The organism is Sporosarcina sp. SG10008, from assembly GCF_044569405.1.
Classification (GTDB): Bacteria; Bacillota; Bacilli; order Bacillales_A; family Planococcaceae; genus Sporosarcina; species Sporosarcina psychrophila.
In genome coordinates this window covers 2,291,766-2,407,108 of the sequence record NZ_CP172607.1, presented here as the reverse complement: position 1 = coordinate 2,407,108, position 115,343 = coordinate 2,291,766, and the positions used below count along the sequence as shown (strand labels likewise).

Sequence of the window (115,343 nt, the reverse complement as noted above, 5' to 3'; positions counted from 1 at the left end):
GCCCCAATGCACCGATTTCAAGAGCACAGGCTGCAGTACTCATTACAAAAGCGGAGAAAGTGAAAGCGTCAATCGTTACGCTTAAAGCAGCTGACTATGGCTGGAATTCCATCTATTCATACTCGAGCTACCATGACCAAGACAACATCATTCATACGGTTGCAAGTGATAAGTTCAACTGGGAAGAAATTCAACTTGTTCCTATGCGTGAAGGTACTACCACGCTTTCTATGACGGGAAGTACAAGGGATCCTATAACAGGTGTGGATTCGCATGACGACTATAGGAAGTATTATGTACATGTGACGAAAGAAGACGAACAATTAAAAATTACATTGGAAGAGTCAGAAGACATCCTTACGACTGAAGTTCTCTTAAGCTCATCGGGAGAACAGGTGAAAAATATTTCACTTGCCACGATGGAAGGTGAAACAATCCAACAGGAAGTTAAGTTAAAATCTTGTGATTACCATCCTCTCCACGCCGCTCCCGAGTGTTTTTCAATAGATGATCCGGGAGAATATATCGCGACAGTCCAATACGCTAGTGGAAAGAAAGCTCGCCATGCGGTTGCTGCATCCGTCTATAAGCCATCCTTTTATTTATCTGTCCATAAGCTTGAAGAAAAACCAACTTTCACAATCGATCTTGGTGGTACGGCCGATCAATTTGGGGAATATGTTATGCCAAAAGGTGGCGAAAAGATTGCCATCATTTCGAGGGATAAAAACTCCAACAGATTCCACATCACCGGTGTATCGGAAGGCAAACTGCAAATCGTTTTCCCTAACAGCAAAGCCGCTGTTGATCGATTTGACATACAAGTCCGCAAACTGGGGTCTATTATAAATGTAAATGCTTCCAAACAAAATGAAGATTACTAATATTGAACCACTGAAACCCCTTAGCCTATGTAAATTGGTTAAGGGGTTTTAGATTTTAGGTACCTAATAAGTAAAAAAATACAAGCATTTCTAAATAATGCAAAATAAATCAACATCCATGGAGTTTTTCTTTACTTTGTGCATAATTACTTGAAAATGTGAAGTGTTCGTCATTGTGTCTGACACGGAGCTACCTCTTTAAAGCCAGTTGGTGTTAAAGTTGATTCAGGAAGTGATTCCAGCGATTAAGATGTATAATGCTAGAGCTGCATGGGTGGTTGCTAACAGAATATATACGAAACAGTCTTTGATGTTAGCGAAATGAAATGATGTCCGAATGATTGACCGGGATGAATTGATTCAGATGAGTATTATAATGTGGGAGAATGGTTCAATAATTTAACGAATCTGGTCCCGAGGCAATTATATAATGTATTAGTACTGGGTACCTTTTAATAGAGGCTTAGAAAACACTATGAATTGGAGGAATAATAATGAGTATTTTTGACGGCATAATGGGGAATGTATCTGAAATTGAAGTGAGCAAAGTAGAGAAGGAAATGAAGGATTTACTAGCACTTACTGAAAAGGTAGAGCATGCATATAAACTGATTAGAGATCTGTTGATATTTACGGATAAACGTCTAATTCTTGTAGATAAACAGGGCGTCACAGGAAAGAAAGTTGAGTATCATTCCATTCCGTACAAAAGTATTGTACATTTCTCGATAGAAACTGCAGGAACGTTTGATCTGGAGGCTGAACTGAAAATCTGGCTATCGGGGAGTTCTGTACCAATTCAAAAGAAATTCAATAAATCGTTGAATGTTTATAAAGTACAAAGTGTGCTAGCAGAATATGTTTTGAAATGAACTTGATAATGTGGACCTATCCAATGTATACAATTAAGCGTTTAGTATCATTCCTTAACTACCATCTGTCTGGCTTATTGCGGGAGGCATCCCAAAGCGCCGAGCATTGTTGAGTGGATTCTTAATGTCAACATATAACTGTACAAATTTGTTGCAAAGGTCTGTACTTCTACATTGCATTACACAACTGGCAAATACATTTGGCGTGGCGTGGTAAATCCCTTGGAGTGGACTGGTAAATAAGATGTCACAAGTGGCCGTAATCAACGGTTGCCTTTAATATTGGACTTCTATTCCAGACGGTAGATCAACACTAGGATGAATATAAAATTAAAGCATTGTTTTCGAGGAAGGGTGAGCTTATTGAACAGGGGGAAAAAAGCGACAATTATTTTTCTCGTAATTATGATCTTGTTCTTCGTTAATTTAAATACCGATTTATTTCGCAGTATTATCTCCGGAAATATAGAGTCTATCACTTCTATATTAGGAGATAATAAAGCTTTCACTTTGTTCATTACCTTCATGATTATGTTGGTTCATAATACATTTCCTGTAATACCACTTTTCCTTGTCATTTTGATAAATAATACTCTTTTTGGTTTTCAATTAGGTATCGTGTGGAGCATATTAACGAGCATTCTCTGTGCGATAATTGTATTTCTAAGTATTCGATATGTCCTTCAAGATTTTGTACTGAAAAAAGTTAATTTGTCCAATATTAGTAAAGTAGAACAGAGTGGACTATGGTATGTATTTGGGGCAAGAATATTTCCTTTTGCTCCTACAAGTATCATTAACGGTGTTTCAGGTGTTAGTACCATTCGACTTTCATATTTTATTATCGCAACAGCATTAGGAAATATTACTATATTCTTTGTTTATACTCTTATTCAGGCAGGATTGCTTTCACAAGGTTTCAATGAATATGTGACTGGAATCATTATTCTTTCAGGATTCATTGTATATTACTATTTTAAAAAAGTTACTTTGCGAAAAAAGAACTAAAAAACAATTTAATTAAACCATAAAATAGGGATTCATAGTTCAAATTTAAAATGTTAAGTCAGTAGCGAGAAATCAGACAGTGATATGTTGTCTGATTTTTTTAATCTTGTTATTTAACGATTAGATCATGTAACTAGTTAATCAGTTTGTTTCGTTGATTGACAACGAATTATCATCAATTTTGTATAAAACTACCAATCAGAGATGAAGCATCGCTATTAAGCAAACGGGCGCGTTACTCCAACAAGGAGAATAGTAGATAAAGGAATTGGCGAATTTAGTGATTCGGAAGCGTTTCGTGCGATGTTAACAGTTGCGCTTATGTTACCATTGTAGGGAACAATCCGAAATATGGTTTGGATAGACAGCTTCGGGTTCAAGTTCAACTTTTGTCCTAGGACTAGCTGCTAGTACTGAGCTGCATAATAGACAGCTTTGAAGTGAAATCCAATTTTAAGTAGAGAAAATGTCAGACTTACTAGGGTATTTGAATTCAAATGAGTAGAAAAAGGGGCGGTTTTTATGAAATACGACTTTGACAAAGTAGTTGAGCGTTCGAACACTGCATCTGTGAAATGGGATGCAACAGAGGAATTGTTCGGTGAAAAAGAGTTGCTTCCGCTTTGGGTTGCGGATATGGATTTTAAAGTTCCAGATGAAGTAGTCAAAGCAATCCAGTCCCAAGCAGAACACGGTATTTTTGGATATACGACGAGGAAGCCAAGCTACTATGAAGCTATAATCGATTGGATGAAAGACCACCATAATTGGGTAATAGAAAAAGAGTGGATTTGTCATAGTCCAGGGGTCGTTACCGCTTTAAATTTAATTGTCCAAGCTTTTAGTAAGCCAGGTGACAAAATCATTGTTCAACCGCCCGTATATTATCCATTCATGAAAGCGATTCAAAATCATGATCGGCAGGTCGTATATAATCCACTTCTGTTCAATGAAGGTAGATTTGAGATGGACTTTGAAGATCTGATTTCAAAAATAGATTCTTCGGTTAAAATAATTCTCCTTTGTAATCCACAAAATCCTGGTGGCCGTGTTTGGACGGAATCAGAACTTAAACGGCTCGGTGACATCTGTCTGGAACGTGGAGTCCTTGTTGTATCCGATGAAATTCATCAGGATCTTGTATTCAAGCCTGGAAAACACATTCCATTTTCGGCTATTTCAGAACAGTTTGCTGACAATAGCATCATTTGTACGGCACCAAGTAAAACATTCAATCTTGCTGGTTTACAAACATCGAATATCATAATTTCCAATAAAGCGCTACGAGAGAAGTTTGTAATGGAAGGCGATAAATACGCTGTTACAATGTCGAACTCATTTGGTGCACTTGCCACAGAGGCCGCGTATAATTACGGTGGACAATGGCTGGAGGAAGTTCTTGACTATGTTGAAGGAAATTTGCACTTCATTACGAAGTATTTCAAATCCAATTTACCCGTATTAAAAGTATTACCATTAGAAGCGACTTATCTGGCTTGGATTGATTGTCGGGAATTGGGACTCACGCCCGAAGAGTTGGAAAAACTGTTCCTCTCTAAAGCAAAAGTCGCTTTAAATCAAGGGTATGTCTTTGGCCCTGGAGGCGAAGGATTTGTCCGTATGAACCTTGCTTGCTCTCGCTCAACAGTAGAGAAAGCAGCTCAACAAATGAAAGAAGCGATCATTCAATTGCGGTTATAAATCCTGACTAAAATAAATATCAGGTACCTATGCATGGAACAATTCTGGTAATCCACTATAATTACATGTTTATTAGGCATGGGCTAGGTATTTTTTTCAATATCTAGTGTCATTTAAATTCTTATGTAATTGTATGAATTGTTCGTTGTTATTTGTTGCATAGGTACCGATTTTTATTTAAAGAGAACGGGAACTGATCAAATATGCTTAATCTCGTTAAACTCCATTCTACTCCTCTTCTTTATGACTCACTTCTAACAAAGTCAATTTAAACTTTCCGATTTGATCTTTTACGTACAAATTAGTAATGGAAGTAGAATAATTATGAATCGTTCCTCTAAAAAGTAAGTCTTGCTCAGGAATATTCACGTCAAAAGTTCCATTGTAAAGTAAAGTTGTAATGTCATGGTAATCATCACTTGTTACGTTAAATTCAACTGAAACTTTATATAATCCATTTACTTTTTCGTCTTCATAACTACATAAATCAATTACTTTGTCATTTAAAATAATTGTACTGGTCAAGAGGATCACTCCTATTTCAAATTCTAGGTATTGACTTGAAATGTCAATGATACACTAGACATTATTGTTTTGTAAGCACGCATACTTTCGGTATACACAATTTAGACTTGTTGCGGTTGCCCAGCTTCAGACGATACTAATCCCAAATGTTGATACTCTGTTTGGGCATGAGGATTCATTGGGGAAATCAAAGACATTCAAGCAAGTTTCTTGAAAGTCAAAAAAGGTCAGTGTACAATAAATTCATAGATCAAATATAGTCAAAGCCAAGCGGGATAGATAAATGAAGATAAAGGGAGGAAACGAATATGCAGTGTCAACATTGTGGTAAAAACGAAGCGACGATGAGTTTAAGATTTCAAGTGAATCAGCAAGGTATGCACATCAATATGTGTCTTACGTGCTTTCAAGAAATCCAAGGTCAATTACAGGCAGGCAAGATGCCGTCATTTAGTGACAATGCGAATCACTTTTTCAAAGCAAACGGTGGCCAACAGGCAAAAACTCAAACAAAGCAAACAGAAGAAGGTCACGGCAACGGTTTGTTAGACCAACTTGGTAAAAATATATCAGACGAAGCAAGAAAAGGACTGATTGACCCGGTCATCGGACGTGATCAAGAAGTGAGACGTGTCATCGAAACGCTAAATAGAAGAAATAAAAACAACCCAGTGCTAATAGGTGAGCCTGGAGTTGGTAAAACAGCAATCGCCGAGGGGCTCGCAGTAAAAATCCTCGAAGGCGATGTACCGATGAAACTACTGAATAAAGAAGTGTACTTATTAGACGTTGCTTCACTTGTTACCAATACGGGCATTCGTGGTCAGTTTGAAGAGCGGATGAAACAACTAATTGAAGAACTTCAAGCCCGAACAGATGTAATTTTATTCATTGATGAAATTCACTTGCTCGTTGGTGCAGGTTCAACAGAAGGATCGCAAATGGATGCCGGCAATATTTTGAAGCCAGCCTTAGCACGGGGGGGCTTGCAACTCATTGGGGCAACGACATTGAAAGAATATCGTCAAATCGAAAAAGATGCTGCACTTGAACGTCGGTTCCAACCGATTATCGTCAAGGAACCATCTGCAGAAGATACGATTAAAATCTTAAACGGGTTAAAAGGACGTTACGAAAATTTCCATGAAGTACGCTATACAGATGAAGCGGTGCAAGCTTTTGTTACCTTATCACAACGCTATATTCAAGATCGTTTTTTACCGGACAAAGCGATTGACTTGATGGATGAAGTCGGGTCACGTTTAAACCTTACACATGTCACCACTAATTCAGATTTAGATTCAATTGGTATGCGTCTCGGCGAAATCATTCAAGAAAAAGAACAAGCAGCAGAAGTGGAAGACTATGAAAAAGCGGCAAATTTACGTTTTGAGGAAATTCAATTACGTAAACAATTGGAAGAAGCGAAACAGAGTGGGGAAGCGGAAAAAATAGAAGTTTCTGTTGCAGATATTGAGTTAATTGTCGAAGAGAAAACAGGAATTCCTGTGACAAAACTACAAGCAGCAGAACAAGTGAAAATGAAAGGTCTTCAGGAAAATCTCAGCAAAAAAGTCATCGGTCAAGAAGAGGCGGTCGATAAAGTCGCAAAAGCAATTCGTCGTAGCCGTGCGGGACTTAAAGCCAAAAATCGTCCCATTGGCTCTTTCTTATTTGTTGGCCCAACGGGTGTTGGTAAAACAGAAATCACAAAAGTCCTGGCAGAAGAATTATTTGGTTCACGTGACACGTTAATACGCCTCGACATGAGTGAATATATGGAGAAACATGCTGTGTCTAAAATTATTGGCTCCCCTCCAGGTTATATAGGGCATGAAGAAGCTGGTCAATTAACAGAACAAGTACGCCGGAATCCGTATTCAATTTTACTCCTTGACGAAATTGAAAAAGCGCATCCAGACGTTCAAAATATGTTCCTTCAGATTATGGAGGATGGCCGCTTAACAGATTCACATGGTCGGACAGTCAGTTTCAAAGATACGGTCATTGTTATGACAAGTAATGCTGGAACAGGTGACAAAAAAGTGAGTGTCGGTTTCAATCAAACAGTACATGAGTCCGTTACAAAACTCGAAATGCTGGGCGATTATTTCAAACCTGAATTTCTCAATCGTTTCGATGCAATTGTTTCATTTAACGAATTAACAGAGGAACATCTACTGGAAATCGTGGACTTAATGCTTGTTGATTTACAAGTAACAATCGAAGAGAATAATATTGCCATCACGATTTCCCAAGAAGCAAAACAAGCATTGGTCAAATTAGGCTATGATAAACGTTTCGGAGCCCGACCACTTCGCAGAGTCATTCAAGATAAAATCGAAGATCCATTAACAGATCTTATTTTAGAAGATCATGTTGAAAAAGTCCGTGTAGATCTCGTGGAGGAAGAAATTGTCGTCAACAAAGTGTAACTTCATTCCTGACATAGGACCCCTTTGATATGAATAAACTGTCAACCAAACGGATTTGGTTGACAGTTTTTTTATTTTCATAAAACACTGGCGAGTTGGGCTTGAAGACCTTCATTTTCACAGCTCTCTTATCGGTGATACTGTTGCAAATAGGTGTCTGTCGCGATTCTACATTGTTCAAGTGAAGCAACTGTATGGTTGCCTGTTAAACGAACCGTATGCATGCACGCTTTGTCTCAAACAACTAAATTTCACTTCATTAGCTTAAGAAGTGACCTTAACTCGAACCCGTTACGGGAATTCGAATAGAAGCACCAATATCTGTGCCTAGCGTAGCACTCGCCATATCCGACACCATCTCAAATCTTGTCCGTACCCAATGGACTTTTTAATGCTTCAAGTTCCTCTTTTGAAGTACTGATATTCTATGGATATACAATAGTTCCAATTGCTTTTAATATTCCAGTTCCCTTCTTTTTATGACAATTAAATCAATGAGGTGAATAGTGTCACGCGATTGCTACCTCCTGCACGCAATTCTCTAACTGCATCGGTATTGACTTGCGTTCAAATCCTGACAAAAAGGTCATCGCGGGAGATACTGGTAGTCCTATTAAGGGTGAGAGAATTGATGTCTTCATGGAAAATGAACAAGACGCACTAAATTGGGGACGTAAAACGGTTACAATTAAAATTCTGGATTGATAAACTTGGAATAACTAGTAGTTAGAAGTTTGACTGAAATAGTAAAAAAAAGAATGCAACTCAGCTTGTGCGTAACAAGGCTGTGTTTTTTTTGCGTAGAGTTATTCTAGCAAGTGATTTAAATCTGTAAAATAGTAGTATCTTTAGTAAATGACTACAAATTTCAGAGTATTTGATTTATTTTGAGTGTGCGGTTATAGTGGTGTTAGTGTTCTGAATTTTTAAATATATATAGACAAACAATTTAAAGGGGGAGGAAATGAGATGGTAAATGTTGTAGCGGAAAATAAGTATTTGAACTATCCACAACAGCCTCATGGTGGCAAATTAGTGGATAAGGTTGTGACGGGAACAGAGCGGGAAGAGGAGCTGGTCAGGGCCAAGCAGTTACCAACGATTATGGTAGACATGGAGGCTTCCATAACGCTTGAAATGATTGCCACAGGAGTGTTATCTCCCAACGAAGGCTTTATGAACGAAGCTGATTATAATTCTGTTCTTTCGAAAGGGCGATTAACAAGTGGCGTAATATGGCCGGCGCCGCTAAGCTTTGCTCCAATAGGTAATAGGAACAAGGAAATCGTCAAGTCCTTAAAAGTTGGAGATGAGATCACACTTGCCGATGAAAACAATGAACCTGTCGCTATTATGAAAATAGAAGATGTTTTTCAGTATGATAAGGAACGACGTGCATCTGCCCTTTTTGGTACAACCGATCGTAATCATCCAGGGGTAGATGCAATTTATAGAAGAATGGGGGATGTCTCTTTAGGTGGACCTATTCGGTTATTACGGCGAATGGATTGGGGACCATTTGAGAAACTTCGACTGGAACCAAAAGATACGTGGCGTATATTTTATGAGGAGAAGAAGTTTCGTACTGCGGCAGGTTTTATAACAGGGGCCAATCCCTTGCATAGAGGTCATGAGTATATTCATAAGAACGCTTTAGAAGAATTGGATGGCTTACTTCTTCAACCTTTAGTTGAGATGGCCAAACGTGAGTATACACGTCATGAATACCGTATGTTGTCTTATCGAAGCGTTTTAGATACGTATTATCCAAAAGGTCGCTCCATTCTTGCACCTTTGCGAGTGACGTATATTTTTGCAGGGCCGCGTGAGACTGTTTTACATGCCTTAATTATGAAGAATTATGGATGTACGCATGCGCTCATCGGGCGAGATCACGCGGGAATTGGTGATTATTATGATAAGTACGCGAGTCATAGTATATTTGACGAGTTTAAACCGGAAGAGTTAGGGATCGAGGTTCGGCTGTATCATGAAGTCTTTTACTGCACACGTTGTGATAGTCCTGCTACAGGGCAGTCCTGTCCACATGATGAACAGTATCGGATCAATATTTCTGGTACGGGTATACGAGAAATGCTTCGTCATGGGATTATGCCACCGAAGGAAATTGTACGTCCTGAATCAGCTCGTATTGCGATGCAGGGGGTTCAGCCAAAAGGGCTTGATGAGTTTGAAAGATCCATTTCACCGGTTGGCAAAACACTTAATAGCATATTCCCTTTCTATTTAACAAGAACAAGGCTCGGTGGACGAAAACGCAATACACCTTTGACAGTGGAGCAACTCACTAACCTTGATTTGGAAGCGGCGAACTTGGATGTCCGCACCAATGCAGACCAAATTTATCGGGACATTTTTGATGAGTTTAGTTGCGTCGGTGATGTCAATCGCGGTTTGCAACCGGAGTGGATTGCAGATGCCCGGGAGTCAATGCGCGTTCAACAAGAAATGGTCATTCAGGACTTGGAGGAGAAAGTGTCGCTAGCTCCAACTACCGCTTCCGATGAATTCTTGTATCAGGATAAGGAAGAATCCCAACGTGAACTTGATGTCGCTAAAAAGATTCTTGCGGACATTCCGAGAGTGCTGAGTGAAGATTATTTACAAGAAAGAACTTGGAATGTTCTACCTTATAATCGCTATCGTGGCAGCGATGAACCAAAAGAAGAGGATATGGAAAAGTAAATTGTACTTCTATAAAATATGAAAATATGAAATTATAAAGCGTATCAAAACATATAGTGCGGTTTTCTTAGTTTTTCCGTATAATTAATCGAATATGTGGATTATTCGTCTTTGTGTCTGAGACCACTCGTGTTGTGCATCATCTTGCTAATGTACAACACGTTTGGTCTGACACAAGTACCTCTTTTTAAAGGAATGAAAGTCTGTCAGTCTTGTTAAATCTATAGTCAACCGTATTAATTATTTTCAATTCGCAGGGGCACTTAACGGAAGAGTGATTTCTACAGTCGTCCCATAACCCTCTATACTCTTGAATTGAATAGATCCATGATGGTTTTCAATAATTTTATAACTAACCATAAGGCCAAGACCCGTTCCTTTTTCCTTAAGTGAATAGAATGGTTCTCCAAGCTTATTGAGACGTTCTGTTGGTATTCCGATACCAGTATCAGTAAGTGTAATTTTGACGACTTGTCCTTCTTCGACCACTGTCCCTATTGTTATTTCTCCGCCGTTTGGCATTGCATCTATCGAATTTCTTATTAAATTAATGAGCACTTGTTGAATTTGCTTCGGTTCACAATGAATGAATTGATCTTTATCATTAAGATTCATATTGAATGAAATATTATGAAGTATTGCCTCTTTTTCCATCAATGAAATGGTTCGGTTTATTTCATTATAAATGGAGGTAGTTGTAAAACCTGTTCCGTTACTCGGTTTTGCAAGTTGAAGAAATTCTTCTATAATCATTTCAATTTTAATAAGCTCTTCTGTCATAATCGGACCAAACGTATCTTCCGGCCCCATTGGAAATAATTGAATGAATCCTTTTATAGTTGTTAATGGATTTCTAACTTGATGAGCAAAGCTGGCAGATAATTGTCCAACTATGTTAAGCATGTCCCACTTTCTAAGAAGCTCCTCTTGCATTTTTAGTTTAGAAATATCCTGAGTAATTGAAACATATCTTACAACTTCTCCCGCCCCATCAATAACAGGGGTAATCTTTGTTCGAATCCAGCAAACTTTTTCATCCTTATTTAGCACGCGATACTCAATTTCGGTCCTTTCTTTAGATAACTCCTCAAAAAAACGAAACAATTCAATTTTATCATCTGGATGACATGTTGAAACAAACAATGTAGGATCTTTCATTAAGTCTAAAACGGAGATACCGACAAGTTGTTCTATTCCAGGGCTTACGTAAAGGTACATCCCCTTTTTAACATCATACTGGCAAACTCCGAATTCCAAATTTCTCGTAATATCTTTAATTAATACTTCCTGTTGCAAAATATTTGCCAACTGCTTTTCAACAAACGATTTCATTTCTAGCGTTTCCTCAAGCTTTCTCGAAAGCGCAAAAACGCCTTGAACCATTCCAGCGCTGTCATAATACGGCAATAAAACGATGTTAACAGGAAGCATTAGTCCATTTTTCGTTATTCGTACTGTGTTCAAACGAACAACTTTTTCGCCCTTAATGAGTCGTTCCTTAATTTCTATAAGTTCGTACATAAGAAAATCAGGAACCATTGAGGCTTTCTTCTCTTCTAGCTCTTCACGTGTCCATCCAAAGAGTTCAATATAAGCGTCATTAACACCAATAACAGTCCCGTCAAAACCAGTATTGATGGCAGCTTTATCTGTAATGTCAAATACCGTGAGTTCTTTATCAATTAACGAGCGTTCAACAGATGTATAGGCGAACGTATCTACAATCGGTATGGCATGTATAAGCACTTCATTCTGATTAATCCACCTGCATACATTTACATAAAACGGCATGCCATCCCTTTTACTAGTAGTGAACCTGAAAGTAAACGGAATCAAATTTCCATCACAGCATTCAAGAATTCGCTCAATGAATAACAACCGATCATCCTCATGAACAAATTCATACATAGATGTACCAATTATAGAAGGGATTTTTTCCACCGAAAGAGTACAGAAATCTTTATTCGCATTTAGAATTGCTCCACTTTTAGTCAAACTGAAAATAATTTTTTCAACATATGCATTTCCGGTATTCAGCCCCATATTTTCATGCGATACATAAGAATTCGGCATCTATATCCCTCCCTTTTCGTAGTGAATTATATTCTAACTGTTATTTTAACATTTTTTTCTGTAGGTGTCATAATTATCAGAGAATAGTAGCTGGATTTTAAGTGTTTTTTTTTACAACTAAAGAATGCCCAATCGCGGTCACATGATCGTCGTTTCTGTCACAAGATATCCACCTACTAACAGTCAATTACAGTTAAAATGGGTCTACGACTTGAAAATAGTATTAATGTACCTTGGTTGTATAATTTACTCAAAGCGGAGCTTGGGAAAAGATGTTGTATAGAAGGTGGAAATTAATATTTCTTACCTATTCATTTTATATTATTTACGCAACGATATGGGTTGGTGTTCCACTCATGATAGCCCATTGAGTGGTAATTAAGAAAAATAACGAACATTATATTCTAATAGCCGAACGTTGGGCGCCTGGGTTTCGGTCGGTGTTGTAACTGGAACCATGAATGGACTGCGGCTTTCATTACTTTGGTCAAATTTTATGAAACTGGCAGGGAGGACTGGAGCACTACCCCTGTTTTTGGAAGTATTTTCTTTCTTCTTTGATAAAGAGTATGTAATAGAAAACAGGGAAAAGGAGTAAGATGAATGCTACATGACATCCTAATCTTTGTAGCTCCATGTACCATAATCTTCACAGCAATAGTATGTGCATTCTGGACTTCACCAAAAGATGGATTTGTTTCAAAAGAAAAATAAATTGAAACTTTTAGTAGTGGAGGATTCTTGCGTCTTCCACTGATATAAGTAGCTTTCTGGCGGTAATTCCAAACAAATATCCTTAAGTTATATAACGAGGAGGTAGCGGTCTTACTGCCAGTGTATAAACTTTGGATACTTCGCTAAATTAGCTTGTTTTTCGGGAGGTGTAGAGAGATGGTAGGACTTAAGGAATTAGCATTAGAACAGAAAAGAAAGCTGGTTCTCTTGGTCATTTTTGCTGTCACAACAGGTGTAGCAATTATTGGACAGGGTTATTTATTAGTCGCAATTGTGGATCGTATCTTTATAAAAGATGCATCATTCTCTGATGTTGTACCGCTGTTGATAGGATTGTTCTTCGCGTTTTCCGCAAGAACAATCCTTCAGTATCTTAGTGGGAGAACTGGAGTGAAAATGGCTTCACAGGTTAAAGGGAATCTTCGGAAAAACCTTTTGAATAAGTTTTCTGGAAATACGATTCAATCATCACTTCAAGGACAGTCTGGTAAAAAAGTAAGTGTAATGATGGATACTGTGGATGAAGTTGACAATTATTTTAGCGGTTATATCCCACAAGTAATTCAAGCTACTATCATTCCACTCATCATTCTAGTGGTTATCTTGACACAACATATATCCACAGGAGTGATTATTATAATCACTGCACCCTTTATTCCGGTTTTCATGATAATTATTGGTATCAAAACAAAAGACAAAACCGAAGACCAATTGGATAAAATGGCTGCTTTTTCAGGAGGGTTCCTCGATACGTTACAGGGATTGACAACTCTTAAATTGCTTGGTCGTTCCAAAGAACAAAAAGAAACGATACGAAAAAGCAGTCTTGATTTTCGTGATGCGACGATGGAAGTACTTAAAATTGCTTTCCAAAATTCCTTAGTATTAGAATTCATATCGATGCTAAGTATGGGGATAATAGCCCTAGAACTTGCACTTAGTTTAATTGTGTTTCAGAATATCACGTTTTTTACCGCGTTTTTCATGTTGGTATTGGCTCCAGAGTTTTTCATGAAATTAAAAGACTTAGGTAGTGCTTTTCATACGGGTAGGGGAAGTATGGGGGCGGCTAAAAAGCTAGCAGATGAACTAAGTGACACAGAGAAACCTGTTTTATGGGGAGTAGAAAGCTTGGAAAGAGAAGTACCACTAGCAATTGAACTGCGTGGTGTGGGATTTACTTATGGAGAAGATGCATTTACATTAAAAAACATTCAACTAGAAATTGTTCCAAATGAACAAGTAGCGATTGTCGGTAAAACTGGCGCGGGGAAATCAACCCTATTAAATGTAATTGCCGGACTTGTTTCGGTCTCAGAGGGAGAAATGCTTATCAATGGGAAACCAAGGTCAAACTTTCAAGAGAAACATTGGTTTGATCGATTAAGTTATATTTCACAAAACCCTTATTTATTTTCAGGAACAATTGCGGAAAATATTGCGATTGGCGGACGTATGGATGCTACTCGAGGGGAGATCGTACAAGCTGCTGAAAAGGCTGGAATTTCCGAGTTGGTCGATTCACTTAAACATGGCTATGATACAGCTATTGGTGAAGGAGGAAGAGACCTTTCAGGTGGAGAAAAACAACGAATAGCTATTGCGAGAGCATTCTTAAAAAGTCCATCTGTTATTCTGTTTGATGAGCCGACAACTGGACTCGATCTTCGGACGGAGAAAATCTTGCAAGCATCTATTAAGGAACTGTCTAAAGCTTCAGCGGTCATTACAGTTGCTCATAGGCTTCATACGATTAAAAATGCCGACAAGATTATTTTCTTGGACAACGGAGAACTCTTAGCAACTGGCACACATGAGGAACTGCTGGAATCGGTGGAAGTGTATCGTGAGATGGTGTCTGTTCAACAAGGAGGGATTGCAAAATGAAGGACTTAGGATTTGTTACCAAGATATTATTCGTAGAAAAAAAGGATATTTTCTATTCTATTATCTGCGGATTTATATCTGGGATAACAGCTGTTAGTTTATTTGCATCCAGTGGGTATTTGATCTCCAAGGCGGCTTTAACACCTTCAATTTATACCTTAATGATTATCGTTGCATCGGTTAAAATTTTAGGAATTATATCAGCATTAAGTCGTTACGGAGAACGTTATTTTTCTCACCGAGGGACATTTACGATGTTAAGTAATATGCGTGTTTCCTTTTACGAGCAGTTAGAACCATTAGCACCAACGATATTCCGGAAATATCGAAGCGGAGATCTTCTTGCTAGAGTAGTGGGTGATGTAGAGGCATTACAAAATTTCTTTTTGCGCGTTTTTTACCCACCGGTTGTTTTACTATTAGTATTTTTATGTACAATCTTTTTTACAGCATTGTTTTCAATAGAAGTAGCATTGGTCGTATTCGTCGGTCTGATAGTAACTACCTTTGTTGTTCCATCAATCTTTGCTTTAACGCAGCGAAAAGTGGATCGACTGGTGAGACAGAGACGCGGAGAATTGTCTACCAAAGTGACAGAATTTATTTATGGCTTTCGTGATTTAAAAATACACCAACAACTAGAAGAAAAAGAAGGCGAACTGCATCAATCTGTACATGCCTACTTAGATGAACAAGAACGTGAAAGTATTCATAATTTGTTCAGCCAGGCTGCTAACAAGTTTCTATCGCTTCTCATATCATTGCTTGTTCTAGGTGTTGGCGCTTATTTAGTGGCAGATGGTCAACTGGATGGGATTTACCTTGCGATGTTTGTCATGGTTTCATTGACAGTTTTTGAAAATACAACTTCTATGGCAGCTTTCCCAAGCTATTTAGAAGAGAGTCGGCAAGCTGCGTCAAGGCTTACCGCAGTCGTTGGTAAAGATTTTGTACAAGAGAAACCACAAGAAAGTTTTGAAAAACGTACTATACAGGGCGTTCCTTCAATTGAAATGAAGGATGTAACTTTTGCTTTTCCAGATGAAACACATAATACGTTAACAAATGTAACGACAGCGTTTCCAACGGGTTCAAAAACAGCTATAGTCGGTCCGAGTGGTTCTGGGAAATCGACGTTGTTGCAGTTGCTATTAAAGTTCTACAGTGTAAACCAAGGTCAGATTCGTTTTAACAATGATTCGATTGATCAGATAACACAGGAGTGTATTTGGGAGAATACAAATGTGGTATTACAAGAAAATCATTTTTTCTATGGCACCATTCGAGATAACTTACTGCTTGCTAATGATGAATTAAGTGAAACAGAAATGGAAGACATGTTGGGAATGGTGAAGCTTGGGCACTTTTCCTTAGATGATAAAGTATTAGAAAAAGGGGAGAATCTTTCAGGCGGAGAAAAACAGCGTCTCGCTATTTCCCGAGCTCTGCTCAGAAATTCGCCTCTATGGCTATTAGATGAGCCAACGTCATCCATTGATGCATTGACCGAGGCACATATTATGGGCTATTTATTTGAAAAAGCAAAAGTGGATACTGTTATTGTCGTTAGCCATCGCTTAACAGGATTAGAAGAGATGGATCAAATCATTGTGATGGACAATGGAACCATTGTTGAATCTGGAACATTGGAAGAATTGATGGATAAAAAAGGGTACTTCTATGAAATGAAACAAATTGAACAGAGCGTGTTTCTTATAAACTAAAACTTGGCGTAATGGAATCTCCATAGTGTTTGGTACCAGTGTGCGGAACTACTCTTATACAATGCAATTGTATAAGAGTACAAAACTGATCAATATCTATGTGGTTTTTTATTCTTTTTTTATTACTACTCGACTATGTGAATTTTTCGTCCTTGTGTCTGGCGCAGGCAGTTCTTTTTAGGAAACAAGTAGGGCAGTTAAAAAAATATCCCAAGTAAAAGAACTTGGGATATCATCCAATTTATACAATTCATTTGTTTGACGACCATGGTGTTCCTAAGCGAGGCAACACCCAACGATCTAGCCCATACCAACCAGCAACTTTCCAGGCCAAAATTAAGAATACTGCAATTATAAACATAACGGGATTTGTACTCACAGTACCTGCCAATAAGAAAGACATATTCATAAGTGCACCAAAGAAAGCCGCAATTCCTGTTAAGAGTCCAACGATTAAGCCAAGTCCAATTAACACTTCACCCCAAGCGACCATATAAGAAAATGGTGTTGCGTTTGGAATCACGATGCTCTCTAGGAACCAAGCATACCACCCTGCGACGTCCCCCGATTCAGATTTGGCAAGGGCACCACCCATAAATCCTTCAATTGCAACACCAGCATTAGCACCTGTCCATACGTCAGAAGTAACTTTTCCAATGCCGGCCATCAGCCAAGAGTAACCAAGGTATAATCTTAAAACTAACCATATCCATGCAGATATCGTGTTAGAAAATAACCATCTTGAAAGCGGATTTTCTTCGATAATAACATTCTTTCCAAACTGAGAATTCTGCAATTTAACCATGTCATCACCTCATAATTTTATGTCGTTATTCATTGTTACTATGCATAAATGATAGGATAAAAGTATTAAGTACTATTTTTAGTATAGCACGTGTGACAAGTTTATCCAGTTTAGTTGTCAGATACGCTATTATGTTAAATAGATAGTTGGCAAATAAAAAATAGATTGTTCGAACTTTCATATTTAATTGACACACAACATTATAGGTGTTTTGAATCAAATGACCCAAAAATATCCTGACTGTCTATATTAAAATTGAATGCAACTAAACAATTTTCGCCAAAGGATCTCTTAATCTGGAGATCCTTTGGCTTTTCTTATTTTAGAAATGTTCGCCCAGAATAGTAGTTTCGCCTTTTTTTTCGATCCACGTTTGGATTTGGTCTGTCAACCAGTCGTTTTTACTCTTGTGCAAAGCAGTAACGTACTCAGTTACTCATTCTGAAGTTACCAGTGCTTCCACAGGCGTCCCTGAGATTTCCTTTTCTTTTCGCTTTAGAGATTTCTGCATATTGACACTGGTTTCTTTTTAACGTTTTTGCTTGGGCATGATACAACGTCCAATCCCTATTAATTACCACATGTAGCTAGCATTTTTTTGAATACGCATGAAAACGGATCTTAAGTCACGGAATTAGAATAGATACCTCGAAGTACATACTATATAAGTCATGATTTCATAGACTTAGACGGTATAAGTAGGTGTGATTAAGAACCAAATAATCTGGAGGGACAATATATAGAGGGATAATAGTCTTATGGAAACTTTATGTCATATTAGATGTCTTTGACAAAGGGGAGATTAGAATGCTATTTATAGTATCAATGGATAAATACCATATCATTCTTTATTAACAATATAATGGAGAATTGACATGAGTTAATTATGGATAGTTATTACTAGATTGATAATAGATTTAATGATGTTCCATAATGCGCTACAAGGCAAGATTAGTAGAAAAATTTTTACAACCTTATATTAGAATTAATCAGTGTCTTTGATGCGAGTAACCGATAAGTCATTGGGGGGTAAATGTGAGGTGAATAAAAAAGGTAGGGGGAATGAGGATTGCTTGGCTATTACTATGCATTATTGAGTAAGAAGGAAGGGGAGGTTGCACGTCTGAATGCGTGTCAATCCTCACTAAGCGAAAAACAGCAGCAATTCACTATGAATGAACATAAATGTTTGGAACCAGAACTTTCGCCCACGACTTGGCATGGTAGACATGCTACTGATTTTCAAGCTATTCGTGAAGGGGGAATTCACACAGCTTTTTTGGAGATTGCAGGTGCCCAGTTCGCAAACGTATATAGTGCAATTGCAGCAAAAATTGCTTCACTTCAAGCAGAAATTGCCTCCATTCAACAGACTATCGAGCGTCTATTGGCCGAGGAAGCGGCAAGGGAAAAAGAAGAAGTGAAAACTTCCAACTAACAACGGGGGAGATAACTATCATGTCGACCGAAGTGAAGATAGACTATGGAGAAGTTGAAAACCAATTAAGGGAAATGAATAGCAAAACGGAGTCACTCATTCCAAGAGCTGAACCACCGATTACGGGAAATACGATGGATGTCGTGACTAAACAGACGAAGTTGTCGATTCAACTGGAACAGCTTTTGATGAGCTATCAAACTGTATTAATGGAGAATAGTAAAACAACGACTAGCTCCGTTGAATTCATGCGTGAATCAGACGAAAAAATAGCGACTGTCGTGCATAGTACATTATCGGGACCGAAGCAGGCGATGTTATAATGAAAGTAGTAGATGTCAGCCCTTTCCACGATGGCTTGCGGCGGAATCATACCATGCTGAATCGTTTGGAAAATGAAATGAAAGCAATCGAGACCGCAGTCGAAGGACTTGTTGCATTGGAAGACTCATTGAAAGGACAAGGAGGAGATGCAATCCGTGCATTTTATGCGGAGTGCCACCTGCCGTTCTTACAGTTTTTTATGACATTCAAAAGCAATTACGTAAATGTCCTGACCCAAATGGATTCCGCACTTGATTCATTGGAGCCGGATATGAACGGGTTCATCCGTCAAACGTTTCTTGAAGGAGAAGTTGAAGAAGGACTTACGGTAATTTCGAGACTGACAAGCAGTCTCACCGACGAAGCGAACGACATTATGAATCAGGTCGCCGATATCGTTGCCCTTCCACATCTGAATGATAGTGATGTGCAGGAGGGGGTTCGGGATGCGCGGAGAAAACGGGATCAAACGATTGCCGATTTGTATGAATTTGATGCGAACCAGACGAGGGCTTTAATAGCGATAGAGAATGACCTTTCCATCATGGAGACATGGCTTGCAGATATCGAAAGTCTCTTCAGAGAAGGACTCACCGGCGTCCATTTTGAGTCTAAACAGTGGGCGGCAATTACACTGAACAGCGAATTGCAAACAGCCATCGTTCAACAGACCTCTGCGGTTGCGGGGGGCCTAGGGAATAGTGATCAGGATAATCTGATCGGCACGGAATTCAATGCAGGAACCTTCCAGTCACTTGAAAGTAAAAGAACCGAGACAATCGAGCGTGGAGCTTATGGAAGCTACAACCTGTTAAAATTCCACATCTATGAAAATGGTCTGATTGTAAAAGAATACCAACTCGGGACGAGAAAGCCGATTCAATACGAAGTGGTTAAAGAAGTGGAAGAAGAATTCGATGACGGTGGTTTTCGTGAGCTCGACAACTATTTTGAAGGTACGAAGCTAGCATTTGTGGATTATATCCATCCGAGGGCAATCATCCAAAAAGGCTTCAAAAAAATGGCGCTGGCTATCATCCCTGGAGTTAAGCCATCCAAATATAAAGGAAATCTTTCTGTGAAGAAGACTCCCGCAGTTGAAAATAAGTCTAAGGGTACGGGTAAGATTGAGAAGACATATAGCCGTCCGTCTGGTTATAGAAAAGGGGTTAGGGATGAAGCTTGGGACAAAGCTAAAGGTGCTAAAGGTAAAGTAATAGACCCAGGTACTGGAAAAGTAATGAATAAAGAAGTACCATGGGATATGGGACATAAACCAGGATACGAATTTAGAAAGCATCAACAAAGTGCGCAAGAAAGAGGAATTTCAAGAAAAGAGTTTCTAGATGAACACAATAATCCAGACCACTATCGGCCTGAGCTACCTTCTTCTAATAGAAGCCATAAAGGTGAAGATTTAACGGGCAATTATTTCGGAGATTAAGATTAAATAGTTTTTTAAGGAGGTTTACTATGAGTATTTCTAATGAAAATAAAATAATTGCAAAGTCAGCCTTACAAGCCTTAGGTGGCAAACCCAGTGTCTCGAAGTTCTGGGACGATAGTAATGTCAGTAACATTGATTTGCTATCAACGATAAACAGACCCTTTGATGGTGTAACATCATACTCGACTATTGGACTATCCAACCATTCAATTGGATTTACTGTTGATGAAACACCTTTACGAATAGAAATTGTGGGAGCAAGTGCAACAGAGTATGGACAATTTTCTAATGTATTGGCTACCTGTGCTTTTTGTATTATAAATTCAAAATTTTCGGTTTTCCACGGTGAAGTATTTCGAGATATAATAAAGATGTATTATCCCAATAGTGAGATGAAACATATGCTATTTGTTTCACCTTTCTTGTGGGAAGAATTAAAGACGATTGATTTTCCAAACAAAAAAGTTGCATGGTTGCTCGCAGTTCCAATATCTGAAAATGAGTATTTATTTGCTCAAGAAAAAGGAACAGATTCATTAGAAGAATTATTTGGAAAGGGAAAAATAGATATTTTTGATCTAGAACGAGAATCAATATTGTGATTTTCTAGTTTGTTGACCTTGATTGGCTTTTGCCTTTTAAGGTTTGTTTGATTTAACAGTTTCGGGATTGAACAAATTGATTTTTGAATCAAAAGCTTATGACGTTGGGCAGACGTATGTCATTGTATAAAGTGACAATTTAATCAAAATAATTTAAATGCTGGTACTGATACAATTCCGAATTGTGTTAGTACTAGGTGCCTTGTTAGCGGATAAATAAAATCAAGCCGCACACAGAATTTCGATTCCGTGTGCGGCTTTTTGTGAAATGCATTTTTAGAAAAGCAAAGGTTCATCACCGGATTCTTGTCCGGCATTTACGCCGTCCACCCCAGCCGTCCGTTGTGCTAAATCAGTCTGAAGAGTATTTTGCGCCGATATTGCTGCCCATTTATCCATTGGGAAGTCTATGGCCGTCACATCGTCCGTGAACAATCCTTCGATATCAGAAATCCATGTTTCAACGGCAAGACGTCTTAATTTCACTCAAGCTGATGAGAAATTGGCCGGACAACTTAATAATTCCCCAAATGATGTGGTTTTTGGTGCACTTGAGTTTAATAATTATGATTGGATTGGATATAGAAACATTGATTTTTTGGGGAAAGAAGTTAAGATAGCGTAAATAGTAAGTGGTGAAGTCGATGGTGAGTTTGATGAGGAACAATATACGGCATATAAGTCATTGGCAGAGAAATGGAGTCAACTACAACAAAGCATTATGGAACCTATATTGGATTATTATAAACAAAAAAGACATGAGCTTGGTTACGATGTCGAACCGAATGTAAGTTATCCTTTAATTGAAACGACTGATCAACTCCTTGGGAAAATAACGTTAGTCGGAATTTTCGTTCCGGATAATGAGCTTATTGAATATCTTGATATGGGACTTACATTTGATTGTACATGGGATATAGAGAATGGGTTAGGTCTTTGACTTATAAAAGGCGAGGTAACTGAGATAGGCTACCAGGATGTTGTAATTTGAATAAGAGGTTTGTTGACACAGAAAGATTAATGAATTATTAAATTCAAATAGCAATTTTAAAATAACTTTCTTTAAAATGTGGATTTGAAGAAAGAATGGTACTCTATATAAATTGAGCAAGAATAGTACTGACCTAACAATATTATATAAATGAAATATAAAAAGAATAGTAGTGTTGCTTGACAATAAAATTAAATTGTCAAGCAGAATAGCATCTCCATTCTATGGTTTCAATGGGGTACTTTTCTAAGGATACCGGTGTTTGTCAAGATAGTTGTCGCATATCGCTCTTTTTCTAAACTAGTTATTTAATCGAATCGGTCCGCAACTTTTCTTTCATCGGATTCAAGGCTACTGATTCATGTGGACTCCAGTTTCTAGTTGATTTTGACCAGCGTTCTGGATGTTTTTGTTTTGCCAGTTGATAGACTTCATGTCTTTTTTTAAGTATCTCAATATGCGCACCTGTGTGCCGTTGATCTGGAGTAACGAAATTTATTGCGCTATGTTGATGTTCATACGTGTGCCAATGAACGAACCTTTCGGTCCATGACCGCGCATCCTCAATTGATTCGAATCCATCATACGGGAACTCTGGTCGATATTTAAGTGTCCGAAAGACAGCCTCTGAATATGGATTATCGTTACTCACCCGTGGTCTTGAATAAGAGCTTTGGATACCTAGTTTTTCAAGTAACACTTGAAATGTTGCTGCTTTCATTGGGCTTCCGTTATCGGAGTGTAAGACAAGGGGAGCCCCGTATATTTTTTCACTTATAATGGTTTTTTTAATTAATACTTCAGCGTGAGCGGCGTCTTCTATTTCCCAAACTTCCCAACCAACAATCTTTCGGCTAAACAAATCAATGATCAAGTAAAGTTTGAAATATAGACCTCTAACAGGTCCTTTCAACCAAGTAATATCCCAAGTCCATACCTGATTAGGGGCCGTTGCTAAATAACTTTCGGGTAATTTCATCTCTGGTCTTTTACTTCGTCCGCGGTGCTGTTGCATTTTCTCTTCCCGTAATATCCGATAAAACGTTGATTCTGAGGCGATATAAATCGAATCATCTGCTAGTTTTGGCACAATCTGTGAAGGTGGTAAATCGACAAACTCTTCTTTTTTGACAGTCTTGATGACATCTTGTCTTTCCTCTTCTGTTAGCTTATTTTTGGGTTCAGGACGTCGCACATGGGGACGTTGATCTTCCTTTATTCCACCGTTCGAAACCCAGCGTTCATACGTGCGCACACTAATATTTAGTTCTGCACATGCCACAGTCATTCGTGCACCGTTTAGATTCGCTTCTTGGATAAGTTCTACCGCAAGTACGCGATCTGACGGGTTAATCATTCGTCCTCGTGGTCCCCCCAGATCGCTCGGGCCTTTTTTCTTAATAATAATAAGGCTGCAGCTTCTGCCAACGCTTTTTCCTTTATACGTAAATCCTTCTCAATCTCAGTTGTATGTCTTTTTTCATCCTTCAGCTCCTGGGAAAGCCGTTTAGTTTGATTCAGTTCACAAGTGTTGGCGTTTAGACAAACAGAACGCCATGCGTCAATCTGTTCCTTGTATAAACCTTTTTTACGGCAGTATTCTGCAAGATTTATTTCATTCATTGCGTAGGTTTCCAGTACTACCAAAAACTTATCTTCACTACTCCAGCGTTCTGAAGTCTGTCCATTTCCAGGCGTTGGGTTTCCATCAATACGCGCTTTTTTTCTCCATTTATAAAGGGATTGTTCTGAAATACCGGTATCCATACTAAAACTCTTAACAGATTCGTTATTAGGTGGCATCATTCTTACAAGGATAGCGTCCTTCAGTTCTTTGGTATATCTATTCCTTTTCTCACTACTCATGTCGCACGGCCTCCATCTATTAATTAAAGTATAACAGGTGAGTTCTATACGACACCTAGCCTAACAGAGGGGGAAGATAATCAAAGACTCTTGAAAAATAGAGCTGGAGACATATTCATTTTACCGCCAAAAAAGTAAAAAGAGATGAGGTTTAGTGATGGAAGAGAGATTAACAACATCAATTGTATTATATGGTGAGATTGATTCCTTTGATTCTGAAAAGTGGTTAGATTTTTTTAAATATGTTATAAATTTTATTAATTCACTTAATTTAGAACCGAATTATATGGCCGTTTCTGGGGTGTCAATTAAAAGTAGCAAGATTACTTCACTAAAAAGAATTGAAAGGAAATTTTGTGAATCGGTGGAAAAAGGTGAAGAAATTTCATCTGTGTCTATATATAGTCTTCCAGAAGATTATGAAATAGCTGCTTTTGATTATAACGTATATATATGTAGGACTAATAGGTTGAAATATTCACATATAATAATTACGTTACCCAATGAAATATTTGACAAAGTTGATTTTAAGGGGGTAATCGAAGAATTGAAAAAAAATATAGAATTCGAAAATGGTGAAGTGTTTAAGTTGTTAAATTTGGAGAGTCCCCACCTATATGCCTCCAAAGCAAACGATCCATCTTCATTTAAGACCTTAGATGTCATTTTAAAATTCTAAACATAATTTTACCTTGATTGGCTTATTACCTTTCAAGATTTTTTTCTTGATCCCGCGATTTATGGTTGTAATATATTGATTTTGAAGTAACTGCTCATGATGTTAAACTGACAAACCTTCTTTATCTTGGATTGTCGGTAAACAACAAGAATAGGGTGTATGTAAATATAGCTAATAGGGGTCATAAATATGAATAGCAGGAAAGGATGAGAATTACTAGTATGTTTGATGCGGTTTGAGCGCACTAATCCACGGACGTGAATATCGTCGATTTTGAATCCCCTCTTGAGCGTCGAAACAATTCGATTTAAATTATTTACTGCCTGTATCATTTGCTGTACGAATCGGAAGTCAGGTTCTAAACGAGATAACTTCTGATAGTGTAATTATGAAAAAATGAACTGGAAGTACTTACAAAGCTTTTCATAGAAAATGATGTAGACTTTACTGATCTTCATAAGAAATTCAACAATATAAAATGCCTTGGAACCTATCAAAGACAAGATACAGATTTATGTATTTGATAGGTTCCTTTTTAATATATACTAATGGCGCTATGAAAGTAGTGAATATCAGTCCTTTCCACGATGGCTCGCGGCGGAATCATACCATGCTGAATCGTTTGGAAAATGAAATGAAAGCAATCGAGACCGCAGTCGAAGGACTTGTTGCATTGGAAGACTCATTGAAAGGACAAGGAGGAGATGCAATCCGTGCATTTTATGCGGAGTGCCACCTGCCGTTCTTACAGTTTTTCATGACATTCAAAAGCAATTACGTAAATGTCCTCACCCAAATGGATTCCGCACTCGATGCATTGGAGCCAGATATGAACGGGTTCATCCGTCAAACGTTTCTTGAAGGAGAAGTTGAAGAAGGACTTACGGGAATTTCACAACTGACAAGCAGTCTCACCGACGAAGCCAACGCCATTATGAATCAAGTCGCCGATATCGTTGCTCTTCCACATCTGAATGATAGTGATGTGCAGGAGGGGGTTCGGGATGCGCGGAGAAAACGGGATAAAACGATTGCCGATTTGTATGAATTTGATGCGAACCAGACGAGGGCTTTAATAGCGATAGAGAATGACCTGAAGACGATGGAAACATGGATTTCTGATATCGAAGGATTGTTCACTGACGGTGTGACGGCCATAGACTTCCCAATGGATAAATGGGCAGCATTATCGGCGAAAAATACACTTCAGACAGATTTAGCGAAACGGACTGCACCGATGGCTAACATAGCCGGGGTGATGGTGGACAGCCCGCCTGTAACTTTATTTGGGGCTAGCAATTACACATATCCAGGCATGGCAACTTGGGCAAGTCCGATTAATGGATTTAACAAAGAGTTTGAGAAATATAGCCAAAAAGATTTTCCTAATTCTACACCTAATCCTGTAATGAAATCTTTGTATAGCTTTAAGGAAATCGGGACTGGCTTTGTAGATGAAGTAAATACAAGAACGGATAAAGCATTGGATTCCCCTAATGACTTTGCGAACTATGCAACACTTGGTATTTCAGGTGGAATTATCTCGGGGGCAAAAAACAGAACGGATAAGATGTGGAATTCAGCTTTTGACTTTACGAATTACTGGACTATCGGTTTAGCTGGAACGGTTAAAGGGGCAATCGCACCGGAAGAACCCTTTTCCAAGGAACATTGATTGGACAGCTTAGGGCTCGCAACAACTTTTGTGGGTGGCGCGAAGGCAATAGCTCCAAAAGAATCTTTGGGTGCAGTTAGTGTTAAGGAAACGAGTAATTCGCTGAATACGAGTAAACCTCCTAAGGGAGTCAACAGAGTAGATGGACTATCAAGAATTGATTTTCTACAAAATAAGTATGGTAAACTCACAACAGAGCAATTACATCAAAGAATTAATTTGCGTGGTGAAACAGCGAAGGAACTTAGTAAATTATCAGGTCTAAGTAAGAATGATGCGGGTCCTGCACTTGCGGGTGTGTATGATAAAACAAATGGGAAATATTATTTTGCTATTAATGAAATAGATGGTAATATCTCTAGCAAACTACCCTTTTTGATTGAAGATCGAATAAAAAATATGCCAGATAATATAGCTAATTCTTATATAAGAACAAAAGGAGTTGGCTCACATGCAGAGGTTAATGCTATAAATGAAGCTTTATTAGCAAACCCCAATGCTAAAATTGAAAATTTAACAGTACATGTTGTAAGAAGCGGGAAAAAATTAAAGCCGGCCGGCCAAATGATGAAACGATGTCTGCATTGTGAGTATATTACTGAAGGTATTGAATTTATTTCGGAGGTGCCTAAAAATGTTAAGTAATGTTTTAAAAAAGGAATATGTAATGGAAAATGGAGTTGATTTTGATGAAGAATTATGGTTTGCGCCACCCTATGGGGATTATGTCATAGATGCAGAGGATAGTGGGAAACCATTTACTGGTCTAGCTTATGAATTATATGATAATGATAATTTAGCATATTATTCTTATTATCAAGATGGGGTTAAAGAAGGACAGTCTGTTCGGTTTTATAAAAATGCTAGGATTAAATCCATATCAAATATGAATAAGGGTACTTCACATGGAAATCAATTAAGTTATTATGAAAATGGACAAATTGAGTTTAAAGGGGAAAGATTTGCGGGGTTAGCAATTCAATATAAAAAATGGGATGAAGACGGAAATCTTATTGAAGAGAAAACAGGTCCAGACGAAGGTGATCTGAAATATATGGACAACTTTCGATGATTAACAGATGGATTAGAGATTTTATTGAAATGCAAAACAAATTGCAACCTAAAATTTTACTTGAAAATAGCTTTGTCATAAGTGAAATAAATCTTGTAGCTGGTGTAGATATCGCTTACTGGTCTGAAAAGGGGATAGACTATGGAATTTGTTGTATAGTCGTGATTGATCATGAAACCAAAAAGGTAGTAGAGCAGATTGAGTACTTTGATAAAATAGAGATTCCGTATATGTCAGGTTTTTTAGCTTTTCGTGAATTGCCTTTGGTGCTTAAAACAGTAGAAAGATTAACAATAAATCCAGATTTATATATGTTTGATGGCAACGGTTATTTGCACTATAGACATATGGGGATTGCTACACATGCTTCCTTTTATCTAAACAAACCAACGATTGGTATAGCGAAAAGTTATTTAAAAATAGAGTATGTCGATTTCATCATGCCTGAAAATTTAAAAGGTGCATACACAGATATAGTAATTAATAATGATGTATATGGAAGATCCTTACGAACGAGAGAAAACGTAAAACCTATTTTTGTTTCCTGTGGTAACTGGATTGATTTAGATACGGCTACAGAATTAACGTTACACTTTATAGAAAAAGATAGTCGTTTACCGATTACAACGAGATATGCGGATTTAGCAACACATCAGAGTAGAAAGAGAATAGTGGGAGAGAAGTAGAAAACGAATTTTTTCCATAAAAAGAGAGAAACTGCGTTTTCTATATATATAATAGACACTAGCTAAAGGGAGCTATTGTGTTCCAGTAATAGTAGTCCGTGCAGTCACAAGGATTGTGTAATCATGAAAAAGAGGATCTAGATGAACAAACAAAGTTTTGCGTAGAAAATGAAGTAGACTTTACGGATTTCTACAAGAATTCTAACAATATAAAATGCCATGGTGCCCATCAAAGACAATATACAGAGTCATGTCTATGATAGGCACCTTTTTCAAATATATGAAAGTAGTAGATGTCAGTCCTTTCCACGATGGCTTGCGGCGGAATAATACCATGCTGAATCGTTTGGAAAATGAAATGAAAGCAATCGAGACCGCAGTCGAAGGACTCGTTGCGATGGAAGACTCATTGAAAGGGCAAGGTGGTGACGCAATCCGTGCATTTTATGCGGAGTGCCACCTGCCGTTCTTACAGTTTTTCATGACATTCAAAAGCATTTACGTAAATGTCCTCACCCAAATGGATTCTGCACTTGATGCATTGGAGCCGGATGCGAACGGGTTCATCCGTGAAACATTCCTTGAAGGAGAAGTTGAAGCCGGACTTACAGAAATTTCACAACTGACAAGCAGTCTCACCGACGAAGCGAACGACATTATGAATCAGGTCGCCGATATCGTTGCCCTTCCACATCTGAATGATAGTGATGTCCAGGAGGGGGTTCGGGATGCGCGGAGGAAACGGGATCGAACGATTGCCGATTTGTATGAATTTGATGCGAACCAGACGAGGGCTTTAATAGCGATAGAGAATGATCTGAAGACGATGGAGACATGGATTTCTGATATCGAAGGATTGTTCACTGACGGTGTGACGGCCATCGACTTTCCGATGGATAAATGGGCAGCATTATCATCGAAAAATACTCTTCAGACAGATTTAGCACAACGGACTGCCGGGATGGACGGCGTAAATGGGGGACAAGTATCCGGTGATGAACCTGGCAATCTAGTAGGGGCGAATACTTCTGAAGATGAGCAGATGAAAGCACTCTATGCCGCAATGGAAAAAGAACAACATGTGGCTAATCCTGTGAATGACTACGCAATCGATCCGAATACGGGTGAATATTTGATGACATTTGAGGGGAAGCGTAAGGTTTTAGGCGGAAATGGTACTGGGACTATAGATGGATTCGCTCCTTATGGCATGGCAACATATGACTTTTACTTAGGAGATATTGGTACCATGCTAAGTCCCGATGCAAGTGCAAAAGAGAGGTTTGAAGCAGCATTATTCACGTTTGTTAAGCCTCTGAAATTGGCGGATACTGGGCATGATATTTTAAAAGTCGGGGAAAGTGGTAAACTCCCAGTGGAAACTGGGGGAAAAATACAGATCGTTGATGGCAAAAAACAGTATAATGTGAATGGGACATGGTTAATTGATAAACAATTTTCAGCTCTAAGACAAAAGGCTGTCCGTCAGGCATGGAAACATGAGAAAGAGTATGTTCGGAAAAATGGGAAAGGAACTAGGGATTGGACACCTGAAGAAATACAAGAGTTACTTCAGAATGGTAAAGTGAAAGGATACGAAGGACAGCATATGAAGTCTGCTAATGACAATCCTGACTTTGCTGGCGATCCTGACAATATCCAGTTCTTAAAAGGAAGAAATATGGATGTTGATGAACATCTTGATGCACACGGGGGAAGCTATCATAACCCAACAAATGGCTACTACGATCCAAAGACTGGTGTTATGGTGGAATTTGGAGATGAAATCCCTTGGAATCCCAATTGAATAGGAGGTAATAAATAAATGACGGGAAAATTCTATTCTGAAAATGATGATTTACAACCGTTCTTGGAGGAAATAAATAAATATGCAGATGGTGTTCATAGTCTAAATATAGGAGTTGATTTAGATACTATAGAAAAACTTGAAATTGAACTTAATATTCAAATTCCTGAAATATACAAAGACTTTCTTCTGGCGTGTAATGGTGGTGAACTGTTTATACCTGGAACGATTTTATCAGAGATTTACATCCCTTCTTTTGGTCCGAAACAAATAGGTAATTCATATTTAAATGATTCTTTTAAAAAAGAACGAAGACGACCGGGGATGCCAGACAAATATTTAATTATTGCAGATTTGAATTATGGTGACACTATTTGTATGGAGATTGAAAAAAACGGTGAATATGATGCAAAGATAATACAATGGGATCGAGAGAGTCAGACCGTTTCTAGAAATTGGGATGGATTTGTAGAATGGATAATGGATGTCTTAGATGAAGGGGAAATGTTAGTGGATTATAATGGTAACGAAAAAGATTTAGAGTTTTGAACTTATTTAGCGCTAGGGGTCTATCACTTATTCAATCGTGAAGTTAAAAAATTGTGTTTATTTTGATTAACATGATTGCCCCAGTGACAGTGGTCGACCCCTATATAACGGACATGCGTTATTACAAGAAGATTAAACTTGATGTGCTTACACAGATTTTCATAGAAAATGATTTAGACTTTACGGATTTCTACAAGAGTTCCAACAATATAAAATCCTGTGGTGCCTATCAAAGACAAGATAAAGAGTCATGTCTTTGATAGGCACCTTTTTCAAATATATGAAATATATACTGGAACGACCAAGGTTAATGGAGAAGTAAGAGATATTAGCAGAAGGGTTTTTCAAAGGCTAGACATTGATTATAAAAGGATTGACCCTGATAGTGGTATGACAAATTTTCAATTAATGAAAAAAGGAAGAGCACCAATTTGGAAAGATGGAACAGTTATAGAGCTACATCATTTAATCCAAAGAGAGCCAGGGGCAATGGTGGAAATTCCTGCGAGTATGCATGATGAATATCATAAAATTTTGCATGGTTTGGTGAAGAATGGTGGGAGCTTTAGATATGATCCTGTATTAAAAAAGCAATACGATAACTTTAGGGGTAAATATTGGAGATGGAGAGCTAAGCAAATCGAAAAAAGCGACTTGTAAAAGGAGGAACCATATATGGATAAAGAGGAATTAACCAATTTTATAAATGAACATAAGGAATTAGATGACTTTACTGGTGGAGTAGATGAAAGTCAAATCAATCTTGTCCAAAATGAGCTAGGGGTCGAATTACCAGAAAGTTTTAAGTGGTTTTTAACTACCTATGGTTCTGGTGGGTTATTTGGAGTTGATATTTCAGGAGTGGCTAAGTCAAATAGAGCCCCTGTTGTTGTTAACACAAAGAGATATAGAGATTTAGGATTGGAAAAGGATTTAGTAGTTATCGAAAATGCTGGAGAATATGTTTATTGCCTATGTACGAGCAAAATGGAGAATAATGAGTGCCCAGTAATAGGTTGGAATAGATCTGGTGGACTTGATGACTACAACACAGCAAAGAACTTTTATGAGTTTTTATCCCAAAGGTTGTTGGATGCACAAGAAGCATGGGAAGAAGATTTTTAAGATAGATAAATATTGATACAAAGAAACTCGAAAACTTTTGATGGTTTTACTACAAGGATTTGTATAAAGATATTTTGTTTATGAAAAATGTACGATAATTAGTCGAGATGACATTTTAAACATACGAAGTATTATTACTGGTAACAAGACCAAAAATTACGAATTTAATTAGGCTAGCTGGCTTAAAAATAGAATTAGTAATGAATTACTTTATATAGCTAACTACAAAGGACTTGATTGTTTTGGCACTGCCTATCGTTTTGAGTCAGTAAGAAAATACCTTATAGTGCAGCCAGTTGATGGTATTTTACCGGCGACTGGCTGTTTATTTCGTTTGAATACTGATATTGTTATAATAAACAATTTAGTCTTCGACGATTTGGATGACATGTGCATGTGTTGTCCGGTGGATTCCGTCGAGATAGAACGTTTCAGACTTTAGTGAGGAGTGAAACGTCTCAATTCGGGACTTATCAGCGGGCGTAGCTTTGCGGGACATGCTCATGGTGATTCCTTTTTCTTTACCGGCGTGTTGATACGCATACGACGTATAGACCGTACCTTGATCACTATGCAATCGATCTTCATACAGGCAAATACATCATGATGAACCAAGGATTCGTTCGTGTTTCAAAGGATTACGGACCCAAAGAACTGAGCCTCATTGATAAAGCCGGGTTGGGAGTAGCTAACTTCTTAATCCTGGATGACTTAAAAACAATCACGGATCCCGATAGTTCCTTCATGGCTAAGGGACTGTCCATGGCCTCGATTACTCCTTTTGGGCCAGCGATAAAAGCGGGTAACGCGGGTATTAGACTTGTTAGGAAGTCTTCAATAGTGAAGTGGATAAGTCCTAAGAAAGTTGAAAAGGTTAGTGGTACGGCTACAGGTAATACCGTAAGTGATTATCTTGATGATATAATTGTGAAAGGGAATGCTGATGCTGCTAAGTTGACTAAGCTAAAAAATGCTATTCAGAATAATACTTTTAGTGTAGATGAGCTGTCTGAGATTAGAAAAAAGATGTCTGATTTAGGCATCACTAAAGAATATGATGAAGCATTAATTAAAATTGATTTTGGTAAGTATCTACGAGGATTAATAGGTGACCCGCCTGTTGATATGGTAGATTCACATGCTCATCATATTTTATTCAAAAAAGGTCTAGGTGAGGCTCAACAAAAACTTGTTCAAGAAGGTCAAGAAATATTAAGGAAATATGGTATTGAACCTATAATTGGTAAAGAAAATTTAGTTTGGGCACCAAATAGAATTGCTGGGCAACATAATATATCAGCTTTAGAAAATGTTGTTAACCAATTGAAAGCAGTTGATGCTGCAGGTGCGGACTTAGATGATATTATTGAAATACTAGAAGACCTGGGAAAACAAGCTGCTTCTAGATGATAAGAATTAAAGGAGAAACTAAAATGGATAAGACTAAAATTGCAAAAGACATTAGAGGTGCCATCAAAAATGGCCAATTGGATATATTAAGAGACTTACTTGAGAAAGAACCAGAAATGTTAAAATGGATGACACCTTTTGGTACATGGTTACATGTAGCAGCAGCTCATGGGCATTTAGAAATAATAGAATTTCTTATTAATGCCGGGATAGATATTAATGCACAGGGTGGAACTTTTTCTACAAATGCTCTGGAAAGAGCGGCTACAAAAGGTTATTTAGATATTGTTGAATATCTCATTAACCATAATGTTGAGATTGATACTAGTGAACCAGATAGAAATCCCCTGTTTGCTGCAATATATGGTGCTAATTTTGAGATTGTTGAATTGTTAGTTGAGAATAATATAGATATCACTATAAAATACTCTGGTGAAAGTATGAAAGATATGAATGCTCATGCCTTTGCCATTGAAAGAGGACAAATAAAAATCGCGAAATATTTAAAGCAAAAGATGGATGAAAAAGAATGAAAAAGTGTTACAGAGAATAAGCCGATAAATCACGAAATTTAACAGACTCATTGGTTTAAAGATAGAATATTAATGATTTATTTTATATAGCTAATTATTAAGCATTTGATTGCAATTAGGCAAAAAATGCTTTTTTTTGTGCAAGAATTTTGGGACGAGAAAGCCGATTCAATACGAAGTGGTTAAAGAAGCGGAAGAAGAATTCGATGACGGTGGTGTACGTGAGCTCAACAACTATTTTGAAGGTACGAAGCTAGCATTTGTGGATTATATCCATCCGAGGGCAATCGTCCAAAAAGGCTTCAAAAAAATGGCGCTCCCCCTTATCACGGGAAATAAATCTGTCAAATATAAAGAAGATATTTCTGGTAAGAAGACATCAACAGTAGAGGAGAAGCCTAAGGATACCGGGAAAGTGGTTGAGAATGGTAATAAGGCTGAAATATTAGCTCAGAATTGATCGAAAGGAAGAGCTTTTGAACAGGCAGAATTACCAAAGTTTGAGAAAATTGCAGATAATGTAGTAGAACAAGTAACTAAAAAACAAATCAAGGCACAAAAATTAGAGTTGATGCAATTGGAACGAATAAATTTACCGGTGATATAGTGATTCAAGAGTATAAATCATCAGTAACTGCACCATTAACAAAAAATCAAACAAAAGGATTTCCAGAATTACAAAGTGGTGGGGGAAGTGTAGTAGGAAAAGGAATATTTAAAGGAGGTACTCCTATGCCGCCTACTAAAGTTGAGATTATTAGACCGGATTAGAGAGGAGAATAATATGTCTATAATAGAAACTGATAAAATAGATGCTACGGGTATAAGCAAGGACGGGAATGGCTTGATGTTGATGCTTGCAGACCATTTGGATTGGGATGATGAATTAGGGCATTTAGCACTTTTACAAGATAAAATTAATGCGTATTTAGGATTTATTGAATCAAATCAGTATTCAGATATCTATCCAAATATAGCATTTGAATATTACGTTATTAATGTAAGATTTAAATATGAAGCCACTGAGAATTGTTTAAAATTTATCGAAGGGATTAATACACAATTAAGAGAATATAATATCCATGTAGTAGAAAGTGGAGATTAAAATGGGAGGAGACCAAGGGACGGCATGGGTAAAAATCAGAAGAACCAAGAATTGATGAGTAAAGTATTTGAAGACTATTTTAGTGAGATACAAACAGATATGGTATCAATTTGTTTAGAGTATGTAGAAGATAGGGCTGAAAAAATATATATTTATTGTTCTTTTGAAGAAGGAATTGTATCAAGTGATTATTTTTATAATATTAATGGTAAGGTAGTAGAACGTCACAAATTAAATGATATGTTATCTAGTGGAGAAAATAACTATGATGTATCTGTTCAAAGGCAGAGTGGTGTTGTTAAAATTTTGAATATGGATATTAAAAGTGTAATAAATTTATGCAAGGAATATAATAGGGAAATACCAACAGAAATGAAATTAATATATAATATAGAAGAAAATAGCCTGAAAGCAGAATATAAATACGAACTAGTTTATTCTGATGACCCTGTTAAGACAGCGGATGATGTTGCAATGGAATGGTTCGAGGAAATAAGTAAAGATAATAGTTGGAGTCAATAACTAGCATTACAGGGAATTGGTAGTTTGAAAACTTTATTCTCCTACACTGAATCTTAGATCTTCGAATAACTTGAATTAAAGATGTATATGAGTCTCTGGTATTAGTATGAATGCTTTTTATATACAGATTGCCGACAATTAATTATATATAAAACGCCACAGTGAAAATAATTTGCTGTGGCGTTTTTCCTTTGTCTTAAATCATTCGTATTATGAGATTAGTAGCTGATTTATTGTCTAAAGGGCACGAATGAACACAAATGTTTAGAACCATAACTTTCGGCCCCGACTTGGCAGGGTAGACATGCCGCGCATTTTATGCGGAGTGTCACCTGCCGTTGATTGCCCCGTTTTAGAAAAACTTTGGTGTGAATTTAAAAATAATGTCCAAGAACCTTGGACAATCTCACATTTACTTTTAGTGAAGGTAAATTATAGATTGAATATGACTACGAGGATTTATAGGAAGCAGATGATTATGAAAGGCGAATTTTTTGGAAGTATAAGTACCTAGGGCGTTTACCTGAGGATGAAGATGACCAAGAATTCTTAAGGTAGTATTTACAATCAATTGAAGAAAAAGAGAATGAAAACGATAACGAACAATAATTAATAAATCTTGATAGAACGAATATTAACCACTCAGTCAAGATATTTTTATATTGAACTCACATTTCGCGGCCCTACCCAACCCTAAAAGGTATTTTCCTCCCCCGTATCGAAAAGTATATTTACCTCTTTATTCGAACGTCTAAGAAGGTATATAACGGACACGTGTAATTATAAAAAGATTAAACTGGATGTACTTACAAAGATTTTCATAGAAAATGATGTAGGCTTATTCTTGCTGGTAAACCAACTGCAGGGCATCATAGTTATAGTGCTTCGAAATATCCACATCTTGCTGATAAAGGAGAAATAATCTATCCAGCAACTTTTAATGAACATTTAAAGGGATGGCATGGTGGGAATTGGTGGAATAGTAACCCGGGTGAGCCTATAATACCAATTAAAGGCTTTTAGGGAGGTAAAATTTATGGTAAAAATGAAATTGAAAATTGATAATGATTCCAATAAATTAAAGTATGTACCTATTATCAGACAGAATAATAGGGCGAGTATTCAAGATATTAAAGAAAATATAGAAGATAGTAAAGTAGTACTAGAATGTGATTATTTTGATACGGATGAATTAAAAGATTTTAAGAAAACAATGGAAGCTGTAATAAGTAAGGGGGCTACAATACATTTGTTTCAAGATGATAGAGAGGTTCAAATTGATTATATTAGTAACCTTATTAGTTCATATGAACAAATTGCTGAAGACAGAGAAAAGCTAGATGATAGGATTTTAGGTGATGATTAAAAAAGAGTAGAGTATTAAAACGTTCAGTTTCAACTTTATATATTGAATTGTAAACAAAATAATAAAAGTTATGGTGTTGAAAATAAACATATATAAGCATATATGTAGATGAATAAAGATAAAGTATATTTGCAGTGGAAAGAAAAGAACCGTTTATTTAAAAATAAAGGCTGATGGTTGTACTTTCAGGGTATTATATTTTAATACTCGGTTTGTTAGAACAGTACGATAAATAGGTGAGATTACATTTTATATGGGAGAGGGAATTATGACAGGGCATTGACACTATTGACGGTGTATATGATGCTATTACAATAAAAAACTAGAGATAGAGGTGTTTTTATAAAATGAAAGTATTTGAAGATTATTTTTCAGAACTACAAGGTGATATGGTTTCTATTTGCTTGGAATATGTAAATGGAAAGGCAGAGGAGATATATATTTACTGCTCCTACGAACCAGAAACATATTATTTTAATGTATTTTATAAAGTTAATGGAAGTATTGTTCATAAGCATATGTTAAATGAATTTTCCGCCGGATATGTTTATGATACTTCTATTGAACGACAAAAGACCCTCATGAAGATTGGTATGTCAACACTAAATCAAACGATATTATTAAAGGCTATTTTTTTATAAGCAACCGGACTTAGGTAGCCTAATGTACTGTGCGAACGGATATTATTATACCAATTGACATAATCGAAAAGCTCAAGGGACAGCTGGTTAGGGTTTGATAGTGTGCTCCGTTGATCAATTCTGTTTTTAAAATCTTAAATGTTGCCTCTGCCACCGCATTATCATAAGGATTCCCTTTATGGCTAAGTGATCTTTTAATTTTGTATCCACTTAATAATTCATCGATACCAACGTTTTTAAATTCAGAACCGCGATCTGTATGAAATAAGTTCACGTTTCCCAATGGGTATTTTACAGAATCGAAGGCACGCTGAACTAGAGTAGCGTCTTTTTGTGCTCCGACGCTCCATCCGACAATTTCACGATTGTATAGATCGATTAAGAAACAAACGTAACTCCAGCGATATCCTACTTTTACGTATGTTAAGTCGCTTACTAACACGGACATCTCTTTGTCCACTTCAAATTCTCGATTTAATACGTTTCGAACGGATTCTTCATTTGGTCTTGTTGCCATTGGTTTATAGGAAGGTTTGGCGTATTTTGATTGAAGTCCAAGTTCGCTCATCAATCTTCCAATTCGGCGTCTCGAGATCGTATGGCCTTCTGTCTCTTTATCTAGTTCTAATTTTAGTTTCCGAGTACCATAAACGTGTCGGTTTTCATTGAAAACCTTAGCGATCTTTTCTTTTAATACGCGTTCTTCTTCCTGCTTTACTTGTTCTTTTTGAGCGGATACTTCAGTGTCATAATAGAAGGTGCTACGCGCAATTTTCAGGACTTTACACATTGCTGATACCGAATAGTTGTGACGGTTTTGTTGAATCACATCTATTTTCGTCCCATGATCAGCGCTGCTTGCTTTAAAATATCTACTTCCATTTCTAGTTGCTTATTTCTCTTCCGTAAGGCAATCAATTCCTGTTCCTCTGGAGATTGATTATCTTTCTCTAAGAAAGAACCTGACTGCCTGAATTGTGTAATCCACCTATCAAGAGCAGATGCGGTTAATTCATATTCTTTGACAATATCTTGTCGGCTTTTCCCATTTTCATATAGGGCAACCACTTGTTTTTTGAAATCTGTAGAAAATGATCTTCTTTTTACGGACATAGTAGATCTCCTCACTTCTTGTGTATTATTCTACTAGCCCTTAATTTGATTGTCCAACTAAGTGTAACCTATCCAGTAAGCCTAGATACTTCTAGCGACTATAATACATTTGTAAGACGACTTAATAATTGGGCTAATTATAGACTAGAGGGTGGGGTTTCATCTTTACCGGAAGGTCTTAAATTAAAGTAGGAGGATCCTATAATGAAAAAACAAGGATGGGTTTCTTTTTGGTTAGGTAATATTAAAGTAGAGGACTCTATAGGAGAGTATGTAGATTTAACGTATGATGAGGATGGCGAGTCTGTACCTTCCAAATTTTTTATGGATTTTAATATTGATATGGATGAAACAGATGAGGATACTATAGAAAAAGCGGTCTATAAGAATAGTAGTAGCGATATTTACACATTATTAGCTGGGTGTTCGTATGAAGAAATTATCATCCCACAATTTAAGGAAAGTATAGACTTGAAAAAATCATATAATGCAGTAATTCTGATATATAACTTTGAGTATAACAATGAAATTACTTCAACTAATGATTTTGACTTTATTACTACTACAAATTATGAAAAGAAAACACTTATAAGTATGGAGAATAGACTCAATTGAAGGGCAACACAGAAATTACTTTTCGGGAAGAACTGCTTTATAATAAGGAAAAAAATAATTTAATCAGTCAATTAGGCAATGTAGACAATCCACTAATACTCCATTTTTTTGCAGCAAATTATAACTGGAATAGGGGGTTTGATGTTCCAAAAGCACTCATTGAAAACGAGTATTGTGATTTAGGAACAGGATTACTAATATTTCATTACGCAGATGGTTTTCGAATGTTAGAAAATCCAGAGGAAGTTTCAGATTCAGCATTAGAAGAGTGGAAAGATTTTTTATTAAATGTTTACAATAAACTAATAAACATGAATTTTAAGACAAAAGATATATCATTTGAACCTGAATTAACAAAAATTCAGATATATAGGATTAGAAAAAGTAACCCGAATATACCAGATTTGCTTATTAGTAAATCACCAGGTGAATTAGTTGATATTCCTAATATATAATGTGATTTTAAAACCTTGATAGCCAAGTCCCTTTCAAGGTTTTTTGTTGAGGGGATACCTAGTGTCGAATGCACCACTATAAAGAACTGGGTGTACTTACAAAGCTTTTCATAGAAAATAATGTAGACTTTACTGATTTTTATCAGAAATTTAACGATAACTGACAAACCTTCTTTATCTTGGATTGTCGGTAAACAACAAGAATAGGGTGTATGGATAGGGTACACTAAGTTGGATAGAAAAATAAGAGTTGAATCTAATTGAAGAGCGCTAGAAACACCCTTTGGAGAAATCGTGGACACTGAAAAAGTCCGCTAATTAAATTGTAACTGAAACTATCCATTGAAAATGCTTAGGCGCTTAAATGATGTTGTAGAAATTATAAAGGAGTTTAAAAATGGAAATTAAAAATAGTGATTACGGTGGATTTATAGTTTCTAAAAACATTATTTCAGGTTTACCAATTAGATACTCTTTTCGAGAAAAAAGCCCTATCCCGCAATTAAATGGATGGAATCTATATTCTACGATCGATGATGATAATTATATTAGTAATGCAGATAATTTTATAGTATTAAATGCTGAATCTATTTATAGAATCTCTCCCGTAATCTTAGAGGTTTTTGATGCTCATTATGGAACTGATTTGTGTTGGTTATACGAAGAGGGGATTCATCTAGGCTTTTATGATTTAAAAGGAGATAGGGAAACCTCTATAAGTGATATATTAAAAAATAATTAAAATGTGATTACTTTTCATTTACTATTTTGCTAGTTTCTTAAGGACGATGAAGAAATAGTTTGGAAGAGTAAGATGATTCAATCCCAAAAAGGCGGAGTTTAAAAACTTAATATTTAATGGAAACTGCGAGAGGAGCAGCCTTTAACATGCCTGTTAGGCTGTCTTGTCCTCATATTTTGTGACTGCTTGAAGTTGTAGGCTAGTATTTATGAGTGAATCCAGATTTTTAAGCGCACTAATACGGACGGGAATATTGTCGATTTTTGAATCCCCTCTTGAGCGCCGAAACAATTCGATTTACTTTATTTACTGCCTGCATCATTTGTTTAACGAATCGGTAGACAAGTTCTAAACGAGATAACTTCTGATAGTGTAATTATGAAAAAAATGAACTGGATGTACTTACAAAGCTTTTCATAGAAAATGATGTAGACTTTACTGATCTTCATCAGAAATTCAACAATATAAAATGCCTTGGAACCTATCAAAGAGAAGATACAGATTTATGTATTTGATAGGTTCATTTTCATATATACCGATGGAGCTATGAAAGTAGTAAATATTAGCCCATTCCACGATGGCTTGCGGCGGAATAATACCATGCTGAATCGTTTGGAAAATGAAATGAATGCAATCGAGACCGCAGTCGAAGGACTCGTTGCGATGGAAGACTCATTGAAAGGGCAAGGTGGTGACGCAATCCGTGCATTTTATGCGGAGTGCCACCTGCCGTTCTTACAGTTTTTCATGACATTCAAAAGCATTTACGTAAATGTCCTCACCCAAATGGATTCTGCACTTGATGCATTGGAGCCGGATGCGAACGGGTTCATCCGTGAAACATTCCTTGAAGGAGAAGTTGAAGCCGGACTTACAGAAATTTCACAACTGACAAGCAGTCTCACCGACGAAGCGAACGACATTATGAATCAGGTCGCCGATATCGTTGCCCTTCCACATTTGAATGATAGTGATGTCCAGGAGGGGGTTCGGGATGCTCGGAGGAAACGGGATCGAACGATTGCCGATTTGTATGAATTTGATGCGAACCAGACGAGGGCTTTAATAGGGATTGAGAATGACCTGAAGACGATGGAGACATGGATTTCTGATATCGAAGGATTGTTCACTGACGGTGTGACGGCCATCGACTTTCCGATGGATAAATGGGCAGCATTATCATCGAAAAATACTCTTCAGACAGATTTAGCACAACGGACTGCCGGGATGGACGGCGTAAATGGGGGACAAGTATCCGGTGATGAACTTGGCAATCTAGTAGGGGCGAATACTTCTGAAGATGAGCAATTGAAGGCACTCTATGCCGCAATGGAAAAAGAACAACATGTGGCTAATCCTGTGAATGACTACGCAATCGATCCGAATACGGGTGAATATTTGATGACATTTGAGGGGAAGCGTAAGGTTTTAGGCGGAAATGGTACTGGGACTATAGATGGATTCGCTCCTTATGGCATGGCAACATATGACTTTTACTTAGGAGATATTGGTACCATGCTAAGTCCCGATGCAAGTGCAAAAGAGAGGTTTGAAGCAGCATTATTCACGTTTGTTAAGCCTCTGAAATTGGCGGATACTGGGCATGATATTTTAAAAGTCGGGGAAAGTGGTAAACTCCCAGTGGAAACTGGGGGAAAAATACAGATCGTTGATGGCGAAAAACAGTATAATGTGAATGGGATAAGTCCAAAGAAAGTTGAAAATGTTAGTGGTAAGGGTACGGGGAAAGATACAGGGCAGGGAACTAGAACAGACATTACGTATTATCGTGTGCAAGGAGGAACACCTCCTAAGGCCAGTATGAAGAGAATTAGCAAAAAAGACGATGGAAGTATCAGCATTCAGAAAGACGTTAATGTTAATATAAGTACTGGAGATATTGAACACGCTAAATATTTCCTTAATGAAAAGCGCCCTGGTGGAGAAATAGTTGCTTTTGATATTCCTGATTGGCTTGATGAGTTTGTTAAAGAAACTGCAATTCCACAGAGAGGTTATAAGAAAAACCCATTAAATCAAGGTGGTAATGCACCTAAAACTGTTGATCCGTCTACTCCAGGTGACTCATATGAATTTCTACCTATATGGTCTGAATGGATTGAGGAATATGGGGAGAATGGTAGAATAATAAAAGATATTGATGATTAGGATAATTCAATTGTGGAAGGTGATTTTTTGAAAGTACAAATAGAGTACGGTGAAAATATTATTGTGGCCGTCTTATTTAAAAGTTGTTGGAAATGGTATGTTACTGAGAAAGATTACTGGTTTTTAGACCTAACTAAATTAGATAATGCATTTTTAAATAAGGGATATAAATCTACCAATCAGATTGATTATTCAGATCGTTTTAATATAGCTGTGTTAGATGAAAACTCAGCTGAGGATTTTTTTAATGAGATAAGCGAATTTGAAGTAAGTAAAAGTGAATTAAGAAATATAATACTAATTTCGGAAGAGACTATTACAGGAGTTAATAATAATTACCTTGAGTTTATGCCAGCCTTATTAGTTGATTTTGATAATAAAATATTACTCTCTTGTTTTCCTGAACCAGCTTCTTTTGAAAGCTATGTTCCTGAAGGATGGTCAGGAATGTATAAAGAATTCTTAGACAAGGTTCCAGATGAAGAAACGTACTGGATGATAAATAACAAAAACTATTTTCTGAAAGAGGAAAGTAATGATAATTAGGAAAGGGGGTAAATACCTTTGGAACAAGACAATAAACTAAATTTGTTAAATGAGAAATTTATTAATGGTGAAACAGATCAAGAGGTTGAGGGTATTACAATAATGATTGATGGTAAATTCAAACAAACTCTAGATATAATTATGACTAATATTACTGAGTACTCTAATTATAGCGAGGTTATGCGTGATATCATATTCAGTGGTACCTCACAAATTATCGAATCAATGAAAAAGTGAATTTTTAATCCTATTGAACAACTTATGAAAAAATAAACGAATTACTACTTTTAAGAAAAAAGCTTGATAAATTAAGGCGCCTAGTTCTGATACAATTCCGAATTGTGTTAATACCAGGTATTTTTTTAACACAGGTATCCTTTATTCAGAACAGAATGGTAAATACGAATAAGTTGATAGTAAATGGGAGTCATTCTACGCCATTTTAGGGCCATATATTGAAATGATAAACATAAATATCCCATTCCGTGCCTCGCAAATTGTAATAAATGGTGTGACTTTTCAGGGATAAAACTATTGGTTAAAAACTGGGTTGTCGTACCAGGATTAATTCAAAGCATAGATTGCACTTTCCTACAGTTAGAACGATAATCAGCCATATGTTCAAATGGCTGATTTTTTGTGTGTATCCTTATAGTGTTTCTGGTGAATACGGATGTGCCATTGAAACCGAAAATGATATCATAAACGCAATAACCTAAAATGTCGTTGATTTTAAACGGTTAGCATGGCATGAAGGCAGTAGCTCCAAAAAAAATCTTTGGGGACCGTTGGTGGTAAGGGGACGGGTAATCCACCGATTACGAGTAAACCCAACTTCAAATGATTTCATTGTAAATGTAATTAGAACCGGCCCTTTCCACGATGGCTTGCGGCGGAATAATACCATGCTAAATCGTTTGGAAAATGAAATGAAAGCAATCGAGACCGCAGTCGAAGGACTCGTTGAAAGGACAAGGAGGAGATGCAATTTTTCCATGACCTTTTTACATAACTCACAATTCTGTTTGAACAACTAGCCAATGTAGATACAGAAGATATTAATGTTTTGATCAGCTACTTCCAAATAGGTGTGGATTATATTTTACGCTTACGTTATATACACAGTAGACATATGAGGGATTGCTACACATGCTTCATGTTATCTAAACAAACCAATGATTGGTATCGAGAAAAGTTAGTTGAAACTACAGGATATCGATTTTGTAATGGTTGAAAATTAGAAAGGCGCATATACAGATATAGTAATTAATAATGATCTATATGGAAGATACTTATGAGCGAGAGAAAATGTAAAATCCATTTTTGTTTCCAACGGCAACTGGATGGAACAAGTTATAAATTGAATACATTAAGTTATAAAGCATTTCTTTGTAATGAAAAATGCTTTTTATCTATGTCTAAAATTAAAAGGAAATTCATACAACGATAAAAATGTGGTAATAAATGATAATATTTTATTGTTAAACGATAAAAAGTGTGCTAAAATAAAATTAACAATAAATAAGTGAGGTGTTTTTTTATGAAACAAGGTTCAACACTTTTTTTAAAGATAGCTGTATTTCTTATTGGAATCCCAGTTCTTGCTTTGTGCATATTCGGGTTACCTTGGTTAACTAATAATCCAGTAGATCAAGACTATGCCCACATACTATATCCCATTTTAATAGGCATGTATGTATCAGTTATCCCGTTTTTCTTTGCATTGTATCAGGCTTTTAAACTTTTAAGCTATATTGACAAGAACCAATCTTTCTCTGAACTATCTGTCAAATCTCTGAAGAAAATTAAGTTTTGTGCAATGTCAATCAGTGGTTTGTATGTTGTAATTATCCCATTTGTTTATCTTATAGCGGATCTAGACGATGCTCCAGGTCTCATAATAATAGGAATGGTTCCTATCTTTGCTTCAATGGTAATCGCAGTATTCGCTGCTGTTCTTCAAAGACTTTTACAAGAAGCGATTGATATAAAATCGGAAAATGACTTAATAGTCTGAGGTGATAACAATGGCAATTATAATTAATATTGATGTGATGCTGGCTAAAAGGAAAATGAGCGTTACGGAACTTTCGGAGAGGGTTGGAATTACGATGGCTAATCTTTCTATATTGAAAAATGGAAAGGCAAAGGCGGTTCGACTATCGACTTTAGAGGCGATTTGTAAGGCTTTAGACTGTCAGCCTGGAGATGTTTTAGAATACAAAAGTGATGAAGACACGATGCTTAATTGATAGAGCCTCTGGACGCTGGAGGACTCCCGCAGTCACCTCCATATAAACGAATTGATGGTAATTGCATATATTTTAAATAAGGATAACCTTGCTATATCGGCAAGGTTATCCTTATTTATATTAAAGAAAATATACTATATATGTTGAATTAAAGAATCCCATTGAAGCTGTGGCGCTCAATAAGGGGAGAGTTGTAATTCGGGGTGTGGATTGTAGAACAGTTGGCACTTTGGAGATGTCTTTACCGCGCCTTCGCTAGGGTGTTCATTATCGAGAGAAATGTGATTTTGAGATGTACATGCTGAGATTATAAGGTGATTACTAGTTGTTATTAATTATATTCAATAAAGACGCACTCCAGGTTGCAGATCTTATCACAAATTATGAAATGCACTTTCTCACATAGACCATCCAGCAAAGCGCGTCTTCGTGGTAGCCGGAGCGATAAGACTGAAAGCGGTCTTCTTTCTGGCTTATCGCGGGAGGCATCCACAAAGCGTCCAAGCGGTATTGGCGGGAATTCTAATTAGTTCTAAGTATTGGGACTTTTTCAGTGATCTCCCAAAAGTCCTTGTAAAGCGCATACGCCGTATTCATTTATAAAAAGAAATCCAAATTTAAGACAATCAACGTTGCCCTCCACCTCCCGTAACGATGCGATTATTGAAGGTCCACTACAATCAAATACTGCACCAAAAAACTAATCTCACTTTAACTTCTGTAAGCTGTTGACAATCTTCTAAAAAGTATCTAGTATATAAATGAGAGTGATAATCGTTATCAATTAAATTTAACGTATAACTAATCCTTAGAAAAGTAAAAGAAGGAAAGAAACCTTAATCAATCGATACGATTACATATAGAAAGGAAGTACTGAAAATGTCAGCTATTACAGTAGATCAAGTTGCGATTGGTTATTCAAGCACACTAATAATTGATGAATTAAGTGTGTCTATTCCTGAAAAAAAGATAACTACGATCATTGGTCCGAATGGCTGTGGGAAATCTACTTTATTGAAAGCGATTTCGCGCGTATTGAAAACGAAAAGCGGTGCGGTCTATCTTGATGGACGTGCAATCCATCAGTTAGAAACGAAAGAAGTAGCCAAGAAGATGGCGATTTTGCCACAGTCAGCTAACGCTCCAGGGGGACTTACTGTATTTGAATTGGTTTCCTATGGCCGTTTCCCGCACCAAAGTGGCTTTGGTTCATTAAAGAAGGAAGATTATGAGTATATTTACTGGGCAATTGAAGTAACCGGATTAAATGAGTTTAAGGATCGCCCTGTTGAAGCATTATCAGGTGGACAAAGGCAACGCGTGTGGATTGCGATGGCGCTTGCGCAGGACACTGAAATTCTAATTCTCGACGAACCGACTACATATTTAGATTTAGCGCATCAACTCGATATCTTACTTCTCCTACAGCGACTTAATGAGGAGGAAGGCCGGACAATTGTCATGGTTCTTCACGATTTGAATCATGCATCCCGTTTTTCTGATTATTTGATTGCCATGAAAGATGGCACATTAGTAAAAGAGGGGACACCAGAAGAAGTGATGACTTGTGCTAATTTACAGCTTGTATTTAACATAGACGCCAGGATTACAACTTGTCCATTTAGTGAAAATCCAATTTGTCTATCGTATCAATTGTGTCAGAAGGAACGGTAAACCTTTTTCTCAATGAGGTATGCCGTTTGTAAGTTCGTTTTGGGGAGGAAAATGTATGTCTGCTTCAGCAGAGGTTTCTGCCGAGATAGAAAAGCTAACAGAAATTAAGAAACACTCACATCCAATTGTGGCTGTTGTTGTTTTATTCGGAGGCATGTTTGCATTACTTGTTGCAATTGGTCTATCCATTTCATTTGGAGCTGCAGACATTAAGTTAGCAACTGTTTGGACGGCTGTGTTTCATTTTGATCCTGATCTAACACAGCATCAAATTATTCGAGAAATACGCATGCCGCGCGTTCTTGGTGCTGCAATGGTTGGATCATGTTTTGCTGTAGCTGGTGCACTTATGCAGGGGATGACTCGGAATCCACTAGCGGATTCCGGTCTTTTGGGCTTAAATGCAGGTGCTGCATTTATGCTGGCACTCTGTTTTGCTTTTTTGCCCGGCCTACCATATATGTACTTAATCATGTATTCCTTTTTAGGTGCTGGTTTAGGTGTTGGAATCGTGTATGGAGTCGGCTCGATGTCACGAGGCGGTTTGACTCCAATGCGACTTGTCCTTGCTGGGGCTGCAGTAAGCGCATTGTTAGGAGCACTTAGCGAAGGAGTTGCCCTTTATTTCCGTATTGGGCAAGATTTAGCCTTTTGGTATGCTGGCGGTGTATCGGGAACGAAATGGGTTCATCTCCAAATCATGACCCCATGGATTATCGTTGCAATGATTGGTGCACTGATTCTTTCACGTTCAATCACACTCTTAAGCCTTGGAGAAGAAGTAGCAATTGGACTAGGACAACGAACAAAGACGATTAAACTAGTTGGGATGATTATTGTGCTAATCCTAGCTGGAGCTGCTGTTTCTGTAGTAGGGGCAGTTGGTTTTGTTGGATTAATCGTTCCTCATCTTACTCGTTTTCTAGTTGGTCATGATTATCGTTGGATTATTCCTTGTTCAATTGTGCTGGGTGGTCTTTTAGTAGTTTTGGCTGATCTCGGAGCACGAATGATTAATCCTCCATATGAAACACCAATTGGCGCATTGATTGCGTTAATCGGGGTTCCGTTCTTCCTGTATCTTGCACGAAAAGGAGGAAAAGAACTATGAAAGAAAAGATTAATATGACAAAGAACCAACATCGGGCAAAGACTAAAAATCTGATGATTATCGGTGTTCTTGGATTGCTCATTGTCGTTGCTTTCATGATTAGCATGAATACCGGTTTTATTAAATTGACACCGCTTGAAGTGATCCGAACGTTGTTTGGGTTTGGAACGGAGAAGCAACACCTCATTCTATTTGAATTTCGATTACCTCGTATAGTTATTGCAGTATTGGTAGGGATGGGACTAGCAGTTTCGGGCTGTGTGCTACAAGGGATATCCCGTAATGCTTTGGCGGATCCGGGCATATTGGGGATTAACGCAGGTGCTGGGCTAGCTGTCATGCTATTTATATCATTTTTCCCATCAACTACAGCTACACCTGTCTTTTTACTTCCTGTTTTAGCGTTTTTAGGAGCAGGAATAACAGCGGTGATCATTTATTCGTTAGCTTATAAACGACATGAGGGAATTTCACCTATGCGGCTACTGCTCACGGGTGTGGCAGTAGCGGCCGGTATTAGTTCGGTCATGATTGTTTTAACACTGCGCTTAAGTCCAGAGAATTATCAATTTGTTGCTACTTGGTTAGCGGGCAGTATTTGGGGGTCAAATTGGAAATTTGTGCTGTCCTTGTTGCCCTGGATCCTCGTTTTAATACCATTTGTATTTTCGAAAGCACGTGTATTAAACGTACTAAATTTAGGAGATTTAACAGCAGCTGGCTTAGGTGCCTCGATTGAAAAAGAGCGGCGTATATTACTTGCTGCAGCTGTTGGATTAGCGGGAGCTAGCGTGTCAGTTAGTGGTGGTATCGGATTTGTAGGGCTGATTGGTCCTCATTTGGCACGTCAATTAGTCGGATCTAGACATCAATTTTTAATACCAGCTGCAGCTTTGACCGGGGGGTTGTTAGTCCTTGTTGCGGATACACTTGGTCGTTGGATACTACAGCCATCAGAGATACCAGCAGGAATTGTCGTCGCTGTTATTGGGGCACCGTACTTCCTTTACCTATTGTCACGCTTGAAAGATTGATGTATCTGAGCCATCGTCTGTGTAAAAATCCTTATGAAGTTATTGTACTCTATAGAATTGTTATTTCTTTGATAAAAAACGAATAGTAGGAGAATGAATCGATGTTAACTAATAAAAAAAGAACTGTAATCATGTCTAGTTTTCTAGCACTATCACTAACTTTAGTTGGGTGTGGCGACACTAGTGAAAATGGTGCCAAAACCAAAGATACCAAAACAGAACAGGCAGCTGAAGAGCTTTCAACGGAACGAATACTAACAGATGCAATGGGGCATGAAGTGACAATACCTGCAAAACCTGAGCGTATTATTGCTTCTTATTTAGAAGATAATTTAGTAGCACTCGATATTACGCCTCTTGCACAGTGGACAGTAAATGACGGCGCATCGATTCAAAATTATTTACAAGACTATTTAAAAGACGTACCGACAATTCCATATGACCTTCCATTTGAAGTCGTGACAAGCTTTTCTCCGGATTTACTCGTTATGAGCTCTGCGGAAGCAGTGGAGGGGGGGAAATACGAGCAGTATTCAAAAATTGCGCCTACATATGTGCTTGAAGTAGAGAATAACAGTGATTGGCGCGAAAAATTATTAAAAGTAGGTGAGATTTTCGAGAAAACGGATGAAGCAAAACAGGTATTAGAAGAATATGAGAAAAAAGCAACGGACTCAAAGAAGATTATACAGGATTCGATTGGCTCTGAATCAGCTGCAGCTGTTTGGCTCGTTAATAATACATTCTTTATAGTTAGCGAAAATGTATCCAGTGGAGCTGTCTTATACGGTGATCTTGGTCTTTCAACTCCAAATGTAGTCAAAGAAATTTCAAGCACCGCTACAGGAAATTGGTCGGAGATTTCCTTAGAACGATTAGCTGAACTAGATGCAGATCATATCTTCTTGATTAATAGTGATAAAGGAAATGGCGCAGAAATGTTACTGGATCCAGTATGGAAAAATATACCGGCCGTGAAAAATGGACATATTTATGAATATGCCGCTGAGACTAGCTGGTTATATTCAGGACCGATTGCTAATACTCAAATTATTGATGGTGTTGTAGAATCACTTACCAAGTAAAACTCGTATAGAAGAGAATATAATCAACTCCAATTTTAAACAATAACACGTTAAAATTGACGTAGTTGGCTATATTTTTTTATATGCCATTGAGAATGAAAATCGTTATCAATAAGGAGGATATCAATGTTTAAGAATAAATCTCAACTTATCTTTAGTCTATTACTCGTTATACTTACTATAATGATTGCTGCTTGTGGAAGTTCGAGCAGTCAAACATCAGATACTAAGAAAGGTACGGAAGAAGCAAAGAATGATAAGGCTGAAAGTGAACAACCAGAAACAAGAATTGTTAAAACAATTCACGGCGATATTGAAATACCGGCAAACGCAAAAAGGATTGTTGTAGATAGCTATTTACCTACACTACTTATCCTTGGAGAAAAACCTGTTGGTGCAACAAAAACAGATCTTGAGAACGTACATATACAGGATTTGATAACTGGTATTGAGAGTACCGGCGAGAGTGCTGTGGAAACAATATTGGGTTTAAATCCAGATTTGATTATTAGTGCGGATTCTGAAAAAAGCACATTTGAGAAGTTTTCCAAAATGGCACCTACTGTGATTATTCCCTACGAAACATATAGCGATGCTTACGAGGAAGTAAGAGCAATTGGGGAGATGCTAGGCAAAAGCAAAGAAGCAGAAGAATGGCTGACTTCTTTTGATGAGAAAATTCAACAACAAAGAGATAAAGTCAAGGCGGTAATGGGAGAGGGAGAAACAGTTTCTATCTTCGGCGCATTCGGTAAAGACTCGTACATCTATGGTGATGGCATTTATCGAGGCGGACAAGCAATCTACAAGCATCTTCAGTTAACTCCGCAGGAGCGTATTAAAACAGAGTTAATAGATGCTGGGGAGACATTCAAACAAGTTTCCTTTGAAGTACTGACTGATTATGCTGGTGATTATATCTTTTTCGATCAATCACATGGTGGTACGTTAGATAAAGAGGATCCTGTTTGGGAATCTGTAGATGCAGTCAAAAAGAATAATGTTTTCTATCTTGATGGAAAACGGTTTTGGCCATATGATCCGATTGCTGTGTTAGCACAAGCGGAAGAAGTAGCGGATATGCTTGTCGCTAAGAAACAGAACGAAAAATAATTCATAAAGGGTAGGCTAGTTCTGTATGGGGCTTGATGTCAGACCTAGCCTCTTAACATTTTCACCAAGTGAATAGTTGATGAAGGCCCCACACAAAAACAATAATGTAAGGAACGTGATACCTATTGCTAAAACGTTTTTTCTCTTATTATAAACCATATAAAAAACTTTTCATTTTGGACTTTTCCTGTGCAGTCATTGCCGCATTACTAGAGTTAGCTTTTCCACTAGCGGTCCATCGTGTAGTGGATGATTTATTACCAAGCTCAAACTGGACCTGGATTCTATGGGGGTGTGTCTCGTTACTTGGAATTTATATTATCAGTGCAGCTCTCCATTATGTTGTCACTTACTGGGGTCATAAGCTGGGCATTAATATAGAATCGGATATGCGAAAAGATCTCTTTACGCATGTACAGAAGTTATCGTTCCGATTTTTTGATAATAATAAAACAGGTCATTTAGTTTCTAGAATGACAAACGATTTAATGGATATTGGTGAAATCGCGCATCATGGACCGGAGGATTTCTTCATAGCACTTATGACACTCACTGGTGCATTTGCAATTATGTTCACGATAAACCCAGAATTAGCTGTACTCACTTTTATTATTGTTCCACTTATTATTAGTCTTTCTTTGTACTTCAGTAAGAAAATGTCTGTAGCATTTAGCCGCTTCTTTACGGATATTGCAGATTTTAATGCACGTGTAGAAAATAATGTGAGTGGAATGCGCGTTGTTCAAGCATTTTCCAATGAAGATCATGAAATTGCTCAATTCAATAAAAACAACGTTCGTTTTCGTGATTCAAAGTTAATCGCTTATCGTGTTATGGCTTGGAATTCATCGATTAGCTATATTCTCATGAAAATTGTCACATTGTTTGTTCTACTATGCGGAACATGGTTTGTTATCAATAAAAACATGACGTACGGAGAGTTCCTTGCCTTTATCCTACTGTCGAATGTGTTTTTAGGACCGATTCAGCAAATCAATGGTGTTATTGAAATGTATCCCAAAGGAATTGCTGGATTCAAGCGATTTACTGAAATGCTAGATACAGAGCCAGATGTAGCAGATGCTCCGGATGCAATGGATGTCGGACATTTGGAAGGAAATATAAAGTTCCAGGACGTATCGTTTGGGTATGAAGGTAAAGATAATGTGTTGGAGCATATTAATTTAACGATTCGTGCTGGAGAAACAGTAGCCCTTGTTGGACCATCAGGTGCTGGAAAAACGACGATTTGTAGTCTATTACCTCGTTTTTACGATATAAAGGAAGGTTCTTTACTGATTGATGGAATTGAAACTAGAAAAATGACCCTTGCCTCTCTCCGTGCCCAAATTGGAATTGTTCAACAAGATGTATTTCTATTTGACGGATCGATTCGAGAGAATATCGCATATGGCGATCTAGATGCTTCAGAAGAAGAGATATGGGAAGCGGCGAAAAGAGCTCAGTTGGAAGATATTATTCTTTCTCAATCAGAAGGAATGGATACGATGATAGGGGAGCGTGGTGTTAAACTTTCAGGTGGACAAAAACAGCGTCTATCTATAGCTCGAATGTTCCTGAAAAATCCATCTATCCTCATTTTGGATGAAGCTACATCAGCACTTGATACTGAAACTGAGGTCGCAATTCAACAGGCCTTAACTGAGTTATCTATTGGGCGTACAACACTTGTGATTGCACATCGATTAGCAACGATTAAAAATGCAGATCGGATAATTGTTGTGACAGAGGAAGGTATTACAGAACAAGGCAGTCATCAAGAGTTACTCGATCTAAAAGGGGCTTATAATAGACTACACGAAGCACAATTTGGTGTGTAAAAGAGAACCCAAGCTATGGAAAGAAAATGACACTCTAGCACTTTCTACAGTGTGTACCTTACTTACTTTTAAAAAAGAGTATGCATCTTATCATGCAATGGACTATAAGAAAGAGACTCTTTCTTAAATAAAAAAGACAAGACTCTGGAGAAGACATCAGCCGCCAAAATTGTATCTTTGGCGGCTTTTACACAGATTAGAAGCCCAGCTATTCTCTCGTCCGGAAAAACGTTAGCACTTTGTGTACGTATGCATTTGGAGCGCGAAGGATGAATAAATACCATACGATTATCAAAAAAATGTGTAGGGATGTGATGAACTCGCATTCCTACACATCAAGACATCTTGGTAATCGTATAGAGGTCGTTTAATCCAAAAGCGATCCAATTATACTGTACACGAAGCACCTAGTGTTGGTTCAGTTATTTACTGTTTTTGTTGGTTAATCAGCACATGTGTGATTTTATGTGAGGAAATGATTTCTATATAATTGAGATACTTAGGTATAGTCAATTGTACTGTTACTAGTTGGAAATTAAGTGATTAAGAGGGGATGTAGTGATGGCTAATCATTTATCTAAGCATAATATCTCATTATCTCATACATATTATTACCCTGTAAGCATAGCTAACTGGGAAGGTTCTTTACCTTGTATTGATGAAGAAATGACACGATTCCCTTGTATTCTCGTTATTATAAATGGAAGCGGTTTACTAGATCTTCAAGAACAGCAATACGAATTGTCACGTGGTTGTGTAATGCTATGGCATAATTCCCATGAATTGAAGGTGTCTACACAATTGTATACAAGTTTTAAGGGGACATTGATTAGCTACCGTTGCTTAACGTCTGATGGTATTCAACCGAATGTATTAAAGCATCCTGAACCTCTTCGGAACTGTTCTTTGAACATATTAAGTCTGACGGCCGAGCTAGAAAGGGCTTCGAAACAACTAAGTGAACGTAAACCGTTTCAATTTCAACAATTATTCGTTGAGCTATTAGCGGTGCTATATGATGAACTAGAGGGACAACAACAGAAAAATAACGCGTGGATGGAACAAGTTCTTCATTATGTAGACACACATTTTCATGAGGATGTGACGCGTGAGCAAATGGCAACAATCGCACAAGTAAGCCCTGAACATTTCTCGCGTGCATTTCGCAGACATACTTCTCAAACCTTCAGTGATTACCTTGCCTTGCTACGGATTCGTGCATCTCAGAATAGGCTGCTATACGATATGCCAAAACTAGAGAAATTGGCACAGGAAGTGGGCTATAAAGAAGGTGCTTATTTAAGTCGGAAATTTAAGCAATTGGTCGGTTTATCACCTACCGCCTATCATCAAAAGAAAAAACGTGTAGTTGCTCTTAATAGTAACCATACTGCATGCTTACTGGCATTAGGTATCACGCCAGAGCTAGGCGTATATTCCTCCTGGATGGAAAGTGTAAATCCAGTGAATCCCTTGCAAAAACTCTATGAATTTGGAATAAGTACATCCTCTTTTTATAACACCATTGCTTCCACTCGGCCTGATTTAATCATTGATTATTATACTGTGAAGGGGAGCAAAGAACTTCTACCGCTGGCTCCCGTGCTTGGCCTTCCTTTTATGGACATGAGCTGGAGAGAGCAATTTCGCCACATTGCTGACGTTGTAGAAAGACAACAGCAGGTAGAGGAATGGCTCGCCCATTACGATGAACAAATATGGGCCTTTAATCAGAAACTGGACCAGCAGCTTGGAAAACGGGGAACGGCAGTATTGTGGGAGATCGGTACAAGTTCTGCTTACAGCATTCATAGTAGCCATGGAAGAGGAAGCCAAATCTTGTATGAAGATATCGGCTTTCGTCCTCCAGGCTCTTTGCTTAAGCATGGTATTGAACAACGGGGGTTTGTAGAGGAAGAGATTGAAGCTATTGCAGACCACCCAGCTGACCATATCTTTATTACTGGGATACCTTCAAATCCAGGGACAAAGAAACGAATGAAGCGCTTATTTCAGTCAGAGTCTTGGCTGAAGATGGAGGCAATCAAACAAAATCGGATGTACTTAATTGAACAGCCAGATTTGTTTTATGGCTATGACCCGCTGTCCTCCCAAGCTCAGTTGCATGAGCTTATGAGGGTGCTAATATCACAATAATGAAGGGGATTAGATCATTTTAGTGCATAGACAATTCTGTCCAGACCCCTTAATATTATAAGTGATAATGATTATCATTATTAATTAAGGGGGATTTAAAGTTGTATACACAAGAAAACCATCATTGGGGGCAGAGGCTGAGGCTAATTGTTCCGTTAGTATTATTTCTAATCTTGATAGTCCTTTCCGCTTGCGGAGCGACAGAGAAAGCTTCAAATAGCGGAGCGGCCGATAAAGTGGAATCGGACCAAAATTCAGGAGCTAACACGAACAGCACTACGAAAACCATTGCTACAGTAAATGGAGAGATTGAAATTCCTGTCAAACCGCAACGTATTGTAGCAGAGGAATACCTTGGCAGTCTGATTGCCTTAGATGTTATACCAGTGGGAGCACCGGAACTGACAATTAATAACTATTATTTTGAAAATGAACTTTTGGGTGTTTCTGATACTGGAGTTTACGGAAGTCCGTCTGCTGAAAGTATTCTCGCCCTTAACCCGGATCTTATCATTACTGGAAATGGAGAGAGCTATGAGATTTTAAGCAAAATCGCTCCAACAATCGTTATTCCATATGGTGATTTGAAAAATGCTCACGAGGAACTGACCTTTTTCGGTCAACTACTTGGTAAAGAAAAGGAAGCAGAAGTTTGGCTAAATAATTATGACCAGCAAATTGCAGACGCTAAAGCTAAGGTTGATGCAGCTATCGGCAAAGATGCAAGTTTCTCGATTATGGAGGACATTGACAAATCAACATATGTATACGGTGATAATTTCGGCCGTGGCGGACAGCCAGTCTACCAAGTACTAGGACGCAAACCACCTAGCGTTATTGCCGATGAAATTATGGAGAAGCAATGGGCCGAACTCTCGGCGGAAATGTTAGAAAGTTACGCAGGTGATTATATCATTTTGACTTCCAACAGTCGAACAGTTGCCGATTTTGAAGCAGATCCTGTTTGGGGCAGCCTGCCAGCGGTCAAGAATGGTCAGCTCTATGTATGGCCAGAGGAACGTTCATGGTATTATGATCCGATTGCTGTCCTTGCTCAGACAGAAGAGCTTGTAACTTGGCTCACTAGTTTAGAAAAATAGAAAAAGGTGCTCCACAGCCTGTTGTATGGCTTAAGGAGCATCTTTTCTTTGCGATATTATTTGATTACTCAAAGTAGGTTGGCTTTATAAGGGCTTCTTTATTTTTTAACATCGAATTTGATGGATGTCTATTTAGGATTAATAAAATAAGTCACATCTGTTTATTAACTAAAAGTAACCAGTGAATAACATAATCTCCTACTAGGCGCTACTTGTATAGTTGCATTTTTCGATTGCTTCGGATTGAATGACTTCTAGCCATAGTAGGACCCCTCAGTAAATCTGTCACGAATAGTTAGTCGAAAGCGGGCCGAAAATAGTGCAGTGAAAATGAAGGTCATCAAGCCCTACTTCCTAGTATTTTATGCGAATAAATGGTTAATCATTAGACGTGAAAATAAGTTATTGTATTTTTCGATTTTGTCGTATACACTTAGTTAGTGAAAATGATTCTCATTCTCACTTGTATTGATTAACTTGAGTAAAAAAGTTATTTAGAAAAGGGGATAACCGATTGTGAAGAAAAACAAATTAATGATCATGACTGCAATGCTATTCTTGCTGGCTTCAATACTAATTGCGTGTAATAAATCAACGACAAAACCTTCAGAAACAGAGAATGAGACAGAAAAAGCAGAAGTAGAGCAACAAACCGATGAAACTCGGTCGTTCGAGACCGAAAGAGGTACCGTTGAAATCCCAACAAAGCCATTGCGAATTGTTACAGATTATTACGGAGGAGAGTTGCTTTCTGTTGACGCAAATGTCGTAGGTGTTGAGCCAACAGCTTTTGACAATCCATTTATTAAGGATTTATTAAAAGATGCCGTCGAGATTGGAACGCCAGTGAATATTGAAAAGGTATTAGAACTAAAACCTGATTTAATTGTTGTTATGTATGATGAAAATTACGAGCAACTTTCGAAAATTGCACCAACAATTCATATTCCATATGGAACGGCAACAAATATTCAAGAAACGATCAAATTGTTTGCAGATATTACCGGAAATCATGAGGAAGCGGATAAATTCATAAGCAAATTTGACCAGAAAGCAAAAGAAGGAAGGGAAAAGCTATCAGCCGTTATTGATGCAGATGCAACATTCGGTATTTATGAATTAACGGACAAAGGTGATCTTTGGATCTTTGGAGACAATGCAGGACGCGGGGGGCAAGCACTGTATAATGCGTTGGAACTTAACATGCCACATGAAAACAACAATGAAGAACAAACACTCCAGCTATCAATGGAAGTATTACCAGAGTACGCCGCAGACTATATGTTTTTGACAACCTACGATCCTGAGAAAAAAGGAGAGGCTTTAAAGAACTTGAAGGATTCGTCTGTTTGGCAAGGATTGGATGCGATGAAGAATAATCGAGTGTTTTACAACGACTTTGATACATATTACCGATACGATCCGATTGCGATTTATGAGCAAATAGACTTGTTTGTAGACATGCTGATTGAAAATCCAACGAAGTAATTTTTTTATGGTAGTGCTGCGTGAGCGTATTTTAACAATATCGTTGTGATTGTTAGTTAAGTATTGAAAACGATTCCACATTGATTTATACTGTTAAATAGTGAGAATGATTATCATTATCAAAAAGATGAGGAAAGATCATTTCAGGTAAATTTTTACGTTTAGCTAGGCGTAGAGAAGGTATTTCGCCTATAAAGAAAATTGATAATAGATATCGTGGCGACAGATTGTATTTTGGGTACTAGTTTGGCTTTCTCGCGCTGCATAATGACTAAATGAAAAAGGAGCATGGATGATGAATTCAGAACAGTTATATGATGTAACAATTATTGGTGGTGGCCCAGCGGGACTTTTTTCCGCTTTTTATAGTGGTTTAAGGGAAATGAAAACTAAGATCATCGAGTTCCAACCTTATTTGGGCGGAAAAGTGCATGTCTATCCGGAGAAAATGATTTGGGATATTGGCGGGCTCACACCGGTTACAGGAGAACGACTGATTGAACAAGTAATTCAGCAAGGATTAACTTTTGAGCCCGAGCTTGTATTAGGGGAAAAAGTAACTTCGATTAACAAAAATGAGGATGGAAATTTTGTTATTCAGACATCTACAAACCAAAAGCATTTGTCCAAAACAGTCATTTTAGCTGTTGGTGGGGGAATCTTGAAACCAACAAAATTAGAAATTGAAGGCGCAGAACGTTTTGAAGTTGCAAATTTGCATTATACAGTGAAATCTCTTGCACGTTTTAAAGGGAAAACTGTATTGATTTCCGGAGGCGGTAATGCCGCTGTTGACTGGGCGAATGAGTTGGAACCGATTGCGGAAAAAGTCTATTTAACTTACCGGAAAGATATGTTGAAAGGGCATGAGGCAGAAGTATCGAAGCTATTCAATAGTTCTGTCGAGTGCTTATTGAATACATCAATCCAAAAACTCATTGCAGCAAGTGACCACGAAACGATTGAGAAGGTGGAGTTAGTTAACGGAGAAGATGGAAATCTGATTCAGCTGTCTGTTGATGAAGTGATTATTAATCATGGCTATGATCGTGATAAAGAATTGACTTCGAATAGTGGGTTAGATATAGAAATGGCGAATGAATACAGTGTTGCAGGCAGTCCCATGAGTGAAACATCTGTACCAGGGCTCTTTGCAGCAGGAGATATTTTGAATCACGAAGGGAAGCTTCATTTAATAGCAGGGGCGTTTCAGGACGCGGCTAATGCTGTGAATAAAGCGAAACAATATATCGCGCCAGATGCTTATGGGCACGGAATGGTCTCTTCACATAATGACATCTTTAAAGAGAAAAATCGTGAATTGGTCAAACATTTGTATGCAGTGAAAAACTAACTTATTTTAATAGTGGCATACCAGCGTGTCTTTCTAACTTAGTATCGAGAAGCGTTGAATTGCAGAGGAAAAAGGAGTAACAAAAGATGAAACCAAAACTATTATTTCACACATTATTTATAATAACGCTTCTATCCTTAGCGCTGGTGGGATGTAGCGAACAAGAAACTAATAAAACAGATTCTGAAACAAAACAATCTGAAAAAGAAGCAAAATCAAGTGAAAGCAAAGAAATGAATACATCTACAAGAATCTATAAGGATGTAACCGGAAGAGAAGTAGAGATCCCCGTCAATCCACAGCGTGTTGTGACGACTCAATATTTAGATGCGATGCTTGCGCTTGGTGTGAAGCCGATTGGCGCACCAACACATGTATTGGACAATAACTATTTAGGCGAATTACAAGCTGGGGTAGAAGACCTTGGAAGTCCATTCAGCATCGAGAAAGTGCTGGAACTGGCACCGGACTTAATTATTTCAGCAGATCCTGAAGAAGTGGAGCAACTAAGTAAAATTGCGCCTACGATTGTCATTCCATGGATGTATGGAGATGTTTTCACTCAATTTAAAGAGGTAGCTAATGTCTTGGGTAAAGAGAAAGAAGCCGATGAGTGGATTGCCAGATTAGATGATAAAGCTGCTGAAGGAAGAGAAAAAATTGCTGGTAAAATAGGTAAAGATCAAGTCGTATCGATTTTTATGACATATGAGAAAGATACACTTAGACTTTATGGCGCACGAAACATTGGTCATGTCCTTTATCGATCATTACAATTAACTCCGCCTTCGTTCATTCAAGAAAAGCTGGCAAAAGACCCTGATTTTGAAGAGTTTGTTTACGAAGATATATCAATGGAGAAGTTGCCGGATTATGCAGGGGACAAAATTATCATGTTAACGTATGGGGAAGAAACACAGCAGAAGGATAGTATGCTTTCTCAAATCGAAGAAAGTTCTTTGTGGAAAAGTATTGACGCTGTAAAAAATAATGATGTCTATTATATTGGTGATGATCCGTGGTTTACATATGCTCCGATTGCAATCGAGAAATCATTAGACGAAGCAATTAAACTCTTGTCTGAGTAACGGAGATAAGAGAAGCAGGAGAGGCCAACCACTAAACTAGATGTGATATAAAAAATCTTCTGAATGCCATTTTAATTCGTAAGAAGAAAGGGAACTGTCTTTACGGTCTTTTTACAGACTTAGGAAGACAGTTCTTTTAATTAATTATAAGTAAAATGGGGAATATATATCGATGAATTGGTATTACTATACTGTATAAATTTATTCATGCGACTATTCTACATAAATTGAACTACTAATTCTATATAATGTCCAGCGAAGACGTCTACTGGGGCCAAGCTTTGTTGGGAGGATTCTTTATTACAACATCACGTCTGTTGGTTAACCATTTATTCGCATAAAAAACTGGTGAGTGGGGCTTGATGACCTTCATTTTCACTGCATTATTTTCGCCCCGCTTTCGACTATCTATTCATGACATATTTACTAAGGAGTCTTATTGTGGCTAGTAGAATGTCGCGTTCCTACACTATTCAAGTGAAAAATGCAGTTGTCGTGGCAAAACTTTCCGGAGATGATGCAGAATTACTGAAGTTGCGATCAAAATTCGAACTATTGTAGGTACCTACAGTAATAAATCATGAAAGTTTAGATAGTTACGATAGTTTCTTGCAAAGGCAACTGACACTATGGAATTTCACGTGCCGAAGATTGTAAACTATGGCACAATGGAGTTAGAAGCTAGTGAATAGTAGGGGGAATGAAAAGTGAAACCAAAAATTTATTCAACATATTCTATACCTGAACAAGTGAAAGACTATATGGCTCAGTATTGTGATATTCGTGAATGGCATGGCGATGGGCGAACTCCGAGGGATATTCTGTTAGAGGAAATTGCTGATGTTGAAGGGTTATATACTGGGGGTAGCAGTATGGTTGGAAGAATTGATGAGGAGTTACTGAATTACGCCCCTCACCTAAAAGTCATTAGTAACGTATCTGTTGGTTACAATAATTTTGATGTAGACGCTATGACTAAACGAAATGTAATTGGAACCAATACGCCATATGTATTGGATGAAACAGTTGCAGATTTAGCATTTGCCCTCATTTTATCCACAGCTAGACGTATCACTGAGTTGGATCGATTCGTCAAAGAGGGAAGCTGGAAACCGACGACAAATTATCGCGAAATCTATGGGAAAGATGTACATAGTACCACGTTAGGCATCATTGGGATGGGGCGAATTGGAGAAGCGATTGCGAGAAGAGCAAAATTCGGATTTAATATGGATGTTCTTTATTTTAATCGGAATAGAAAACCGGAAGCTGAAGTGAAGTATGGTGCGGAGTATTGCGATTTGACGTCACTGTTAACACGTGCCGACTATATTGTGTTGATGACACCTCTTACGTCTGAAACGTTCCAAATCATTGGTAAAGAGGAATTCAAATTGATGAAGAAATCTGCTGTTTTCATAAATATATCTCGCGGTCAGACTGTCGATGAACAAGCGCTTATTCATGCTTTGCAAAACGGAGAAATTCATGGAGCAGGTCTGGATGTATTCGAAAAAGAGCCTGTGGATCCAACTAATCCATTACTTCAAATGTCGAATGTCGTGACAGTCCCTCACATCGGATCTGCTACAGCGAGAACGGAAGCGGCAATGGCGATGCGAGCGGCAGAGAATTTAGTAGCTGTTTTAACGGGGAAAGAACCAATAGATCCCGTCGGAAAATAAATTTTGGGTATGTTGTGTGCAAGAGGAGCATCCTGAAAGTTCAACCCATAATGAATTTACTTTACAGAGGAACACATCATCATTTCACTTTACTGATGTTCCGAAAAAAACACTGGAAATCCATCGGCAGAACATAGATGGGTTTCCAGTGTTTTTTTAACTTAAGAAATAATCACTCGATGTATCCCTTTTCGTTTTAAGTGTCTATATAAGAAGTGAAATGGGTGGTCATAAAATCAGTATAAAGTTCCTTGAAACGTTATTAGCTCTTCACTAAACGTGTTGATCTACAAGAATGGAATTCCCATCGGGATCTTCAATTGTAAAACTCGCAGGACCTACGCTTGACTCATCTGCTTCAGTCAACATTTTAATTCCTTTTGCTTTAAGATGTTTTTGAAGGTCTCGTATATCCGTAAACGAATCGAGATTTTCGGCATTTTCATTCCAGCCTGGATTAAAAGTCAGAATGTTTTTTTCAAACATTCCTTGGAATAGTCCTATTATGCAACTTTCATTCTTCATAATAAGCCAGTTGTGGGTTATATCCCCTCCAAACACTTGAAATCCCAGGTTTTCGTAAAATGCTTTTGATTTATGAATGTCTTTTACACTTAGACTTGAAGAGAATGCTCCTAGTTTCATATTTCCTCCTCTTAACAATTTGAAAAAATTCAGATTGTAGTTTTTATGGGTAAGTAAAAATTTGCATAAGTTAATTATAAATGAGTACTTTGAAATACACAATATTCACCATATGAAGTATGGGGGCAGCTTCAACCATAACCCGGAGAGGATGAATGGTGTCAGTAACTGTTAGTGTGTATTTTTCTTCATGTTCATGGTTTTTATTTTGTGCTATATATGTTGAACAAATGAATACGGCGTATGCGCTTTATAAGGGCTTTTGGGAGGCCACTGAAAAAGCCTTAGTATTTGGAATGAATTAGGATTACCACTAATACCGCTTCGACGCTTTGTGGATGCCTCCCGCGATAAGCCAGAAAGAAGAACGCTTTCAGTCTTATCGCTCCGGCTACCACGAAGACGCGCCTTCGCTGGATGGTCTATGTGAGAAAGCGCATTTCATTAGCTGTGATGAAGTCTGCAACCCAGATTGCGGATTTCTTGACTATAATTAGTATGAAATAGTAATCACATTAAAGTCTCTCCATATACATCTCAAAATCACATTTCTCTCGATAATGAACACCCTAGCGCAGGCGCGGCAAAGGGGTTGCCGAAGCCGTAAGACATCCCCAAAGCGCCAAGCGTTCTACAATCCACACCCCGAATTACAACTCTCTTATTATTGAGCGCCACAGCAGATTCAATGGGACTCTTTAATTCAACATATATAGTTAAATTCCCGATTTCTAGAGTAGATGTACTATACCTCTGTAGTGAAAATCCAATGAATAGAGCAAATTAGATTGAAAATGTGCAAACTTTACGTAACTTGACCTTGTAATAATTCAATGACAGTATTTCGATAGATCTGTGTCTAATAGGCGTTTGTAGTGATTGCTAAATGACATGCAGGTGACAATTCGGTGTCGTGGAGGGATATGGGTTTATCTTTTGATGAATGTTCGTTAAGATACAAACTAAGCTTAAGAAATAAAGAGCGGCAGATTTGAGAGGGGTTTACATGATATGAAGATCAAAAAAGTACTAGTTCCATTTATAGCAGGTGCACTAGCATTAAGTTTAGCTGCTTGCGGTGGCGAAGATAAAGCGGCAACTGATAAAAAGCCTCAAGAAGAAACCAAACAAGAAGATACTAAGAAAGAAGATACTAATGAACCAGAAGCTACAAAAGAGCAACAAGCATCTGCAAAAGAGATGCAAGAGAAGCTAGCTGAACAGCAAGTGGACGACAAGAAGATTGTGGCTGTTGTAAATAAGGAAGAACTTAAAGGTGAGAACTATAATGCAGCGGTGACATCAATTCAAGGTCAAATGCAGGAAATGGGACAAGACCCATCGAGCAAAGAATCAGCGGAACAAGTAAAAATGCAAGCACTTGATATGCTTGTTAATCAGGCATTGATTCTTCAAAAAGCAAAGGAAGCTGAAATAAAAGCATCTGCATCTGAAATTGATAAAGAGTATTCAGTATTTGAAAAGCAATTTGGCGGCGAAAAAGAAATGAAGAAAGCGCTCAAAGCTCAAAGCATGGATGTAAAAACATTGAAAGAACAAATCGCGGATTTAATCATATCTGGAAAGTACCAAGATAAGATAGCTCCAGCGAAAAAAGTATCGGATAAAGAAATTAAGGAATACTACGATCAAGCTGCGTCTTCATCAAAAGAAGCGGGACAAGAGATGCCACCGCTTAAAGAAGTAAGTGAACAAATCCAAGAAATGATTAATCAAGAACAACAACAGAAGTTACTTGCTAAACATGTTGAAGAGCTAAAAGAAGATGCTAAAATAGAGTTAAAAATTTAACTCATTTAGGTGTAAACAAGTACTGATAAGATTCACGAACTAGGTGTATACTTCGGAAACCTTTATGAATAAAACAATAGGACATGGAATGTTTGACCTTTTGGGTTAAGCGTTTCATGTCTTTTTGAATTTTCAATAAAAATCACGTCTGAAATTCGAACTTCAATTCAATAAACATAGGAACTTCTTTTTGGGACAACCTAATGAGAAAGAAAAAGTGATAATGAGGTGATGGTTATGATAATTGAAAGGTCGTCTGAGTGGAAAGAAGGCTTTACAGAGCGACTGGAGAATCGGGAGGCATGGGATAATTGGACATTATATAGGATGAGTTATGAGGCGGTAAAAACGAACTTGATTACAGATTTTAATGGCCTTCAATCACCTAAATATTTACCCAATCTTACACCCCTAGCCCATCAATTGAAAGTGGCGGAAACGGTCATTGAAAGGATGAATGGAAAAGCGATTCTTGCAGATGAAGTGGGACTTGGTAAAACCATCGAAGCTGGTTTGATCTTGAAAGAGTATTTAATCAGAGGCCTTGTGAAGAAGGCGTTAATTTTAGTTCCAGCATCACTTGTCAATCAATGGATTGAAGAACTGAACCAAAAATTTCATATTCCAGCGATGCAATATAAAAAAAATTACGATTTAAACCATTGTACGATTGTCGTTATGAGTATAGATATGGCAAAAAGAAGCCCGCATAAAGAAAACATCTATGATCAAGAGTATGATTTAATCATCATTGATGAAGCTCATAAATTAAAGAACCACAAAACTAAAAATTATGAGTTTGTACAAAACTTAAAGAAAAAGTTTTGTTTGTTGTTGACTGCCACGCCAATTCAAAATGATGTATTTGAACTCTTCTATCTCATTTCATTACTAAAACCAGGGCACTTAGGAAATTACGAGACCTTTCAATCGTCTTTTTCCGCGAGTAAGCACAATGTGGAACACGACGATTATTTAAAAGAATTGGTTAATCAAGTGATGGTAAGAAATAGAAGGCAGGATACTGGAATTGAATGGACAAATCGTCGTGTTCAAATAATACCGATTGATTTTACTAAAGAAGAACAAGAAGTATACGATCTGATTTCAGAACTTAAAAATGTTTGTCCCGTTTTTTCGGATGCCTTCTCTATGATAACGCTGCAAAGGGAAATGTGCAGCAGTAAGGAAGCTACATGCTTAACGTTAACTAACATGCTTCAAAAATGCATTAAACCAGAAGACATTTCTTATATGGAAGGAATTATTCAAAAGTTGATGGGACTAGACATAAATTCAAAAGCAGAAAAAGCTTATGAAATTATTACTCAGGCAAATGATAAGGTTATACTCTTTACCGAATATCGAGCAAGTCAAACCTATTTGCAATGGTATTTACAGTCAAAAGGAATCACAAGCGTCCCTTTTAACGGACAATTCAACAAGAATAAACGGGAGTGGATGAAGCAGCTGTTTAAAGAACAAGCGCAGGTGCTAATTGCGACGGAATCCGGCAGTGAAGGGATTAATCTACAATTTTGTCATCACGTCATTAACTATGATTTACCTTGGAACCCCATGAAGTTAGAGCAACGCATTGGACGTGTCCATCGGTTAGGGCAAGAGCATGACGTTCATATTTATAATTTAGCCATTCAGAATACAATCGAAGACCAAATACTGGATTTACTTCATGTTAAAATTGGGGTCTTTGAACAAGTGGTGGGTGAGTTGGATGATATTTTATCTGCTTTTAAAGAGTCCATTTGAGGTGAAAGTCTTGGGGAATTGAAGGAGGAATTACATGTACCCACAACAAATTCACAGTTATTTACTGCAGTTTTTTAATGAAAACAATTGCCAAATATTAAATGACAATGATCATTATATCAACGTTCAATTAACGGTTGATATGGATAAAAAAATTATGAACAGACCATTTTATTGGAAATACTTAGAGAGTACAGATGGTGAGCCCAGTCCAGCACAACTAACTTTTATCACTGATAAAAATAGGCTTGTTGAAGACGTTAAAGGGGAAGTTATACACTTCGGTTCCCCACGGCTCAGTCAACTGTTTGAAGCAACAAAAGAGATGGGTTCATTTGTACAGATGTATGAACGGGTAGCAGATAAACTTGGAACGCAAACCATATTAACACCTTGGTTAGCTGTTAATTATAAAATATCATATTACAGCGATCAAACGAAGGAAATTCTTTATTCGTTAGGTATAAACTTAATGACGGGCCAGGTGAATGAAGGGTTTCAGGAATTGTTAAGTGCAGTGGATTTAGATACCACTATATCGGAAAACACCTTTAATTTACCTTATATTATTAAACCCATTCGTGCCCTTGAACGATTGGATGGGATAATTGATAACTTCATACAGAAAGCTGATCACACATGGGCTGAAGAAGCGAAGTTGAGATGGCGAAAGGATCGCAGGGTATTAGAATACTTCTATGAAGGGGTAGAAAATAAGCCGGATTGTTATGAGATTGAGAAAGAAGCGATGGACCAACAATACGAAGCGAGAATTAAAATTGACATCATCAATGGCGGATTATTTTATTTGAAATGAATTTGAAGTATTTCTGTGAGAAACTATCCCAAATAGGTAAGACCTTTCGCAAGTTTACTGAACATGCGAAAGGTCTTTTCTTCGATGTTGTGGATTAATTACGTTAAAATAGGTAGTAGCCATAACATTAGATGAAAATAAATGATGAGGGTGACATATGAAAGCATATATTTTAAAACTTTCCTTTGAAGACATAAAGCCGCATATCTGGAGGCGCATTATTTTACCCGCAGATGCGACATTTAACCGTTTACATGAAACAATCCAGAACGTCACAAATTTTCAAAGCACACTTGAGCCGTACCATACCTTTGGAGTGGAGATAGATGATTATTTTATCACAAATAATGAATCGATTTTAGACGAATATAAAGGGAAGACCTATTATGGTAAAACGGTCAAGCAGCCAGCGAGTATAAAAATCGATTCGTATCTTGAAAAACACAGTCATTTCATTTATAACTATGATTTTGGTGACGACTGGCGGATTCTTGTGGAGCTTGAAGAAATAGTAGAGGATTATTATTTTGGCTATCCCACATTACTTAATGGAGAAGGAACGGCGCCACCGGAGGATGTTGGCGGCCCCCCAGGATATGAAGCTTTTCTAGAAGTGTATCAAGATTCGACACATCCAGATTATTTATCCACATATGCATGGGCGGAGGAGCAGTTCTACTTACCTTTGGACATTGCTTGGCTGAATGATCGTTTAAAATATGTGAAATACAAAAAGACAGAATGGCAATATATCGATCATGAAAATTATCATGTGCTATCTGATAAATATCGCGGTGCAAAGTCGGTAGATCCTGACTTACTGCCTAACAAAAACCTTATCGTCCAGTATGCTATAGCATGTACTAATTTATATGGATTGATTGAGTATCCAAAGTTTTTGGAGATTTATAATTCTCAAAATGAGCCAGCTGTATCGAGTAGTGAGCTACAGGCACTGTTAGCAGATACTCATGCCGCAAAACAGCTAGCGAAAGAAAGTGTGTTTACACATAAGAGAGCATTGATCCATGAAGCCATTGAATATGTCGAGAATTATTCTGCGTTTTTAGAAGGAACCATAGGAAAGCCATTTTATGTACCTGTAAAAGAAGAGCTATTGCGCTACGCAGATGATTTATATTATGAAAAGACAAGCCATCAAGAAAAGCTTGGAAATATGCTTGCGAAAGACTTTTTTGGTGGTAGTACGCTCATAATTAAAGATGAAATTGATGAATTGGTCGGTCAATTACAAGGTGTGCACGTTAATTTCCAAGGAATAGTGCAGAATTTTTTAGGGCGTTTTAAATGTAAAGATATGAAGCAAATGAATGAATATATGCAAGTTATCACCATGATTGCGAACACCACGCGCATTTGGGAAAATAGAGGTCATACACCTCATGAACTTGCACAAATGGGGAAACACCATTTAATGCCGCTACCTAGCACCCCATTTAGCGTAATTGAGGGTGGGAGAACGGGCCGGAATGAACCTTGCCCATGTGGCAGTGGGAAAAAACATAAAAAGTGTTGCGGAAAATAAAGCACAACTAAAACCGGTTGTTACTTGGAGGAAGCAATTTGTATGATCCCACAATTTTTGAAAATCTAAAAGTAGCATTTGAAAATCAGGTGTATGATTTAGATAATGTAGATCGAAAAATCATGATTACTAACCGGGTCGACCGAATGGATTTTGCCATTATGGCTCGAGATTTTGCTATTCAATTTACGCTAGCAGAGCAACCCCATGTGACAGCAGAGATTGTGTTACAGGCATCCGTAAAAGATTTGGCAGGGGAGATTTTAGAGCTGCCTAGTAAAAATCTAGGTTGTTTTATATTAGTACGCTTTAACAAACGTGTTCAAAATGTAGTCGTACAATGCAAGCGAATTGAGCAAGCACTAAATGTCATTTGGGAAACTGACATTCAGTTAACGCAAACAGTAAGCTTCGTGTATGAACAAGAAGCGTCAAGTTACCAGAACCTTATTGAAGTGAAATTCAAATCTAAAATTAACGAGGAACATATGGGTGACATTGCAGAATTTCTAGATCATGTGTTGGAATCGTTGGAAGTCTTAAATGATATAGAAGCATAATGTCGGGCTCCGCTTTGCTGGAAGGAAATCCACTAGCTAATTTCAGCATATAGTGCAAGGACAACAATTGAATTTGAACAGGAGGGATTGCGTTTTACGGGAATCGTACATTGTTGGACTTGAAGACAGGAGATGTAAACGGAGACGGTATTCTAGACACGGTTTATTTATATGGTCAAGTCGCCGGACCACCGGGTATCTTTGCTGACAATATTACACTTATTATTCAAGATGGCAAGTCTTATAAAAGTACAACCGTACATCTCAAAAACAACGCGGGATATAATGCACGGTTGTTCCTTGGCGATTTTGACAACGATCTTGTACCTGACATAATGGTAAGTATTGATACGGGTGGGAGTGGGGGATATGGCATCTTTTATATCTATTCCTTTAGAAATAACAGTTTACATGAACTGTTTAATGTCGATAGCTACAATGAAAAATACACATTCCAAGTAAATTATGAGGATTTCTATAAAGTGGGTGTTGAAAGTTCTCGGCAAAACCTACTGTTCACCATAGATATCAGCAACAAAGGCCATGATTATTTAGCACAGTATTACGATGATAATGGACTACTAAAAAATCCGTTAAAAGGTGAAGTACTTGCCTTAGGAGCTTTACATCCAATCATTACAACTAACGAAAGTTACAATTATGATTTATTGGCCCTACAGCGCATTATTGGACCAACAAATGCAGATACATTAGGATATGTTGAAAACCTTTTGACATGGAAAGACACTCAATTAATTTCTAATCGGTTGGCTGTTTCTATACCAAGCACAAATTATTAGCACTTCCACACCTGATGATTAGTGAATAACATGATTACCTATTTAGGCGGTACGTGTATACTCTTTGCTACTAGTAAGCAAGGAACGCATTGTATAACGTGCAAGAGTGCCCAAAATTGCATCTTCGGGCATTTACAATCCCTATAGAAAGTTGTCTATTCTATATTTCAAACAAAACTGTATTTTCCACACCTGATTGGTTTAGTGAATAAGTACCGTATTTAGAATAGAAAACACCTGAAATCCATTGACCAAACGTCGGTGGAATTCAGGTGTTATTTTTTTGTGGACCAAACTAATATAATTAAAATCAACTAAAGAGTAATAGTGAATCTATTTTATGTTTTCACCGATACAATAAATAACTTAATTTGTATATCGATTATTAGCATACTGGAACAGAACTAGGAATAGTATTGGTAGAGTATTATGGAGGTGGAGTAGATTGGAGACAAAATTGAAAAGCTTATTATCGAATGCTGTTTTCTGGAATATATTCAAGTGGATTCACTCCCTACGTAAGATAGGACAATCCATAAGAGGTCTGCTCGTCGGGAATCGAGATTTGCTAACAGAAAGATTATTAAATAGAAGTATTTTTTCTACTGAATATAATTCATAGAGATTTCACTTCTAGGCTTTAGTGCTATTGTATTGTCTACTAAATTTACGCTGGAAGGGGAATCGAATGTCAGAATTTCATCAACAATCATCAGTTGAAGTCATGGAGATGTTGGACGTGACAAATCAAGGATTGAGCGATTATGACGTCCAAAATAGGCAAGAAGTATACGGTTATAATGAATTGCTGGAAGGAAAAAGGACAAGTACATTCTCCGTTTTCTTTGGACAGTTTAAAGATTTATTAGTCATTATATTATTGATTGCCGCTTTCATTTCATTTCTATTAGGTGAAGTAGAAAGCACGATTGTGATTATGATTGTCGTTATTTTAAACGCAATCCTGGGCACTGTGCAGCATGTGAAGGCAGAACAGTCTTTGGATAATCTGAAAGCTTTGACCTCTCCAGTTGCAAAAGTGATGCGAGATAAACAGATAGTAGAGATTTCTTCAGAAGATATAGTAGTTGGAGATCTTCTCTATTTAGAGGCTGGTGACTATATAAGTGCTGATGGCAGATTAGCAGAAAGCCATAATTTGCATATTAATGAAAGTTCGCTAACAGGTGAATCATTGGCTGTTGCGAAAAGTACTGCGCCCATCAAAGAAGATCGTGTAACGATTGGCGATAAAAAGAATATGGTGTTCACTGGAAGCTTTGTCACCAATGGACGTGGTACCGTCATTGTTACATCCATTGGTATGGAAACGGAAATCGGGAAAATCGCAAATTTACTGGATACTGCGAAAGAGAAGAAAACACCTTTACAAGTAAATTTAGATCGTTTTGGGGAAAAATTAGCTTTAGGAATTACGATGATCTGTTTAGCCATTTTCATTATTGATCTTTTTCGAGGACGCGAGTTAGTAGACTCGTTTATGTTTGCTGTTTCGCTGGCGGTTGCAGCAATTCCGGAAGCGTTAAGTTCGATTATTACCATTGTGCTGGCATTTGGGACACAAAAAATGGCGAAGGAAAATGCCATTATACGTAAACTCTATGCTGTTGAAAGTCTGGGAAGTATTTCCGTTATTTGTTCAGATAAAACGGGAACATTAACGGAAAACAAAATGAGTGTTCAACAAGTATATATTGATCAAAAAGTCATTTCGCATGATGAACTACATACAGAAAATGCGATTGAGAAAAATCTTATCTTAAAGGCACTATTGTGTAATGACGCCTTGGAAAGAGATGGTAAAGAAATTGGTGATCCAACTGAAATTGCACTTGTGAAATTGGGGAAGCAGTACAATCTTGACGAATTAATCGTAAGAAATCACTATCCAAGGCTGGCCGAAATACCTTTTGATTCAGACAGAAAGCTAATGAGTACAGTACATCAGTTCAATCAGCGCTATACTTTGATTACAAAGGGAGCAATAGATGTTCTTCTATCCAAAATTGCGAAAATTGAAACCTCAGAAGGTGTACTTTATATTACGGATGAACATCGTAATAAAATTGAAGAAGTGAATCGTGACTTTTCTATGAATGGTTTAAGAGTACTTGCAATTGCTTACAAAGAGATATCGAAAAATCAACTAATCGATGTCGAAGTCGAAAAAAATTTAATTTTTGTCGGATTAATAGCGATGATGGATCCTCCGAGAAAAGAGTCAAAATCAGCGGTTGAAAGCTGTATAAAAGCAGGTATTAAACCAGTTATGATTACAGGTGACCATAAAATAACAGCAACTGCTATAGCCAAACAAATTGGTATTTTAAACGATCCATCAGAAGCGATCGAAGGACATGAAATTGAAGGATTAACTGATCAACAACTACAAGAAAAGGTTCAAGATTTCTCTGTCTATGCCCGTGTAACACCAGAGCATAAAATTCGCATCGTTAAAGCTTGGCAGGAAAAAGGAAATGTAGTTGCGATGACGGGAGATGGTGTCAATGATGGTCCTGCCTTAAAACAAGCCGATATCGGTGTGGCGATGGGGATAACCGGTACTGAGGTAGCGAAAGATGCATCCTCTATGATCTTAACGGATGATAATTTTTCAACGATTGTCAAAGCTATTTCGAATGGAAGAAGCCTCTATACGAATATTAAAAACGCCATTCTATTTTTATTATCAGGGAATGCAGGTGCTATTTTTGTTGTTTTATATGCAACAGTATTAGGTTTACCCGTCCCTTTTGCACCCGTGCATCTATTATTTATTAACTTACTTACCGATAGTTTGCCGGCAATTGCAATAGGTTTAGAGCCGCATAATAAAAACACAATGAAGGACAAGCCAAGAGATATTAACACTCCATTATTAAATAAAACATTTACGACTCAAGTGATACTCGAAGGCTTATTAATTGCTATAGCTACGATCATTGCTTTTCGAATAGGGTTGTCAACGGGGGATACGCAAACAGCAAGCACAATGGCATTTGCAACATTATGTTTGTCAAGATTAGTACATGGCTTCAATTCTAGATCTAAAGAATCGATCTTCACAATAGGTGTGTTTTCGAATCTCTATACTTGGCTAGCATTTTTAATAGGTTTTATATGTTTACATTTAGTGTTATTTGTTCCATCGCTTACGGGTGTGTTTGAAGTCGCAACATTAAGTGGGATACAATTAGGTTATATTTATTGCTTGTCCTGTATGCCGTTTCTAGTAAATCAGTGGTATAAAGTATTATTCGTGAGAAGTAAATAATGCTAATATAAACTGGCTCCAGTTATATGAGTGTCAGAAACCATACACATCTGAAATAAAGTCGTACTGTTTATTAAAAGTTACAGCGGTTTATCTCTTTGGGTACTAGTATCCAAAGGGATTTTTAATTTTTTTTATGCTTCAGCATTCAAAACCCCGAATTAGCGATCCACTGACGAATTCCATCATAAACAGGCTTTGTTCTTTTGGTCATTATCTATGGGGTGTCACAACGTAGAAATAATAAAAAGAGAAATTAGATTATATTTGCATTTTTAATATAAATCGTGTACGATTTAGTTGTGAACGATTTAAATAAAAGAAAAAGGAGTTTTTGACATGAAAGCACTTTATGAAACGACGATTATTAACACAGGCGGACGTGATGGGTATGTCTATTCACCGGACAATATTTTCAATTTGGATGTTGCAAAACCAGCAGCACTAGGGGGCGATGTCACAACTGCAACGAATCCGGAGCAGCTATTTGCTGCAGGTTACAGCGCATGCTTTAACAGTGCGCTTGAGTTACAGTTGGAGAAGGGGAAAGTTGACTTTTTAAGCAGTGAAGTAATAGCGACTGTTTCTCTTTACCCAGATAAAGAAGATAAAGGTGTTAAACTTGGCGTCAAGCTCGAAGTAACAATTGAGGGCGTTGACCATTCCGTCGCGGAAGAATATGTGAATAAAGCGCACCACTACTGTCCGTACTCTAAAGCACTCAATGGTAACGTTGATGTTGAAATAGTGATTAACTAAAAGGAGACTTAAAATGGTATCAGTTTATGATTTTGAAGTAAAAAAAACAAATGGGGAAATCACGTCACTGAAAGAATATGAAGGCAAGCCTCTAATTATTGTAAATACAGCTAGTAAATGTGGATTAACCCCTCAGTATGGCGGATTGCAGTCGCTTTATGAAAAGTACAAAGATGAAGGGCTGACGGTTTTGGGATTTCCTTGCGACCAGTTTAATAATCAAGAGTTTGACGATATTAATGAAACAACAGAATTCTGCCAAGTGAATTATGGTGTCACGTTCCCCATTTTTGCGAAAATTGACGTGAACGGTGACGATGCGGATCCACTTTTCACACACTTAACGACAGAGAAAAAAGGGTTGTTTTCGAAAAAAATCAAGTGGAACTTTACGAAGTTTTTAGTGAATCAACAAGGAGAGGTTGTAAAGCGATATTCGCCGCAAACTGAACCTGGAAAAATCGAAGAAGATTTGAACAAGATTTTATCATGAAGGATTTTCTGTCATTGAACAGCCAGCTTTGTTTCGCTGTATACGAAACGGCTGGAGAGTTTAATAAGCTGTATACAAGTGTATTGCAGCCGTTTGGTTTGACGTATCCGCAATACTTGGTGCTTTTAGCGTTATGGGAAAAAGATGAAATATCGATGAAAGAACTTGGTACACGACTCGACCTCGGAACCGGAACGCTGACGCCGATGATTAAACGTATGCAGGAAAACGGCTGGGTACGAAAAGAACGCTCACAAGAAGATGAACGAAAAGTGTATATTTATTTAGAAGAAAAAGCGCACCGCGATCAGGGGCCAATCACGAAACGAGTCGCAGAAGAAATCCAACTCTGTAACATCAGCTTGTCTGAATATGATGAGCTGATGATGCGGCTGAATGAGCTGCATCAAAAAATGAAAGAACGGTCAAATTCCTCTGGTGCGTAAAGCGTAGAAGGACAGTCCCTTAGTAGCATTCACCCTTTTATTATTCATTGGCGCGGTATGGATGTGATATTAAGTCTATATTTTAGGGAAAGTAAAAGAGTTAATTGTACAAATAGTAATCAACTAAATTTAACCATTAAATTACTGCTTACTTTTGCGGTGAATACTAGACACCCCATGTACACGTGCTTGCGGATCGCTTTGGATTGAACGACTACTGCATCATTATCGGGATTTATAGCTGTTTAGGGGTGCGATAAAGTCGCACCCCTAAACAGCTATTTTCGTTAATTGTATGGTGGTCTTTCATCCGTCGCTTTCCGAAGGTACAGGTACACGAAGTGCTAAAGATTTTGGGAACGAGTGAATAACTACTTACTCTATCTTTATAACATATCGTTTTGAATTTAAGTCATTGTCACTTTCTATATAGCGTCTGCTCCAAGGCAATTCTGAAATCAAAGAGTTTACAGCATGCTTACCCAAACGGGATGGATTTGACATGTGGAAAGATTTACTGAAGATAACAATCGATGAGTTAACGAGCCTTGATTCATTCAACAAAGGGAAATGATTAAGAACAGTCCTAAGCCTCTATTTTCTATAATAAACACAAACAACTTAATATTGACAGTGTGTATACGTTTGTATACAATTAAGATAATAACACTTTGTATACAAATGTATACAAAGGGAGGGGAATACAAATGAGAGAAGAACATATCAAGGGAGAAGGTCGTCATCGCGGCAGACGCCACGGAGGGGAAGAGGGCGTGCATCAGCGTGGTGCGAAAACCTTTCGTCGAGGAAGAGCAATTGCGTTTTTAGAGCGTATGCATCTGAAGCGTTCAACTATTATGCAACAGTTAGATCAACCCGAGTTTCTATCAATCCAGCCGATTTTAGTCGGTGAATTAAAAGCGATTGATATGATCATTAATGAGTTTATTCAACTATTTGAAATCAATGTAGATGAAATGTCGGATCGCAAGCCAATGGTAGATGCTAATGTGGAAGGGATTGAGTTGGATGAAAAAAATTAACGGATATATCGATTCAGTGTTTACGAAGCAAGATACTCTGTTGGAGGAAGTGATTGCATCGATTGAAGGAAACGGTATGCCTGCCATATCGGTTTCACCTTCTTCTGGCAAGCTACTTACGATGCTGACAGCCATTTCAGGGGCGAAAAATGTGCTGGAAATCGGGGCGCTTGGCGGCTATAGTGGAATTTGTCTTGCCAAAGGGTTTGGTAGTGAAGGGAAATTAACTTCCCTTGAATTAGAGGAGAGATATGCAACGTTAGCAGCTAGCAATTTAGCGAAGGCTGGCTTTGGTGATCAAGTATCTTATAGGACGGGGCCAGCTTTGAAAAGCCTTGAAGGATTAGTTGACGAGGGGCAGCGATTTGATTTTTTCTTTATCGATGCAGATAAAGAAAACTATGAAAATTACTTAGACTATTGCATTCGACTTGCGGAGGCGGGTGCGTTAATCGTGACGGATAACGTACTGGCTGGCGGTAGTGTAGTGGATCCAGAGGCGAAACCAAAACGTTATACAGAATTAATGAAAACATTCAATGAAACGGTAGCAAATCATCCCCAATTGGAATCGCTTCTTATTCCAATCGGGGATGGGATGACGATTTCACGAGTGAAGAGATAACAGAAGAATTTCAGTGACATAACTAACGGGGTCTCTTTTGGGGGAATAAACAAATAACAATGGAAATCGTACTTTACTCAGAACGTTAAAGAGAAGACTATCATCGATAAAAGCATTAAAAAAGGGCGCCCTATAAGCGCTCTTTTTATATATTTTTTTGTGAGTTATGAGAGATACTTTACAACAACTTATCAACTACAACTATAAGCATCCATTAGTTGGGTGATTTCTTTTGAAATTTCATTATCTACTTTTCCTACTTAATCGTCTGATAGAAGCGTTCTCAACATTTTCTTATCACCAAGGTACTTAATTTCCTCTATTCCACCTGGGCGAAGAATCGCTATCCCTGTTATTTCTGCATCCACTTTATCTTCCCCTTTTTTTTCATATTCAATATAAACAGTAAAGTAATAATTCGTTGGGGTGTCTTTATTTTGCTCTATAACGATTTTACTAACAGTTGTCTGATAATCGTATTTGTCCGCCGCTAAGTGGAACATTAATACATAAGTTCTCACTAATTTATCGTAACCACTTTCGGAAAAATAAGGTCCGTAGCTATCCTTTAAATATGCGCTATACTCTTTACTGAATGGTACGCTCGCCTGGTTCTGTTTCTCAGCCCACTTCCACAGTTCATTGTGTGCTTGTATTGCTTCTTTATTTGGAGTAGTCAATTCATACTCCAGATAGCCTTGAATAAGTTCTATGTTTTTGTCTTGTGGTTCGTCTTGAGTACAGCCTACAAGTAATAGGAATGTAAGAGCTGCAGATATGACAACGCCAGTCTTCCCTCGAAAGACCTTCTCTATGAAGAAAGAAATACGATTCGAACGTGATTTATTATGGTACATAGTCTCAACCACCTCCTCTTTTTTTATTTTTTATCTACTTCTTATACGGAAAGTATGTTATAAAAGTTTCATTTTTCTAACTATTATGAAAGGTAGTGACTGGCGCCAGTCACTGCCTTTCACATGATAATCATTGTCTATACCACTGTCAGATATTGAAGACCCCCCGTTGTAAACTGTAGGCGCTGTTTATTTCCCGATAGATGACTTCTATTTAAGTGGGATGATTCATCGGATTTCCAACGCCAACTGAACGAGTTACTCAACGGTAGTATGACGTTACCTATAAGAATATGTGGTTCAAAGACATCTATGGTGAAAATATAGTAATTGGATGATTAAAATGACTGAGTATCCATCAAACTGTAATGGAGAACAAGAATCTTTCAGAGGGCAATTCGATATGTTCTTTGTAAAGGGAAGCAAGATTATTAGAAGACGAATTCCTTTTTTAATTACATTCTAAAGTAAGGAGTTATATAAAATGACAATTACTAATTTGAAAAAGTTAGAGGAAATCAGACAGGCACTCAATTCAAAGTTTTTCGAACGAGAGAACGAAGTTGAGGGGATTCTTGTAGCTCTGCTCTCTAGACAGCATATGCTCATGATTGGACCTGCTGGAACTGCGAAATCCGCATTGGCGTTTGAATTAGCAAAAATCGTACAAGGAACAGAATACTTCCAATGGTTGCTGACAAGGTTCAGTACACCCGAAGAAGTGTTTGGCCCGTTGTCGTTAAAAGACCTTGAACAAGGTGTGTACAAGAGGAATACAGCAACTAAAATGCCGGAAGCTAATCTAGTTTTCCTTGACGAAATATTTAAAGCAAACTCGGCAATCTTGAATAGTTTGCTGACGCTTATCAACGAACGACTCTTCTATAATAACGGAACGCCAGTAAAGGTTCCTTTAATGTCAGTTATTGGTGCTTCGAACGAATATCCTGAAGAAGGAGAAGGGCTTGAAGCTCTTTTCGACAGGTTTTTACTTCGGTTCGAGCTAGACTATATTGCGGATGATACGAATTTTGTTTCTATGATGAAGGGGACCGGTCAAAATCAGGCCATGCCTTCCTTGACGATGGATGAATTGATTCAACTCCAGTTTTTGACGGACAGGGTTACAATACCGGATGAAGTGTATGAAATTCTTTCGGAAATTCGTACTAATTTGCGTGACGAGGGAATTCGGCCTTCTGACAGGCGGTTTCAACAGTCGCTTTCAGTCCTTCAAGCGAAGGCGTTGATAAACCAAAGGCAAGTTGTGAAGATAGATGATATTGTCATCCTGGAAAATGTACTCTGGGAAACGGTGGATCAAAAAGATACCGTGTCTTCCATTATTCGCAACCATTCACAAGATGTTGTTACTCAGATCCTCTACTCCATACAAAATGAAGCAAATGAAGTATTCTACGCCATACTGCAGGATCATTCGCCAGAAGCAGGAATGGAAGCAACTCAAAAAATGAAAGCTTTAGTGGCTGATTTGAAGAATCTCCAAAGTAACAATCAAAGTAGGAAGGCTGATATTGGCCAATTACTTGATAAAGTGACCTCGATGGAACATGAAATCCTGGATAGTATTTTAGAACCGTGGTATTTTGAATCCCAAAATGACAAGAGGGGCTCCACCAGCACCTTTTTTAATATGTGAAAGGGGGTATTCTTTATGAAGAATCGTTCAGTCTTGAATACGGACGCATACGATAAAAGACGTTTTAAAGAAATTTTCGACATGTCTCTGGGTCTTCAAAAGGTAAGAGTTGAAGGTGCTTTGCCAATGTTCGAACCATTATTGGCTGATATTTGGGCTTCCTTATATAAGATGAAACCAGAAATTTTGGCAGGGGACGTAGACTGTGTACTTAAGGTGAATAAAACACTTATGGACAGAATCATGGCGGATGAATCCTTTGTACACTACCGAAGCTTCACCCGATTGGATGATTTATTGTCAGCTATCGGCACGGTGAAATTCGGAGAAAAGACGAATCGGTGGCTGGCTGACCAAAAAGAGGAAGATGAAGACTTTCAAAAACAGATCCAGGAAATTCACGCAATGCAAAGGCAACCTCAAGAGCAGGATTGGCAAGAAGAGCCAAGGAGTGGAAGTCGGGTGTCGGAAGAGATTTTTAATGAAATGATGACTAAATTTGATGAGAAATTGCAACAGTTGCTTCAAAATAACAGTCATAGCTTTTCACAAGCATTGGCTCAAGCCATGCAAGAAACAAAACAAGTGAAAGACGGTCTAAAGTCGTTGCTTGGCGGCTATAGTGCAGGGAGTGGTGATGCGGAATTAAAAAAGGTTCCTTTACGCGACCAACTAGCATTAGCTGAAAAAATGGCTTCTGATAAAACGATGAAAGAAATAGCGGAGTGGGCGGGTAGATTCAAACAGATAGCCCGTAAAAAGCAGAAATCCATACATAAAGAGTCTATGGGAAGAAGGGGAGTTACGTTAGGCAACGATATCGAGAGGTTACTCCCGATGGAATTTGGCTTATACATGCATCCAATATCGAAGAACGATTTTCTTCGTCGCTTTGTTGAAGGCCAAACCATGCAATATGAACAGAAAGGGCGTGAGGTATTGGAGAAGGGTCCAATCGTACTTTGTCTAGATCAGTCAGGCAGTATGTACAAACTGGATACACAATCCAAAGGTTTTATATTAACCCTAATGTCCATTGCGAGAAGGCAGCGAAGGGATTTTTGCTTAATATTATTCTCTACTCTGACAGAAATTCATAAATATGAAAAAGGGAAAATTAAAGGGTCTGATATGGTTAGTTTGGCTCGAACCTTTCTAGGTGGGGGTACGAATTTTGCACTTCCGCTTGATGAAGCGATGAATGTAATCAATGAAAGTCGGTTTAAACAAGCCGATTTGGTTTTCGTTACGGATGGTGAGGACACTTTAAACGATTCATTTCTACTAGAATTCAACAAAAAGAAAAAAGAAAAGGATTTCAACGTTCTTTCCCTAGTGCTCGGAAGCAGCATACATATAGTAGAACAATTTTCAGACAGGGTTATTCAAGTTTATGATTTTGATGACGCAGGCAGTTTTACTGCTTTTGAAATATAAACTATATATGTTGAACCAATGAATCCTGCGTATGCGCTTTACAAGGGCATTTGAGAGATCGTTGAAAAAGTCCTAATACTTAGAACTAATTAGAATTCCTGCCAATACCGCTTTGACGCTTTGTGGATGCCTCCCGCGATAAGCCAGAAAGAAGACCAATTGGGAGGCACCCCCTAGCGCCAAGCGTTGTTGGTAGGATTCTTTATTGCAACATATCTAGTTTTATATCTTTTATTCTGTCTCATCGGATAACGATGTAGAACGATCATCCAAATAGCGATATAAAGTAGACTTACTAATTCCAGTCGCTTCTTTTATGTCATATAACGTATAATTCTTACTGTCATACATTGAAAAAGCCAGCTGTAAATTGTCATCTGGTTTTCGTGGACGACCAATCGATTTACCCTGTTGTTTAGCAGCTTGTAGCGTAAATGTAGAAGAATGGCTTAGAAATTTAGATTGTAAATCAGCGAAAAAAGTAGCACTTTGAAGTAGTGAAGCTTTTTGTATTGTTTGATTGGATAATTGTTCATCGAGGAAGTGAATGGCGATTTGATCTCGTTCTGCTAGTCGTAAAATATCTAAAAGCTGCTGCAGGGAATCAGCTAATACTACAATATTTTGGACGAATAGTTCATCATCTTTTTTAAGTGCCATTAATAAGTGTTCAAGCTCTGTTCTTTTCCTGGCAAGTCCATGTGTCTCTTTACATAATGTATCAATGAAAAGTTCATTTAATTGGTGGGCGCAATGTTGATCCAAGACAATCGGACGGATATATCCGTATTTCATTTTTTCGCTCCTAACTTCCCAAAAGTATTACCTTATGGGACTAAAAATGATATGATATTAACATTCTAACATTGGCATAAGCTTTTTTATAATTTTAGACATCATGAAAGGGGAACCGTATGTATACTTTAAAACAACAGTGGTTTGGGAATATGCGTGCCGATCTTTTAGCAGGTATGGTTGTAGGACTTGCACTCATTCCTGAAGCATTGGCTTTTGCGTTCATTGTGGGTGTAGATCCCCGTGTCGCGTTATATGCTTCATTTACAATTGCGGTCATTATTTCGTTTGTAGGTGGCCGACCTGGTTTAATTTCAGCTGCGACAGGTGCAATGGCTTTAGTGCTCGTCAGCTTAATGGCAAATCATGGTCTACAATATGTACTTGCAGCCACAATTTTAACAGGAATTATTCAATTAATACTCGGGGGACTTGGTGTTGCGAATTTAATGCGCTTCATCCCAAACTCCGTCATGCTTGGATTTGTGAATGCACTAGGGATTATGATTTTCATTACACAATTGCCTTATTTACTGGGTTCAAATAGTATGACCTATCTATTTGCGATTGTTACATTAATTTTAGTGTACGCGATTCCACGATTTTTCACGGCTATTCCTGCACCTCTTGTTGCGATTGTCGTTATGACTTGTATTGCGCTCATAAGTGGTGTGAAGTTACAGACGATTGGTGATCTAGGGACGATGCCAAATTCATTGCCGGTTTTTTTCCTTCCAGATATTCCACTTAACTTTGAAACGTTAAAAATCATATTCCCTTATGCTTTGGCTTTATCGATTGTTGGTTTATTGGAATCATTACTTACTTCCCAAGTATTGGATGATATGACTGATACGTCGAGTAATAAAAATAAAGAAGCACGTGGACAAGGGATCGCCAACTTTATCACTGGTTTTTTCGGTGGGATGGCAGGTTGTGCTTTGATTGGTCAATCAATCATCAATATTAAATCAGGTGGACGAGGACGCTTATCAACATTAACCGCGGGTGTATTTCTACTGTTTTTAATTATCGTTTTAGGTGATGTAGTTATCAAAATTCCGATGCCTGTTCTTGTCGGGGTGATGATTATGGTTAGTATTACAACATTTAATTGGGGTTCGTTTAAGTTTCTGAAACAAGCGCCTAAATCGGAATCACTTGTTATGCTCATTACAATTGCGATTATCTTATATACACATAATTTAGCGATTGGTGTTGTTAGTGGTGTTATATTAAGTGCGCTATTTTTTGTTGCAAAAATTTCTCGTGTGACAGTAACGCATGATTTAGATGGATATAAGGTGAAAGGACCTTTGTTTTTTGCATCAACTACGAAATTTATTCAGTCATTCGACAATGTTACAGAAAATGAAATCGTCATTAATTTTGAAAACAGTCAGCTGTGGGATGAATCTGCAGTCGGTGCAATATATAAAGTGAAACAGAAGCTTGAGCAAAAAGGTGTGAAGGTACAGATTCAAGGGTTAAATTCTTCAAGTGAACAATTGTACAAACGATTAACATAAGGGAGGAATTCACATGAAGATTGCTGTAGCAATTGATGGGTCAGAAAATGCTTTACGTGCAGCAAAACATGCTATTACGATCGTCCGTTACTTACCTGATGCGCAGTTAGAAGTTATTTATGTCTCGGACTATAATAAGGCAAAAGATGAGCGGCTGTTATCGCAAAGTCCAGAGAGCTTAACATTAAAACGAGAGCAAAAAATGCATCCTATTTTAGAACTAGCAAAAGATGTCGGAGTGAAGACGAAGACTACCATGTTGAAAGGGAATCCAAGTCAAGAAATAATAAAGTATGTGAATTCAGAAGGAATTGACCACCTTGTCATCGGAAGTCGCGGCTTAAATACTTTTCAAGAAATGATAATCGGCAGCGTCAGTCACAAAGTAATGAAGCATGTAAATTGTCCGATTACGATTGTTAAATAAAGGGCCTTCATTCCCACTACTATACGATCCATGTGACTGGTGAGAAGTTGAATAAAGAGTGCCTGTGCATTCCATTATAAAGATTTTTTTGTTTGGACTCCTTCCTATTTTTGGGGTTATGTGTATTATTAATTTCACGCACATATTAATGCATCAGTAGTGTAATTGAATCTTTACATACTGAAATAGGAGGTGTTAGTTGTGAAAAAAAGATTAAGTCCCTTACCATCATTTTAATATCTACCTTGCTTTTGATAAGCTGTAGCAATAATGAGGAAAAACTAAGTAAAGTGAATGTGAAACAATTAACTAGAGTTGATGTTCAAGTGGTGAAACCTGATGAAAGCTATGACGAAGCGGTAATGATTACCGATAAAGATATTGTGGATTTGTCGAGGGTGATATTTGACCAAATTGAATTGCAACAAAATGTAAAAGCTGAGATGGATAGAAGAGAAGATGTAAAAGTAACTTTATTTTTCAGTGTTGATAAACATATGACTGAAAAATTAGTTGAATACTTTATTTGGTTTAATGATGGTAATGAAACGGCAACAATTATTGATAGGGTTGAAAATACTTACGGTACAATGGACAAGGAAAATGCCACGAAATTGAAAGAACTAGTGTTAAGGAAATAAAAAATAATACGTTATTTCCTGAATTAAAAATAGAAAGTATCGGTGCTATAATCGATGCTTTTTTGGGGCGTTGAAATAAGTGTTACATTTTTTTATATTTCCCCCCTGAGGAGAACCCTTTACCAGTGATATTATTCTTCTTTCGGTTTGTTCTAGGAATCAAGTGTGTAGTGTGTTATTACATCAACTTGCGCTTGAAGTACTGTTAAATTCTCTTGAATGGGTAAAATAAAATTTCCTGTACCGTACTCAATAATAAAGTGTCTGCGCAGAAACAAATAACAACTTCACCCGCTACGCCATTTCATAATGCGTACCAAAGCGGGATTTTTTAATAGAATAATAAGTCATCAAATGGGGTATGGAATCACATGAATAGATGATTTGTTATAAAAATCCCTTGTAGTGTACGGGGGTGTTAAAATATAGTCACGGATAGTATGTTAGATGACTACCCTTAAATTTGGTCCTATTGGTTTCTTTGAGTTGGTAAAGGGGGATTTCCATATGAGAAAAAAAGACTCGTTAGGGCTAGCACACTATGTAGATTCAATTGAAGCACAACAAAAGCTTTATAAGCGGTCGCTATTCGTTGTCGTGATGTCCCAGATTTTTGGTGGGGCGGGACTTGCAGCTGGGATTACTGTGGGGGCATTAATTGCTAGGGATATGTTAGGAACTGCAAGCTTTGCAGGGTTGCCGGCAGCATTGTTTACACTTGGATCTGCGCTTGCAGCGTTCTTAGTGGGCAGGATTTCGCAGCGTTTTGGTCGACGGTACGGGTTGTCACTTGGGTTCATCACAGGTGGTATCGGTGCGATAGGTGTCATCTTCGCAACAACTATGGACAATGTGTTGTTATTATTTATTTCTCTATTTGTCTATGGTGCAGGGACTTCAACAAATCTACAGGCGCGTTATGCCGGAACAGATTTGGCTAGTGACAAGCAGCGTGCGACTGCCATTAGCATCGCAATGGTTTCAACTACGATAGGTGCGGTGGCGGGACCTAATTTAGTGACACCGATGGGGAACTTTGCGATGACGCTAGGTATACCAGCTTTAGCGGGGCCATTCATATTAGCAGCGGCGGCGTACCTCGTAGCTGGACTAACGTTGTTCTTCTATTTGCGTCCTGATCCATTTCTAGTTGCAAGAGCAATTGCAGTAAAGCAGGAAAAACAAGTTGATTCAAATACTACAACAGTAAATAAAACACGACAGAGTAAAGTAAACCGAATCGGTATTTTTGTCGGTGCGATGGTTCTCGTCTTGTCTCATCTCGTCATGGTTGCAATCATGACAATGACCCCAATCCATATGCAAAACCATGGATCTGGACTGACGGTCGTTGGAATGGTGATCAGTCTACATATTGCGGCGATGTATTTGCCATCGCTTGGTACAGGTCTATTAGTTGATAAAGTCGGTCGTACAGTAATGGTCATTGCTTCGGGTGTCACGTTATCAATTGCGGGATTACTAGCAGCCTTTTCTCCAGGTGATTCCCTCGTCTGGTTGACGATTGCGCTGATAATGCTAGGACTTGGATGGAATTTTGGCTTAATCAGCGGAACAGCAATCATCATTGATTCAACTGATATGACAACACGTGCAAAAACACAAGGTTCTGTTGATGTGTGGGTTGCTTTAGCTGGAACAGCAGGCAGTATATTGTCAGGAATCATTGTTGCCTACTCAAGCTATGCTGTTTTAGGCTTTCTCGGCATGTACCTTTCGTTACTTTTGATACCACTTATTGTTTGGAAACGGTTTAAAGAGAAAAAAGAACATCACAAAACTTAATGACAGAAGCAAGAAAATAATGATCCTGCAGCAGTTAGCACATGTGATATGAAAAGAAAAATGAGAGAATTACACTTCATTCTATTGAATAGAAAACACCGGAAATCCATCGACCAAAACTCGGCGGGATTCCGGTATTATTTTTGTGTAAATCAACACTTCTGTTGATTTACCAAGAGTAACTATATAAGTTGAAATAAAGACTCCCATCAAATCCGTTACGGCGCTCGGGGATGCCTCCAGCCCTTAGCCAGATGAGGTATCCTTTAAACTATATGGAATAGCCTCTTGGCATTAACGGTATAATTTCTGCGGAGAATGCAGAAATTATACCAACCGAACTCTTCGTTGTTCGGTTGGCTACCCCTAGTAACGCGCCTTCACTCAGTTCATATAGGTATTCATTTGTTCAACATATATAGTAGTTTATTTTACGTGAACCATCAGTCGTTGTTACTTGGAAAAGCAAATGTTGACGCGGATTCACTGTTCTCTTCAAACCACTTTTCTGAAATGGTTTTAGTCTTGGTGAAGAAGCGGGCTTGGTCAGGCCCAAACATATGCCCCTCACCGAATCTCGAGCGTTTCCAACCGCCAAAGTTATGATAACCAACAGGAATTGGAATTGGCACGTTTACCCCAACCATGCCGACGTCAATCTCCGTTATAAATTTGCGAGCGGCTGCTCCGTTATTTGTGAAAACTGTGACACCGTTACCGAGCTCATGTGCATTGATTAAGTCGATTGCTTGCTCTAATGTATCTACCCGAACGACATTACGAGCAGGTCCAAATACCTCTTGCTCATAAATCTCCATGCCAGGTTTGACGTTATCTAATAAGGTAGGACCTAGATAGAAGCCATTGGAATTTTTAGCGATGTCTGGATTGCGACCATCGCATACGAGTGTAGCACCTTCTTCTAGGCTACGGTCGATAAAGCCAATGATCGCGTCCTTTGATTGCTTTGTAATAACAGGCCCAAAATCAACGTCTGAATCTGTGTATGGCCCTACTTTTAATTTTGCGATTTTATCCGCCAGTACTTTGACGAGGTTATTCGCTGTTTCTTCGCCAACGGGAATGATTGTGGAAATAGCCATACAGCGTTGGGAAGCGGCACCATAGGCCGCGCCTAAAAATGCGTTTGCGACCTGTTCTAAATCTGCATCTGGCATGACGATCATATTGTTTTTACCGCCACCTAATGCCGTAACGCGCTTGCCGTATTTTGAACCGGTTGTGTAAATATAATCAGCGACTGCTGTGGAGCCAACAAACGAAATGGCTTCAATAGCAGGGTTTTCTAATAGTTCGTTGACCGCATCCTTGTCTCCATTGATGACTGTCCAAACACCATCTGGTAAACCCGCTTCTTTCCACAGTTCCGATAAAAATAATGAGGAGCAGGGCACGCGCTCGGATGGCTTTAAAATGACGGAATTGCCAACTGCGACCGCCATAGTTGTAATGGCAAGTGGCACCATCACTGGAAAGTTGAATGGGGAAATCGCTGCAACAACGCCGAGTGGTGCTTTTGCGGAATAAGCATTAATATTCCCACCAACATTGACGGAGTACTCACCTTTTAATAGGTGAGGGGCATTGATGGCTAAGTCGACGGATTCTAAACCACGTGTGATTTCACCCTTGGCATCCTCGATTGTTTTCCCGCTTTCGATACAAATGATGTCGATGAGCGCATCCATACGTGCGGTCATCAATTGACGAAACTTCATGACAATTTCAACGCGTTTGCCAATCGATAGGGCGCGCCATGCCGGAAAGGCTGCTTTAGCTGTTGCAATTGCGCTTTGCACTTCCTCTTTCGTTGCAATAGGGACGCGTGCAATCACTGCCCCTAAACTAGGATTGAAAACATCTGAGAAGTGACCACTTGTGCCTGCAACGATTTCACCATTAATAAAATGCCCTAGTTCTTTTACCTCTGTATTTGTTACCATACATTCATTTCCCCCTTGTATTTTACGCTTTTTGCAGTAGTTCATTTAAAGCGTGCGTAAGTTTTTCAACAATCACATCTTTTTCTGCTAATGAAATAATCAGTGGTGGAGCGAGAGTTAACGTATTGTTAAAGCCTGCAACCGTGACACCATTTTTCCCGATGATTAACCCTTGTTCTTTACATAAAGCGATGACTTTGTTGACAGCAGTTACATCAAGTGGCGCTTTGCTGTTTTTGTCACTCACAAGCTCAATGCCAATCAGTAAGCCTTTACCGCGGATGTTGCCGACATTTGGATGATCCTTTAAGCGTTCTTGTAGTTCCGCATGAATAATTGCGCCCATTTCTTCTGAGCGAGCAAATAAATTTTCATTTTCCATGATTTCGATATTTTTGAGGGCAACTGCACAAGCTGCTGGAGAACCTCCGAATGTGTTGACGTGGCGGAAAAAGTCGTACTCCTCACTCCCATTGAATGCCTCATAAATTTCCCGACGCACAGCTGTAGCAGATAACGGCATATAAGCACTTGTTAAGCCTTTTGCCATTGTGACAATATCCGGCTGAATGCCATAGTTTTGGAAGCCAAATGCTTTGCCTGTACGTCCGAAGCCGCAAATTACTTCATCGACAATGAGCAGGGCCCCATGCTTTTCACAAACTGCTTTTACCCCACGCAAATAGTCCTCATGGGGCATAATCACGCCGCCACCGGTAATAATAGGCTCAAGTATTACGCCGGCAATCGTCTCGGATGATTCCCAAGTCATGACATTATCGATTGCCTGAACAGACGGTAAGGCAGTTGGCTCTGTAATATGATCTTCGTTTGCACGGTAGGCATCTGGTGGTGCAACATGGAGGAAACCAGGTGCTAACGGTTCGTACTTATATTTGCGTTGTGCTTGCCCTGTTGCCGCTAATGCCCCCATCGTATTGCCGTGGTAGGCACGATAGCGGGAAATAAATTTGGTGCGATTTGTATGACCTTTTTGCTGATGGTATTGACGTGCGATTTTGAAGGCGGCTTCATTCGCCTCTGAACCACTATTAGAGAAAAACACAACATAATCATCGCCTAATAATTCGCTGATTTTTTCGCTCAGTTGAATGGCAGGGATGTGCCCAACGGATAGAGGAGTATAGGCATTTTCCAGTAATTGCTCGTAAGCGACTTTGGCGAGTTCCTCTCGCCCGTAGCCAACGTTCACACACCATAAACCAGACATGGCATCTAAATAACGTTTCCCATCAATGTCCGTTATCCAAGCGCCCTTCGATTTCTGAATGATTGTCGTCGCGTTTGGGTTGTAGGGCTTCATGGAATGCCATACATATTGTTCATCTTTTACTTGCCAATTTTGACTCGTTAAATTCGTCATCGAGCATCATCACTCCTTCATTTATCACCATGCTATCACTAGCGTTGCATAAATACAGGCAGAAAATTCACTCTATTAAATTTCACAGTTCAGAGCCAAAAAGGGTAACACTTCAATAGAGATGATTCCATCTATTTGGTTTTTATTTACAATTATACTTGTGCGACAAGTTCGTTTTCATTTGGATTTGGAAGGGTACCAGCTGGCTTTATCCATTATAAAAGAACTTTTAGTTTGCAAAAAAATAACGAATATTTTGAGTATTTAGAGCGAGTGGGTAGAATTAATGCGACGCTAGTGTCATGCTATAAATCTATTATCCGATTTTTCGGTAAAAATAGCATTATACACAATGTAAAATAAATAGGCTGTTGCTTTTCACATAAGGTGAGTGAAGAGAATGGTTAGTTGTTGCTAAACAGTATTAACTCTAGTGCTAATCGCTTTTCTGTTTGCATAAAATCTGAGCCTAGCAACTGCTCAATTTTTTCCAAACGATGGTACAGTGTTTGTCTAACGATAAACAGGCGTTCGGCAGTGTCTTTTTTTTGACCATTGGTGTGTAAATATACTTTTAACGTTTCGACTAATTTACTACTATGCTTGCGGTCATAGTCAATAACCGGCTGTATATATTCGGTCATCATGTCCATAATATATGGATTTTTTTGTAATTGCAAAATTAAATGATGGAGGTGTAAATCCTCGTAAAAATACGAAAGCTGTGGATCTTTCCATCGAATGTGTAAGGTGTCTTTGGCTGTTAGAAAGCTAGTATTGAGAGCTTGGAAATGAGTCACGTATTTTCCTACAGCGACTGAAGTTTTAAAGTCACCATATTTATATTTTTGCTGATTGTCATGGATTTGTGTAATGGCTTGTTCCATACGTTGCTTATATGTTTCTTGCGCATGTAAATTCGCTAAAATAAAAATAAGCTGTTGTTGCTTTTCTATGATAAACGGATAGAATTCTAACTTCTCTAAGACATTGCGCGTAAACAGCTTATAGTACGTTAAATCACTGCTTTTGCTTTTGTGGATTTGAAGAATCATGACCAGCCAATTACTTGTTGTGATATCTGCATGATGGTCTTGCAGGAAATGCGTCAATTCCTCCATATTGGATAACCCATTCAGCCATTGCTCTAGAACTTCACGATCCTCCACAGCCTTTTTTTCCTCGCTATACAAAACCCGCAATAAATAGTGTGAAAGTGCAATAACCGTGCGATCTAAAATCAGTGCATCGTATTCATTGACGACGCGCTGTGGGGAAAACAAACAAACCTCCCCATAATATTGGTTGAAAATATTCACCTCACAGCGAATAACATGTTTTTCCACATAATCAGGGCTTGACTGTTGTTGCATCTTATCATACTTGTCCTGCTGAATATTGGGAATAAACACAGGCTTTTGCCCATTAAATGTAAAGATGACCTGCAAGCCAAGATGTTTATAGAGGTGCATTAAAATTTGCTCGTAATTGTTGGCGGTCAGTGTATATTTATTAATTTGCTGTGCGTAGTTCTCTAGGTTTTTCACCATGCCATATTGCTGATTGATGAGGATACTGTGTATTTCTTGTGTGATTTCGACAAAGGCTACCTCCTGATGAAAGATGATGAGAGGGAATTGGTAGTCCGTCGCCAGTTGCTGTATGCAATCAGGAATTTCTTGAATGACGCTACCGAGCTCAATGCACAGCCCAGCTGATTTGGATGCTATTAATTGGTGAATAAAGTGATGGAAGTCATCATCATTGTTTTTCAAATGAATACCCGTAGTCAAAATTAATTCATTGCCCTTTAATAATTTGGCAGCATCCATAGTTTCGACGATATGCACCCATTTGATGATATTGAGTTGCCCCTCTGCACCAGCAAGAAGCTTCGCGCTACTGAATAACTTTTTCGTCAGTACATCTGCTATAGTGAGTGGAAATTCATTCATAGTGTCCTCCTATCACGCATAATTATTGATGCGTCAACACATCTTCTATTAAAAAGGCCATATACAAATTGGTTTTTGTAAAAGGGTTGGTGGCGTCTATATCTAATAGCAGTTCAACTTTTTTGATTTTATATAGGACAGTGTTGCGATGAATGAATAGACGTTCACTAATTTTACTCGTACTGCCGTTTTCTTCAAGGAAAATACGTAAAAATGACACGTAATCGGTGTTGTGTAAATCATCATATCGATAAAGTTGTCCAAGTATATCCTGGCTAAAAGATTCAATTAATGTCCGGTTTTGCACACCCATAATAATTTTATAGGCTCCAATTTCTTTATATTTGTATAAGAAGCGGTTGTTGTGCAACTGTGCTAATTGAATGACAGTGAGTGATTCCTCGTAGCTTTTATGGATGTTTTCGTAGTCTTCATAAAAATTCCCTTTGCCGATGATGACATTTAAGCTGCCACTTTTCTGGGTGATCTTTTCGTAGATGTCTTCAACTGTTTTTGAGAAAGGACTATTGGATGTAGTGATCTGTGTTCGATTGATGAGAAAGATGAGGTGGTTTTTGTGCTTGAGTCTTAAAAACCGTTTATATCTATTTTGGAATGCAAACTGAATGAGGACCTCGTAACGGCCAATGCTACTGCGTGCATCTGTTGTCGTACAAGTGATGATGGCCAATTCTGCGCCTTGTGGAAATCCAAGTTGGGTTAAATTTTGCCTTGTGGAATCGACGTGTTGTTTGTAATGAAACAGTAAGTTGTAAAGGACTTGGTCTTCGGTGGATTGTTCTTGCTCGTGGGTGGCGATAAATTGAAATGTCGTTTTTAAAAGGTCGGCTACACGGCGGTCCCAAGGCATTTGGAAAATGGGCAATTCATGCTCATTGGCAAACGAGATGACCGATTCGGAAATGTCAGGAATATAAGGTCCCGTATTCACGATAATACCAGCTATTTTTTTAGTGTACGCCAGTTTAACGAGTTGTTCTAAGGATGTATTTTGGTGTGGAAAGTTAATGCCTGTTGTTACAACTAATTCATTTGGTCGGCAAAACGTGATTAAATCAATGCTTTCTACTACGTTAATACCTGAAACTTTTCGATACAAACCGCTTTCTCCAGCTACTAATGTCAGCATCGGGAATAGAGCCCCCTCTAGGATTTTGCCAATCGTTCCCATAACAGCCCCCCTTATTATACAAATAACGTACCATAAATATTGTGCACTTGCACATACTTTCTTAGTTTTATATCCATATCTTCCAAATAGTTTCTATTTTATGATTGTCATAAACAACCACTTATCGATAACTATTAATTTAGAATTTTCGTAAACAACCACTATTTTATTACTGTGAAAGAGAGGACTTGCATATGTATAAATGTAATAGTAGTAGATTACAGGGGTTAATTGAACAATTTAGTCAATTTGGTGCAACTGCCAATGGAGGCGTAACCCGTTTGTCCCTTTCAAAAGAGGATGTATTAGCGAGAGACTATTTTTGTGAAATATGCATAGAGTTAGGCATGGACATTCAAGTAGACGATATGGCAAATATCTATGCGATTCTACCAGGAAAAAAAGAGTGCCCACCCATCGTAATGGGATCACATTTAGATTCGGTTGAAAAAGGTGGCAGGTTTGATGGTGTCTTAGGTATTTTAACCGCAATAGAGGCGATACGAACGTTAAAGGAAAACGACATTGAGCTCGAGATCCCATTAATGCTTGTGAATTTTACGAATGAAGAAGGTGCGCGCTTCGATCCGGCGATGATGAGTTCCGGTGTCATTGCTTCAAAATTCAGTAAAGAAAAAATGCTAGAATCTATCGATAAAAATGGTATTTCCTTTCAAGAAGCATTACAGGCGAGTGGCTACGCGGGGGAGCAAGGAAATCGCTTAACAGAAGCCCTTGCATATATTGAGCTGCATATTGAACAAGGACCGGTATTAGCAGCAAAGCAACGTGACATTGGGGTGGTAGAAGGCGTTTTAGGCATGGTGTGCTATGAAATTACCGTGACAGGTGAATCAAATCACGCTGGCACAACGCCAATGTCGATGCGTAAAGACCCGATGATTGTGGCGTCTCGTATAATTTCATCTTTGCATGAGCAGCTAAGTAAAATCGACGAAGCGCTTGTGTTCACATTTGGGCGTATGCACGTGGCACCTAATATTCATACAGTCATTCCGAACGAAGTAGTGTTTACTATGGATTCGCGTCATCAAAATCCAGCGGTGATGCTCAAAGTAGAAAAGCTATTGAAAGGTCTAGCTTCAGAGGAAAGCGGTTGCCACATTAGCCCGGTCAAGCTATGGGGGCGGGAGACCGTATTATTTGATGCAGCTATTTGCAATGAAGTGGAAAAATCATGTCATGACTTTGGTTATTCCTTCCAACGTATGTTCAGCGGGGCGGGGCACGATGCACAGTATATCGCGAGCTTCATCCCATCGGCAATGATTTTTGTTCCAAGTATCAAGGGGAAAAGTCATTGCGAGGAGGAAGAAACAACATTTGAAGACTGTGCAAAGGGGGCAGACGTGTTACTGGAAACCGTGTTGACACTACAAAAGAAGTTCAGCATGGGCGAAAAATACACACTTAACTCATGATGAGTGCAGGTTGAAATACTATAATTCGCTAGCACATTGGTTCATCACTAAAAGTTAGAGATGACGTTGGATTAAACTGCATATCATTAGAATGCGGGTTGATTGGAGTGAAGGTTGGACGACCCCAGCTGGACGGAAATTAACCACCCCTCCACGGTGGAGAGCTAGCGTATTAATGGATATTGACAAACTTTACATTAATTAATCGAAGGGTGAGGGTAGTGTGAAAAAAGTGATTACAGGTGGACTCATTGTGACAGCAACAGATATGTATGAGGCAGATATTTTAATAGAGAACGGCAAAATTGTGCAAATCGGCAAAAACTTATCAGCTTATGGAGCGGAAATTGTAGATGCTAAGGGTAAATACGTGATGCCTGGGGGAATTGATCCGCATACGCATTTGGATATGCCGTTCAACAACACGGTGACAGACGATGATTGGAAGTCGGGAACAGTTGCGGCAGCATTTGGTGGGACGACGACCATTTTAGATTTTTGCTTATCTGCGGGTGAAGAAAAACTTGCGACGGCTGTGGCAAAGTGGCATGTAAAAGCAAAGGGCAAATCAGCCATTGACTACGGTTTCCATTTAATGATTGGTGATTTAACGCCTGAAACAGAGGCCGAGTTACCGTTGTTACTAGAGCAGGAAGGGATTACATCTGTCAAGGTGTTCATGGCTTACGCGAAAGAATTCCAGGCGACAGACCGTACGCTGTTCAAAGCCTTTAAAATTGCAAAAAACATTGGCGCTGTTGTCATGGTGCACTGTGAAAATGGCTCAGTCATCGATGAATTAGTTGAGGAGGCGAAGCAAGCTGGTCAGACGGCGCCAATTTATCACGCACTGACACGTCCCGCGGAATTAGAGGGTGAGGCGACGAAACGGGCCATTGAACTAGCGCATATCGCAGGTGCCAAGCTGTATGTTGTACATGTGACGTGTAAAGAGGCTTTGGATGAAATTATCGCAGCACGTGAAAAGGGCTATGACGTGTATGGCGAAACATGTCCACCTTATTTAACGCTCGATCAGTCAGCGTTAGCACAGCCAGGCTTCGAGGGGGCGAAATATGTTTGGTCACCGCCACTTCGCCCGAAATATCATCAAGAGCATTTGTGGAATGCTTTAAAAGCCAAGCAACTGCAAACAATTGGTTCGGACCAATGTTCATTTAGCTTTAACGGGAAAAAGCAATTAGGGTTAAATGACTTTTCTAAAATACCAAATGGTGGACCGTTTATCGAAGATCGTTTCAGCATTTTATTTTCTGAAGGTGTGGCGAAAGGGCGAATTTCCATCTATGACTTTGTCGATATGATTTCGACAAGTGCCGCAAAAATTTTCGGCTTATATCCACAAAAAGGAACGATTGCTATTGGTTCTGACGCCGATATCGTAATTTTTGATCCTACGGTAAAACGTGAAATTTCAGCGAATACCCATCATATGAATGTAGACTACAACCCGTATGAGGGCTGGGAAGTGACTGGAGAGCCAATCAGTGTACTTGTGCGTGGAGAATACGTCATTAAAAACAAACAATTTGTAGGAGCATTAGGCAGTGGCCGATATATCAAGCGTGCACTACAACCGACGACCGCGCAAACAATCAACGTGTAAACATCAATCCATGAGGAGGAATGTTTCAATGACTTCGCAACTCGAACGGAATTTTGTGGAAATGACTAGCAGGATGACAAAAAATGAAGCACAAGAAGAGGCTAATCGTTGTCTGTACTGCTATGACGCACCTTGCATTACAGCTTGTCCGACAAGTATTCAAATACCGAATTTCATCAAGAAAATTGCTTCCAGTAATATGAAAGGTTCGGCCATGACGATTATGGAGGCCAACCCGATTGGTGCAAGCTGTGCGCGAGTATGCCCGACCGAGGAATTATGTGAAGGTGCATGTGTGTTAAATTCCTCGACAAAGCCTATTAAAATAGGGCACTTGCAACGTTATGCAACAGATTGGGCGATGGAATCAGACGTCGAGCTATTTAAAAAAGGTCAATCAAATGGACAAAAGGTAGCGATCGTTGGCGCTGGTCCAGCTGGTTTATCGGCAGCACGTGAGCTTAGTCGCTTTGGCTATAGTGTCACAATTTTTGAAGCAGAAGCAAAGGCGGGTGGCTTGGGCAACTACGGCATCGTGTCATTCCGATTACCGAATGATGTAGTGGATTGGGAAGTGGCGCAAGTTGTAAAGCTTGGTGTTGACATTAAAACAAACACAACAGTAGGCGTGGATATTTCTGCTGCAGAAATTTTAGCGCAATATGACAGTGTTATTTTAGCGGTTGGTATGGGGGCCGTGCCTAATCTTGGCATTAAAGGTGAGGAACTAGCTGGCGTTCATGATGCCATTGAGTTTGTAAAGCACACGAAAATGGGTGCACTGACAGAAGACTTAATCGGTAAACGTGTTGCGGTCATCGGTGCTGGTAACACAGCTATCGATGGTGCAACCTGTGCTGTGCGACTAGGTGCGGAGCAGGTAGACATTCTCTATAGAAGAACAGAAAAAGAGATGACTGCCTATCAGTTTGAATATGAATTTGCCAAGCAGGATGGCGTTGGATTTAAGTGGCTAACAGCGCCGAAACAAATTATCGGTGATGAGGCAGGGAAAGTAGTGGGACTTGAATGCGTCAAGATGAAACTTGGAGAGGCGGGTGTAGACGGCAGGCAACGACCTGAAGTAATCAAAGGGTCTGAGTTTGTTATAGAGGTGGACGCGGTCATTAAAGCAATTGGACAAACGCGCTTTGTCTCACTCATTGAAGCGTTTGGATTACAACATACGAATGGAGTAGTAGACATTGACGAAACGACTATGCAAACATCGAATGACAAAGTGTTTGCCTGTGGAGATGTCGTGTTTGGTAATGGCCAAGGGGAAGCAATGGTGGTAACAGCTGCACAGCAAGGTAAAGATGCTGCTTACATCATTCATGAGCGTTTAAGAAAACCGAGCGAGATCGCATAGGGGGGATGGAGCATGGCGGACTTACGAATTGACTTAGCGGGGATTAAATCACCGAATCCATTTTGGTTAGCATCTGCACCACCGACTAATTCGGGCTATCAAGTGCAACGTGCATTTGAAGCGGGCTGGGGTGGCGCAGTCTGGAAAACATTGGGTGAACCAATTTTAAATGTTTCATCGCGCTTTGCGGCTGTCAGCTTTAACGGACAGAGAGTAGCGGGCTTTAATAATATTGAGCTCATTACAGATCGTCCGTTAGAGGTTAATTTACAGGAAATTCTTGAAACGAAAAAAAGGTTTCCTAATCATGCCATTATCGCTTCATTAATGGTAGAGCCACAGCAGGAAAAGTGGCATGAGATTGTTAAAAAAGTAGAAGCTGTCGGGGTTGATGGTCTTGAGCTTAATTTTGGTTGTCCACATGGGATGGCAGAACGAGGAATGGGGGCTGCTTCTGGTCAAGTCCCTGAATTGGTTGAAAAGCAAACGCACTGGGCGAAGGAAGTTGCACGTACACCTGTTATCGTCAAGTTAACGCCAAACATTACGGATATTACGATGACGGCGGAAGCGGCAGTGCGTGGCGGGGCAGATGCCGTTAGTATGATTAATACGATTAACAGCTTAGCGGGTGTCGATTTAGATTCATGGAATACGGTTCCACATGTTGGTGGGAAGGGGGCACATGGCGGATATTGTGGGCCTGCTGTCAAACCGATTGCACTAAATATGGTCGCAGAATGTGCGCGAAATCCTTTTGTCAATGTACCAATTTCAGGCATTGGTGGGATTTCAAATTGGCAGGATGCTGCGGAATTTCTGCTGATGGGTGCAACAGGCGTACAAGTTTGTACTGCAGCGATGCACCACGGGTTTAGTATTGTCGAAGATATGATTGACGGACTTAATAATTATCTGGATGAGAAGGGCATTGCCTCGGTGATGGATATTGTCGGTCAGTCGGTACAACGTTATTCTAACTGGGGTGACTTAGATTTAAACTACAAAGTTGTTGCTGAAATTAATAATGATGTCTGTATTAATTGCAATAAATGCCATATTGCGTGTGAAGATACGTCACATCAATGTATTGACATGTACACAGAGAGTGGTCGTCCGATGCTAAAGGTGCGTGAAGAAGATTGTGTAGGCTGTAATTTATGCTCGATTGTGTGCCCAGTAGAAGGTGCGATTTCGATGGTCGAAAGAATGTCCTCTATTGCGCCAATGACTTGGAACGACCGTCAATCACTTATCAGCAGTTTTGCTCGTTAAAAAGTAAAGTTCATCAGTAGTGGAATATGCTCTCAAGTACAGATTTTGGTGTAGAGCCATAAAAAAGAGGTCAATTGTTTGTTTGCAGGTAAGAAAGTATACGTTTTTAGACTTGGAGCAGTGTCTAGACTGAAGCGCCTAGCCGCTCGAGTCGCTTCAGTTCTAAGTTAAAGGGGCAAAGAGCGCATTTATCTTAAGGTCATCCAGCGCTCTTCGGGTCTATCAAGGCGCCTTCCGCTATTCATTGTGTCCAGGCTCCAGGCGCCAGCCGCTTTTCATTGTTAACTGGAAATCTACTATAGGGGAGAGACATGAATGGCGAATGGTGGGGATTATTTAAAATCACCAGATTTACTTCCAGTTACACATCAAAAAAGAAGTATCGGGACATTTGGTTTTGCAGTGATTTGGGTAGGCATGGCCATCGTTTTAGCCGCCTTTGCAATTGGTGGATCTGCTATTATAAGTTTGCCATTGCCGATGGTGATTTTGGCGACAATGATAGGTTCTGTTTTAATCGGCGTATTTATGACATTAATCGGTGATATTGGTATTGAGCACGGCTTGTCCTTCCCGGTTTATATGCGTGCCCCATTTGGTACAATTGGCACGCATATACCATCGCTCGTTCGTGGGGTGACAGCGGCTTGTTGGTTCGGTCTTAACACCTATTTTGGTGCAATGGCCATCAATGGGATTTTGAATTTATTATTCGACTTTAATAATTGGTTTTTATGTTTCCTTATTTTTGCGGCATTGCAGTTAATTAACACATCGCTTGGCATTAAATCCATTGAGCGCTTTGCGGATTTTGCGGCGCCGGTTATTATTTTAATATCGTGCTGGATGTACTATACGCTTGCCGATAAAGCAACGGCACAAGGGAAAGACGTGTGGGCATGGGTGGAATCACCAACGACTGGGATGGCAGCTTTTACTGCTTTCATGGTCGTGATGATGGCGAACATGGGATTCTGGGCAACGTTAGCAGCTGATATGCCAACACTATCACGTTTCTTTAAAGCGCCAAAAAATGAGCGCAATTGGTTCAAACGCAATAAAACACAGTTAGTTGGTTCTTTAATCGTGATGCCGATTACCAACACATTTATCGTAGCCATTGGTGCAGTATGTTATATGGCCGTGGCATCTGCTGATCCGATAAATGCCTTGCAGCAAAGTGCAAGTGGAATTGCGTTAGGAATTTTATTACTGATGATTGTGTTAGCGCAATGGTCGACAAATACGTCCGCAAACGTGATTCCTGCGGCCACGATTTTCTCAAACATTGGTGGACCCAGAGTACCGTTCTGGGCTGGGGTTATCATTGCGGGAATTATTGGGATTTTAGCACAGCCTTGGAGCTTATTTGGCGTCTTAGTCAATGCGCTGTTAATCATTGGTGGTATTTTAACAGCAATTGTGGGGATATTATTCGCCGATTATTATTTAATCCGTAAACGTCGTGTGAACGTAAAAGATCTGTACGAGTTAGACGGCCAATATAAGTATATGAATGGCTTTAACTTAGCGGGGCTAATCGCTTGGGTGATTGGTGGTGTCTTAGCGAATATGTTCCCAACGTATTCTTCATTGGTGGGCTTTTTCGTGGGGGCACTCGTGTACTATGTCTTGGCGAAATATTGGTGGTTTAAAAAGTACCCGCAAGCCGAACTAGACGATCCTAGTGACGCCAAGTATTTAGGTATTACAGTTGGTCACGATTGGGACGATATTGTCGTGAAAGAAATCGAAGCAAAAGGTGAAGAATAAGAAAAGCGAGGTGTGTGTATGTCTGATCATTTACTAAGCATGGATGAAATGAAAAAAGTAGATGACTATTTAGATAGGGGCTTTAAAGTCCATTATGTGTATGAAAATTTAAGCGGGATGTTTGTCGAGTTTGAACGGCAGGAAGAAGTTCGGTTGCAGATTCTGACCGCCGACGCGCGTAAATATCTCGCGGCAAAGCTCCAAGAACAAACGCAGTTGTAAGAAGGCATGTCAATTTAATATGATGCGGTTAAAACTCTATTCTATTACTTACTAGAATAGAGTTTTAAAGTTGTACAATGATCTTCATTAGCAAAGGGGGGCCAATATGAAGGTATAAACTTTGTGGAAAATGTAGGACGTTGCAACCAAGAAAGAGGAAGTTCACCAATAAGTTTTGGTTCACTTCCTCTTTTGTTAAACATTTCATACACGTGATGGGATAGGAGTGTATTCATTCATTTCTTCTTTAAGTCTTGGATTTCCTTTATAATACTTTGTTTAGCCTTTTTTTTATCCTCTTCCAGTTCTTGAATACCTTCCATTTCTTTCTGATATTGCTCTTCTACGTCACTAGTCGCTGGGATAAAAGGCTCGTTATTGTAGTCGGTTCGTTTACCATGCCGTAGCATTTCATAAATGATCATTCCGTTATTCGGCTTACCGTTTACAGTTATCATGGGAATGGCGTCAAAAAGTACATAATAGAACGCATAGAAAATAAATCGCTCCCAAAATGTTCTATACTCGTGAAGCATCCCATTGGCTAGAAGTGCATTTATAGTAACAGCAAATACAAGATTGGAAAGAATCGGTCCCAAGTAAACACATATATATGCAAAATTATTTTTTCTTTTCAATGAGTCATAGGAAAACCAACTATACACATGATAATATTTTCGCACATCAAAGAATCCGATTTTGAAAATCCGAGGACCTGATCCAATGGTCAACCTTGGGTTCTTAACACCGAAAATGCCACTGACAATAAAATAACCAGACTCCCTCAGAAAAATGACAAGAGGTAAGATGATAAATGCTGAAGTAATCAATGACAGTAAATCTTTGAGTCCAAACATATATATATATCCCCTTCTGTAAAACAAGCTTCACAACTTGTGATACCCGCAGAAGGAAGAGCTGAACCCTTTATGTTGAAAAACGAAGTGTCTGGAAGGGATTGGTATAGAGGTTGGTTTTAGGTAGTTTTTGCTAGACTAGCACTTAGAAGTGAGTGCTCAACATAAAAGCATTTTCATAGGTGAATATAGTTAGAGAAAATGAACTACAGATTTTAGATACGGAATTAGAACGGGAATTCGTACGCTACTTTTGACTGAAGTATTTCCAAATTGGCTAATAACTGTAGTTGATTGCAATGACCAATTCCAGGATATTTTGAAAAAACAACGCCTTAAAAAATGGGGAGACAGAGTGCGTACGCCCCATTAACCCCATCTCTCCCCGTTAACTGAAGCCGAAAGAAGGGTATAGATTCTCCCTCAAAAGGCTATTCTAGGGACAAAGATACAAATGAGGTGAGTCTACTGTTTTACAAAAAGTCCAAAAAATCTTCCAAGGAAAAACAGGCAAGAGTTGTGGCTGAAAAAAACACAGAAGAAATACAAATACAGATATCAACTTCTGGTGATATTTTTATTCAGTCGATAAAAGATGCTACTCACAATTCATCTGATTTAATCACTAAATCGATATTACCGAATCTTACGCTCATTTATATAGAGAACCTAGTGGATGTCCCGACGTTAAATAATCATATCCTTAAGGACTTGTTGAAGCATACAAATGAATCACCAGAAAATATAATATCCACCCTGACAATAGCGCAGGTGAAATTGGCTGATGAAATAGGGGAAGCCGTAATTGCAATGATGGATGGAACGGTACTTATTCATGTTGAAGGGTACTCGCAAGTTGTATTGGCTAATATCCCCACCAATGAATCACGGGCTTTATCAGCACCGGAAAACGAATCCCAGGTAATCGGTGCCCAAGTTGGGTTTACTGAAAGTCTGTCGACAAATATTTCCTTGATTCGGAGGTATATAAAAAACCCAAATCTATGCAATGAAAAATTAGAAGTTGGAAAGCAATCGAAGACAACGATTGCGATGTTATACATTAAAGGCGTTGCTTCCGATGAAATGGTGAATACGCTAAGACAAAGGATTGCCGACCTTAAAGTGGATTCGGTATTAGATAGCTCGATTCTTGAGCAAATGATAGACGACAACTCTTTATCGATTTTTCCGCAAATGTTACTAACAGAAAGACCGGATAAGCTTTGTGCTGAACTTTTGAATGGCAAATTAGGGGTCATCGTGGATGGAAGTTCCCTTGCAATCGTATGCCCACACTCATTTCTTGAGTTCTTCCAAAGTCAGGAGGATCAAAATCTTCGATGGCAAATTGCTACATTTGCCCGGTTATTAAGATTTAGTGCAGTCGTCCTATCTGTTTTTTTATCCCCTTTATATGTAGCAGCATTGACATTTCATTATGAAGTAATTCCGCAATCTCTTTTAGTCCCGCTAAGTGAATCAAGAGCATTGGTTCCTTTCCCCCCTTTATTTGAAGCCCTACTTTTAGAACTCATTATTGAGCTACTTAGAGAAGCTGGAGTTAGATTACCGTCGAAGGTTGGTCAAACGATCGGTATTGTTGGCGGTATTGTTATTGGAACCGCAGCCGTACAAGCAGGGATTACGAGTAATATTTTAATTATTATCGTCGCCTTAGGGGCGTTGGCATCCTTCACAACACCAAGTTACATGATGGGTAATGTCATCAGAATCATTCGGTTTCCGTTAATAGTATTAGCAGGACTTTGGGGATTTTACGGCATTATGCTGGGGCTTTGTTTTATCCTAATCCATCTTTTGCGTCAAACAAGCCTAGGTTCGCCGTATACAGCGCCTTTTTATCCTCCTCGCTTGCTTGATTGGCGGGATAGTCTTGTCAGGTTGCCGTTGCCGTTTACATTTAAGAGACCTTCAAATACCAGACCGGAGGATGAAGATAAATATGAGCCGCAACCGATAAATCCTGAGAAAAATGAACAGAAGGTGAAATAAGTGAAAAATTCCATACAAATTGGTCCCACTGATACAATTAATGCTTTTCTACTTTTTTTCATCATTCATACCGCTCAAATCGGAATCGGGATTCAAGGATTTCAACGGATTATATACCAGGACGCAAAACATGATGCATGGATTTCTGTACTACTCGCAGGTCTCGCCACGCATATTATCGCAATTTTCATGCTTAAAACGTTGGAAATATACGGTTCAAATGATTTATACGGAATTCATCAAGATGTATTTGGTAAATGGCTAGGGAATTTTTTAAATATCATTTATATTTTTTATTGTTTAGGTGCCTTTTTCTCCGTTTTGAGAAACTATATTGAGGTCGTTCAAACATGGGTTTTTCCGAATTTAAATACTTGGTTTATTGCGGCTTCATTGCTATTAATTGTAATTTACACGTTTACCGGTGGTCTGCGGGTAATTGTAGGCGTTTCTTTTTTTAGTTTTATACTTTCCATATGGCTTTTCCCGATGTTGGCTTATCCAATGAAATATATAGAATTGAGAAGCCTTCTTCCGATTTTAGAGGCTAATATGAGCGAAATACTGAAAGGTGTAAAGTCCATGACTTTTACGGTTGTTGGATTTGAAATATTATATGTGATTTATCCCTTTATAAAGGATAAAAAGAATGCAAAAAAAAATATTCATCTTGGTTTGTTCGTGACGACATTGATTTACCTTGCCATCATGTTGGTTTCGTTAACTTACTTCAGCGGGGAACAATTAACTAAAACCATTTGGGCGACTTTGTCTTTATTTAGTATTGTTAAATTTCCGTTCATTGAACGATTTGAGTATATAGCGGTTTGTTTTTGGATGTTGATTATTTTGCCGAACCTGTGTCTATTTCTATGGGCTGCTTTTCGCGGAACCAGACGACTAGTAAAGGTAAGTGCGAATAAATTCGTCTGGGTATTCTCGCTCATCATATTAATTGTAAGCTTAACACTTAAAACTCGACTTCAAATAAATACATTTAATAATTACTTTGGCCAGGTGGCGTTTTATATTGTTTTTGTTTATCCTATCATCTTGTATGTCTTAGCAGTGGCGAAAAGGAAAATCAAATCACGTAAGGAGCAAATAGAATGAAAAATTTTTGTTGTTTTTTACTACTGCTATTTCTTTTCATTGGTTTGGTAGGATGTGCAGAAACAAAACTCCTTGAAAGGGTAGGTTTAGTCACTTTAATTGGCTATGACTTGGGTAAAGAGGAAGGCGTAGAGACTACAGCGGTTGTTCGCCAAGTGAGCACAGAGTTAGAAAGTAAAGTTGCAGTTATTACTGCTGAAAACGAAACAAGTCAAGGGACACGTTCAAAAATCAATCGCAGAGCAGCTGAAAAAATAATGAGCGGACAATTGAGGGGGGTCTTATTCGGTGAAGAGTTTGCCCAAGACGGTATTGGTCATTACATTGAAAATTTGTTGAAAAATCCTGCAATGAGTGGGGATATTATTATGGCAGTTGTTGAAGGTCAAACGAAAGCCTTACTGGAATACCAATACCCAGATATAGAGGATATTGGGGAACATATTTATAAGCTGGTAGAGCAAAATATTAAAAGTGAGCAAGTGGTTTCATCCACTCTTCATGACGTAGCCAAAGATTATTATTTCATGGGCAGGGACATAGCGATGCCTATTATAAGAAGAGATGAGGAGCTAATAGAGATTTCTGGAATCGCTTTATTTAAAAAGGACAAAATGATAGGTAAACTTTCTATCGATGATAGCTTTTATGTGAAGTTAAGTCGAGATGATTATCATGCTGGAGTATTTGAATTGAAAATTAAAGGGGATGATTTACCTTCATCTTTACTGAAGGATCCTCCTGATGAAATTAATCTGGTATTCGATCCTATAAAAACGCATAAAGAAGTGAAGTTAGTCAATCCAAAAACTCCTGAATTTGACCTATACCTTACAGTGCAAGCAAGATTATTAGAAATAAAACCTAACGTTAATGTTGGAAATTCTAAAAAGGTGGAAGCACTTGAAAAAGCGATCAGTAAGAGTCTGTCGAGTGAAATATCAAGGATAATTGCCTATTGCCAAAACATTGGCTCGGATGTTTTTGGCTATGGTGAGATTTATAGAAGCTCTGTACGTCATTCTGAATTGACGGAAGAGAAATGGCATGAGTTGTACAAGGAAATGAAAGTTAACGTCCATGTTGACTTTACACTGCTTAGAAGTGGAGTTTTTGAATGATTAGTACTCGCCTTATTTTGACTGTTTACCTGTCATGACAGACAGGAAGTTGTGGAAAAATGTCTCGTAGTCCAAGTCAAATGCAATGCGGTGATTTTTTTCATTGTCATATAATTGGTCAGCTGGACGTATATCAGCAATACTTTGTCCCCTTGTAATTCCTTCCAATTGCTGACCGATTTCGATAGGGTGCGAATTGAACGTAAACATTTCAGGGTGTATGACCGCCATAAGTGTAAGCGCGTCATGCACGGGGCTTCCTTGAAGAGTTGGATCCCGTTCTTGATAAAATTCGGTGTAAAAGTCCATTAACGACTTAAAGATTGCGGTTTTTCCAAAGTGATCAATATAATCGACCATTTCAGGTGTGACAATTGCTTTTTGTGTTGCGTTTAAAGGGATTATTGTGACATTATTGGCATAAGAAAGGACGATTTTCACCGCTACAGGATCTGCATGAAAGTTTGCTTCCGCGACAGGTGTTACATTTCCAGGTACCCCAAATGCTCCCCCCATAATATAAAATTCCTTCACGTTGCCCATTAATTCTTTATAAAGAATTAACAATGTAGCAAGTGAAGTCAGGCGACCAATATTTACGATAATCAGCTCATCCTTATACATTTTAATTATATTTACAATCTCCAGGAAGTTTTCTATCACGAATTCATAGTCATCCGGTACTATGGGTCCGAGACCATGTACGCCATGGATTTCCGGATAGTAGGTGGGGAGTTCGGCAGTCAGCGGCATTTCTGCACCACTTATGACTGGAATGTTATTGGGGAAATTAAATAGGTTAAACAAATAGCGAATATTTGACATTGCATCTTTTCTTGATACATTCCCATAATCGGCTACCACTCCGACGATATCAATCTCGTCATTAAAGTGGGCGTAGATAAGGGCCACTGTGTCATCTATTCCAATATCACCAAATAAAAGAACTTTTTTTGCCAATAGAATACCCCTCTTTCAGTGTAATTATTTACTGAACTGAAAAAACTGTGCTCAATTTGTGTATTACCAAAGTATGTGTCGCAGGAAAGTTCTTATCCACACGGGATTTCAGTTAAATCCATTTATACTATATTATGGTGAAATGGCCGGGTATATCACACTGACCTGATGGTTCAAATATCGTGTTAAAATGTGGCGTGAATTTTGAGTGATGCTTGAAATACACGCGCATCTAAACGACAAAAATCTATGATAAAGAACTGAGAATGTTGGTGTAGTTACGCTGTCGGTCACTGTATACGACACTTATGGGAAACACATTAGTGCACCCTGCATAGTTAGCGAAAAACTAAGGGAGTTACCAACGTGTGGAAAGGGTATACTAAATTAACAGAAGAAGACACTACGAAGGACTACCTTATGGATAGGGATACCGTGATTTATGTTTTATATAAAAAAATCAGGCAAACAGACGAAAGGAAGATAGAAGATACGATGACAAACCGAAAAGAACTAATAGAATCAGGCTGGAATTTAGATAATAGTTATGCCCGTCTGCCAAAATCATTTTTTACAAACCTCAGTCCTAACCCTGTACAGTCACCGAAGTTGATCATTTTCAATGATTCCTTGGCAATTTCCTTGGGATTGGATGTCCATGAGTTGCAAAGCGAAGATGGAGTGGCAGTGCTTGCTGGGAATCGAATTCCTGAAGGCGCTTTGCCGCTTGCTCAAGCGTATGCGGGCCATCAATTTGGGCACTTTGCGATGTTAGGGGACGGCCGGGCTATGTTAATTGGCGAACAGATAAACCCTTTAGGTGAACGGTTTGATATTCAGCTTAAGGGTTCGGGCCGAACACCCTATTCCCGCGGGGGAGATGGTCGCGCGGCACTTGGACCAATGTTACGCGAATACATCATCAGTGAAGCCATGCATGCGCTTGGTATTCCTACTACTCGAAGTCTAGCAGTAGTGACAACCGGTGAATTTATCATCCGTGAAACCGATCTTCCAGGTGCCATTATGACTCGTGTGGCCGTCAGTCATCTACGCTTCGGAACCTTTCAATACGCTGCAAAATGGGGAACGGATGAGGAACTACAAGTTTTGGCCGACTACGCACTACAGCGCCATTATCCTGAAGTTGAAACTGATGAAAGGCGCTATCTTGCGTTGCTTCAGGGAGTGATCAAGCGTCAGGCCGCCTTGGTTGCACAATGGCAAATGGTTGGTTTTATCCATGGAGTAATGAATACCGATAACATGACGATAAGTGGGGAGACCATCGATTATGGTCCGTGTGCCTTCATGGATACCTATGACCCAGCAACGGTCTTCAGTTCCATTGACATTCAAGGTCGCTACTCTTACGGCAATCAGCCGAATATCGTCGGGTGGAATCTTGCGCGATTTGCTGAAACCCTAATACCATTACTGCATGAAGATTATGCAGAGGGTGCCAAACTGGCGCAAGATGCCATTTCCGATTTCCCTGAGCACTATCATGCGAATTGGCTCGCGGGAATGAGAGCGAAACTAGGACTATTTAATGAAGAGAAACAGGATGAATCCCTTATTGAAGACCTTCTTCGACTAATGCAGAAACATCGCGCTGACTTTACCAATACTTTTCGCGCGTTAACGTATGATAATTTAGAAGATAATGTCCTTTTTGGTACTCCGGAATTTACCAACTGGTATGCACTGTGGCAGTCAAGACTAGGCAAACAGCAAGAATCAAAGATCAGCTCACAGCAGTTAATGCGGGATAGTAATCCTGTACTAATCCCACGGAACCATCGGGTAGAAGCTGCGCTAGAAGCCGCGGTGAACCAAGGTGATTACATTGTGATGGAAAGGCTATTAGAAGTTCTATCAAATCCGTATGCGTACACTCCTGGGAAGGATGATTATTCCACACTTCCCGCGCAATCAACAAGGCCTTACCAAACATTTTGTGGGACTTAATAATTGGCTTTTCATGGTTTGCTAGCAGTACAAAATAATGCTACCTTATGTATTGGGTAGCATTATTTTATTTTAGGGATGACTACACTTGATCAGAAAAAAACGGGGTCAAATAATAATAAATGAGGTTACTTATATGAGTGAAAGAAGTTTTGAGGATTATAATTTAAGCGATGAAATAACAAGAGCACTTGCCTTGTTGAAATTTGAAAGGCCGACGGAGGTTCAAAGTGAAGTCATACCGAGAGCACTGGAAAATCAGGATCTCATCGTGAAATCTCAAACAGGTAGTGGCAAGACGGCATCTTTTGGTATCCCTCTTTGCGAAATGATTGATTGGGAGAAGGAAAATCCACAGGCATTAATTCTTACGCCGACTCGAGAGCTTGCTGTTCAAGTTCAAGAGGATGTAACAGCTATTGGGCGTTTTAAAAGAATTAAAGCCCTAGCGGTTTACGGCAAAGAATCCTTTAATAAACAAGAGGAAGAGTTGGAACAAAAAACACATATAGTCGTCGGTACTCCTGGGCGTGTGATGGACCATATTGAAAGAGGAACGTTTCGTGTAGATGAAATAAAATACTTGATTATAGATGAAGCTGATGAAATGTTGACTATGGGTTTTGTTGCCCAAGTAGAAGCTATCATACAAAAACTTCCGCTTACTAGAGTAACGATGGTATTTTCCGCTACGTTGCCTAAAAAGGTTGAGAATCTTTGCCATACCTATATGAAAAAACCTATATCTATTCAAATCGCTTCTACGGGAGTCACGACGAGTGCAATTGAACATAGCGTAATTGAAGTGAAAGAAGCAGGGAAAATGGCATTGCTGAAAAACATTACTGTTGTTGAAAACCCAGATAGCTGTATTATCTTCTGCAGAACTAAGGGGCAAGTTGACACAGTTTTTGCGGAATTGGAAAGGTCTAACTATTCTTGTGAAAAGATTCATGGTGGAATTGTACAGGAGGACCGATTTGCGGTTATGGAAGGCTTCAAAATGGGGAATTTTCGTTATCTTGTGGCGACCGATGTGGCCGCAAGAGGCATCGATGTAACTAAAATAACACTTGTCATCAACTTTGACGTTCCCGTGGAAAAAGAGAGCTATGTTCATCGAACTGGCAGAACCGGTCGTGCTGGTAATAAAGGAAAAGCAATTACGTTTGCAACTCCAAATGACAGCAAACTCCTTAAATCAATTGAAGCATACATTGGCTTTGAGATACCTGTCTTGGAAGCGCCGACGCAGAAGAAAGTTGCTGTTGGAAAAAATGCTTTCGATGAAAAAATCAGTGGTCGTCAAAAATCCAGAAATACTATACATGAGCAATCAAACAAGGATGTCATGAAACTCCATTTCAATGGTGGAAAAAAGAAGAAGCTACGAGCCGTAGACTTTGTTGGTACGATTGCGAAGATAGCTGGAGTAACAGCAGATGATATCGGTATTATTACCATTCAGGATGAGTTGACTTATGTTGATATTCTGAATGACAAAGGTTCATTAGTTATGCAGGCAATGAAAGAAACGACAATCAAAGGAAAGAAATTAAAAGTTAGCAAGGCTAAAAGCATTTGAAGCTGCAATCCGCAAATTTAAGTCGGCGAATGAATTGTTTGTTTTTGAGTCTTTAACAGGTAATTTATAAAAACGGGGAATGGGGAAATGGCTATGCGATTAGTAAGACCATCCATTGAATGGAAAAACGAGCATGAAGATTACATGAAAGAGTGGGATGAATCCCGGATAACTCCGAGCAGTTTTAATGTAGTTGGTCATGAGGACTATGAAACGTATTTAGAAGCACTGCAAATCCGAGAAAGCGGAGACGGAAAATGGGTGCCTAGTACGAATTATTTTTTGGTGGATAATAATGACCGGGTATTAGCGATGGTCGACATCAGGCACGATCTGACAGACTACTTACATAATGTCGGCGGGCATATCGGGTATGGTGTGAGACCTGCGGAAAGAAGGAAAGGCTATGCGACATGGATTCTTGCAGAGGCATTGAAGAAATGCGGTGAACTCGGAATCGATCGGGTACTGGTAACTTGTAATGAAAACAATATTGGATCAGCAAAAACGATAGTGAAGAATGGCGGCATTGAAGACAAGAGCTTTATTGAAGAAGATGGAACGGTGGTTAGACGTTTTTGGATAGAAAGTTAATTGCATGGATGCTTTCATATTTTTCAAATGAACTTGAAAGTCTAAACGAACATGATTGATCAGTGCATATATGCATCCGAAAATTACAGGAGAAGGGTATTCTTCATTTCTTGACTTGTTGGGAATAACTGTGGGAATGTCTAGATATATTTAATGAAAACGCCAAGTTCGAAGTGAACTTGGCGTTTTTGCTATTTTTTTGACCACCATTCACTTATGCGTCAGGTTTTAAAATTGTTCTATGAATATTGAGTTGTTATGAATTCATTATCACTTCTGTCTCGTCTTTGCCCGATACACCGGAATTTTCGAATGTAGCCATCTCATTGATCATATTGACTGCGGATTGTAGAATCGGGAAAGCGACGGCTGCACCGGTCCCTTCGCCGAGACGCATATTTAGTTGGAGTAACGGCTCTTTTTGCAAATGTTTGACTGCCGTTGTATGTCCAGGTTCAACTGATTGATGCGATAAAATCATATAATCTACTACAGTAGGAGCCATCAATTTAGCTAGACAAGCGGAGACCGTACAGATAAAACCATCGATAAGAATGGGTACCCGCTTTTCTGCAGCGGCGAGCATTGCACCAGCCATTGCCGCCATTTCAAGTCCGCCCACTTTCGAAAGGATATCAATGGCATCCGTCGGTTTTGGCTGATGTAAGCTGATTGCATCACGAACAACCGCAACTTTTCGATTATGCTGTTCAGTGGAAATACCAGTCCCAAATCCGACAATTGCAGCGGGGTCTGCACCAGTAATCGATGCTAGAACAGCGCTGCTTGCTGTCGTGTTGCCGATACCGACTTCACCGATAATCAGACATTTGATCCCACTTTCTATAATCTGAATCCCTTCTTCATAACCGATGAGTACCGCTTTTTCTGCTTCTTCTCGTGTCATTGCTAATTCGGTGAGGAAGCTTCCAGTGCCCTGACGAATTTTCTTATGAATAACTTGCACCTCTGTTACATCTCCCGCTACACCTACGTCGACGACTTTGAATTTTGCACCGATTTGTCTACCAAATACATTGATAGCGGCTCCGCCATTTACAATATTTGCTACCATTTGGAGCGTCACTTCCTGTGGATAAGCGGATACACCTTCTTTTACAATGCCATGATCGGCAGCAAATACGATGATGCCTGGTGGTGTAATCTCTAGAGTCAAATTACCTGTCATTTCTGCCAGACTAATTGCGATTTCTTCCAACCTGCCCAAACTACCTAAAGGTTTTGTTAATGTTGCTATGTAAGAAGTTGCTTTTTCTCCCGCTGCTTTATTCAACAAAGGTATGTCTATATTCATCATTGTTTGTCCCAACTCTCTTTTCGATTTTAGTAAGGGGGCTATAGGACCGTGTGAAAACAGTCTTGTAAACCATTATACTAGTTTGAAGTATGCTGTGTAAGAAACACTTGTGAATGTTTAGATGTACAGGTAATAGAAAAATAACCCAGAAGCATGAGGTGCTTCTGGGTTATTTATTGGGGGAATTTGAAATTAAATGAAAGATACATCTAACTTCATAAGGTCTTTTTGGTTGAAGGTTAAACCAGGAAGAGTGAAAGTCCCTGCATTTATTGCAAAAGTATTCGCAATAACATTCGGACTTCCAGGATGAAAGATTCTAACTTCATAGTGGAATGGTTCAACGAATTGACTTAAGTTGATGTGTTGATTCGGTAAAAGAGTCACTAATTGATTGAGCAGGACTTCTGGACCACCACTATTCCAATTGATAACTTGTACCCTTACTTGAAAGGTTCTAGTTGGATCAAGGTTAGCTACTTCAATATGAGCTGCAGTTTGGCCAACAACCGTATTCAATACACCTGTCGATAATACCATAGGTTTTAACCTATGATCATCTTTATGTTTATCTTCACATTTGCATTTATCTTTACGTTTGTCGTCACATTTGCATTTATCTTTTCGCTTGTCTTCACATCCGTATTCATGGTAATACTTACATTTGTCTTCGTTTCTATAATCACGCATTTTTTCACCTCCTTTTATATAAGCTATTACTAATATATTAAAATTGTTGGAAAGTGTTACAAGTTGTCCCGATTTCCAGAAATTTATTTTCCGGGAATAATGACTTTCATCAAAATTGGAGCACTCATTAACAATAGAAGCAGGCCATGGGGAGGTTGTTTTTGCTCGAAATTCAATCCGGAATATACATATATGGCTCTCACGATATTAAAAATGTATTATACCTTTTGCTTAACTTACAAATCATCAAATAAGAAGAACCTCATGCAATCCAATGAGTGGGGATAGCAGAAAAGGTATTTGTAGTGAGTTATACAATAATCTTAGTTTACCTAATAGACAAACTAAGTTCGTGGTGGTAGTATTTCAATACAGTCTATTATTAGACAATTTAGAAAAAGGGGGATTTGTTTATGGTTGGTAAATGTAAGGGGTTACATTATATCTTTTCTATTTTATTGGTGCTGCTTTTATTGGCGGCTTGTGGTCAAGATGCAGGTAGTGGAAATGAGAGTAGTAGTAAGCCTGGCAAAACGGAAAAGTCCGATTCAAAACTCAAAATTGGTCTTTCAGTATCCGATTTGACGTTAGAACGTTGGCAACATGACCGTGATTTCTTCGTTGAGAAAGCCGAAGAACTTGGTGCAGAAGTAATCGTTCAATCTGCAAATGGTGATGAGGAAAAACAATTGTCACAAATTCAAAATATGTTATCACAAGAAATTGATGTATTAGTCATCATCGCGATTAACTCGGATGCTTTATCACCCGTTGTTGACAAAGCGAAAAGTGAAGGGATTCCTGTATTAGCCTATGATCGTCTAGTAAATGGGTCAGATGTCGATGCCTATGTTTCTTTTGATAACGTACGAGTAGGTGAAATGCAGGCTGAATACCTGGTGGAAAAAGTTTCTAAGGGGAATTACTTCCTAATGGGCGGATCTCCAACAGATAATAATGCCAAAATGTTCAGAGAAGGACAAATGAATATTATTCAACCACTTGTTGATAGTGGTGACATTCAAATTATCGGCGATCAATGGGCCAAGGGCTGGGATGCAAGTGAGGCACTAAAAATAATGGAAAATGCTTTAACAGCGAACAAAAATGATATTGATGCAATTGTTGCTTCTAATGATAATACAGCCGGTGGAGCAATTCAGGCGCTGGATGCTCAAGAATTGGCTGGAAAAGTAGTTATCTCAGGGCAAGATGCCGATCTAGCTGGCGTACAACGTATTGCAGAAGGAATTCAAACAATGACAGTTTATAAACCTATTAAAGCGATTGCGATTAAATCTGCAGAAGTGGCAGTGCAACTGGCAAAAGGAGAAAAAATCTCATCAGATTCGACTGTAAATAACGGCAAAATTGATGTGCCCTTTATTAAGCTTGATCCAATTAAAGTGGGTAAGGAAAATATCATTGATACAGTGATCAAGGATGGTTTCCATACGTATGACGAAGTTTATAAAAACGTTCCAGAGAGCGAGCGTCCAGCACGACCATAAGTTAACTTTATTGAAAGTGGGGGAGTGAGTCCCCCTTTAAATTTACCTATATTAAGAGGTGATAATCTGTAATGGGAAATTATGCGCTTCAAATGAAGGCAATTACAAAAGAGTTTCCAGGTGTTCGTGCTCTAGATAATGTTACATTTTCTGTGCGTAAAGGAGAAATACATGCTTTATGTGGTGAAAATGGTGCTGGAAAATCGACCTTAATGAAAATATTAAGTGGAGTTTATCCACAAGGAACATATGACGGAGAAATCCTAATCAATGGTGAAAATGTGCAATTTAAGTCAATTAAAGAATCTCAAAACGCAGGTGTTGCAATAATTTATCAAGAGCTAGCACTTGTAGAGGAAATGACAGTCGCAGAAAACTTATTTTTAAGTCATGACTTAATGAGAGCGAAAATTATTGACTGGAATAAAATTTATGCAGAAGCTCAAAAGTGGTTAGATCATATAGGATTGGATGTCGATCCTCAAACAAAAGTAAGAGAATTAACAGTTGGAAAACAACAGCTTATTGAAATTGCGAAGGCATTGACTCGAAAAACGGATATTCTTATATTAGATGAGCCAACAGCGGCATTAACGGAAAGCGACGTCGACATTTTAATGACTCTTTTAAATGACCTTCGTAAAAAAGGAGTTACTTGCATCTATATTTCCCATAAGCTTGGTGAGGTGATGGCGTTAGCGGATTCTGTCACGATAATAAGAGATGGGCAATCTGTTAGTACAGATTCAATTGAAGAACTATCTGAGGAAAAAATTATTACGAAGATGGTAGGACGCGAATTAACTGAGCTTTTTCCATATGAAGTTCGTGTTATAAGCCGTGAAAATATAGTTGACGTAAAGGACTACTCTGTTACTAATAGCGTGGGAAAAAAAGTGATTAACAATGTTTCATTTACTCTTAAAAAAGGTGAAATTCTTGGATTTTCCGGGTTAATGGGTGCTGGTAGAACGGAACTATTTATCAGCTTGTTTGGAGGATTAAAAGGCAATCGAACGGGCACAGTTTTGATTGATGGTCAAGAAACGAATATAAAAAGCCCAGCAGATGCTATTAAGAACGGGCTTGCATATGTTTCTGAAGATAGAAAGCGTTATGGTCTAGTTTTAGGAATGGATATTACTAAAAATACAACGCTTGCTGCTTTGAATAAAATGATGAAAATAAAGGTCATCGATAATGCTTTAGAAGTGAAGAGTGCCGGGGATATTACATATAAAATGAATCTGAAAGCCCCGAATTTAGAAGCGTTAGTAGGTCAATTAAGTGGTGGAAATCAGCAAAAGGTTGTACTTAGTAAATGGTTATTAACTAATCCCAAAGTTTTAATTTTGGATGAACCGACAAGAGGAATTGATGTTGGGGCAAAGTATGAAATTTACAAAATTATAAATGAGTTGGCAAATCAAGGGGTTGGAATCGTGATTATTTCATCTGAGCTACCAGAAGTGCTTGGTATGTCAGATAGAATTATTGTGATGGCAGAAGGAGAAATTACCGGGGAATTCTTAAGAGAAGAAGCAACCCAAGAGAAAATTATGACCTGTGCAACGGGAGGGAAGATATCGTGAACACTCAACCAACTACTGATACTGATACAGATACTGACGAAAAAAGAGGTTTAAGTTTTAAGCTGGATATGCAGGCGTACACACTTATTATTGCGCTGGTGTTAATTGCCGTTATATTTGGTTTTTTCACTGGCGGTGAATTTTTATCTTCACGTAATTTGTCCAATTTATTCTCTCAAATGTCTGTAGTTGCTGTTTTAGCAATTGGAATGACATTGATTATCGTAGCGG

101 protein-coding genes and 4 pseudogenes (2 of these 105 cut by a window edge) are annotated in these 115,343 nt (G+C 38.5%); 86 read left to right on the top strand and 19 right to left on the bottom strand.

Going from position 1 to position 115,343, the window contains the following annotated elements:
- The 4 genes from ACGLYD_RS11625 to ACGLYD_RS11610 form a co-directional block, all read left to right on the top strand.
- Positions 1-884 carry the 3' portion of an S-layer homology domain-containing protein gene (locus tag ACGLYD_RS11625; RefSeq protein ID WP_399627981.1) on the top strand. It extends 559 nt beyond the left edge of the window, so 884 of the gene's 1,443 nt are visible here — the last part of the coding sequence; the start codon falls outside the window, past its left edge; its stop codon occupies positions 882-884.
- Between the two features lie 494 nt (positions 885-1,378).
- Entirely contained in the window at positions 1,379-1,756 is a 378-nt protein-coding gene (locus ACGLYD_RS11620; RefSeq protein ID WP_067210880.1) for a PH domain-containing protein, read from the top strand.
- Positions 1,757-2,119: 363 nt separating this feature from the next.
- A complete protein-coding gene (locus ACGLYD_RS11615; protein ID WP_340742438.1) occupies positions 2,120-2,764 on the top strand; it encodes a VTT domain-containing protein in 645 nt (214 codons plus the stop codon).
- A gap of 522 nt (positions 2,765-3,286) precedes the next feature.
- Positions 3,287-4,465 carry a MalY/PatB family protein gene (locus ACGLYD_RS11610; RefSeq protein WP_399627976.1) on the top strand — a complete coding sequence of 393 codons (1,179 nt, stop codon included), beginning with the start codon at positions 3,287-3,289 and terminating at the stop codon, positions 4,463-4,465.
- A 228-nt stretch (positions 4,466-4,693) separates the two neighbouring features.
- Here ACGLYD_RS11610 and ACGLYD_RS11605 read toward each other — a convergent pair whose 3' ends face one another.
- Positions 4,694-4,990 carry a DUF3219 family protein gene (locus ACGLYD_RS11605; protein WP_340767545.1) on the bottom strand — a complete coding sequence of 99 codons (297 nt, stop codon included), beginning with the start codon at positions 4,988-4,990 and terminating at the stop codon, positions 4,694-4,696.
- Between the two features lie 308 nt (positions 4,991-5,298).
- Here ACGLYD_RS11605 and ACGLYD_RS11600 point away from each other — a divergent pair, with 308 nt between their 5' ends.
- The 3 genes from ACGLYD_RS11600 to ACGLYD_RS11590 all read left to right on the top strand — a co-directional run bounded on the left by ACGLYD_RS11600 (position 5,299) and on the right by ACGLYD_RS11590 (position 10,131).
- Entirely contained in the window at positions 5,299-7,425 is a 2,127-nt protein-coding gene (locus ACGLYD_RS11600) for an AAA family ATPase (RefSeq protein WP_399627973.1), read from the top strand.
- Between the two features lie 561 nt (positions 7,426-7,986).
- A complete protein-coding gene (locus tag ACGLYD_RS11595; protein WP_340767547.1) occupies positions 7,987-8,130 on the top strand; it encodes a 3D domain-containing protein in 144 nt (47 codons plus the stop codon).
- A gap of 264 nt (positions 8,131-8,394) precedes the next feature.
- Positions 8,395-10,131, top strand: a complete 1,737-nt coding sequence (locus ACGLYD_RS11590; protein ID WP_354312556.1) for a sulfate adenylyltransferase — start codon at positions 8,395-8,397, stop codon at positions 10,129-10,131.
- Between the two features lie 246 nt (positions 10,132-10,377).
- Here the strand turns inward: ACGLYD_RS11590 and ACGLYD_RS11585 are convergent, their stop codons facing one another.
- Positions 10,378-12,204: a PAS domain S-box protein gene (locus ACGLYD_RS11585; RefSeq protein WP_399627969.1), complete on the bottom strand. Its 1,827-nt coding sequence runs from the start codon at positions 12,202-12,204 to the stop codon at positions 10,378-10,380.
- A 272-nt stretch (positions 12,205-12,476) separates the two neighbouring features.
- Between ACGLYD_RS11585 and ACGLYD_RS11580 the strand changes: the two are divergent.
- From ACGLYD_RS11580 to cydC, 4 genes and pseudogenes are all read left to right on the top strand, one after another.
- Positions 12,477-12,766, top strand: a pseudogene (locus ACGLYD_RS11580) (cytochrome ubiquinol oxidase subunit I); the annotation flags it as partial.
- 41 nt (positions 12,767-12,807) lie between these two features.
- Positions 12,808-12,918 carry a cytochrome bd oxidase small subunit CydS gene (cydS, locus tag ACGLYD_RS11575; RefSeq protein ID WP_399627966.1) on the top strand — a complete coding sequence of 37 codons (111 nt, stop codon included), beginning with the start codon at positions 12,808-12,810 and terminating at the stop codon, positions 12,916-12,918.
- Between the two features lie 177 nt (positions 12,919-13,095).
- Positions 13,096-14,826: a thiol reductant ABC exporter subunit CydD gene (cydD, locus tag ACGLYD_RS11570; protein WP_399627962.1), complete on the top strand. Its 1,731-nt coding sequence runs from the start codon at positions 13,096-13,098 to the stop codon at positions 14,824-14,826.
- Entirely contained in the window at positions 14,823-16,550 is a 1,728-nt protein-coding gene (gene cydC, locus ACGLYD_RS11565) for a thiol reductant ABC exporter subunit CydC (protein WP_399627959.1), read from the top strand. The genes cydD and cydC overlap by 4 nt, the downstream gene beginning before the upstream one ends.
- A 250-nt stretch (positions 16,551-16,800) precedes the next feature.
- Here the strand turns inward: cydC and ACGLYD_RS11560 are convergent, their stop codons facing one another.
- Complete coding sequence (locus tag ACGLYD_RS11560; RefSeq protein WP_399627956.1) at positions 16,801-17,355, bottom strand: DoxX family protein; 555 nt, start codon at positions 17,353-17,355, stop codon at positions 16,801-16,803.
- Positions 17,356-18,424: 1,069 nt separating this feature from the next.
- On the opposite strand from ACGLYD_RS11560, the gene ACGLYD_RS11555 reads away from it, so the two are divergent.
- From ACGLYD_RS11555 to ACGLYD_RS11540, 4 genes are read left to right on the top strand one after another with little or no spacing between them, the layout of a single operon-like run.
- Positions 18,425-18,793, top strand: coding sequence for a DUF5082 family protein (locus tag ACGLYD_RS11555; RefSeq protein WP_067210853.1), 369 nt, complete (start codon positions 18,425-18,427; stop codon positions 18,791-18,793).
- Positions 18,794-18,813: 20 nt separating this feature from the next.
- The gene (locus ACGLYD_RS11550; protein WP_338656015.1) at positions 18,814-19,116 is read left to right on the top strand and encodes a YwqI/YxiC family protein; all 303 of its coding nucleotides are present in this window, start codon (positions 18,814-18,816) and stop codon (positions 19,114-19,116) included.
- Positions 19,116-20,561 (top strand): T7SS effector LXG polymorphic toxin, encoded by a 1,446-nt coding sequence (locus ACGLYD_RS11545; RefSeq protein ID WP_399627952.1) that lies wholly within the window; start codon positions 19,116-19,118, stop codon positions 20,559-20,561. The genes ACGLYD_RS11550 and ACGLYD_RS11545 overlap by 1 nt, the downstream gene beginning before the upstream one ends.
- A gap of 29 nt (positions 20,562-20,590) precedes the next feature.
- The gene (locus ACGLYD_RS11540; protein ID WP_399627949.1) at positions 20,591-21,166 is read left to right on the top strand and encodes a suppressor of fused domain protein; all 576 of its coding nucleotides are present in this window, start codon (positions 20,591-20,593) and stop codon (positions 21,164-21,166) included.
- A gap of 276 nt (positions 21,167-21,442) precedes the next feature.
- Here ACGLYD_RS11540 and ACGLYD_RS11535 read toward each other — a convergent pair whose 3' ends face one another.
- Positions 21,443-21,652 carry a hypothetical protein gene (locus tag ACGLYD_RS11535; RefSeq protein WP_399627946.1) on the bottom strand — a complete coding sequence of 70 codons (210 nt, stop codon included), beginning with the start codon at positions 21,650-21,652 and terminating at the stop codon, positions 21,443-21,445.
- A 16-nt stretch (positions 21,653-21,668) separates the two neighbouring features.
- Between ACGLYD_RS11535 and ACGLYD_RS11530 the strand changes: the two are divergent.
- A pseudogene (locus tag ACGLYD_RS11530) lies at positions 21,669-22,106 on the top strand (DUF6985 domain-containing protein).
- A gap of 355 nt (positions 22,107-22,461) precedes the next feature.
- Here the strand turns inward: ACGLYD_RS11530 and ACGLYD_RS11525 are convergent.
- On the bottom strand, positions 22,462-23,514 hold the full coding sequence (locus ACGLYD_RS11525) for an IS3 family transposase (RefSeq protein WP_399627943.1): 1,053 nt from the start codon (positions 23,512-23,514) through the stop codon (positions 22,462-22,464).
- Positions 23,511-24,023 (bottom strand): transposase, encoded by a 513-nt coding sequence (locus ACGLYD_RS11520; protein WP_399627941.1) that lies wholly within the window; start codon positions 24,021-24,023, stop codon positions 23,511-23,513. Before ACGLYD_RS11520 ends, ACGLYD_RS11525 begins: the two co-directional genes overlap by 4 nt.
- A 157-nt stretch (positions 24,024-24,180) precedes the next feature.
- Here ACGLYD_RS11520 and ACGLYD_RS11515 point away from each other — a divergent pair, with 157 nt between their 5' ends.
- From ACGLYD_RS11515 to ACGLYD_RS11475, 9 genes are all read left to right on the top strand, one after another.
- Entirely contained in the window at positions 24,181-24,702 is a 522-nt protein-coding gene (locus tag ACGLYD_RS11515) for a hypothetical protein (RefSeq protein WP_399627938.1), read from the top strand.
- 610 nt (positions 24,703-25,312) lie between these two features.
- Positions 25,313-26,377, top strand: coding sequence for a ribonuclease YeeF family protein (locus ACGLYD_RS11510; protein WP_399627935.1), 1,065 nt, complete (start codon positions 25,313-25,315; stop codon positions 26,375-26,377).
- Positions 26,378-27,022 (top strand): YwqJ-related putative deaminase, encoded by a 645-nt coding sequence (locus ACGLYD_RS11505; RefSeq protein ID WP_399627931.1) that lies wholly within the window; start codon positions 26,378-26,380, stop codon positions 27,020-27,022.
- A complete protein-coding gene (locus ACGLYD_RS11500; protein ID WP_340767560.1) occupies positions 27,012-27,449 on the top strand; it encodes a hypothetical protein in 438 nt (145 codons plus the stop codon). The genes ACGLYD_RS11505 and ACGLYD_RS11500 overlap by 11 nt, the downstream gene beginning before the upstream one ends.
- On the top strand, positions 27,446-28,135 hold the full coding sequence (locus ACGLYD_RS11495) for an endonuclease V (protein ID WP_399627928.1): 690 nt from the start codon (positions 27,446-27,448) through the stop codon (positions 28,133-28,135). The genes ACGLYD_RS11500 and ACGLYD_RS11495 overlap by 4 nt, the downstream gene beginning before the upstream one ends.
- A 334-nt stretch (positions 28,136-28,469) precedes the next feature.
- On the top strand, positions 28,470-29,942 hold the full coding sequence (locus tag ACGLYD_RS11490; RefSeq protein WP_399627925.1) for a T7SS effector LXG polymorphic toxin: 1,473 nt from the start codon (positions 28,470-28,472) through the stop codon (positions 29,940-29,942).
- Positions 29,943-29,960: 18 nt separating this feature from the next.
- Entirely contained in the window at positions 29,961-30,491 is a 531-nt protein-coding gene (locus tag ACGLYD_RS11485; RefSeq protein WP_399627922.1) for an SMI1/KNR4 family protein, read from the top strand.
- A 222-nt stretch (positions 30,492-30,713) separates the two neighbouring features.
- On the top strand, positions 30,714-31,151 hold the full coding sequence (locus ACGLYD_RS11480; RefSeq protein WP_399627920.1) for an HNH/ENDO VII family nuclease: 438 nt from the start codon (positions 30,714-30,716) through the stop codon (positions 31,149-31,151).
- A 15-nt stretch (positions 31,152-31,166) separates the two neighbouring features.
- Positions 31,167-31,616 carry an SMI1/KNR4 family protein gene (locus ACGLYD_RS11475; protein ID WP_399627917.1) on the top strand — a complete coding sequence of 150 codons (450 nt, stop codon included), beginning with the start codon at positions 31,167-31,169 and terminating at the stop codon, positions 31,614-31,616.
- 281 nt (positions 31,617-31,897) lie between these two features.
- Here ACGLYD_RS11475 and ACGLYD_RS11470 read toward each other — a convergent pair.
- Positions 31,898-32,193 (bottom strand): annotated as a pseudogene (locus ACGLYD_RS11470) (IS3 family transposase); the annotation flags it as partial.
- A 26-nt stretch (positions 32,194-32,219) separates the two neighbouring features.
- Between ACGLYD_RS11470 and ACGLYD_RS11465 the strand changes: the two are divergent.
- The 8 genes from ACGLYD_RS11465 to ACGLYD_RS11430 all read left to right on the top strand — a co-directional run bounded on the left by ACGLYD_RS11465 (position 32,220) and on the right by ACGLYD_RS11430 (position 37,193).
- A complete protein-coding gene (locus tag ACGLYD_RS11465; protein WP_399627914.1) occupies positions 32,220-33,026 on the top strand; it encodes a hypothetical protein in 807 nt (268 codons plus the stop codon).
- Positions 33,027-33,049: 23 nt separating this feature from the next.
- Entirely contained in the window at positions 33,050-33,559 is a 510-nt protein-coding gene (locus ACGLYD_RS11460) for an ankyrin repeat domain-containing protein (RefSeq protein WP_338656036.1), read from the top strand.
- Between the two features lie 136 nt (positions 33,560-33,695).
- Entirely contained in the window at positions 33,696-34,019 is a 324-nt protein-coding gene (locus tag ACGLYD_RS11455) for a hypothetical protein (protein ID WP_399627910.1), read from the top strand.
- Positions 34,020-34,343: 324 nt separating this feature from the next.
- A complete protein-coding gene (locus ACGLYD_RS11450; protein ID WP_399627907.1) occupies positions 34,344-34,664 on the top strand; it encodes a DUF6572 domain-containing protein in 321 nt (106 codons plus the stop codon).
- A gap of 54 nt (positions 34,665-34,718) precedes the next feature.
- Positions 34,719-35,186, top strand: a complete 468-nt coding sequence (locus tag ACGLYD_RS11445; protein WP_399633202.1) for a DUF600 domain-containing protein — start codon at positions 34,719-34,721, stop codon at positions 35,184-35,186.
- 489 nt (positions 35,187-35,675) lie between these two features.
- A complete protein-coding gene (locus ACGLYD_RS11440) occupies positions 35,676-35,744 on the top strand; it encodes a hypothetical protein (protein ID WP_340767721.1) in 69 nt (22 codons plus the stop codon).
- 478 nt (positions 35,745-36,222) lie between these two features.
- The gene (locus tag ACGLYD_RS11435; RefSeq protein ID WP_399627904.1) at positions 36,223-36,552 is read left to right on the top strand and encodes a hypothetical protein; all 330 of its coding nucleotides are present in this window, start codon (positions 36,223-36,225) and stop codon (positions 36,550-36,552) included.
- A gap of 347 nt (positions 36,553-36,899) precedes the next feature.
- The gene (locus ACGLYD_RS11430; protein WP_399627901.1) at positions 36,900-37,193 is read left to right on the top strand and encodes a hypothetical protein; all 294 of its coding nucleotides are present in this window, start codon (positions 36,900-36,902) and stop codon (positions 37,191-37,193) included.
- Here the strand turns inward: ACGLYD_RS11430 and ACGLYD_RS11425 are convergent.
- Positions 37,160-38,306, bottom strand: a pseudogene (locus tag ACGLYD_RS11425) (IS3 family transposase). The gene ACGLYD_RS11430 and the pseudogene ACGLYD_RS11425 overlap by 34 nt on opposite strands.
- A gap of 204 nt (positions 38,307-38,510) precedes the next feature.
- Here ACGLYD_RS11425 and ACGLYD_RS11420 point away from each other — a divergent pair.
- From ACGLYD_RS11420 to ACGLYD_RS11325, 20 genes are all read left to right on the top strand, one after another.
- Complete coding sequence (locus ACGLYD_RS11420) at positions 38,511-38,921, top strand: immunity 22 family protein (protein ID WP_399627898.1); 411 nt, start codon at positions 38,511-38,513, stop codon at positions 38,919-38,921.
- Positions 38,918-39,376 (top strand): DUF4274 domain-containing protein, encoded by a 459-nt coding sequence (locus ACGLYD_RS11415; RefSeq protein WP_399627895.1) that lies wholly within the window; start codon positions 38,918-38,920, stop codon positions 39,374-39,376. The genes ACGLYD_RS11420 and ACGLYD_RS11415 overlap by 4 nt, the downstream gene beginning before the upstream one ends.
- Before the next feature lie 397 nt (positions 39,377-39,773).
- Positions 39,774-40,118 (top strand): DUF2185 domain-containing protein, encoded by a 345-nt coding sequence (locus ACGLYD_RS11410; protein WP_399627892.1) that lies wholly within the window; start codon positions 39,774-39,776, stop codon positions 40,116-40,118.
- 600 nt (positions 40,119-40,718) lie between these two features.
- Positions 40,719-42,287 (top strand): ribonuclease YeeF family protein, encoded by a 1,569-nt coding sequence (locus ACGLYD_RS11405; RefSeq protein ID WP_399627890.1) that lies wholly within the window; start codon positions 40,719-40,721, stop codon positions 42,285-42,287.
- A gap of 27 nt (positions 42,288-42,314) precedes the next feature.
- The gene (locus ACGLYD_RS11400; RefSeq protein ID WP_187047930.1) at positions 42,315-42,833 is read left to right on the top strand and encodes a hypothetical protein; all 519 of its coding nucleotides are present in this window, start codon (positions 42,315-42,317) and stop codon (positions 42,831-42,833) included.
- Positions 42,834-42,851: 18 nt separating this feature from the next.
- On the top strand, positions 42,852-43,070 hold the full coding sequence (locus tag ACGLYD_RS11395) for a hypothetical protein (protein WP_187045271.1): 219 nt from the start codon (positions 42,852-42,854) through the stop codon (positions 43,068-43,070).
- Between the two features lie 1,303 nt (positions 43,071-44,373).
- Positions 44,374-44,850 carry a DUF2975 domain-containing protein gene (locus tag ACGLYD_RS11390; RefSeq protein ID WP_399627885.1) on the top strand — a complete coding sequence of 159 codons (477 nt, stop codon included), beginning with the start codon at positions 44,374-44,376 and terminating at the stop codon, positions 44,848-44,850.
- 10 nt (positions 44,851-44,860) lie between these two features.
- Positions 44,861-45,085, top strand: coding sequence for a helix-turn-helix transcriptional regulator (locus ACGLYD_RS11385; RefSeq protein ID WP_067210825.1), 225 nt, complete (start codon positions 44,861-44,863; stop codon positions 45,083-45,085).
- Positions 45,086-45,964: 879 nt separating this feature from the next.
- On the top strand, positions 45,965-46,759 hold the full coding sequence (locus tag ACGLYD_RS11380; protein WP_067210822.1) for an ABC transporter ATP-binding protein: 795 nt from the start codon (positions 45,965-45,967) through the stop codon (positions 46,757-46,759).
- Between the two features lie 55 nt (positions 46,760-46,814).
- Positions 46,815-47,870, top strand: coding sequence for an iron ABC transporter permease (locus ACGLYD_RS11375; protein ID WP_067210820.1), 1,056 nt, complete (start codon positions 46,815-46,817; stop codon positions 47,868-47,870).
- A 14-nt stretch (positions 47,871-47,884) separates the two neighbouring features.
- Entirely contained in the window at positions 47,885-48,904 is a 1,020-nt protein-coding gene (locus ACGLYD_RS11370) for a FecCD family ABC transporter permease (protein WP_370570007.1), read from the top strand.
- Between the two features lie 101 nt (positions 48,905-49,005).
- Positions 49,006-49,989: an iron-hydroxamate ABC transporter substrate-binding protein gene (locus ACGLYD_RS11365; RefSeq protein WP_067210817.1), complete on the top strand. Its 984-nt coding sequence runs from the start codon at positions 49,006-49,008 to the stop codon at positions 49,987-49,989.
- A 126-nt stretch (positions 49,990-50,115) separates the two neighbouring features.
- On the top strand, positions 50,116-51,102 hold the full coding sequence (locus ACGLYD_RS11360; protein ID WP_399627880.1) for an ABC transporter substrate-binding protein: 987 nt from the start codon (positions 50,116-50,118) through the stop codon (positions 51,100-51,102).
- Between the two features lie 125 nt (positions 51,103-51,227).
- Complete coding sequence (locus ACGLYD_RS11355; protein WP_399627877.1) at positions 51,228-52,943, top strand: ABC transporter ATP-binding protein; 1,716 nt, start codon at positions 51,228-51,230, stop codon at positions 52,941-52,943.
- Positions 52,944-53,504: 561 nt separating this feature from the next.
- The gene (locus ACGLYD_RS11350; RefSeq protein WP_399633060.1) at positions 53,505-55,100 is read left to right on the top strand and encodes an ABC transporter substrate-binding protein; all 1,596 of its coding nucleotides are present in this window, start codon (positions 53,505-53,507) and stop codon (positions 55,098-55,100) included.
- Positions 55,101-55,201: 101 nt separating this feature from the next.
- Positions 55,202-56,200, top strand: a complete 999-nt coding sequence (locus ACGLYD_RS11345; protein ID WP_399633057.1) for an ABC transporter substrate-binding protein — start codon at positions 55,202-55,204, stop codon at positions 56,198-56,200.
- A gap of 516 nt (positions 56,201-56,716) precedes the next feature.
- Complete coding sequence (locus ACGLYD_RS11340; protein ID WP_399633055.1) at positions 56,717-57,688, top strand: ABC transporter substrate-binding protein; 972 nt, start codon at positions 56,717-56,719, stop codon at positions 57,686-57,688.
- 295 nt (positions 57,689-57,983) lie between these two features.
- Positions 57,984-59,042 carry an NAD(P)/FAD-dependent oxidoreductase gene (locus tag ACGLYD_RS11335; RefSeq protein WP_399633052.1) on the top strand — a complete coding sequence of 353 codons (1,059 nt, stop codon included), beginning with the start codon at positions 57,984-57,986 and terminating at the stop codon, positions 59,040-59,042.
- 86 nt (positions 59,043-59,128) lie between these two features.
- A complete protein-coding gene (locus ACGLYD_RS11330; RefSeq protein ID WP_399633049.1) occupies positions 59,129-60,130 on the top strand; it encodes an ABC transporter substrate-binding protein in 1,002 nt (333 codons plus the stop codon).
- A gap of 761 nt (positions 60,131-60,891) precedes the next feature.
- A complete protein-coding gene (locus tag ACGLYD_RS11325) occupies positions 60,892-61,815 on the top strand; it encodes a 2-hydroxyacid dehydrogenase (RefSeq protein WP_399633200.1) in 924 nt (307 codons plus the stop codon).
- 273 nt (positions 61,816-62,088) lie between these two features.
- Here ACGLYD_RS11325 and ACGLYD_RS11320 read toward each other — a convergent pair whose 3' ends face one another.
- Complete coding sequence (locus ACGLYD_RS11320; protein WP_067210794.1) at positions 62,089-62,460, bottom strand: VOC family protein; 372 nt, start codon at positions 62,458-62,460, stop codon at positions 62,089-62,091.
- 1,011 nt (positions 62,461-63,471) lie between these two features.
- Between ACGLYD_RS11320 and ACGLYD_RS11315 the strand changes: the two genes are divergently transcribed.
- The 12 genes from ACGLYD_RS11315 to ACGLYD_RS11260 all read left to right on the top strand — a co-directional run bounded on the left by ACGLYD_RS11315 (position 63,472) and on the right by ACGLYD_RS11260 (position 76,426).
- Positions 63,472-64,272, top strand: coding sequence for a SurA N-terminal domain-containing protein (locus ACGLYD_RS11315; RefSeq protein WP_399633046.1), 801 nt, complete (start codon positions 63,472-63,474; stop codon positions 64,270-64,272).
- Between the two features lie 237 nt (positions 64,273-64,509).
- The gene (locus tag ACGLYD_RS11310; RefSeq protein WP_187045260.1) at positions 64,510-66,042 is read left to right on the top strand and encodes a DEAD/DEAH box helicase; all 1,533 of its coding nucleotides are present in this window, start codon (positions 64,510-64,512) and stop codon (positions 66,040-66,042) included.
- A 34-nt stretch (positions 66,043-66,076) separates the two neighbouring features.
- Positions 66,077-66,859 (top strand): YqhG family protein, encoded by a 783-nt coding sequence (locus ACGLYD_RS11305; RefSeq protein ID WP_342538644.1) that lies wholly within the window; start codon positions 66,077-66,079, stop codon positions 66,857-66,859.
- A 157-nt stretch (positions 66,860-67,016) separates the two neighbouring features.
- Positions 67,017-68,405: an IS1096 element passenger TnpR family protein gene (locus tag ACGLYD_RS11300; protein WP_399633041.1), complete on the top strand. Its 1,389-nt coding sequence runs from the start codon at positions 67,017-67,019 to the stop codon at positions 68,403-68,405.
- A 38-nt stretch (positions 68,406-68,443) separates the two neighbouring features.
- Positions 68,444-68,965 (top strand): hypothetical protein, encoded by a 522-nt coding sequence (locus ACGLYD_RS11295; protein WP_399633039.1) that lies wholly within the window; start codon positions 68,444-68,446, stop codon positions 68,963-68,965.
- A 113-nt stretch (positions 68,966-69,078) separates the two neighbouring features.
- A complete protein-coding gene (locus tag ACGLYD_RS11290) occupies positions 69,079-69,765 on the top strand; it encodes a VCBS repeat-containing protein (protein ID WP_399633036.1) in 687 nt (228 codons plus the stop codon).
- 688 nt (positions 69,766-70,453) lie between these two features.
- A complete protein-coding gene (locus ACGLYD_RS11285; protein ID WP_399633033.1) occupies positions 70,454-73,060 on the top strand; it encodes a cation-translocating P-type ATPase in 2,607 nt (868 codons plus the stop codon).
- Between the two features lie 339 nt (positions 73,061-73,399).
- On the top strand, positions 73,400-73,819 hold the full coding sequence (locus ACGLYD_RS11280) for an organic hydroperoxide resistance protein (protein ID WP_340742414.1): 420 nt from the start codon (positions 73,400-73,402) through the stop codon (positions 73,817-73,819).
- Positions 73,820-73,832: 13 nt separating this feature from the next.
- Positions 73,833-74,312, top strand: coding sequence for a glutathione peroxidase (locus ACGLYD_RS11275; protein ID WP_187045255.1), 480 nt, complete (start codon positions 73,833-73,835; stop codon positions 74,310-74,312).
- Positions 74,313-74,326: 14 nt separating this feature from the next.
- A complete protein-coding gene (locus ACGLYD_RS11270) occupies positions 74,327-74,758 on the top strand; it encodes a MarR family transcriptional regulator (RefSeq protein WP_340742413.1) in 432 nt (143 codons plus the stop codon).
- Between the two features lie 707 nt (positions 74,759-75,465).
- A complete protein-coding gene (locus tag ACGLYD_RS11265; RefSeq protein WP_399633029.1) occupies positions 75,466-75,801 on the top strand; it encodes a hypothetical protein in 336 nt (111 codons plus the stop codon).
- The gene (locus ACGLYD_RS11260; RefSeq protein WP_340742411.1) at positions 75,788-76,426 is read left to right on the top strand and encodes an O-methyltransferase; all 639 of its coding nucleotides are present in this window, start codon (positions 75,788-75,790) and stop codon (positions 76,424-76,426) included. The genes ACGLYD_RS11265 and ACGLYD_RS11260 overlap by 14 nt, the downstream gene beginning before the upstream one ends.
- A 260-nt stretch (positions 76,427-76,686) precedes the next feature.
- Here the strand turns inward: ACGLYD_RS11260 and ACGLYD_RS11255 are convergent, their stop codons facing one another.
- Complete coding sequence (locus ACGLYD_RS11255; protein ID WP_067210762.1) at positions 76,687-77,283, bottom strand: hypothetical protein; 597 nt, start codon at positions 77,281-77,283, stop codon at positions 76,687-76,689.
- A 484-nt stretch (positions 77,284-77,767) separates the two neighbouring features.
- Here ACGLYD_RS11255 and ACGLYD_RS11250 point away from each other — a divergent pair, with 484 nt between their 5' ends.
- Positions 77,768-78,943 carry an AAA family ATPase gene (locus ACGLYD_RS11250; protein ID WP_399633025.1) on the top strand — a complete coding sequence of 392 codons (1,176 nt, stop codon included), beginning with the start codon at positions 77,768-77,770 and terminating at the stop codon, positions 78,941-78,943.
- A 15-nt stretch (positions 78,944-78,958) separates the two neighbouring features.
- Positions 78,959-80,380: a VWA domain-containing protein gene (locus ACGLYD_RS11245; protein ID WP_399633022.1), complete on the top strand. Its 1,422-nt coding sequence runs from the start codon at positions 78,959-78,961 to the stop codon at positions 80,378-80,380.
- A 231-nt stretch (positions 80,381-80,611) separates the two neighbouring features.
- Here the strand turns inward: ACGLYD_RS11245 and ACGLYD_RS11240 are convergent, their stop codons facing one another.
- A complete protein-coding gene (locus ACGLYD_RS11240) occupies positions 80,612-81,175 on the bottom strand; it encodes a recombinase family protein (RefSeq protein ID WP_338656122.1) in 564 nt (187 codons plus the stop codon).
- 119 nt (positions 81,176-81,294) lie between these two features.
- On the opposite strand from ACGLYD_RS11240, the gene ACGLYD_RS11235 reads away from it, so the two are divergent.
- The 4 genes from ACGLYD_RS11235 to ACGLYD_RS11220 all read left to right on the top strand — a co-directional run bounded on the left by ACGLYD_RS11235 (position 81,295) and on the right by ACGLYD_RS11220 (position 85,578).
- Complete coding sequence (locus tag ACGLYD_RS11235; RefSeq protein ID WP_340742400.1) at positions 81,295-82,704, top strand: SulP family inorganic anion transporter; 1,410 nt, start codon at positions 81,295-81,297, stop codon at positions 82,702-82,704.
- Positions 82,705-82,717: 13 nt separating this feature from the next.
- Positions 82,718-83,131 carry a universal stress protein gene (locus tag ACGLYD_RS11230; RefSeq protein WP_187045240.1) on the top strand — a complete coding sequence of 138 codons (414 nt, stop codon included), beginning with the start codon at positions 82,718-82,720 and terminating at the stop codon, positions 83,129-83,131.
- A 290-nt stretch (positions 83,132-83,421) separates the two neighbouring features.
- Positions 83,422-83,772 carry a hypothetical protein gene (locus ACGLYD_RS11225; protein WP_399633020.1) on the top strand — a complete coding sequence of 117 codons (351 nt, stop codon included), beginning with the start codon at positions 83,422-83,424 and terminating at the stop codon, positions 83,770-83,772.
- Between the two features lie 507 nt (positions 83,773-84,279).
- Complete coding sequence (locus ACGLYD_RS11220) at positions 84,280-85,578, top strand: MFS transporter (protein WP_399633017.1); 1,299 nt, start codon at positions 84,280-84,282, stop codon at positions 85,576-85,578.
- 443 nt (positions 85,579-86,021) lie between these two features.
- Here the strand turns inward: ACGLYD_RS11220 and ACGLYD_RS11215 are convergent, their stop codons facing one another.
- From ACGLYD_RS11215 to ACGLYD_RS11200, 4 genes are all read right to left on the bottom strand, one after another.
- Positions 86,022-87,542, bottom strand: coding sequence for a CoA-acylating methylmalonate-semialdehyde dehydrogenase (locus ACGLYD_RS11215; RefSeq protein WP_399633014.1), 1,521 nt, complete (start codon positions 87,540-87,542; stop codon positions 86,022-86,024).
- A 22-nt stretch (positions 87,543-87,564) separates the two neighbouring features.
- Positions 87,565-88,926, bottom strand: coding sequence for an aspartate aminotransferase family protein (locus ACGLYD_RS11210; RefSeq protein WP_340763697.1), 1,362 nt, complete (start codon positions 88,924-88,926; stop codon positions 87,565-87,567).
- A gap of 404 nt (positions 88,927-89,330) precedes the next feature.
- Positions 89,331-90,881, bottom strand: coding sequence for a PucR family transcriptional regulator (locus ACGLYD_RS11205; protein ID WP_399633011.1), 1,551 nt, complete (start codon positions 90,879-90,881; stop codon positions 89,331-89,333).
- A gap of 22 nt (positions 90,882-90,903) precedes the next feature.
- Entirely contained in the window at positions 90,904-92,073 is a 1,170-nt protein-coding gene (locus ACGLYD_RS11200) for a PucR family transcriptional regulator (protein WP_399633009.1), read from the bottom strand.
- 194 nt (positions 92,074-92,267) lie between these two features.
- Here ACGLYD_RS11200 and ACGLYD_RS11195 point away from each other — a divergent pair, with 194 nt between their 5' ends.
- The 6 genes from ACGLYD_RS11195 (at position 92,268) to ACGLYD_RS11170 (ending at position 99,784) form a co-directional block, all read left to right on the top strand.
- On the top strand, positions 92,268-93,515 hold the full coding sequence (locus ACGLYD_RS11195; protein ID WP_340742394.1) for a Zn-dependent hydrolase: 1,248 nt from the start codon (positions 92,268-92,270) through the stop codon (positions 93,513-93,515).
- A 223-nt stretch (positions 93,516-93,738) separates the two neighbouring features.
- On the top strand, positions 93,739-95,142 hold the full coding sequence (hydA, locus tag ACGLYD_RS11190) for a dihydropyrimidinase (RefSeq protein ID WP_399633007.1): 1,404 nt from the start codon (positions 93,739-93,741) through the stop codon (positions 95,140-95,142).
- Between the two features lie 28 nt (positions 95,143-95,170).
- The gene (locus ACGLYD_RS11185) at positions 95,171-96,514 is read left to right on the top strand and encodes an NAD(P)-dependent oxidoreductase (RefSeq protein WP_231885681.1); all 1,344 of its coding nucleotides are present in this window, start codon (positions 95,171-95,173) and stop codon (positions 96,512-96,514) included.
- Positions 96,515-96,526: 12 nt separating this feature from the next.
- Entirely contained in the window at positions 96,527-97,789 is a 1,263-nt protein-coding gene (gene preA, locus ACGLYD_RS11180) for an NAD-dependent dihydropyrimidine dehydrogenase subunit PreA (protein WP_399633004.1), read from the top strand.
- A 315-nt stretch (positions 97,790-98,104) separates the two neighbouring features.
- Complete coding sequence (locus tag ACGLYD_RS11175; protein ID WP_399633002.1) at positions 98,105-99,562, top strand: NCS1 family transporter; 1,458 nt, start codon at positions 98,105-98,107, stop codon at positions 99,560-99,562.
- An 18-nt stretch (positions 99,563-99,580) separates the two neighbouring features.
- Entirely contained in the window at positions 99,581-99,784 is a 204-nt protein-coding gene (locus ACGLYD_RS11170) for a hypothetical protein (protein WP_067210720.1), read from the top strand.
- Between the two features lie 236 nt (positions 99,785-100,020).
- Here ACGLYD_RS11170 and ACGLYD_RS11165 read toward each other — a convergent pair whose 3' ends face one another.
- A complete protein-coding gene (locus ACGLYD_RS11165; RefSeq protein ID WP_067210719.1) occupies positions 100,021-100,641 on the bottom strand; it encodes a hypothetical protein in 621 nt (206 codons plus the stop codon).
- A 519-nt stretch (positions 100,642-101,160) separates the two neighbouring features.
- On the opposite strand from ACGLYD_RS11165, the gene ACGLYD_RS11160 reads away from it, so the two are divergent.
- From ACGLYD_RS11160 to ACGLYD_RS11150, 3 genes are read left to right on the top strand one after another with little or no spacing between them, the layout of a single operon-like run.
- On the top strand, positions 101,161-102,657 hold the full coding sequence (locus ACGLYD_RS11160; RefSeq protein ID WP_342538626.1) for a spore germination protein: 1,497 nt from the start codon (positions 101,161-101,163) through the stop codon (positions 102,655-102,657).
- Positions 102,658-103,770 carry a GerAB/ArcD/ProY family transporter gene (locus tag ACGLYD_RS11155; protein ID WP_399632999.1) on the top strand — a complete coding sequence of 371 codons (1,113 nt, stop codon included), beginning with the start codon at positions 102,658-102,660 and terminating at the stop codon, positions 103,768-103,770.
- Positions 103,767-104,891 (top strand): Ger(x)C family spore germination protein, encoded by a 1,125-nt coding sequence (locus ACGLYD_RS11150; protein ID WP_399632996.1) that lies wholly within the window; start codon positions 103,767-103,769, stop codon positions 104,889-104,891. Before ACGLYD_RS11155 ends, ACGLYD_RS11150 begins: the two co-directional genes overlap by 4 nt.
- A 12-nt stretch (positions 104,892-104,903) precedes the next feature.
- Here ACGLYD_RS11150 and ACGLYD_RS11145 read toward each other — a convergent pair whose 3' ends face one another.
- Complete coding sequence (locus tag ACGLYD_RS11145; RefSeq protein ID WP_399632994.1) at positions 104,904-105,851, bottom strand: nucleoside hydrolase; 948 nt, start codon at positions 105,849-105,851, stop codon at positions 104,904-104,906.
- A 495-nt stretch (positions 105,852-106,346) separates the two neighbouring features.
- On the opposite strand from ACGLYD_RS11145, the gene ACGLYD_RS11140 reads away from it, so the two are divergent.
- The 3 genes from ACGLYD_RS11140 to ACGLYD_RS11130 all read left to right on the top strand — a co-directional run bounded on the left by ACGLYD_RS11140 (position 106,347) and on the right by ACGLYD_RS11130 (position 110,001).
- On the top strand, positions 106,347-107,822 hold the full coding sequence (locus tag ACGLYD_RS11140; RefSeq protein WP_399633197.1) for a YdiU family protein: 1,476 nt from the start codon (positions 106,347-106,349) through the stop codon (positions 107,820-107,822).
- Between the two features lie 136 nt (positions 107,823-107,958).
- On the top strand, positions 107,959-109,407 hold the full coding sequence (locus tag ACGLYD_RS11135) for a DEAD/DEAH box helicase (RefSeq protein WP_399632991.1): 1,449 nt from the start codon (positions 107,959-107,961) through the stop codon (positions 109,405-109,407).
- Between the two features lie 87 nt (positions 109,408-109,494).
- A complete protein-coding gene (locus ACGLYD_RS11130) occupies positions 109,495-110,001 on the top strand; it encodes a GNAT family N-acetyltransferase (RefSeq protein ID WP_399632988.1) in 507 nt (168 codons plus the stop codon).
- Between the two features lie 256 nt (positions 110,002-110,257).
- On the opposite strand, the gene cobT is transcribed toward ACGLYD_RS11130, so the two are convergent.
- Entirely contained in the window at positions 110,258-111,319 is a 1,062-nt protein-coding gene (cobT, locus tag ACGLYD_RS11125; RefSeq protein ID WP_399632986.1) for a nicotinate-nucleotide--dimethylbenzimidazole phosphoribosyltransferase, read from the bottom strand.
- 192 nt (positions 111,320-111,511) lie between these two features.
- A complete protein-coding gene (locus ACGLYD_RS11120; RefSeq protein WP_187045226.1) occupies positions 111,512-112,009 on the bottom strand; it encodes a hypothetical protein in 498 nt (165 codons plus the stop codon).
- Positions 112,010-112,422: 413 nt separating this feature from the next.
- On the opposite strand from ACGLYD_RS11120, the gene xylF reads away from it, so the two are divergent.
- The 3 genes from xylF to ACGLYD_RS11105 all read left to right on the top strand — a co-directional run.
- A complete protein-coding gene (xylF, locus tag ACGLYD_RS11115; RefSeq protein ID WP_399632983.1) occupies positions 112,423-113,520 on the top strand; it encodes a D-xylose ABC transporter substrate-binding protein in 1,098 nt (365 codons plus the stop codon).
- Between the two features lie 71 nt (positions 113,521-113,591).
- Positions 113,592-115,112 carry a xylose ABC transporter ATP-binding protein gene (locus ACGLYD_RS11110; protein WP_399632980.1) on the top strand — a complete coding sequence of 507 codons (1,521 nt, stop codon included), beginning with the start codon at positions 113,592-113,594 and terminating at the stop codon, positions 115,110-115,112.
- A 68-nt stretch (positions 115,113-115,180) separates the two neighbouring features.
- On the top strand, positions 115,181-115,343 hold the 5' portion of the coding sequence (locus ACGLYD_RS11105) for a sugar ABC transporter permease (RefSeq protein ID WP_338656823.1). 935 nt of this gene lie beyond the right edge of the window; the window shows 163 of its 1,098 coding nt (coding positions 1-163); it begins with the start codon at positions 115,181-115,183; its stop codon lies beyond the right edge, outside the window.

Bases quoted from the DNA above. Each gene is read 5' to 3' on its own strand.
- ACGLYD_RS11310 (WP_187045260.1), top strand. From the start codon at position 64,510: ATGATAATTGAAAGGTCGTCTGAGTGGAAAGAAGGCTTTACAGAGCGA.
- ACGLYD_RS11205 (WP_399633011.1), bottom strand. From the start codon at position 90,881: ATGAATGAATTTCCACTCACTATAGCAGATGTACTGACGAAAAAGTTA.
- ACGLYD_RS11215 (WP_399633014.1), bottom strand. From the start codon at position 87,542: ATGGTAACAAATACAGAGGTAAAAGAACTAGGGCATTTTATTAATGGT.
- ACGLYD_RS11175 (WP_399633002.1), top strand. From the start codon at position 98,105: ATGGCGAATGGTGGGGATTATTTAAAATCACCAGATTTACTTCCAGTT.
- ACGLYD_RS11460 (WP_338656036.1), top strand. From the start codon at position 33,050: ATGGATAAGACTAAAATTGCAAAAGACATTAGAGGTGCCATCAAAAAT.
- ACGLYD_RS11255 (WP_067210762.1), bottom strand. From the start codon at position 77,283: ATGTACCATAATAAATCACGTTCGAATCGTATTTCTTTCTTCATAGAG.
- ACGLYD_RS11370 (WP_370570007.1), top strand. From the start codon at position 47,885: ATGACAAAGAACCAACATCGGGCAAAGACTAAAAATCTGATGATTATC.
- ACGLYD_RS11585 (WP_399627969.1), bottom strand. From the start codon at position 12,204: ATGCCGAATTCTTATGTATCGCATGAAAATATGGGGCTGAATACCGGA.
- ACGLYD_RS11220 (WP_399633017.1), top strand. From the start codon at position 84,280: ATGAGAAAAAAAGACTCGTTAGGGCTAGCACACTATGTAGATTCAATT.
- ACGLYD_RS11135 (WP_399632991.1), top strand. From the start codon at position 107,959: ATGAGTGAAAGAAGTTTTGAGGATTATAATTTAAGCGATGAAATAACA.
- ACGLYD_RS11230 (WP_187045240.1), top strand. From the start codon at position 82,718: ATGAAGATTGCTGTAGCAATTGATGGGTCAGAAAATGCTTTACGTGCA.
- ACGLYD_RS11490 (WP_399627925.1), top strand. From the start codon at position 28,470: ATGCTGAATCGTTTGGAAAATGAAATGAAAGCAATCGAGACCGCAGTC.
- ACGLYD_RS11500 (WP_340767560.1), top strand. From the start codon at position 27,012: ATGTTAAGTAATGTTTTAAAAAAGGAATATGTAATGGAAAATGGAGTT.
- ACGLYD_RS11515 (WP_399627938.1), top strand. From the start codon at position 24,181: ATGGAAGAGAGATTAACAACATCAATTGTATTATATGGTGAGATTGAT.
- ACGLYD_RS11405 (WP_399627890.1), top strand. From the start codon at position 40,719: ATGCTGAATCGTTTGGAAAATGAAATGAATGCAATCGAGACCGCAGTC.
- cobT (WP_399632986.1), bottom strand. From the start codon at position 111,319: ATGATGAATATAGACATACCTTTGTTGAATAAAGCAGCGGGAGAAAAA.
- ACGLYD_RS11350 (WP_399633060.1), top strand. From the start codon at position 53,505: ATGGCTAATCATTTATCTAAGCATAATATCTCATTATCTCATACATAT.
- xylF (WP_399632983.1), top strand. From the start codon at position 112,423: ATGGTTGGTAAATGTAAGGGGTTACATTATATCTTTTCTATTTTATTG.
- ACGLYD_RS11520 (WP_399627941.1), bottom strand. From the start codon at position 24,023: ATGAGTAGTGAGAAAAGGAATAGATATACCAAAGAACTGAAGGACGCT.
- ACGLYD_RS11240 (WP_338656122.1), bottom strand. From the start codon at position 81,175: ATGAAATACGGATATATCCGTCCGATTGTCTTGGATCAACATTGCGCC.
- ACGLYD_RS11285 (WP_399633033.1), top strand. From the start codon at position 70,454: ATGTCAGAATTTCATCAACAATCATCAGTTGAAGTCATGGAGATGTTG.
- ACGLYD_RS11485 (WP_399627922.1), top strand. From the start codon at position 29,961: ATGACGGGAAAATTCTATTCTGAAAATGATGATTTACAACCGTTCTTG.
- ACGLYD_RS11495 (WP_399627928.1), top strand. From the start codon at position 27,446: ATGATTAACAGATGGATTAGAGATTTTATTGAAATGCAAAACAAATTG.
- ACGLYD_RS11420 (WP_399627898.1), top strand. From the start codon at position 38,511: ATGAAAAAACAAGGATGGGTTTCTTTTTGGTTAGGTAATATTAAAGTA.
- ACGLYD_RS11195 (WP_340742394.1), top strand. From the start codon at position 92,268: ATGTATAAATGTAATAGTAGTAGATTACAGGGGTTAATTGAACAATTT.
- ACGLYD_RS11390 (WP_399627885.1), top strand. From the start codon at position 44,374: ATGAAACAAGGTTCAACACTTTTTTTAAAGATAGCTGTATTTCTTATT.
- ACGLYD_RS11600 (WP_399627973.1), top strand. From the start codon at position 5,299: ATGCAGTGTCAACATTGTGGTAAAAACGAAGCGACGATGAGTTTAAGA.
- ACGLYD_RS11200 (WP_399633009.1), bottom strand. From the start codon at position 92,073: ATGGGAACGATTGGCAAAATCCTAGAGGGGGCTCTATTCCCGATGCTG.
- ACGLYD_RS11245 (WP_399633022.1), top strand. From the start codon at position 78,959: ATGAAGAATCGTTCAGTCTTGAATACGGACGCATACGATAAAAGACGT.
- ACGLYD_RS11250 (WP_399633025.1), top strand. From the start codon at position 77,768: ATGACAATTACTAATTTGAAAAAGTTAGAGGAAATCAGACAGGCACTC.
- cydC (WP_399627959.1), top strand. From the start codon at position 14,823: ATGAAGGACTTAGGATTTGTTACCAAGATATTATTCGTAGAAAAAAAG.
- ACGLYD_RS11165 (WP_067210719.1), bottom strand. From the start codon at position 100,641: ATGTTTGGACTCAAAGATTTACTGTCATTGATTACTTCAGCATTTATC.
- ACGLYD_RS11275 (WP_187045255.1), top strand. From the start codon at position 73,833: ATGGTATCAGTTTATGATTTTGAAGTAAAAAAAACAAATGGGGAAATC.
- ACGLYD_RS11260 (WP_340742411.1), top strand. From the start codon at position 75,788: ATGAAAAAAATTAACGGATATATCGATTCAGTGTTTACGAAGCAAGAT.
- ACGLYD_RS11110 (WP_399632980.1), top strand. From the start codon at position 113,592: ATGGGAAATTATGCGCTTCAAATGAAGGCAATTACAAAAGAGTTTCCA.
- ACGLYD_RS11185 (WP_231885681.1), top strand. From the start codon at position 95,171: ATGACTTCGCAACTCGAACGGAATTTTGTGGAAATGACTAGCAGGATG.
- preA (WP_399633004.1), top strand. From the start codon at position 96,527: ATGGCGGACTTACGAATTGACTTAGCGGGGATTAAATCACCGAATCCA.
- ACGLYD_RS11525 (WP_399627943.1), bottom strand. From the start codon at position 23,514: ATGATTAACCCGTCAGATCGCGTACTTGCGGTAGAACTTATCCAAGAA.
- ACGLYD_RS11590 (WP_354312556.1), top strand. From the start codon at position 8,395: ATGGTAAATGTTGTAGCGGAAAATAAGTATTTGAACTATCCACAACAG.
- ACGLYD_RS11375 (WP_067210820.1), top strand. From the start codon at position 46,815: ATGTCTGCTTCAGCAGAGGTTTCTGCCGAGATAGAAAAGCTAACAGAA.
- ACGLYD_RS11510 (WP_399627935.1), top strand. From the start codon at position 25,313: ATGCTGAATCGTTTGGAAAATGAAATGAAAGCAATCGAGACCGCAGTC.
- ACGLYD_RS11330 (WP_399633049.1), top strand. From the start codon at position 59,129: ATGAAACCAAAACTATTATTTCACACATTATTTATAATAACGCTTCTA.
- ACGLYD_RS11550 (WP_338656015.1), top strand. From the start codon at position 18,814: ATGTCGACCGAAGTGAAGATAGACTATGGAGAAGTTGAAAACCAATTA.
- ACGLYD_RS11320 (WP_067210794.1), bottom strand. From the start codon at position 62,460: ATGAAACTAGGAGCATTCTCTTCAAGTCTAAGTGTAAAAGACATTCAT.
- ACGLYD_RS11360 (WP_399627880.1), top strand. From the start codon at position 50,116: ATGTTTAAGAATAAATCTCAACTTATCTTTAGTCTATTACTCGTTATA.
- ACGLYD_RS11235 (WP_340742400.1), top strand. From the start codon at position 81,295: ATGTATACTTTAAAACAACAGTGGTTTGGGAATATGCGTGCCGATCTT.
- ACGLYD_RS11545 (WP_399627952.1), top strand. From the start codon at position 19,116: ATGAAAGTAGTAGATGTCAGCCCTTTCCACGATGGCTTGCGGCGGAAT.
- cydS (WP_399627966.1), top strand. From the start codon at position 12,808: ATGCTACATGACATCCTAATCTTTGTAGCTCCATGTACCATAATCTTC.
- ACGLYD_RS11620 (WP_067210880.1), top strand. From the start codon at position 1,379: ATGAGTATTTTTGACGGCATAATGGGGAATGTATCTGAAATTGAAGTG.
- ACGLYD_RS11335 (WP_399633052.1), top strand. From the start codon at position 57,984: ATGAATTCAGAACAGTTATATGATGTAACAATTATTGGTGGTGGCCCA.
- ACGLYD_RS11140 (WP_399633197.1), top strand. From the start codon at position 106,347: ATGACAAACCGAAAAGAACTAATAGAATCAGGCTGGAATTTAGATAAT.
- ACGLYD_RS11305 (WP_342538644.1), top strand. From the start codon at position 66,077: ATGTACCCACAACAAATTCACAGTTATTTACTGCAGTTTTTTAATGAA.
- ACGLYD_RS11150 (WP_399632996.1), top strand. From the start codon at position 103,767: ATGAAAAATTTTTGTTGTTTTTTACTACTGCTATTTCTTTTCATTGGT.
- ACGLYD_RS11435 (WP_399627904.1), top strand. From the start codon at position 36,223: ATGGTAAAAATGAAATTGAAAATTGATAATGATTCCAATAAATTAAAG.
- ACGLYD_RS11365 (WP_067210817.1), top strand. From the start codon at position 49,006: ATGTTAACTAATAAAAAAAGAACTGTAATCATGTCTAGTTTTCTAGCA.
- ACGLYD_RS11325 (WP_399633200.1), top strand. From the start codon at position 60,892: ATGGCTCAGTATTGTGATATTCGTGAATGGCATGGCGATGGGCGAACT.
- ACGLYD_RS11210 (WP_340763697.1), bottom strand. From the start codon at position 88,926: ATGACGAATTTAACGAGTCAAAATTGGCAAGTAAAAGATGAACAATAT.
- ACGLYD_RS11410 (WP_399627892.1), top strand. From the start codon at position 39,774: ATGGAAATTAAAAATAGTGATTACGGTGGATTTATAGTTTCTAAAAAC.
- ACGLYD_RS11300 (WP_399633041.1), top strand. From the start codon at position 67,017: ATGAAAGCATATATTTTAAAACTTTCCTTTGAAGACATAAAGCCGCAT.
- cydD (WP_399627962.1), top strand. From the start codon at position 13,096: ATGGTAGGACTTAAGGAATTAGCATTAGAACAGAAAAGAAAGCTGGTT.
- ACGLYD_RS11540 (WP_399627949.1), top strand. From the start codon at position 20,591: ATGAGTATTTCTAATGAAAATAAAATAATTGCAAAGTCAGCCTTACAA.
- ACGLYD_RS11465 (WP_399627914.1), top strand. From the start codon at position 32,220: ATGATGAACCAAGGATTCGTTCGTGTTTCAAAGGATTACGGACCCAAA.
- ACGLYD_RS11170 (WP_067210720.1), top strand. From the start codon at position 99,581: ATGTCTGATCATTTACTAAGCATGGATGAAATGAAAAAAGTAGATGAC.
- ACGLYD_RS11380 (WP_067210822.1), top strand. From the start codon at position 45,965: ATGTCAGCTATTACAGTAGATCAAGTTGCGATTGGTTATTCAAGCACA.
- ACGLYD_RS11450 (WP_399627907.1), top strand. From the start codon at position 34,344: ATGTCTATAATAGAAACTGATAAAATAGATGCTACGGGTATAAGCAAG.
- ACGLYD_RS11130 (WP_399632988.1), top strand. From the start codon at position 109,495: ATGGCTATGCGATTAGTAAGACCATCCATTGAATGGAAAAACGAGCAT.
- ACGLYD_RS11445 (WP_399633202.1), top strand. From the start codon at position 34,719: ATGAGTAAAGTATTTGAAGACTATTTTAGTGAGATACAAACAGATATG.
- ACGLYD_RS11315 (WP_399633046.1), top strand. From the start codon at position 63,472: ATGAAGATCAAAAAAGTACTAGTTCCATTTATAGCAGGTGCACTAGCA.
- ACGLYD_RS11385 (WP_067210825.1), top strand. From the start codon at position 44,861: ATGGCAATTATAATTAATATTGATGTGATGCTGGCTAAAAGGAAAATG.
- ACGLYD_RS11265 (WP_399633029.1), top strand. From the start codon at position 75,466: ATGAGAGAAGAACATATCAAGGGAGAAGGTCGTCATCGCGGCAGACGC.
- ACGLYD_RS11475 (WP_399627917.1), top strand. From the start codon at position 31,167: ATGGATAAAGAGGAATTAACCAATTTTATAAATGAACATAAGGAATTA.
- ACGLYD_RS11280 (WP_340742414.1), top strand. From the start codon at position 73,400: ATGAAAGCACTTTATGAAACGACGATTATTAACACAGGCGGACGTGAT.
- ACGLYD_RS11560 (WP_399627956.1), bottom strand. From the start codon at position 17,355: ATGGTTAAATTGCAGAATTCTCAGTTTGGAAAGAATGTTATTATCGAA.
- ACGLYD_RS11430 (WP_399627901.1), top strand. From the start codon at position 36,900: ATGAAAGTATTTGAAGATTATTTTTCAGAACTACAAGGTGATATGGTT.
- ACGLYD_RS11610 (WP_399627976.1), top strand. From the start codon at position 3,287: ATGAAATACGACTTTGACAAAGTAGTTGAGCGTTCGAACACTGCATCT.
- ACGLYD_RS11120 (WP_187045226.1), bottom strand. From the start codon at position 112,009: ATGCGTGATTATAGAAACGAAGACAAATGTAAGTATTACCATGAATAC.